The 114,483-nt window shown below is 65.6% G+C and carries 101 protein-coding genes, 5 tRNA genes and 1 other RNA gene; 63 read left to right on the top strand and 44 right to left on the bottom strand.

Annotated elements, in window-relative coordinates:
- Nucleotides 1-244 precede the first annotated feature (244 nt).
- Entirely contained in the window at nt 245-1,612 is a 1,368-nt protein-coding gene (gene cysS / locus QRM89_RS14470) for a cysteine--tRNA ligase (protein ID WP_285448324.1), read from the bottom strand.
- 156 nt (nt 1,613-1,768) lie between these two features.
- Here cysS and QRM89_RS14465 point away from each other — a divergent pair, with 156 nt between their 5' ends.
- From QRM89_RS14465 to QRM89_RS14400, 14 genes are all read left to right on the top strand, one after another.
- Nucleotides 1,769-2,284: a hypothetical protein gene (locus QRM89_RS14465; protein ID WP_042599283.1), complete on the top strand. Its 516-nt coding sequence runs from the start codon at nt 1,769-1,771 to the stop codon at nt 2,282-2,284.
- 309 nt (nt 2,285-2,593) lie between these two features.
- Nucleotides 2,594-3,613 (top strand): N-acetylornithine carbamoyltransferase, encoded by a 1,020-nt coding sequence (locus QRM89_RS14460; protein ID WP_042599282.1) that lies wholly within the window; start codon nt 2,594-2,596, stop codon nt 3,611-3,613.
- Entirely contained in the window at nt 3,610-4,080 is a 471-nt protein-coding gene (locus QRM89_RS14455; RefSeq protein ID WP_016944481.1) for an OsmC family protein, read from the top strand. The genes QRM89_RS14460 and QRM89_RS14455 overlap by 4 nt, the downstream gene beginning before the upstream one ends.
- A 30-nt stretch (nt 4,081-4,110) precedes the next feature.
- Nucleotides 4,111-5,304 (top strand): argininosuccinate synthase, encoded by a 1,194-nt coding sequence (locus QRM89_RS14450; protein WP_011037391.1) that lies wholly within the window; start codon nt 4,111-4,113, stop codon nt 5,302-5,304.
- 243 nt (nt 5,305-5,547) lie between these two features.
- Nucleotides 5,548-6,648: an acetylornithine deacetylase gene (locus tag QRM89_RS14445; protein WP_285448323.1), complete on the top strand. Its 1,101-nt coding sequence runs from the start codon at nt 5,548-5,550 to the stop codon at nt 6,646-6,648.
- A gap of 48 nt (nt 6,649-6,696) precedes the next feature.
- The gene (locus QRM89_RS14440; RefSeq protein ID WP_042599280.1) at nt 6,697-8,040 is read left to right on the top strand and encodes an acetylglutamate kinase; all 1,344 of its coding nucleotides are present in this window, start codon (nt 6,697-6,699) and stop codon (nt 8,038-8,040) included.
- 5 nt (nt 8,041-8,045) lie between these two features.
- A complete protein-coding gene (locus QRM89_RS14435) occupies nt 8,046-8,657 on the top strand; it encodes a GNAT family protein (RefSeq protein WP_285448322.1) in 612 nt (203 codons plus the stop codon).
- A complete protein-coding gene (gene argC, locus QRM89_RS14430) occupies nt 8,654-9,604 on the top strand; it encodes an N-acetyl-gamma-glutamyl-phosphate reductase (RefSeq protein WP_285448321.1) in 951 nt (316 codons plus the stop codon). The genes QRM89_RS14435 and argC overlap by 4 nt, the downstream gene beginning before the upstream one ends.
- 75 nt (nt 9,605-9,679) lie before the next feature.
- Nucleotides 9,680-10,975: an argininosuccinate lyase gene (gene argH, locus QRM89_RS14425; RefSeq protein ID WP_119959566.1), complete on the top strand. Its 1,296-nt coding sequence runs from the start codon at nt 9,680-9,682 to the stop codon at nt 10,973-10,975.
- Nucleotides 10,975-11,379: a cupin domain-containing protein gene (locus tag QRM89_RS14420; RefSeq protein ID WP_228424702.1), complete on the top strand. Its 405-nt coding sequence runs from the start codon at nt 10,975-10,977 to the stop codon at nt 11,377-11,379. The genes argH and QRM89_RS14420 overlap by 1 nt, the downstream gene beginning before the upstream one ends.
- Nucleotides 11,379-11,639 carry a YciI family protein gene (locus QRM89_RS14415; RefSeq protein WP_042599275.1) on the top strand — a complete coding sequence of 87 codons (261 nt, stop codon included), beginning with the start codon at nt 11,379-11,381 and terminating at the stop codon, nt 11,637-11,639. Before QRM89_RS14420 ends, QRM89_RS14415 begins: the two co-directional genes overlap by 1 nt.
- A 58-nt stretch (nt 11,640-11,697) precedes the next feature.
- Nucleotides 11,698-12,852 (top strand): glutamate 5-kinase, encoded by a 1,155-nt coding sequence (gene proB, locus QRM89_RS14410; RefSeq protein ID WP_285448320.1) that lies wholly within the window; start codon nt 11,698-11,700, stop codon nt 12,850-12,852.
- Nucleotides 12,853-13,010: 158 nt separating this feature from the next.
- Entirely contained in the window at nt 13,011-14,255 is a 1,245-nt protein-coding gene (locus tag QRM89_RS14405; RefSeq protein ID WP_285448319.1) for a glutamate-5-semialdehyde dehydrogenase, read from the top strand.
- A 392-nt stretch (nt 14,256-14,647) separates the two neighbouring features.
- Nucleotides 14,648-16,561, top strand: a complete 1,914-nt coding sequence (locus tag QRM89_RS14400; RefSeq protein WP_285448318.1) for a CocE/NonD family hydrolase — start codon at nt 14,648-14,650, stop codon at nt 16,559-16,561.
- On the opposite strand, the gene QRM89_RS14395 is transcribed toward QRM89_RS14400, so the two are convergent.
- The 5 genes from QRM89_RS14395 to QRM89_RS14375 form a co-directional block, all read right to left on the bottom strand.
- On the bottom strand, nt 16,542-17,810 hold the full coding sequence (locus tag QRM89_RS14395; RefSeq protein WP_285448317.1) for an MFS transporter: 1,269 nt from the start codon (nt 17,808-17,810) through the stop codon (nt 16,542-16,544). The two genes, QRM89_RS14400 and QRM89_RS14395, sit on opposite strands and share 20 nt — an antisense overlap.
- Nucleotides 17,811-17,895: 85 nt before the next feature.
- Nucleotides 17,896-17,972, bottom strand: a tRNA-Pro gene (locus tag QRM89_RS14390).
- Between the two features lie 59 nt (nt 17,973-18,031).
- Nucleotides 18,032-18,136, bottom strand: coding sequence for a cytochrome bd-I oxidase subunit CydX (gene cydX / locus QRM89_RS14385; protein ID WP_042599270.1), 105 nt, complete (start codon nt 18,134-18,136; stop codon nt 18,032-18,034).
- Between the two features lie 76 nt (nt 18,137-18,212).
- Entirely contained in the window at nt 18,213-19,364 is a 1,152-nt protein-coding gene (gene cydB / locus QRM89_RS14380; RefSeq protein WP_267315024.1) for a cytochrome d ubiquinol oxidase subunit II, read from the bottom strand.
- 15 nt (nt 19,365-19,379) lie between these two features.
- Nucleotides 19,380-20,972, bottom strand: coding sequence for a cytochrome ubiquinol oxidase subunit I (locus tag QRM89_RS14375; RefSeq protein ID WP_285448316.1), 1,593 nt, complete (start codon nt 20,970-20,972; stop codon nt 19,380-19,382).
- A gap of 159 nt (nt 20,973-21,131) precedes the next feature.
- On the opposite strand from QRM89_RS14375, the gene cydD reads away from it, so the two are divergent.
- On the top strand, nt 21,132-22,865 hold the full coding sequence (cydD, locus tag QRM89_RS14370; protein WP_285448315.1) for a thiol reductant ABC exporter subunit CydD: 1,734 nt from the start codon (nt 21,132-21,134) through the stop codon (nt 22,863-22,865).
- A complete protein-coding gene (gene cydC / locus QRM89_RS14365) occupies nt 22,862-24,538 on the top strand; it encodes a thiol reductant ABC exporter subunit CydC (protein WP_285448314.1) in 1,677 nt (558 codons plus the stop codon). Before cydD ends, cydC begins: the two co-directional genes overlap by 4 nt.
- Before the next feature lie 46 nt (nt 24,539-24,584).
- On the opposite strand, the gene QRM89_RS14360 is transcribed toward cydC, so the two are convergent.
- From QRM89_RS14360 to ccmA, 12 genes are all read right to left on the bottom strand, one after another.
- A complete protein-coding gene (locus QRM89_RS14360; protein ID WP_285448313.1) occupies nt 24,585-25,199 on the bottom strand; it encodes a cold shock and DUF1294 domain-containing protein in 615 nt (204 codons plus the stop codon).
- A gap of 21 nt (nt 25,200-25,220) precedes the next feature.
- A complete protein-coding gene (locus tag QRM89_RS14355) occupies nt 25,221-26,360 on the bottom strand; it encodes a homoserine O-acetyltransferase (protein ID WP_285448312.1) in 1,140 nt (379 codons plus the stop codon).
- Between the two features lie 128 nt (nt 26,361-26,488).
- A non-coding RNA gene (locus tag QRM89_RS14350) (sX9 sRNA) lies at nt 26,489-26,563 on the bottom strand.
- A 121-nt stretch (nt 26,564-26,684) separates the two neighbouring features.
- A complete protein-coding gene (locus QRM89_RS14345; RefSeq protein WP_285448311.1) occupies nt 26,685-27,698 on the bottom strand; it encodes a tetratricopeptide repeat protein in 1,014 nt (337 codons plus the stop codon).
- Nucleotides 27,698-28,132 carry a cytochrome c-type biogenesis protein gene (locus QRM89_RS14340; protein ID WP_042599262.1) on the bottom strand — a complete coding sequence of 145 codons (435 nt, stop codon included), beginning with the start codon at nt 28,130-28,132 and terminating at the stop codon, nt 27,698-27,700. Before QRM89_RS14340 ends, QRM89_RS14345 begins: the two co-directional genes overlap by 1 nt.
- Complete coding sequence (locus tag QRM89_RS14335) at nt 28,129-28,731, bottom strand: DsbE family thiol:disulfide interchange protein (RefSeq protein ID WP_011037370.1); 603 nt, start codon at nt 28,729-28,731, stop codon at nt 28,129-28,131. Before QRM89_RS14335 ends, QRM89_RS14340 begins: the two co-directional genes overlap by 4 nt.
- A complete protein-coding gene (locus QRM89_RS14330) occupies nt 28,724-30,661 on the bottom strand; it encodes a heme lyase CcmF/NrfE family subunit (protein ID WP_042599261.1) in 1,938 nt (645 codons plus the stop codon). The genes QRM89_RS14335 and QRM89_RS14330 overlap by 8 nt, the downstream gene beginning before the upstream one ends.
- A gap of 123 nt (nt 30,662-30,784) precedes the next feature.
- The gene (ccmE, locus tag QRM89_RS14325) at nt 30,785-31,243 is read right to left on the bottom strand and encodes a cytochrome c maturation protein CcmE (RefSeq protein WP_011037368.1); all 459 of its coding nucleotides are present in this window, start codon (nt 31,241-31,243) and stop codon (nt 30,785-30,787) included.
- Nucleotides 31,240-31,410 (bottom strand): heme exporter protein CcmD, encoded by a 171-nt coding sequence (locus QRM89_RS14320; RefSeq protein WP_012438189.1) that lies wholly within the window; start codon nt 31,408-31,410, stop codon nt 31,240-31,242. Before QRM89_RS14320 ends, ccmE begins: the two co-directional genes overlap by 4 nt.
- Nucleotides 31,407-32,156: a heme ABC transporter permease gene (locus QRM89_RS14315; RefSeq protein ID WP_011037366.1), complete on the bottom strand. Its 750-nt coding sequence runs from the start codon at nt 32,154-32,156 to the stop codon at nt 31,407-31,409. The genes QRM89_RS14320 and QRM89_RS14315 overlap by 4 nt, the downstream gene beginning before the upstream one ends.
- Before the next feature lie 76 nt (nt 32,157-32,232).
- Nucleotides 32,233-32,928, bottom strand: a complete 696-nt coding sequence (gene ccmB / locus QRM89_RS14310; RefSeq protein ID WP_011037365.1) for a heme exporter protein CcmB — start codon at nt 32,926-32,928, stop codon at nt 32,233-32,235.
- Nucleotides 32,925-33,569 (bottom strand): heme ABC exporter ATP-binding protein CcmA, encoded by a 645-nt coding sequence (gene ccmA / locus QRM89_RS14305; protein ID WP_011037364.1) that lies wholly within the window; start codon nt 33,567-33,569, stop codon nt 32,925-32,927. The genes ccmB and ccmA overlap by 4 nt, the downstream gene beginning before the upstream one ends.
- 197 nt (nt 33,570-33,766) lie before the next feature.
- Between ccmA and QRM89_RS14300 the strand changes: the two genes are divergently transcribed.
- From QRM89_RS14300 to QRM89_RS14290, 3 genes are all read left to right on the top strand, one after another.
- The gene (locus QRM89_RS14300; protein WP_285448310.1) at nt 33,767-34,915 is read left to right on the top strand and encodes a pyridoxal phosphate-dependent aminotransferase; all 1,149 of its coding nucleotides are present in this window, start codon (nt 33,767-33,769) and stop codon (nt 34,913-34,915) included.
- A 63-nt stretch (nt 34,916-34,978) separates the two neighbouring features.
- The gene (locus tag QRM89_RS14295; protein WP_076055080.1) at nt 34,979-35,287 is read left to right on the top strand and encodes a hypothetical protein; all 309 of its coding nucleotides are present in this window, start codon (nt 34,979-34,981) and stop codon (nt 35,285-35,287) included.
- On the top strand, nt 35,284-36,096 hold the full coding sequence (locus tag QRM89_RS14290; protein ID WP_285448309.1) for an amidohydrolase: 813 nt from the start codon (nt 35,284-35,286) through the stop codon (nt 36,094-36,096). The genes QRM89_RS14295 and QRM89_RS14290 overlap by 4 nt, the downstream gene beginning before the upstream one ends.
- A gap of 258 nt (nt 36,097-36,354) precedes the next feature.
- Here QRM89_RS14290 and QRM89_RS14285 read toward each other — a convergent pair whose 3' ends face one another.
- Nucleotides 36,355-37,158 carry a glutaminyl-peptide cyclotransferase gene (locus tag QRM89_RS14285; RefSeq protein WP_228424652.1) on the bottom strand — a complete coding sequence of 268 codons (804 nt, stop codon included), beginning with the start codon at nt 37,156-37,158 and terminating at the stop codon, nt 36,355-36,357.
- Between the two features lie 475 nt (nt 37,159-37,633).
- Here QRM89_RS14285 and QRM89_RS14280 point away from each other — a divergent pair, with 475 nt between their 5' ends.
- Entirely contained in the window at nt 37,634-38,071 is a 438-nt protein-coding gene (locus tag QRM89_RS14280; protein WP_042599256.1) for a hypothetical protein, read from the top strand.
- Nucleotides 38,072-38,932: 861 nt separating this feature from the next.
- On the opposite strand, the gene QRM89_RS14275 is transcribed toward QRM89_RS14280, so the two are convergent.
- Genes QRM89_RS14275 through QRM89_RS14265 form a run of 3 tightly spaced genes read right to left on the bottom strand, consistent with a single transcriptional unit; the run spans nt 38,933 to nt 42,591 of the window.
- Nucleotides 38,933-40,549 (bottom strand): pseudouridine synthase, encoded by a 1,617-nt coding sequence (locus tag QRM89_RS14275; RefSeq protein WP_228424653.1) that lies wholly within the window; start codon nt 40,547-40,549, stop codon nt 38,933-38,935.
- Nucleotides 40,542-41,672, bottom strand: a complete 1,131-nt coding sequence (scpB, locus tag QRM89_RS14270; RefSeq protein ID WP_285448308.1) for an SMC-Scp complex subunit ScpB — start codon at nt 41,670-41,672, stop codon at nt 40,542-40,544. The genes QRM89_RS14275 and scpB overlap by 8 nt, the downstream gene beginning before the upstream one ends.
- A gap of 13 nt (nt 41,673-41,685) precedes the next feature.
- Nucleotides 41,686-42,591 (bottom strand): ScpA family protein, encoded by a 906-nt coding sequence (locus QRM89_RS14265; protein ID WP_011037357.1) that lies wholly within the window; start codon nt 42,589-42,591, stop codon nt 41,686-41,688.
- A 366-nt stretch (nt 42,592-42,957) separates the two neighbouring features.
- Between QRM89_RS14265 and QRM89_RS14260 the strand changes: the two genes are divergently transcribed.
- The 10 genes from QRM89_RS14260 (at nt 42,958) to QRM89_RS14215 (ending at nt 57,015) form a co-directional block, all read left to right on the top strand.
- A complete protein-coding gene (locus QRM89_RS14260; RefSeq protein ID WP_042599254.1) occupies nt 42,958-43,257 on the top strand; it encodes a YciI family protein in 300 nt (99 codons plus the stop codon).
- Complete coding sequence (locus tag QRM89_RS14255; protein ID WP_070691336.1) at nt 43,254-43,523, top strand: BolA family protein; 270 nt, start codon at nt 43,254-43,256, stop codon at nt 43,521-43,523. Before QRM89_RS14260 ends, QRM89_RS14255 begins: the two co-directional genes overlap by 4 nt.
- Before the next feature lie 474 nt (nt 43,524-43,997).
- On the top strand, nt 43,998-45,020 hold the full coding sequence (locus QRM89_RS14250) for a LacI family DNA-binding transcriptional regulator (protein ID WP_050911454.1): 1,023 nt from the start codon (nt 43,998-44,000) through the stop codon (nt 45,018-45,020).
- A gap of 106 nt (nt 45,021-45,126) precedes the next feature.
- On the top strand, nt 45,127-48,105 hold the full coding sequence (locus tag QRM89_RS14245) for a TonB-dependent receptor (protein ID WP_285448307.1): 2,979 nt from the start codon (nt 45,127-45,129) through the stop codon (nt 48,103-48,105).
- Nucleotides 48,106-48,208: 103 nt separating this feature from the next.
- Nucleotides 48,209-49,846 carry a glucoamylase family protein gene (locus QRM89_RS14240; protein ID WP_285448306.1) on the top strand — a complete coding sequence of 546 codons (1,638 nt, stop codon included), beginning with the start codon at nt 48,209-48,211 and terminating at the stop codon, nt 49,844-49,846.
- A 3-nt stretch (nt 49,847-49,849) separates the two neighbouring features.
- On the top strand, nt 49,850-51,196 hold the full coding sequence (locus QRM89_RS14235; RefSeq protein ID WP_285448305.1) for a sugar ABC transporter substrate-binding protein: 1,347 nt from the start codon (nt 49,850-49,852) through the stop codon (nt 51,194-51,196).
- On the top strand, nt 51,193-52,077 hold the full coding sequence (locus QRM89_RS14230) for a sugar ABC transporter permease (RefSeq protein WP_011037350.1): 885 nt from the start codon (nt 51,193-51,195) through the stop codon (nt 52,075-52,077). Before QRM89_RS14235 ends, QRM89_RS14230 begins: the two co-directional genes overlap by 4 nt.
- Nucleotides 52,074-52,910 carry a carbohydrate ABC transporter permease gene (locus QRM89_RS14225; RefSeq protein ID WP_012438197.1) on the top strand — a complete coding sequence of 279 codons (837 nt, stop codon included), beginning with the start codon at nt 52,074-52,076 and terminating at the stop codon, nt 52,908-52,910. The genes QRM89_RS14230 and QRM89_RS14225 overlap by 4 nt, the downstream gene beginning before the upstream one ends.
- 26 nt (nt 52,911-52,936) lie before the next feature.
- Nucleotides 52,937-56,071, top strand: coding sequence for a discoidin domain-containing protein (locus tag QRM89_RS14220; protein WP_285448304.1), 3,135 nt, complete (start codon nt 52,937-52,939; stop codon nt 56,069-56,071).
- A gap of 62 nt (nt 56,072-56,133) precedes the next feature.
- Nucleotides 56,134-57,015: an endonuclease/exonuclease/phosphatase family protein gene (locus tag QRM89_RS14215; protein WP_285448374.1), complete on the top strand. Its 882-nt coding sequence runs from the start codon at nt 56,134-56,136 to the stop codon at nt 57,013-57,015.
- Nucleotides 57,016-57,159: 144 nt separating this feature from the next.
- On the opposite strand, the gene QRM89_RS14210 is transcribed toward QRM89_RS14215, so the two are convergent.
- The 6 genes from QRM89_RS14210 to ykgO form a co-directional block, all read right to left on the bottom strand.
- Nucleotides 57,160-58,380 carry a TraB/GumN family protein gene (locus tag QRM89_RS14210; RefSeq protein WP_172973817.1) on the bottom strand — a complete coding sequence of 407 codons (1,221 nt, stop codon included), beginning with the start codon at nt 58,378-58,380 and terminating at the stop codon, nt 57,160-57,162.
- Between the two features lie 4 nt (nt 58,381-58,384).
- Nucleotides 58,385-58,912, bottom strand: coding sequence for a GNAT family N-acetyltransferase (locus QRM89_RS14205; RefSeq protein WP_285448303.1), 528 nt, complete (start codon nt 58,910-58,912; stop codon nt 58,385-58,387).
- Nucleotides 58,913-58,918: 6 nt separating this feature from the next.
- Entirely contained in the window at nt 58,919-59,803 is an 885-nt protein-coding gene (locus QRM89_RS14200; RefSeq protein ID WP_011037344.1) for a carbon-nitrogen hydrolase, read from the bottom strand.
- A gap of 78 nt (nt 59,804-59,881) precedes the next feature.
- The gene (locus tag QRM89_RS14195) at nt 59,882-60,916 is read right to left on the bottom strand and encodes an agmatine deiminase family protein (protein WP_228424660.1); all 1,035 of its coding nucleotides are present in this window, start codon (nt 60,914-60,916) and stop codon (nt 59,882-59,884) included.
- Nucleotides 60,917-61,116: 200 nt separating this feature from the next.
- Nucleotides 61,117-61,446 (bottom strand): hypothetical protein, encoded by a 330-nt coding sequence (locus QRM89_RS14190; protein ID WP_040941246.1) that lies wholly within the window; start codon nt 61,444-61,446, stop codon nt 61,117-61,119.
- A gap of 202 nt (nt 61,447-61,648) precedes the next feature.
- Entirely contained in the window at nt 61,649-61,774 is a 126-nt protein-coding gene (gene ykgO / locus QRM89_RS14185) for a type B 50S ribosomal protein L36 (RefSeq protein WP_005913193.1), read from the bottom strand.
- Nucleotides 61,775-61,946: 172 nt separating this feature from the next.
- On the opposite strand from ykgO, the gene cmk reads away from it, so the two are divergent.
- The 9 genes from cmk to QRM89_RS14140 all read left to right on the top strand — a co-directional run bounded on the left by cmk (nt 61,947) and on the right by QRM89_RS14140 (nt 72,260).
- Entirely contained in the window at nt 61,947-62,627 is a 681-nt protein-coding gene (gene cmk / locus QRM89_RS14180) for a (d)CMP kinase (protein WP_285448302.1), read from the top strand.
- Nucleotides 62,628-62,811: 184 nt separating this feature from the next.
- Nucleotides 62,812-64,491 carry a 30S ribosomal protein S1 gene (gene rpsA, locus QRM89_RS14175; RefSeq protein ID WP_011037340.1) on the top strand — a complete coding sequence of 560 codons (1,680 nt, stop codon included), beginning with the start codon at nt 62,812-62,814 and terminating at the stop codon, nt 64,489-64,491.
- 91 nt (nt 64,492-64,582) lie between these two features.
- The gene (locus QRM89_RS14170; protein WP_011037339.1) at nt 64,583-64,894 is read left to right on the top strand and encodes an integration host factor subunit beta; all 312 of its coding nucleotides are present in this window, start codon (nt 64,583-64,585) and stop codon (nt 64,892-64,894) included.
- Between the two features lie 63 nt (nt 64,895-64,957).
- A complete protein-coding gene (locus QRM89_RS14165) occupies nt 64,958-65,263 on the top strand; it encodes a LapA family protein (RefSeq protein ID WP_012438205.1) in 306 nt (101 codons plus the stop codon).
- A 6-nt stretch (nt 65,264-65,269) separates the two neighbouring features.
- The gene (lapB, locus tag QRM89_RS14160; RefSeq protein ID WP_011037337.1) at nt 65,270-66,448 is read left to right on the top strand and encodes a lipopolysaccharide assembly protein LapB; all 1,179 of its coding nucleotides are present in this window, start codon (nt 65,270-65,272) and stop codon (nt 66,446-66,448) included.
- Nucleotides 66,406-67,422 (top strand): glycosyltransferase family 4 protein, encoded by a 1,017-nt coding sequence (locus tag QRM89_RS14155; RefSeq protein WP_285448373.1) that lies wholly within the window; start codon nt 66,406-66,408, stop codon nt 67,420-67,422. The genes lapB and QRM89_RS14155 overlap by 43 nt, the downstream gene beginning before the upstream one ends.
- 13 nt (nt 67,423-67,435) lie before the next feature.
- A complete protein-coding gene (locus QRM89_RS14150) occupies nt 67,436-69,343 on the top strand; it encodes a nucleoside-diphosphate sugar epimerase/dehydratase (RefSeq protein ID WP_285448301.1) in 1,908 nt (635 codons plus the stop codon).
- Nucleotides 69,343-70,236, top strand: coding sequence for a UTP--glucose-1-phosphate uridylyltransferase GalU (gene galU / locus QRM89_RS14145; RefSeq protein ID WP_043921783.1), 894 nt, complete (start codon nt 69,343-69,345; stop codon nt 70,234-70,236). Before QRM89_RS14150 ends, galU begins: the two co-directional genes overlap by 1 nt.
- A 173-nt stretch (nt 70,237-70,409) precedes the next feature.
- On the top strand, nt 70,410-72,260 hold the full coding sequence (locus tag QRM89_RS14140) for a monovalent cation:proton antiporter-2 (CPA2) family protein (RefSeq protein WP_115573054.1): 1,851 nt from the start codon (nt 70,410-70,412) through the stop codon (nt 72,258-72,260).
- A gap of 197 nt (nt 72,261-72,457) precedes the next feature.
- Here QRM89_RS14140 and QRM89_RS14135 read toward each other — a convergent pair whose 3' ends face one another.
- The gene (locus QRM89_RS14135; protein WP_014507889.1) at nt 72,458-72,754 is read right to left on the bottom strand and encodes a DUF1244 domain-containing protein; all 297 of its coding nucleotides are present in this window, start codon (nt 72,752-72,754) and stop codon (nt 72,458-72,460) included.
- A gap of 49 nt (nt 72,755-72,803) precedes the next feature.
- On the opposite strand from QRM89_RS14135, the gene folD reads away from it, so the two are divergent.
- The 4 genes from folD (at nt 72,804) to guaA (ending at nt 77,163) form a co-directional block, all read left to right on the top strand.
- Nucleotides 72,804-73,688, top strand: a complete 885-nt coding sequence (folD, locus tag QRM89_RS14130; RefSeq protein WP_228424663.1) for a bifunctional methylenetetrahydrofolate dehydrogenase/methenyltetrahydrofolate cyclohydrolase FolD — start codon at nt 72,804-72,806, stop codon at nt 73,686-73,688.
- A 103-nt stretch (nt 73,689-73,791) separates the two neighbouring features.
- The gene (gene guaB, locus QRM89_RS14125) at nt 73,792-75,249 is read left to right on the top strand and encodes an IMP dehydrogenase (protein ID WP_040941253.1); all 1,458 of its coding nucleotides are present in this window, start codon (nt 73,792-73,794) and stop codon (nt 75,247-75,249) included.
- 5 nt (nt 75,250-75,254) lie between these two features.
- The gene (locus QRM89_RS14120; RefSeq protein ID WP_285448300.1) at nt 75,255-75,614 is read left to right on the top strand and encodes a hypothetical protein; all 360 of its coding nucleotides are present in this window, start codon (nt 75,255-75,257) and stop codon (nt 75,612-75,614) included.
- A complete protein-coding gene (guaA, locus tag QRM89_RS14115; RefSeq protein WP_285448299.1) occupies nt 75,598-77,163 on the top strand; it encodes a glutamine-hydrolyzing GMP synthase in 1,566 nt (521 codons plus the stop codon). Before QRM89_RS14120 ends, guaA begins: the two co-directional genes overlap by 17 nt.
- 154 nt (nt 77,164-77,317) lie before the next feature.
- On the opposite strand, the gene QRM89_RS14110 is transcribed toward guaA, so the two are convergent.
- From QRM89_RS14110 to QRM89_RS14095, 4 genes are all read right to left on the bottom strand, one after another.
- Nucleotides 77,318-77,947 carry a hypothetical protein gene (locus QRM89_RS14110; RefSeq protein ID WP_011037328.1) on the bottom strand — a complete coding sequence of 210 codons (630 nt, stop codon included), beginning with the start codon at nt 77,945-77,947 and terminating at the stop codon, nt 77,318-77,320.
- A 44-nt stretch (nt 77,948-77,991) separates the two neighbouring features.
- On the bottom strand, nt 77,992-79,119 hold the full coding sequence (locus tag QRM89_RS14105) for a Cache 3/Cache 2 fusion domain-containing protein (protein ID WP_285448298.1): 1,128 nt from the start codon (nt 79,117-79,119) through the stop codon (nt 77,992-77,994).
- A 368-nt stretch (nt 79,120-79,487) separates the two neighbouring features.
- Nucleotides 79,488-80,129 carry a response regulator transcription factor gene (locus QRM89_RS14100; RefSeq protein ID WP_115577124.1) on the bottom strand — a complete coding sequence of 214 codons (642 nt, stop codon included), beginning with the start codon at nt 80,127-80,129 and terminating at the stop codon, nt 79,488-79,490.
- Nucleotides 80,122-83,220: a sensor histidine kinase gene (locus tag QRM89_RS14095; RefSeq protein WP_285448297.1), complete on the bottom strand. Its 3,099-nt coding sequence runs from the start codon at nt 83,218-83,220 to the stop codon at nt 80,122-80,124. Before QRM89_RS14095 ends, QRM89_RS14100 begins: the two co-directional genes overlap by 8 nt.
- Before the next feature lie 409 nt (nt 83,221-83,629).
- On the opposite strand from QRM89_RS14095, the gene QRM89_RS14090 reads away from it, so the two are divergent.
- The 5 genes from QRM89_RS14090 to QRM89_RS14070 all read left to right on the top strand — a co-directional run bounded on the left by QRM89_RS14090 (nt 83,630) and on the right by QRM89_RS14070 (nt 88,907).
- The gene (locus QRM89_RS14090; RefSeq protein WP_285448296.1) at nt 83,630-84,097 is read left to right on the top strand and encodes an AraC family transcriptional regulator; all 468 of its coding nucleotides are present in this window, start codon (nt 83,630-83,632) and stop codon (nt 84,095-84,097) included.
- Nucleotides 84,094-84,750, top strand: coding sequence for a hydrolase (locus tag QRM89_RS14085; RefSeq protein WP_042599234.1), 657 nt, complete (start codon nt 84,094-84,096; stop codon nt 84,748-84,750). The genes QRM89_RS14090 and QRM89_RS14085 overlap by 4 nt, the downstream gene beginning before the upstream one ends.
- Nucleotides 84,747-85,184 (top strand): DoxX family protein, encoded by a 438-nt coding sequence (locus QRM89_RS14080; RefSeq protein ID WP_285448295.1) that lies wholly within the window; start codon nt 84,747-84,749, stop codon nt 85,182-85,184. The genes QRM89_RS14085 and QRM89_RS14080 overlap by 4 nt, the downstream gene beginning before the upstream one ends.
- Nucleotides 85,185-85,297: 113 nt before the next feature.
- Entirely contained in the window at nt 85,298-87,139 is a 1,842-nt protein-coding gene (locus QRM89_RS14075; protein ID WP_285448372.1) for an amidohydrolase, read from the top strand.
- Between the two features lie 136 nt (nt 87,140-87,275).
- Nucleotides 87,276-88,907: an MFS transporter gene (locus tag QRM89_RS14070; RefSeq protein WP_011037320.1), complete on the top strand. Its 1,632-nt coding sequence runs from the start codon at nt 87,276-87,278 to the stop codon at nt 88,905-88,907.
- 667 nt (nt 88,908-89,574) lie between these two features.
- On the opposite strand, the gene QRM89_RS14065 is transcribed toward QRM89_RS14070, so the two are convergent.
- A complete protein-coding gene (locus QRM89_RS14065; protein ID WP_043921782.1) occupies nt 89,575-90,399 on the bottom strand; it encodes an alpha/beta hydrolase in 825 nt (274 codons plus the stop codon).
- Between the two features lie 480 nt (nt 90,400-90,879).
- Complete coding sequence (locus QRM89_RS14060) at nt 90,880-92,214, bottom strand: Nramp family divalent metal transporter (protein WP_285448294.1); 1,335 nt, start codon at nt 92,212-92,214, stop codon at nt 90,880-90,882.
- A gap of 143 nt (nt 92,215-92,357) precedes the next feature.
- On the opposite strand from QRM89_RS14060, the gene mntR reads away from it, so the two are divergent.
- The 3 genes from mntR (at nt 92,358) to orn (ending at nt 93,993) form a co-directional block, all read left to right on the top strand.
- Complete coding sequence (gene mntR, locus QRM89_RS14055) at nt 92,358-92,825, top strand: manganese-binding transcriptional regulator MntR (RefSeq protein ID WP_011037316.1); 468 nt, start codon at nt 92,358-92,360, stop codon at nt 92,823-92,825.
- The gene (gene tadA / locus QRM89_RS14050; RefSeq protein ID WP_103702130.1) at nt 92,822-93,337 is read left to right on the top strand and encodes a tRNA adenosine(34) deaminase TadA; all 516 of its coding nucleotides are present in this window, start codon (nt 92,822-92,824) and stop codon (nt 93,335-93,337) included. The genes mntR and tadA overlap by 4 nt, the downstream gene beginning before the upstream one ends.
- A gap of 71 nt (nt 93,338-93,408) precedes the next feature.
- On the top strand, nt 93,409-93,993 hold the full coding sequence (gene orn, locus QRM89_RS14045; protein WP_012438217.1) for an oligoribonuclease: 585 nt from the start codon (nt 93,409-93,411) through the stop codon (nt 93,991-93,993).
- A gap of 160 nt (nt 93,994-94,153) precedes the next feature.
- On the opposite strand, the gene QRM89_RS14040 is transcribed toward orn, so the two are convergent.
- Both QRM89_RS14040 and ppsA read right to left on the bottom strand, forming a co-directional pair.
- Complete coding sequence (locus tag QRM89_RS14040; RefSeq protein ID WP_285448293.1) at nt 94,154-95,113, bottom strand: mechanosensitive ion channel domain-containing protein; 960 nt, start codon at nt 95,111-95,113, stop codon at nt 94,154-94,156.
- Nucleotides 95,113-97,491 (bottom strand): phosphoenolpyruvate synthase, encoded by a 2,379-nt coding sequence (gene ppsA / locus QRM89_RS14035; protein WP_285445769.1) that lies wholly within the window; start codon nt 97,489-97,491, stop codon nt 95,113-95,115. Before ppsA ends, QRM89_RS14040 begins: the two co-directional genes overlap by 1 nt.
- 142 nt (nt 97,492-97,633) lie before the next feature.
- Between ppsA and QRM89_RS14030 the strand changes: the two genes are divergently transcribed.
- From QRM89_RS14030 to QRM89_RS14020, 3 genes are all read left to right on the top strand, one after another.
- Entirely contained in the window at nt 97,634-98,455 is an 822-nt protein-coding gene (locus QRM89_RS14030; RefSeq protein ID WP_011269676.1) for a pyruvate, water dikinase regulatory protein, read from the top strand.
- 205 nt (nt 98,456-98,660) lie between these two features.
- A complete protein-coding gene (locus QRM89_RS14025; RefSeq protein ID WP_014507870.1) occupies nt 98,661-99,170 on the top strand; it encodes a DUF1249 domain-containing protein in 510 nt (169 codons plus the stop codon).
- Between the two features lie 58 nt (nt 99,171-99,228).
- Complete coding sequence (locus QRM89_RS14020) at nt 99,229-99,717, top strand: 8-oxo-dGTP diphosphatase (protein ID WP_285448292.1); 489 nt, start codon at nt 99,229-99,231, stop codon at nt 99,715-99,717.
- A gap of 208 nt (nt 99,718-99,925) precedes the next feature.
- Here the strand turns inward: QRM89_RS14020 and QRM89_RS14015 are convergent, their stop codons facing one another.
- Nucleotides 99,926-100,684, bottom strand: a complete 759-nt coding sequence (locus QRM89_RS14015; protein WP_042599225.1) for a 3-hydroxybutyrate dehydrogenase — start codon at nt 100,682-100,684, stop codon at nt 99,926-99,928.
- Nucleotides 100,685-100,812: 128 nt separating this feature from the next.
- Between QRM89_RS14015 and QRM89_RS14010 the strand changes: the two genes are divergently transcribed.
- From QRM89_RS14010 to QRM89_RS13990, 5 genes are all read left to right on the top strand, one after another.
- Nucleotides 100,813-101,427: a CDP-alcohol phosphatidyltransferase family protein gene (locus QRM89_RS14010; RefSeq protein ID WP_285448291.1), complete on the top strand. Its 615-nt coding sequence runs from the start codon at nt 100,813-100,815 to the stop codon at nt 101,425-101,427.
- Between the two features lie 59 nt (nt 101,428-101,486).
- The gene (gene phaE, locus QRM89_RS14005) at nt 101,487-102,659 is read left to right on the top strand and encodes a class III poly(R)-hydroxyalkanoic acid synthase subunit PhaE (RefSeq protein ID WP_285448290.1); all 1,173 of its coding nucleotides are present in this window, start codon (nt 101,487-101,489) and stop codon (nt 102,657-102,659) included.
- A complete protein-coding gene (locus QRM89_RS14000) occupies nt 102,656-103,732 on the top strand; it encodes a class III poly(R)-hydroxyalkanoic acid synthase subunit PhaC (protein WP_011037305.1) in 1,077 nt (358 codons plus the stop codon). The genes phaE and QRM89_RS14000 overlap by 4 nt, the downstream gene beginning before the upstream one ends.
- Nucleotides 103,733-103,834: 102 nt before the next feature.
- Nucleotides 103,835-104,035, top strand: coding sequence for a PspC domain-containing protein (locus QRM89_RS13995; RefSeq protein ID WP_011037304.1), 201 nt, complete (start codon nt 103,835-103,837; stop codon nt 104,033-104,035).
- Nucleotides 104,005-104,520 carry a hypothetical protein gene (locus QRM89_RS13990; protein ID WP_285448289.1) on the top strand — a complete coding sequence of 172 codons (516 nt, stop codon included), beginning with the start codon at nt 104,005-104,007 and terminating at the stop codon, nt 104,518-104,520. The genes QRM89_RS13995 and QRM89_RS13990 overlap by 31 nt, the downstream gene beginning before the upstream one ends.
- Here QRM89_RS13990 and QRM89_RS13985 read toward each other — a convergent pair.
- A complete protein-coding gene (locus QRM89_RS13985; RefSeq protein WP_285448288.1) occupies nt 104,478-105,689 on the bottom strand; it encodes an FAD-dependent oxidoreductase in 1,212 nt (403 codons plus the stop codon). The two genes, QRM89_RS13990 and QRM89_RS13985, sit on opposite strands and share 43 nt — an antisense overlap.
- Before the next feature lie 192 nt (nt 105,690-105,881).
- On the opposite strand from QRM89_RS13985, the gene QRM89_RS13980 reads away from it, so the two are divergent.
- Nucleotides 105,882-106,109, top strand: a complete 228-nt coding sequence (locus QRM89_RS13980; protein WP_042599220.1) for a hypothetical protein — start codon at nt 105,882-105,884, stop codon at nt 106,107-106,109.
- Nucleotides 106,110-106,213: 104 nt separating this feature from the next.
- A complete protein-coding gene (locus QRM89_RS13975) occupies nt 106,214-108,577 on the top strand; it encodes a Tex family protein (RefSeq protein WP_285448287.1) in 2,364 nt (787 codons plus the stop codon).
- Between the two features lie 36 nt (nt 108,578-108,613).
- On the opposite strand, the gene QRM89_RS13970 is transcribed toward QRM89_RS13975, so the two are convergent.
- On the bottom strand, nt 108,614-112,054 hold the full coding sequence (locus QRM89_RS13970; protein ID WP_285448286.1) for a PAS domain S-box protein: 3,441 nt from the start codon (nt 112,052-112,054) through the stop codon (nt 108,614-108,616).
- Nucleotides 112,055-112,119: 65 nt separating this feature from the next.
- Nucleotides 112,120-112,500 (bottom strand): response regulator, encoded by a 381-nt coding sequence (locus QRM89_RS13965; protein ID WP_029216977.1) that lies wholly within the window; start codon nt 112,498-112,500, stop codon nt 112,120-112,122.
- 139 nt (nt 112,501-112,639) lie between these two features.
- Here QRM89_RS13965 and QRM89_RS13960 point away from each other — a divergent pair.
- Nucleotides 112,640-112,726: transfer RNA gene (locus QRM89_RS13960), tRNA-Leu, on the top strand.
- A gap of 272 nt (nt 112,727-112,998) precedes the next feature.
- Nucleotides 112,999-113,175 carry a hypothetical protein gene (locus QRM89_RS13955; RefSeq protein WP_011037297.1) on the top strand — a complete coding sequence of 59 codons (177 nt, stop codon included), beginning with the start codon at nt 112,999-113,001 and terminating at the stop codon, nt 113,173-113,175.
- Nucleotides 113,176-113,452: 277 nt separating this feature from the next.
- On the opposite strand, the gene QRM89_RS13950 is transcribed toward QRM89_RS13955, so the two are convergent.
- The 3 genes from QRM89_RS13950 to QRM89_RS13940 form a co-directional block, all read right to left on the bottom strand.
- Nucleotides 113,453-113,528 (bottom strand) — tRNA-Glu (locus tag QRM89_RS13950).
- Between the two features lie 53 nt (nt 113,529-113,581).
- A tRNA-Ala gene (locus QRM89_RS13945) sits at nt 113,582-113,657 on the bottom strand.
- Between the two features lie 748 nt (nt 113,658-114,405).
- Nucleotides 114,406-114,481: transfer RNA gene (locus QRM89_RS13940), tRNA-Glu, on the bottom strand.
- Nucleotides 114,482-114,483 lie beyond the last annotated feature (2 nt).

Raw genomic sequence — 114,483 nt, 5'->3', positions numbered from 1 at the left:
CTCTCCCTCCGGGGCGAGAAGGCACGGGTTGCGCGCCACTGGCGCGCGGGCCTTGGAGCGCCCGCGCCGCCCGCGCGGGCCGGGGCGCGGAGCGGGGGTTGGGGTGAGGGTACGGGCGAAGCTCCGCTGGAGTTCGATGCGGGTGGCTTCGCGCTTACCTCAAAAAAATCGATGCACGTGGCTTCGCTCGCACCCTCATCCGCCCCTGCGGGGCACCTTCTCCCGAAGGGAGAAGGGAATAAAATCATGCACGCTTCCAGCGCACGCCCTGTGCAGTGTCTTCCAGCACGATGCCTTCGTCGGCCAGCTGCTGGCGGATGGCATCGGCGCGGGCGAAATCCTTAGCTTTTTTCGCTGCGCTGCGTTCGTCGACCAGGGCGGCGATACGGGCATCGTCGCCGGCGTCGGCGCCACGCGAAAACCACGCGGCAGGCTCCTGCTGCAGCAGCCCTAGCGCGAGGCCCGCACCGAGCAGCTCGGCCTTCAAGCGGGCCCGGTCGGCGGCGTCATTGGCCTTGCGTGCCTCGCCGGCGATGCGCGCCACTTCGGCCAGCGCCTGCGGCGTGTTGAGGTCGTCGTCCAGCGCGGCCTCGACCGGTGCGGGGATCACCGCGCTTGCGGCCACGTCATGCAGGTCGCGCAGCGTGCCGTACAGCCGGTCCAGGGTGTTCTTGGCCTGTTCGATCAAGCCGTCTGACCAGTCCAGCGGTTGCCGGTAGTGCGCGCTCAGCAACGCATAGCGCAGCGCTTCGGGCGGGTGCTTGGCGATCAGGTCGTGCACGGTTTCGATGTTGCCCAGCGACTTGCTCATCTTGGCGCCGCTGAAGTTGAGCATGCCGTTATGCAACCAGAACCGCGCGAAAACGGCGCCGCCGTGGGCGCACTCGCTCTGCGCAATCTCGTTTTCGTGATGCGGGAACTGCAGGTCCACGCCGCCGGCGTGGATGTCGATGGTCGGCCCGAGGTGCGCGGCGGCCATTGCCGAGCATTCGATATGCCAGCCGGGGCGGCCGCGGCCCCACGGCGAGTCCCAGCCCGGCAGGTCGTCGCTGGAGGGCTTCCACAGCACGAAGTCGCCGGGATCGCGCTTGTAGGGCGCCACATCGACGCGTGCGCCGGCCAGCATTTCATCGGGATCGCGGCGTGACAGCTTGCCATAGTCCGTGAAGCTGGCCACCGCGAACAGCACATGGCCTTCGGCGGCATAGGCATGCCCGCTGGCGATCAGCTGTTCGATCATCGCCACGATCTGCGGGATGTGCGCGGTGGCCTCCGGCTCGATATCCGGCGGCACCACACCGAGCGCGGCCATGTCCTGGCGGTAGATCGCCGCGAAGCGGTCAGTGATGGTGGAGATCGGCACGCCCTGCGCCTGGGCGGCGGCGTTGATCTTGTCGTCCACGTCGGTGATGTTGCGCGCGTAGCGCAGCGCGCCATAGCGCCGGCGCAGCAGCGCCGCCAGCACATCGAACACCACCGGGCCACGCGCATTGCCGATATGCGCATAGTTGTAGACCGTGGGCCCGCACACATACAGGGTGGGGCTGGACGGATCGAGCGGTGCGAACGGCTCGACCCGCCGCGTCAGATTGTTGTGCAGGCGCAGGCTCATCGGCATCTTGGCGAGGGTAACTGGGCGATTCTAGCCGGTCGCGGCGATGCGGCGAACCGGCAGACAAGCGATGGCAACCGGATGGGCTGCGTTCAGCCCAAGGTCTCGCAAGCTCCATACACTTACGTATTGCTCTGCTCCGCCTCCTTGGTCCTGATGCGACTTCTCCCGTTCTCCATGCTGTGTGTGCTGGCCTGGCAGGCATTGCCGGTGCAGGCGGCAGAACCCGACGTGAAAAACCGGGTAGTCGTGATCGAAAACGTCAAGCTGGACTATGCCCAGGTGCTCAACGTGGAGCCGGTCTACCAGACCTTGCGCGCCACCCGCATCGAAGAGCAGTGCGAGGCCGAGCAGGCCGCTGCGGTGGCCGCCGCGCCCGTCGAGTCCGGCGAAGGCCGCATCAACCGGATGATGGATTCGGTCAAGGAAATGTTCTCGCGCCAGCCCGAGCCGGCCGCTCCGGCGGCGGTGCCGCCGACCAGCACGCGGCGCAACTGCAAGGTGGTGGAGGTGCCGCGCGAGTTCCGCCGGCCGATCGCCTTCGACGTGGACTACGTCTACAAGGGCACCAAATACCGTTCCCGGCTGCCGGAAGACCCGGGCAACCGGCTGCGGATCCGGGTCTCGGTGACTCCGTACATTCCCGACGCCATCGTCGCGCCGCCGCGATGAGGCCCGCAGCGGTTGCGCCGTGCCCGCATGCATGCGAGGATTCGCGCCCTATGCACGCAAACGCCTTTCAGCACGACACCAGCGCCGCCCGGATGGCCTCCGGCATGACGTCGCGTGCCCGCCGACCGGAATCCCACATTTTCGCTGGGTAACCGGAGCGTTTTGCTGCCTGTTTCGAAAACCCAGCCCGCGGCTGGGTTTTTTCGTTTCGGGCCCGGGAAAAGTTTCACTCGCAAGAACCGCGCATTCCGCGCAACCCGCCGCTCGCGGCGGACCACGCAGCAGAAGTACGCAGCAAAGGATCGATCGATGTCACTGAAGCACTTCTTGAACACCCAGGACTGGAGCCGCGCCGAACTGGATGCGCTGTTGACCCAGGCCGCGTTGTTCAAACGCAACAAGCTGGGAAGCGAGCTGAAGGGCAAGTCGATCGCGCTGGTGTTCTTCAACCCGTCCATGCGGACCCGCACCAGCTTCGAGCTGGGTGCGTTTCAGCTGGGTGGGCATGCGGTGGTGCTGCAGCCGGGCAAGGATGCGTGGCCGATCGAATTCAACCTGGGCACGGTGATGGACGGCGATACCGAGGAGCACATCGCCGAGGTGGCGCGCGTGCTGGGCCGGTATGTCGACCTGATCGGCGTGCGTGCGTTCCCGAAGTTCGTCGACTGGTCCAAGGACCGCGAAGACCAGGTGCTCAAGAGCTTTGCCAAGTATTCGCCGGTGCCGGTGATCAACATGGAGACCATCACCCACCCGTGTCAGGAGCTGGCGCACGCGCTGGCGCTGCAGGAGCATTTCGGCACCCAGGACCTGCGCGGCAAGAAGTACGTGTTGACCTGGACCTACCATCCCAAGCCGTTGAACACCGCGGTAGCCAATTCGGCACTGACGATCGCCACGCGCATGGGCATGGACGTGACCCTGCTGTGCCCGACCCCGGACTACATCCTGGACGAGCGTTACATGGACTGGGCGGCGCAGAACGTGGCAGAGAGCGGCGGCTCGCTGCAGGTCAGCCACGACATCGACAGTGCCTATGCCGGCGCCGACGTGGTGTACGCCAAGAGCTGGGGCGCGTTGCCGTTCTTCGGCAACTGGGAGCCGGAAAAGCCGATCCGCGACCAGTACCAGCACTTCATCGTCGACGAACGCAAGATGGCGCTGACCAACAACGGCGTGTTCTCGCATTGCCTGCCGCTGCGTCGCAACGTCAAGGCCACCGATGCGGTGATGGATTCGCCCAACTGCATCGCCATCGACGAGGCGGAAAATCGCCTGCATGTGCAGAAGGCGATCATGGCGGCCCTGGTGGGTCAGAACCGCCCGTGAGCCACCACACGCATCGTTATGCCGCCCGTGTCACCTGGACCGGTGATCGCGGGCAGGGCACGCACAGCTATCGCAGCTACGGCCGCGAGCACGAGATTGCCATCGCCGGCAAGCCGCCGATCGTCGGGTCGTCGGACCCGCTGTTTCGCGGCGACGCGGGGCTGCACAACCCCGAGGACCTGCTGGTGTCGTCGCTATCGGCCTGCCACATGCTGTGGTACCTGCACCTGGCTGCCGAGTCCGGCATCGTGGTGCGCGGCTATGTGGACGATGCGATCGGCAGCATGTTCACCGACGCTGACAGCGGCCGTTTCAGCGAGGTGGTGCTCAAGCCCACGGTGACCATTTCCGCGGGCGACCCCGCGACTGCCGACGCCCTGCATCATCTCGCGCATCAAGCCTGTTTCATCGCCAATTCGGTCAACTTCCCGGTGCGCTGCGAACCGCGCATCGTGGTGACGGACTAACTTTTCTCCCTTGCCCCCAGGAACTTCGTCATGAGCAGCAAAGATATCGTCCTCGCTTTCTCCGGTGGCCTCGACACCAGCTTCTGCATTCCGTACCTGCAGGAGCGCGGCTATGCCGTGCATACCGTGTTCGCCGATACCGGCGGTGTGGATGCTGAAGAACGCGATTTCATCGAGAAGCGCGCCGCCGAGCTGGGCGCAGCCAGCCATGTCACCGTCGATGGCGGCCCGGCGATCTGGGAAGGCTTCGTCAAGCCGTTCGTGTGGGCTGGCGAGGGCTACCAAGGCCAGTACCCGTTGCTGGTGTCCGACCGTTACCTGATCGTCGATGCCGCGCTCAAGCGCGCCGAAGAGCTGGGCACGCGGATCATCGCGCACGGCTGCACCGGTATGGGCAACGATCAGGTGCGTTTCGACCTGGCGGTGAAGGCGTTGGGCGACTACCAGATCGTGGCGCCGATTCGCGAGATCCAGAAAGAACACACCCAGACCCGCGCCTACGAACAGAAGTACCTGGAAGAGCGCGGCTTCGGCGTGCGCGCCAAGCAGAAGGCCTACACCATCAACGAGAACCTGCTGGGCGTGACCATGTCAGGCGGCGAGATCGATCGCTGGGAAGCACCGGGCGAAGGCGCACGCGGCTGGTGCGCACCGCGTAGCGCGTGGCCGACCGAAGCGTTGACGGTGACGCTGAAGTTTGTCGAAGGCGAGGCGGTGGCGCTGGACGGCAAGGCCCTGCCGGGCGCGCAGATCCTGGCCAAGCTCAACACCTTGTTCGCGCAGTACGGCGTGGGCCGTGGCGTGTACACCGGCGACACCGTGATCGGCCTGAAGGGCCGCATCGTGTTCGAAGCGCCGGGCCTGATCTCGCTGCTCACCGCGCACCGTGCGCTGGAAGATGCGGTGCTGACCAAGCAGCAGAACCGCTTCAAGCCGGACGTGGCGCGCAAGTGGGTGGAGCTGGTGTACGAGGGCTTCTACCACGACCCGCTCAAGACCGATATCGAGGCGTTCCTGAAGTCGTCGCAGTCCAAGGTCAATGGCGAAGTCACGCTGGAAACCCGTGGCGGTCGCGTCGATGCGGTGGCGGTGCGTTCGCCGCACCTGCTCAATGCCAAGGGTGCGACCTACGCGCAGTCGGCTGACTGGGGCGTGGAAGAGGCCGAGGGTTTCATCAAGCTGTTCGGTATGAGCTCCACGCTGTATGCGCAGGTAAATCGCTGAGGTTTCTCGGCACGTAGGCAAAGCCCCTCTCCCCTCGGGAGAGGGGTTGGGGTGAGGGTACGGAGCGAAGCTCTCGCGATGTTCAGTGCACCAGGCTTCGCCCGTACCCTCATCCGCCCCTTTGGGGCACCTTCTCCCGGAGGAAGAAGGAATCGCTTCGATGAGATTTACCAGTCGTTTGCGCGCCTCCGTGCTTTGCACACTTTCATCCAGCCGCCACTTCGGACCATTGATCAAACAGACATGACCGATCTACTCGCCTCCACCGTCGAACACCTGGAAACGTTGGTGTCCTTCGACACCCGCAATCCGCCGCGTGCGATCGCTGCCGAAGGTGGCATCTTCGATTATCTGCGTGCGCGGTTGCCAGGTTTCCAGGTCGAAGTGATCGATCATGGCGATGGGGCGGTGAGCCTGTACGCGGTGCGTGGCACGCCGAAGTACCTGTTCAATGTGCATCTGGACACGGTGCCGGATTCGCCACACTGGAGCGCCGATCCGCACGTGATGCGGCGCACCGAGGACCGGGTGATCGGCCTGGGGGTCTGCGACATCAAGGGCGCGGCCGCGGCGTTGGTGGCGGCCGCCAACGCCGGCGATGGCGATGCGGCGTTTCTGTTTTCGTCCGACGAAGAAGCCAATGACCCGCGCTGCATCGCGGCGTTTCTGGCGCGTGGCTTGGCGTATGACGCCGTGCTGGTGGCCGAGCCGACCATGGGCGAGGCGGTGCTGGCGCATCGCGGCATCAGCTCGGTGCTGATGCGCTTTGCTGGCCGCGCCGGGCATGCGTCCGGCAAGCAGGATCCGGCGGCCAGCGCGCTGCATCAGGCGATGCGCTGGGGCGGCAAGGCGCTGGAGCATGTCGACTCGCTGGCGCACGCGCGTTTCGGCGGGCTGACCGGTTTGCGCTTCAACATCGGCCGCGTCGATGGCGGCATCAAGGCCAACATGATCGCGCCGGCGGCCGAGCTGCGCTTTGGCTTCCGGCCGCTGCCGTCCATGGATGTGGATGGCCTGCTGGCGACTTTTGCCGGGTTTGCCGATCCGGCTGCGGCGCATTTCGAAGAAACCTTTCGCGGCCCCAGCCTGCCGTCGGGCGACATCGCACGTGCCGAAGAGCGTCGCCTGGCGGCGCGCGATGTGGCCGATGCGCTGGACCTGCCGATCGGCAATGCGGTGGACTTCTGGACCGAGGCCTCGCTGTTTTCGGCCGGTGGCTACACCGCACTGGTTTATGGCCCGGGCGATATCGCCCAGGCGCACACCGCCGACGAGTTCGTGACGCTGGCGCAGTTGCAGCGCTACGCCGAGTCGGTCAACCGCATCATCAACGGCTCGCACTGAGCCTGCGTTCCGCGCCTGGCGCGGCCATTCCTCCCAACGATCACCGCAATGTCCCTTCCTGCACAGCCCCACAAACAGACCCGCCAGACCATCGTGCGCCTGCTTTCGAGCATGGCCAGCGCGAAGGAGATCAGCCAGTACCTGAAGCGTTTCTCGCAGCTGGACGCCAAGCGCTTTGCGGTGGTCAAGGTGGGCGGCGCGGTGTTGCGCGACGACCTGGAGGCGCTGACCTCGTCGTTGTCGTTCCTGCAGGAAGTAGGGCTCACCCCAATCGTGCTGCACGGCGCGGGCCCGCAGCTGGATGCCGAACTATCGGCCGCCGGCATCGAAAAGCAGACCGTCAACGGCCTGCGCGTGACCTCGCCGCAAGCCCTGGCAATTGTGCGCAAGGTGTTTCAGGCCTCCAACCTCAAGCTGGTGGAAGCGCTGCAGCAGAACGGCGCACGTGCGACTTCGATCACCGGCGGCGTCTTCGAAGCCGAATATCTGGATCGCGATACCTACGGCCTGGTCGGCGAGGTCAAGGCAGTGAATCTGGCGCCGATCGAAGCCAGCCTGCAGGCCGGTTCGATCCCGGTGATCACCAGCCTGGGCGAAACCCCGAGCGGGCAGATCCTCAACGTCAACGCCGATTTTGCCGCCAACGAACTGGTGCAGGAACTGCAGCCGTACAAGATCATCTTCCTCACCGGCACCGGCGGCTTGCTGGATGCCGACGGCAAGCTGATCGACTCGATCAACCTGTCCACCGAATACGACCATCTGATGCAGCAGCCGTGGATCAACGGCGGCATGCGGGTGAAGATCGAACAGATCAAGGATCTGCTCGATCGGCTGCCGCTGGAGTCGTCGGTGTCGATCACCCGGCCGGCGGATCTGGCCAAGGAACTGTTCACCCACAAGGGTTCCGGCACGCTGGTGCGGCGTGGCGAGCGCGTGCTGCGCGCGACTTCGTGGGATGCGCTGGACCTGCCGCGGCTGACTTCGCTGATCGAATCCAGCTTCGGCCGCACGTTGGTGCCAGACTATTTCAGCAACACCAAGCTGCTGCGTGCCTACGTCAGCGAGAACTACCGCGCGGCGGTGATCCTCACCGATGAAGGCATGCTGGGCGAGGGCACCTTGACCTATCTGGACAAGTTCGCCGTGCTCGACGACGCGCAGGGCGAAGGCCTGGGCCGTGCGGTCTGGAACGTGATGCGCGAAGAAACCCCCCAGCTGTTCTGGCGCTCGCGTCACAACAACCAGGTCAACATCTTCTACTACGCCGAATCCGACGGCTGCATCAAGCAGGAAAAGTGGAAGGTGTTCTGGTACGGGCTGGAAAACTTCGAGCAGATCCAGCACTGCGTGGCGCATTGCGCGACGCGTCAACCCACTTTGCTGGGGTGAGTGCAATGACGGCCGCCGCATCGCAAACGCTTTGGCGCGAGGTGCCCACCTTGCGCGGCCAGCACGTCACGCTGGAGCCACTGCGCGCTGCCCATGCCGATGACTTGCGTGCGGCAGTGGCCGATGGCGCGTGGTCGCGCCTGTGGTACACCAGCGTGCCCGGTGCTGCGCAAGTCGATGACTACATCGCCGCCGCGTTGGCCGCGCAGGCGGACGGCACTGCGCTGCCGTTCGTGGTGCGCGATGCGGCGGGCGAGATCGCCGGCAGCACGCGCTACTACGCACTGGATGCGTCGGTGCCGAAGCTGTCGATCGGCTACACCTGGTACGCGCCGCGGGTACAGCGCACCGGCCTCAATACCGAGGCAAAGCGTCTGCTGCTTGGGCATGCCTTTGAAACGCTCGGCTGCCTGAGTGTGGTGTTCGAGACCAGCTGGTTCAATCACACCTCGCGCGCGGCCATCGCGCGGCTGGGTGCAAAGCAGGACGGGGTGCTGCGCAATCACACGCGCCACGCCGACGGCACGCCACGCGATACCGTGGTGTTCTCCATCATCAATGCGGAATGGGCCGGGGTGAAACGCCACCTGCAGTTCCGCCTGGACGCACACGCATGACTGTTCAACCAACCACCATCGGCATTGTGGGCGCACGCGGCCATACCGGCGCGGAGCTGATCAAGCTGATTGCCGCGCACCCGCAGTTGCAGCTGGTGTTCGTGTCCTCGCGCGAGCTCGCCGGCCAGCGCGTGGCCGAGCACAGCGATGGCTATCAGGGCGAGCTGCGCTATGAAAGCCTGGACGCCGACGCGGTGGCTGCCAAGGCCGCGGATGTGGTGATCCTGGCATTGCCCAACGGCAAGGCCGAGCCCTTCGTGGCGGCCATCGATGTCAGCCGGCCGCAGACGCTGCTGATCGACCTGTCGGCCGACTACCGCTTCGATCCGGCCTGGTATTACGGCTTGCCGGAGCTCACCCGTCACACCTACGCCGGGCAGCGCCGCATCAGCAATCCCGGCTGCTATGCCACGGCCATGCAGCTGGCGATCACGCCGCTGCGCGAGCAACTGGCAGGGCCGCCGCAGTGCTTTGGCGTTTCCGGCTATTCCGGTGCGGGCACTACGCCTTCAGACAAGAACAATCCCGCGTTGCTGGCGGACAACCTGATGCCATACGCGCTGACCAACCACATGCACGAGCGCGAAGTCTCCGCGCAGCTCGGCGTACCGGTGGAATTCATGCCGCATGTGGCGTCGCATTTCCGCGGCATCACCATGACCGTGAACCTGTGGCTGCAGCAGCCGTTGACGCGCGAACAGATCCACGCGCGCTACCTGGAACGATATGCGCATGAGCCCTTGATCGAGATCGTGGACGAGGCGCCGTGGGTGAGCCGCATCGCCGGCACCCATGGCGTGCAGATCGGTGGGTTCACCATGGCGCCGGGCAACAAGCGCGTGGTGGTGGTGGCAACGCTGGACAACCTGCTCAAGGGCGCGGCCACGCAGGCCATGCAGAACCTCAACCTGGCGCTGGGCTGGGACGAATTGACCGCAATTGGCTGATGCGCGTCCCTCGCAAGCGCCCGCACATCCATCTGCGGGGATTCAATTGGACGACTTATTTCGAGACGCTTTCCGATGACCAATCTGTTGTGGCAAAAACCCGGCGTGGCGGTGGACGCCAAGATCCAGACCTTCCTGGCCGGCGATGACGTCATCCTGGACCGCGAGTTCTTCCTGTACGACATCGCGGCCAGCAAGGCGCATGCGCAGGGGCTGCAGCACATCGGCATCCTGTCGCTGGAGGAACTGGGCGGGCTGAGCGAGCAGCTGGATCTGCTGGCCGGCGACTTCCGTAGCGGCGCATTCGTGCTCGATGCGCAGTACGAGGATTGCCATTCGGCTATCGAAGCGCGGCTGACCGAACGCCTGGGCGATGCCGGCCGCAAGATCCACACCGGCCGCAGCCGCAACGACCAGATCCTGGTGGCCACGCGGCTATGGTTGAAAGACAAGCTGCAGCGCGTAGCTGCGCTCAGCACCGAGGTGGCCAAGGTGGCGCTGGACCGCGCGCAGGCCGAAGCCGAGCTACCGGTGCCCGGCTACACGCACATCCAGCGTGCGGTGGTGTCCTCGGCCGGCATGTGGTGGGCGGGGTGGGCCGAGGCCTTCATCGACAACGCCGTGCGCGCCAACGACACCTTCAAGCTGGTCGACACCAACCCGCTGGGCACTGCGGCCGGTTACGGCGTCAATCTGCCGCTGGACCGTGCGCACACCACCGCCGAACTCGGCTTCGCGCGCCTGCAGGTCTCGCCCATCTACGCACAGCTCTCGCGCGGCAAGTTCGAGCTGGCTGCACTGGAAGCGCTGGGTGGCGCAACGCTGGACCTGCGCCGGATTGCCTGGGATCTGTCGTTGTTCACCAGCGGTGAGTTCGCCTTTGTCGCGCTGCCGGCGCAGTACACCACCGGCAGTTCGATCATGCCGAACAAGCGCAACCCCGATGTCATTGAACTGATGCGCGCCACCCACGCCAGCGTGGCAGCGGCGCGCACCGAGATCGAACAGCTGCTGTCGCTGCCGTCCGGCTACCACCGCGATCTGCAGAGCAGCAAGGGCGCGATCGTGCACGGCTTTGCGCGCGGCCTGGCCGCGCTGGAGCTGTTGCCGGCCTTGCTGGCCAACCTGGAATGGCGGCCGGACAAGCTGCGCGCAGCGATCGATTCGGGCATGTACGCCACCGATGTGGCGGTGGAAGCCGCCGTGGCCGGGGTGCCGTTCCGCGACGCCTACAAGGCGGCCGCCGCCGCGTCTGACAGCGCAGGGCAGGGGCGCACACCGGAAGGCAGCCTGGCCGCACGCGTGTCGCCTGGTGCGGCGGCCGATCTGCAGCTGGATGTGCTGCGCGCCCGCTGGGAGGCGCTGCAGTGATCCCGACCCTCAGTGCCGACACCGCCGAGCACTATCCCTGGGGCGAGGCCTGCGATGGCTGGCACCTGCTGCGCGACCCGGGGCTGAGCGTGCTCGAAGAGCACATGCCGCCCGGCGCGATGGAGCAACGTCACCGGCATAGCCGTGCACGGCATTTTTTCTATGTGCTCGCCGGCGAAGTGATGCTGCAGGTGGATGGCGAGCAGCACGTGCTCAAGGTGGGCCAGGGCCTGCATGTGACGCCCGGCTCGACCCATCAGATGCACAACCTGTCCGATGAGCAGGCGCGGTTCCTGGTGATCTCCACGCCGCATGGCAAGGCCGAGCTTACGACCACCGCGAGCACACCAGTGGCCACCGCCGCCGTGGTGGCACCGGGCGCCGCGCCAACGGAGGCCGACTGATGGCCACGCGCTATCTGGTCCTGGCGATGCGCCAGCCCGACTTCCCGGCCGATGTGGTGCAGCCGCATCGCGATTTTCTGGATGCGCTGCGCGCCGCCGGGCAATTGGAGTTGACCGGGGGCTTCAGCGACGGCAGCGGTGGCGCGTACGTATTGATCAATGTCGATGGTCTGGCGCAGGCGCAGCAGATCGTGGCGCAGGATCCCCTGGCCGTGCGCGGTGCCTCCACGCTGACGGTGTACGAATGGAACGCGCAGTGAGGCTGCACATCCGCGTGGCACACGTGGTGATCGCTTCCGCAATCACTAGGGCACAGCCATGACCCAGCCGGTCGTCGCGACCTCGCTGTTTACCGAGCAGGTGCTGCCGCCGTGGCGGCGCGCAGTGCTCAAGGTGGGCAGCAGCCTGCTGGCGGCCGATGGCGGCGGCCTGTCGCCGCGGTTTGCGCTGGGCCTGGCGCAGTTTGTGTCGGCCAATCTGGTGGCGGGGCGCGAAGTGGTGATCGTCTCGTCCGGCGCGGTGGCCGCTGGGCGCGCCATCCTGCCCAAGGCAGCCGAAGCCGGCGCCGCCATTGCCGCACGCCAGGCGCTGGCCGCGCTGGGCCAGGCGCAGTTGATCGCGTTGTGGCAGCGCTTTTTCGAGCGCCCGGTGGCACAGGTGCTGCTCACCCACGACGACCTGCGCAACCGCCGCCGTTACCTCAATGCGCGCGCCACGCTGGGCGAACTGTTGCGGCTGGGCGCATTGCCGGTGATCAACGAGAACGACACCGTGTCGGTGGATGAACTCAAGCTCGGCGACAACGACAACCTGGCCGCGATCGTGGCCGCGCTGGTCGATGCCGATGCCTTGTTCATCGCCACCGACATCGATGGCCTGTACAGCGCCGACCCGCGCAGCAACCCGCTGGCACGCCCGCTCGACGAGGTGGCCGAACTCAGTGCCGAGGTGCTGGCAATGGCCGGCGGCAGCGGCAGCAGCGTGGGCACCGGCGGCATGCGCACCAAGCTGGAAGCCGCCGCCAAGGCCGGCGCGGCCGGGATCGAAACCTATCTGTTCAATGGCCGCAGTGCCGAGGTGGTGCGCGGGCTGGCGCAGGACCGGCTGTGCGGCACGCGCATCCACGCCGCACGAACGCGCATTGCCGCGCGCAAATACTGGCTGCGGCATGCGCCGGTGGAGCCGGGCACGATCCTGATCGATGCCGGCGCCGCGCTGGCGCTCACCGACAAGGGTGCCTCGCTGCTACCCGGTGGCGTGGCCGGTGCCGAAGGCGATTTCCGCCGTGGCGACATGGTGGAAATCCACCTGCGCGACAGCACTGGCAGCCGCTGCCTGGCACGTGGCGTGAGCCAGTATTCGGCAGTGGATGTGCGCCGCATCGCCCGCCGCCACTCGCGCGAGATCGAACCGATCCTCGGCTACAGCTATGGCGAGAATGTGGTGCATCGTGATGATCTGGTAGTTTTGTAGCAGGGATTGGTGAGTCGGGATTGGGGATTCGCAACAGCATCTGTTGAGCGTTTCCCAAACGTTGTCTCTGTGTCCCAACGACTGCTTCCCTTGTGGTGATAAAACGGTCGCCTGCGTTTCCCAATCCCCAATCCCGATTCTCGAATCCCGGCCCCCCAATGACCATCAAATCGCTCGCCCTGCAATGCCGCGACGCCGCGCAGGTGCTGTCGCAACTGTCCGCAGACGCCAAGCAGGCCTTGTTGCTGGCCATGGCCGATGCGCTCGACACCGATGCGACGCAGATTCTGCAGGCCAACCAGCGCGACGTGGATGCGGCGCGTGAGAAGGGCACCGGTGCGGCGATGCTCGATCGCCTCACGCTGACGACGGCGCGCTTGTCGGCAGTGGGCGCGGCGTTGCGCGAGGTGGCCGTGCTGCCGGATCCAGTGGGCCAGGTCACGCGCGACGATGTGCGCCCCAACGGGATCCGCGTGCAGAAGGTGCGCGTGCCGCTGGGGGTGATCGCGATGATCTACGAAGCCCGCCCCAATGTGACCGCCGATGCGGCAGCGCTGTGCATCAAGGCCGGCAACGGCGTGATCCTGCGTGGCGGCTCCGAAGCGATTCATTCCAACACCGCGATTGCGCGCGCCCTGCAGCGTGCCCTGCGCGAGGCCGGCGTGCCCGAAGCGGCGCTGACGCTGGTGGAAGACTTGCGGCGCGAGACCATGCTGGAGCTGCTGCAGCTCAGCGACATCGTCGATCTGGCGATTCCGCGCGGTGGCGAAGGCCTGATCCGCTTCGTTGCCGAACACGCGCGCGTGCCGGTGATCAAGCATTACAAGGGTGTCTGCCATCTGTTCGTGGATGCATCGGCCGATGTGGACCTGGCGGTGCGCCTGTTGGTGGATGGCAAGGCTTCGCGGCCATCGGCATGCAATTCGCTGGAGACACTGTTGGTGCATGCAGAGATCGCCGAACGCTTTCTGCCCGCCGCCGCCACCGCGTTGCGCGCGCGTCACGTCGAGCTGCGTGGCGATGCGGCAACGCGCGCAGTGCTGCCCGAGATCGCCGCGGCCAGCGAAGACGACTACGCCGCCGAATTCCTGGACCTGATCCTGGCCATCCGCGTGGTGCCGGATCTGGACACCGCGCTGGCGCATATCCGCCAGTACGGCTCGGACCACACCGAGGTGATCGCGACGCAGACGCCCGCCAACGCCGAAATGTTCGTGCAGTCGCTGCGCTCGGCGGTGGTGATGGTCAACGCGTCTTCGCGGTTTTCCGACGGTGGCGAACTCGGCCTGGGCGCGGAGATCGGCATCTCCACCACGCGCCTGCATTCGTACGGCCCGATGGGCCTGGAGGCGCTGACCGTGGAGCGCTTCGTGGTGCGTGGTGAGGGGCAGGTGCGGCACTGACGCCTTGGCCTCGTGCTGGCGCACAGGCCGCCAGTGCAGGCATGGTTGCAGCGGGAGGCGACGCGATGCAGCTGGCTATTGCTCCGGCGCGGGCGATGGTGACGCCCGTCCTTCCTCGTTGTCGCTGAGACGCTGGCAGTCACCCGCAACTGAGTGTCGAACCGGTGCTCACCCTGCGCAGGCAGTGTATCGAGCGCCTGCGCTGCGCACGCCCTCCGTGCAGATATCACGCAAACGCAAACGCAAACGCGCACCTAGCGCAGGCCGCCAACCGCGCAGCCTGCTCGCCGCCAAGCGCAGCCGCATCACCGCAACCACGACCTTTGACACTCCCCCCGGCGCCGCCGTGCTGCCTACAGTCGACGACTGCCCCCGCACTTCCGGAGTCGTCGATGCGTCGTCTTGCCGCCTGCCTGCTCGCTACCGCCGTCGCCGCCGCCACCAGCGCGGCGCTGGCGCAGACCTCGCCGATGACCCCGGACATCACCGGCAAGCCGTTCGTGGCAAGCGACGCTGCCAACGACTACATCAAGCGCGAAGTGATGATCCCGATGCGCGATGGGGTCAAGTTGCATACGGTGATCGTGCTGCCCAAGGGCGCACGCAATGCACCGATGGTGCTCACGCGCACGCCGTACAACGCCAGCGGCCGCACCGAGCGCATGGCGTCGCCGCACATGAAGGACCTGCTCGCGCAGGGCGACGATGTGTTCGTGGAAGGTGGCTACATCCGCGTGATCCAGGACGTGCGCGGCAAGTACGGCTCGGAAGGCGATTACGTGATGACCCGGCCGTTGCGCGGGCCGCTCAATCCCAGCGAGGTCGACCATGCCACCGATGCGTGGGACACCATCGATTGGCTGGTCAAGAACGTCAAGGAGTCCAACGGCAAGGTCGGCATGATCGGCTCCTCGTACGAAGGCTTTACCGTGGTGATGGCACTCACCAACCCGCATCCGGCGCTCAAGGTCGCGGTGCCGGAAAGCCCCATGGTGGACGGCTGGATGGGCGACGACTGGTTCAACTACGGCGCGTTCCGCCAGGTGAACTTCGATTACTTCACCGGCCAGCTGACCCAGCGCGGTAAGGGCACCGGCATCGCGCGCCAGGGCCATGACGACTACAGCAATTTCCTGCGCGCCGGCTCGGCCGGGGACTTCGCCAAGGCGGCGGGTCTGGAACAACTGCCGTGGTGGCACAAGCTCACCGAACACGCCGCCTACGACAGCTTCTGGCAGGAGCAGGCACTGGACAAGGTGATGGCGCGCACGCCGCTGAAGGTGCCCACGATGTGGCTGCAGGGCCTGTGGGATCAGGAAGACATGTGGGGCGCCATCCACAGCTATGCGGCGATGGAGCCGCGCGACAAGAGCAACACGCTCAACTACCTGGTGATGGGGCCGTGGCGGCACAGCCAGGTCAATTACGACGGCAGCGCGCTGGGTGCGTTGAACTTCGATGGCGATACCGCGCGGCAGTTCCGCCACGATGTGTTGCGCCCGTTCTTCGACCAGTACTTGGTCGATGGCGCGCCGAAAGCCGCCACGCCGCCGGTGTTCATCTACAACACCGGCGAGAATCATTGGGACCGCCTGCAGGCATGGCCACGCAGTTGCGACAAGGGCTGCACAGCCAAGAGCAAGCCGCTGTATCTGCAGGCCGGCGGCAAGCTCTCGTTCCAGGCGCCGACAGCGGCGCAACCGGCGTTCGAGGAATACGTGTCCGACCCGGCCAAGCCGGTGCCGTTCGTGCCACGCCCGGTCGACTTCGGCGACCGCAGCATGTGGACCACCTGGCTGGTGCACGACCAGCGCTTCGTCGATGGCCGCCCGGACGTCCTCACCTTCGTCACCGAGCCGCTGATCGCACCGCTGCAGATCGCCGGCGCGCCGGATGTGCATCTGCAGGCGTCCACCAGCGGCAGCGACAGCGACTGGGTGGTCAAGCTGATCGATGTCTACCCGGACGAGATGGCGGCCGACCCGAAGATGGGCGGCTATGAGCTGCCGGTGTCGATGGCGATCTTCCGCGGCCGCTACCGCGAAAGTTTCGGCACGCCCGCGCCGCTGGCAGCCAACCAGCCGCTGGCATTCCAGTTCGGCCTGCCCACTGCCAATCACACCTTCCAGCCGGGCCACCGGGTGATGGTGCAGGTGCAGTCCAGCCTGTTCCCGCTGTACGACCGCAACCCGCAGACCTACGTGCCGAATGTCTTCTTCGCCAAGCCCGGCGATTATCAGAAGGCGACCCAGCGTGTGTACGTGGCGCCGGGGCAGGGCAGCTACATCAGTCTGCCGGTGCGTTGACGCCGCGGGCGCTGCGTGCCGGCGGCGCCCAGACGTCTTCCAGCCACTGCGGGCGGCAGGCCACCCAGGCGGCCACCAGCTGGATCACGATGCAGGCGGCCAGGAACAGGAAGGGCGAGGTCCAGCCGCCGCGGTGGGCGTGCAGCCAGCCGAACAGGAATGGCCCCAGGCAGCTCACCAGGTAGCCCATGCCCTGCGAAAACCCCGACAGTGCCGCCGAGCCGGCGGCAGTGCGGCTGCGCTGGTTGACCAGCACCAGCGCCAGCGGGAACGTGCTGGGGCCCAGGCCGAGCAGGGTGACCCACAGGATCGGCGCCGCCAGCGGTGCCCACCACAGCCCGGCGAACGCCACCAGGTGGCAGGCCGCGCACAGCAGCACGATCGGGAACGGGTTGCGCAGGCGCACCGCCAGGGCGGGCATGGTCAGCGCGCCAACCATGCCCAGCGCCGAGAACAACGCCACCATGGTGCCGCCGAAGGCGGGCGACGCACCGGCCTCGCGGAACAGCGTCGGCAGCCAGGTGAACATCGAATAGGTCACCAGCGAGGTCATGCCGAAGGTCAGCGCCATGCTCCAGCCCAGCGCAGTGCGCGCTACGCGGCCTTCGGCTTCCGGGGTGGGCGTCACCGGCGCCGGCCCGGTCGCGGCCAGGCGGCGATGCCGCGCATGCACCAGCGCCCAGGCGACCAACGCCAGCAGCGCCGGCAGCATCCACACCATCATCGAACTGCGCCAGCCCCAGGCATCGGCCACCGGCACCGCCATCAACGCCGGCAACAGCGTGCCCACCTGCAGCACGGTGATGTACAGCGTGCTGACGCCACCCACGCGGTCACCGAAATAGCGCTTCACCAGCGGCGGCAGTACCACGTTGCCCACGCCCATGCCGGCCAGTGCCACCAGCGAGCCCAGCAGCAATCCGCCGGTGCCCGGCAGCAGCGGGCGCACCAGCAAACCGATCGTGGCCAGGCCCATGGCAATCAGTGCGGTCTGCAGCAGCCCGAACCGGCGCAACAACGCGGGCGTGGCCACGCCGGTGAGCGCGAACGCGGCAGTCGGCAACATGCCCAGCGCGCCCATCGTTGGGGCACCAAAATCGTACTCATGCGCGATGCGTTCCAGCAGCGGCGTCAGCGAGGTCACCGCCGTGCGCAGATTGAACGCAGACAACAGAACCGCAGCCAGCACCACCCCGCGACCACGTCGCTGTGCGGAAGGTGAGGCAACGGTAGAAAGTGCACCAGACATGACAGACCGTCCGCACCGACCACAGCACTATGGCGGCGCCTGAAAACACAAAACCGGCACGAGGCCGGTTTTGTGTTTTGAAACTTGGTCGGGGAGACAGGATTCGAACCTGCGACCTCTACGTCCCGAACGTAGCGCTCTACCAGACTGAGCTACACCCCGAAGGAGCCGCGTATGTTACATAGGGAATGCCAAATCGGCAAGCACTGCAGACAACTTTTTTATCGGCGCGGTGTGTCTTGCTCGCGCGCCTCGAACCACATGCCGTTGAGCACGGCAGCCAGTGCGGCCAGACCGGTGCCAAGAATCCATGCGAAATACCACATCGGTGTACTCCTTGTTGCGTTGAAGTGTGGGCATGCGAGCGCTGTGCGCCGTGCAGCAGCGCCCGCAGGGGTGCGTTCAATACGCGTTGGGATTGCCGGCCATCTCTTCGGCGGTGACCTTGCCCTTGAGCACGCGGTAGACCCAGGTGGTGTAGGCGATGATGATCGGCAGGAACACCGCAGTGGCCAGCAACATGATCCACAGCGTCAGCCGGCTGCTGGAGGCATCCCACAGCGTCAGGCTCGAGCCCGGTGCGCTGGAAGAGGGCAGCAGGAACGGAAACAGCGCAAAGCCCACGGTCAGGATGATGCCGGCGATGGCACTGCCCGAGGCAATGAACGCCAGGCCGCCACGGCGTGCGCGCAGCAGCGCCGCGTTGAGGGCTAATCCCAGCAGGCCGACCAGCGGCGCAACTGCAGTGGCGGGCATGCTGCGGTAGTTGTGCAGCCAGCCACCGGCGGCGGTGAGGGCGGCGGTCTTGCCAAGCGGGTCAGTGGCCGCGTCGGTCACCGTTGCCGAGGTCACCACATAGCCGGGCAACCCGAACGCCACCCAGGCACCGGCACCTGCAAACAACGTCACGCCGAGCACGGCCGCACTACTGCCGTAGCGCGCCGCGCGGTCGGCCACCGGGCCGTCGGTCTTGAGCACCAGCATCGCCGCGCCATGCGCCACCAGCATCGCCACGCTGAGCAGGCCGGCCAGCAACGCGAAGGGCGTCAACAACCCGAAGAAGCTGCCGGTGTAGAACACGCGCAGGCTGTCGTCGAAATGGAACGGCACACCCAGCACCACGTTGCCCACCGCCACGCCCATGATCAGCGCCGGAATGAAGCCGCCGACAAACAGCGCCCAGTCCCAGTTGCTGCGCCAGCGCTGCCCCGGCAGCTTGCCGCGGTACTTGAAACCCACCGGGCGCAGGATCAGCGCAAACAGGATCACGAACATCGCCAGATAAAAGCCCGAAAAGCTCACCGCATACAGCGGTGGCCAGGCTGCGAAGATCGCGCCGCCACCGAGCACCAGCCACACCTGGTTGCCTTCCCACACCGGGCCGATGGTGTTGACCACCAGCCGGCGCTCGGCATCGGTGCGCGCCACAAACGGCAGCAGCGCGCCCACGCCCAGGTCGAACCCGTCCATGACCGCAAACCCGATCAGCAGGATGCCGAGCAGTAGCCACCAGATCACGCGCAGCGTTGTGTAGTCCAATCCAATGAAATCCATGGGTGTCTCCGACCGTTACGGTTGAGCGCCAGCCAGCGCATCGCCGGCATGCGTGGGGGCAGGGGAGGTGGTGTCACGCAAGGCGGGAAAGAACGCGTCCGGGCCTTTGCGGATGGCTTTGAGCATCAGCTTGATCTCGATGATCAGCAGCGCCGTGTACAGCGCCACGAAGCCGCCCAGCGAGAGCAGGAGCTGATGCAAGGCAAGACCGGAGGCGGCATAGAACGTGGGCAGCACGCCTTCCACCGCCCACGGCTGGCGGCCGTATTCGGCCACGAACCAGCCGCATTCGATGGCGATCCACGGTGCCGGCAACGACCACAGCGCCACCGTCAGGAACCAGCGCTTGTCTTCGAAAGTGTGCTTGCACGAGAACCAGAACGCGGCGGCGAAGAAGGCGATCAGATAGAAGCCCAGTGCCGCCATCACCCGGAACGTCCAGAACAGCGGCAAGACGCGCGGCACGGTGTCCATTGCGGCCTGTGCAATCTGCTCTGGCGTGGCGTTGCCGATGTCGTCGCGATAGCGCTTGAGCAGCAGCCCGTGGCCCAGGTCCTGCCAATGCGCATCGAACACCTTGCGTGCTTCAACATCGTGCTTGTCGGCACGCAGGCGTTGCAATGCACCGTAGGCGATCTGCCCGCCGCGGATGCGGTGTTCGGCACGCTTGACCAGATCCAGGATGCCGGGGATCTGCTGGTCCAGCGAGCGCGTAGCCACCAGCCCCATCAGGTAGGGCAGCTGGATCGCGTAATCGTTGCGGTGCGTGGTCTGGTTGGGAATGCCGAACGCGGTGAAGTTGGCCGGTGCGGCTTCGGTCTCCCACATCGCCTCGATGGCGGCCAGCTTCATCTTCTGGTGCTCGTTGGCGGCATAGCCGCTCTCATCGCCGAGCACCACCACCGACAGCGCCGAGAACAGGCCGAACGCCGCAGCCACCGCGAACGAGCGGCGGGCCAGCTCGCGGTGTGTGCCGCGCAGCAGGAACAACGCACTGATCGACATCACGAACATTGCGCCGGTGACATAGCCCGCGCTCACCGTGTGCACGAACTTGGCCTGCGCCACCGGGTTGAACAGCACCGCCATGAAGTCCACCACCTCCATGCGCATGGTGTCCGGGTTGAACACCGCGCCGGTGGGGTTCTGCATCCAGCCGTTGGCGATCAGGATCCACAGCGCCGACAGGTTGGTGCCCAGCGCCATCAGCCAGGTCACCGTGAGGTGCTGCACGCGCGAGAGCCGGCTCCAGCCGAAAAAGAACAGGCCGATGAAGGTCGCTTCCAGGAAGAACGCCATCAGGCCTTCGATCGCCAACGGCGCGCCGAAGATGTCGCCGACATAGTGGCTGTAGTAGGACCAGTTCATGCCGAACTGGAACTCCATCACGATGCCGGTGCCGACACCCATGGCGAAATTGATGCCGAACAGCACGCCCCAGAACAGCGTCATGCGGCGCCAGACGTCCTTGCCGGTCATGACATAGACGCTCTCCATGATCGCAATCATGAAAGAGAGCCCCAGGGTCAGCGGGACGAAGAGAAAGTGGTACATCGCGGTCAGTGCGAACTGCAGCCGCGACAGTTCAACGACTGTCGAGTCGATCATGGCAGGGTGGACCTGGTTGAGTGTCAGTAGGAACACAGCGGATGATCTGCCCCTGCCGCGCTCGGCGCGTTGATCCAAATCAAGGCGGCCACCGATGGGTGCGTCAGACTGTCCAACCCGCAGCCGTGGGATGGCGACTTACAATTGCGATCCGCCGCGATGTCTTCCGAGAGCGATGTGAGCCAGCCCAGCGTGCCAGCCAGCGAAACGCCCGCGCAGCGCCGCCAGCGCGGCCAATGGCTGGACGCGCTGGCCGCACCGGCCACGCGCGCGCGCCGTCTGGCGGGTGTCGCGGTGACGATTTCGGGCGTGTTGTTGCTGCTGCAGTCCGCCGCCATCGCCTGGCTGATCCAGTCCGTGCTGGTGCAGCACCGCCCACTGGCGGAACTGGGCCATGTCGGCCTGGGCCTGCTGGGTGCGGCGATCGGTCGCGCGCTGTGCGGCGCATGGGCGCAATCGCTGGCCGGCGAGGTAGCCGATGTCGCCAAACACGCCTTGCGCCTGCGCATTGCACGGCGCCTGCTCGAACACGGCCCGGTGTGGTTGCGCCGCCAGCGCAGCGGTGAACTCGGTGAACTGAGCCTGGCGCATAGCGACGCGCTGGAAGGCTATTTCGTCGGTTACCAGCTGGCGCGCACCGAAATGCTGGTGGTGCCGGGGTTGATCCTGCTGGCGGTGTTCTCGGTGGATTGGGTGGTGGGCCTGGTGCTGTTGCTCACCGCGCCGCTGATTCCGTTTTTCATGATGCTGGTGGGGTGGGGCGCCGAAGCCGCCGGCCGCGAACAACTGGGCGAGCTGGCGCGCATGGGCGGGCACTTTGCCGACCGCCTCAAGGGCCTGGGCCTGCTGCGAGTGTACGGCCGTGGCGAGGCCGAACTGGGCGGTATTGCGGCAGCCGCCGACGGCGTGCGCGAGCGCTCGCTGAAAGTGCTGCGTATCGCGTTCCTGTCCTCCACCGTGCTGGAGTTCTTCGCCTCGGTAAGCGTGGCGATCGTGGCGCTGTATTTCGGGTTGAGCTACCTGGGCATGCTGGATCTGCACGGGCTGCCGAGCCTGGGCACGGGCATGTTCTGCCTGCTGTTAGCGCCGGAATTCTTTGCGCCCCTGCGGCGGCTGGCCGCGCACTACCACGACCGCGCCAACGCGCTGGCCGCAGTGTCCGAAGCCGAGCGCCTGCTGCACGGCTTTGCACCGCCTGCGGTGGCGGTGCAGGTGCCGGCAGTGCCGGCGCGGCCGCTGGAACCGGCACAGGCGCACGCGCCGTTGCTGCAGGCACGTGGGCTGGCAGTGCGTCCGCCCGGTTCGCCAGTGCAGGTGGTGCGCGATTTTTCGCTGGCGCTGGAGGCCGGCCAGCGTGTCGCACTGGTTGGCCCCAGCGGCAGCGGCAAGAGCACCCTACTGGAAGGCCTGGCCGGCTGGCTGGAGTTGGAGGGCGGCAGCCTGGCGGTGCGGCCCGGGGTGCGCATCGGCTATGCACCGCAGCGGCCCTACCTGTTCCACGGCAGCATCGCCGACAACCTGCGCCTGGCCGATCCACAGGCCAACGACGCCCGCCTGCGCGCGGTGGCCGACGCGGCGCAGGTGCTGCGGTTTGCCACGCAGCTGCCGGACGGGCTGGACACGGTGATCGGCGAGCGCGGCTTCGGGTTATCCGGCGGCGAAGCCCGGCGCGTGGCGTTGGCACGGCTGCTGTTGCGGGAGCCCGATGTGCTGTTGCTGGACGAGCCCACGGCCTTTCTGGATCCCGACACCGAGGCCGACCTGCTGCGCAGCCTTGCGCTGTTCGCGCGTGGACGCGCTGTGGTGCTGGCCACGCACAGCGCCGCGGTGATGCAGTGGGCCGACACGGTGATCGATCCACGCGGCGCGCGCGTGGCGATGGAGCAGCCATGAAGCACCCGGCACCCGATCGCCTGCGCGATGTGTTTACCCGCCACCTGTGGCGGTTGCTGGTGTCGGCGGTGCTGGTGCTGGTCACCGCGCTGGCAGGTGTTGGTTTGCTCAGCTTGTCTGGCGGGTTTCTCACCGCCGCGGCCCTGGCCGGTGTTGCCGGGCTGGGCTCGGGCTTCAATTTCTTCTCGCCCTCGGCCGGGATTCGGGCGCTGACGTTTGCGCGGATCGTGTCGCGCTACGGCGAGAAACTGATCGGCCATGACGCCACCTTGCGCGTCGCGCGCGATGCGCGGGTGTGGTTCTTCCGTCGCGCCTTGCCGCTCGCACCCGGACGCCTGTCGGCCACACGCACCGGTGACCTGCTGGCGCGGCTGATGTCCGACATCGGCGAGGTCGATGGCGTCAGCGTGCGCGCGTTGGCACCGCTGTCTGCATTGCTCGGTGTGTGGTGCGCCGGCGTGGCGGCCGCCGCGGTGATCTACCCGCCGGCTGCAGGCCTGCTGGTGGTGCTGGGGCTGCTGACCGGCGTGCTGGTGCCGTGGCAGGTGGCACGTGGCGGCGCCGCGCGCGAACAGCGCCGCACCCAGCAGCGCGCCGCCTTGCGCACGCAGGCGTTCGAGGGCCTGGAGGGTGCGGCGGACCTGGCGGCGGTGGAGGCACAAGGCACCTGGATCACCCGCATCGACACCGCCGGCACGGCCTTGGCGCAGGGCGACCGCAGCCAGCGGCGGCACCTGATCGGCGGCAATCTGCTGCATGCGCTCTGCGGTGGCATCGGCCTGGCGGGCATGCTGTGGCTGGCGCTGGACGCGGCCGAGCGCGACCTGATCGACGCCGCGATGGCAGCCGGCCTGGTGTTCCTGACCATGGCCTTGCTGGAGGTGTGGGCCGGCGCCGGCCTGGCGTTGCAGGCGCTGCAGAGTGCGCGCGTGGCCGGGCAGCGCCTGCAGGCGATCGTGGACCAGGCGCCTTCGGTGCAGGACCCGCTGCAGCCAGTCGCGGTGCCGCCCAGTGGGGTGCTGGAACTGCGCCAGGTGCGCTTCGCCTGGCCGGGGGCCGCACGGCCGGTGCTGCAGGCGGTGGACCTGCGGCTGGGCCCGGGCGAGCGCATCGCCATCAGCGGCGATAGCGGCAGCGGCAAGAGCACGCTGTCGGCCCTGCTGCTGCGGCTATGGGACCCGCAGGACGGGCAGGTGGACTACGCCGGCATCGCGCTGCGCACGTTCGCGCAGGCGCAGTGGCACCAACGCATCGCCTGGCTGCCGCAGAACGCGCCGGTGTTTGCCGGCACCGTGCGCGAGAACCTGGTCATCGGCGATGCCGCTGCCAGCGATGCCGCGCTGTGGGCCGTGCTCGATCAGGTGCGCCTGCGCGACTGGGCCACTACCCAGAACGGCCTGGAGACCTGGGTGGGCGAAAACGGCGCCACGCTTTCGGCTGGCCAGGCCCGCCGGCTTGCACTGGCACGCGCGTTGTTGCGCGATGCGCAGATCCTGCTGCTGGACGAACCCACCGACGGCCTGGACGTGGATACCGCACATGCGCTGTTGATTGACCTGGCCGCCGCACTCGGCCAGCGCAGCCTGGTGATGATCACCCACGACAGCGTGCCCGACGGCGTGGTGCAGAGGCGCTACCGAATGCGGGACGGGGTGCTGGAAGCGCTGCCCTGAGCGAGACGCACCTGTCCCGGTGCGTCTCGCAGTCACGGTGCTGTGCTCAGTCCAGCACCGCCCGGAGCGTGGCCATCAGCCCCGGCTGCAGCCAGGCCCACAGCAACAGGCCGACATTCAACCCGGCGGTGATCCAGAACGTCAGCTGGAACGCGGCCTTGCTGCATTTATGGCGATACCATTCCTGCGCCAACAGCGCGCCAGGCCAACCGCCCAGCACGCCGATCAGGTGCAAGGTGGCTTCCGGCGTCCGCCATTGGTTGCGTTGCGCCGCAGACTTGTCGATGGCGTAGGCGAGCACGGCCACCCCACTGGCGGCCACATACCAGAGCAGCACCAGCAACGGCAGCCGCTGCAGCACGACGGCGGCGACGATCGCGCCCAGGAACATCACCGCAATGAACTTGCGCGGCAAGCCGCTACCGCGTTGACGCGTCCTGGCCTGGGTGCTGCGGTCTGCCCAGCGCACCTGCGTGGCCTTCAGCCGCGCGTGTGCATCGCGCTGCACCGCGTAGGTGAGCACATCGCCATTGCAGGGCCGCCGCCGCTGCGGCCCAAATGCGCCGATATGCACAAAGGCACGCTCGCCACCGCCATGCGGCACGACGAACCCGAAGCCCTTGTGGTCATCCCAATCGCTCAGACGCCCCTGATAACGCATCGATCCCCCACCATGAGCGGCTCAGCAGTCTGCAAGAAAGGCCCGCACTGCCGGGCCGAAGCGGGCGAAATCCACCAGGAAGGCGTCGTGGCCCTGCGGGGAATCCAGGCCCAGGAACTGGGCATCGGCACCGCCAGCACGCAAGCCTTCGGCAATCTGTTCCTGCTGCTGCACCGGGAACAGGATGTCGGTGTTGGCGCCGATCGCCAGCGCGCGTGCGATGCGGATCTGCGCCAGCCCCGCCAGCACGCCGGATTCCGGCGCTGCGCCCTCGGGCACGTGCGGTGCGTACTCGGCCAGATCGAACCAATCCATCGAGCGGCTTAGATAGAGATAGCAGTTGGGGTCGAAGAAGCGCACGAAGCGGCGTGCATGGCCTTCGAGATAGCTTTCGACCTGGAATTCGAGCCCGAATGGATCCTCGGCGGTCTGTTCGGAATCCAGCCGCACGCGGCCGAAACGGCCATCCCATTCCAGCGCCGAGCGATAGGTGATCACGCCCAGCTTGCGCGCCATGCGCATGCCCGATTCCGGGTACTGCACATCGTCGTAGTGGCCGCCGTTCCAGTGCGGATCCAAGCGAATGGCTTCGCGCTGCAGCGAGCGGATGGCGATCGAAAACGGCAACGCCTGCGCGCTGCCGGAGATATTGATGTGGCTGCGCGCGATACCGGGGTGGCGCAGCAGCAACGCCAACGCGGTCATGCCGCCCATCGAGTTGCCGATCAGGCAGGCCAGCTGCGCGATGCCCAGCGCACGCACCACATCGGCTGCGGCATCGGCGACATCTTCGATGGACAATTCTGGGAACGACAGCCGGTAGGGAGCGCCGGTGGCCGGGTCGATCGAAGCCGGGCCGGTGGAGCCCTTGCAACTGCCCAACGAGTTGACGCACACCACGAACCAGCGCTCGGTGTCGATCGGCTTGCCCGGGCCCACCATCGCTTCCCACCAACCGGGCTCGGGGTTGCCGGCATTGGCCGCGGCGTGGGCGTTGGGCGACAGGCCAGTGACGATCAACACGGCATTGCCGTGGTCCGCGTCCAGCGTGCCCCACGTTTCATAGGCCACCCTGGCCTGATGCAGCACGCCGCCGCGTTTCATCGGCAATGGCGAGGGCAGGGCGTGGAAGCGGGTACCGGTGGGAATGAATTCGGTCATCGCGTGATTCTATCCGGCATGGCGGGAGCCGGCGTGCGCACGGTTGGCACGCGCTGTCGCGGTGTGAGGGCGTGGGCAGTGCGCCGCGTTGAAGGTGCCGGTTTCCGGCGATGTGATCGCTTTAGAGCGGCTAACAAAACGTAGCGAGCAGTCGTCAGGTGCTTGCGGAAGGCGCGGAGGAACCGGAGTGTACGTGGGTACATGCCGATTCCGAGCACCGGCCGCGCCCGCCTGGCGGCTGCGCAGTCGTTTTGATAGCTACTCTGAATGCCGAGGTGTTTCCGCGCGCGCCCGGAGTGCTATGCGCTTACAAGCGCGCAGCACTCAGCGGCCGATGACCAGCTCCACCTGCGCATCGGTGGGCAACTGCACCGTCACCGGCGTGCTTTCCACGTCATCGCTCTGGCGCATCGCATTGCCGCTGCGCGAGAGCCGGGCCACCAGTTGCACCTTGTCCAGCGACGACAGCGTGCGCGTGGGCATCGGGCTGTCGCCATCATCCAGGGTGACGGTCAATGGCAGCGCGCTGAGCGGGTGTTTTTCCACCGCCACCGGCATCGGGGTGTCGGCGGACCGTGCAATCACGAACACACTGGTGTCGGCGGGCAAGCCGGCGCGCTTGGCAAACTCGGCGTCCAGCACCACCCGCACGCGAATGGCCTTGCCTGTGCTGGCCGTGGCGGTTGCCGGTGCGGCGGCCTGGATCGGCTCCAGCTTGGCCTCGCGACGCGCGGCATTGATCTGTTCCAGCAGCCCGGGGCGAGTCTTGGGGTCCACCACCTCCAGCAGCGGCAGCCAGGTAGCGCTGGCCGCAGCGGGCTGCCCGGCCTGGCGTTGCACCACGCCGAGGAACCAGCGCGCACGCTCGTGTTCGGGCTGCACCGCAAGCGCATGTTCGAGCAGGCGTTGCGCCTCGTGATCCGGCTGCGGCGTGTCGTCGGCGAGCATGCGCGTCTGCGCGGCGGCCACCAATACATCCGGCTCGTCCGGGCGCAGCGCCACGGCACGGGCAAATGCATCGCGCGCTTCGGCGAACTTCTCCTGGCTGGACAGCGACCGCCCCAGCAGCACCCAGCCTTCGGCCTGGTCTGGGTTGCGCGCCAGGGCAGTGCGCAGCTGCACGATGGCCTCGTCCAATGTGCGTGGCGTGGTCGGGCGATCAGCGGTCTGTTCGATCGCCGCCGGCGTGCCAACCAGCCAGTAAAGCGCGGCGCTGGCCGCCAGCAGCAACACCACCAGCGCACCGGCCAAGCCGCGCGCCTCGCGCCACAAAGGGCGCAGCACCAGGCCGAAAGCCAGTACCGCCAGCACCACGATGCACGCGACAAAGATCGCCATCACCACTCCTGCTCGTCGACGCTGGTGGTGGGCGCTGCCGCACTGCGCCGCCGCACCACCAGCGCCACCGCCGTGCCGCCGAGCAGCAGCACCAGCAACGGGCCGAACCACAGCAGCCAGGTGCGCGATTCGACCTGCGGCCGGTACAGCACGAACTCACCGTAGCGGGCTACCAGAAACTGGCGGATCTGCGCGTCGCTGCGGCCTTCGTGCATCAGCGCCAGCACTTCGCGGCGCAGGTCCTGTGCAATTTGCGCGTTGGAATCGGCCAGCGACTGGTTCTGGCATTGCACGCAACGCAGCTCGGCGGTGAGCGCATGAAAGCGCGCTTCCTCGGCGGCCGAGCGGTACAGCAGCGGCGAGGGGTCGCCCATTGGCTGGGCCAATGCCAGCCAGGGCCACAGCAACAACGCGAGTAGCCAGGCGCGTGTCATCGGGCGGTGTGCAGATCCGGCGCGGCGCTGGGCGAGCGCTCGATGCGGGTCAGGGCCGGAATCAGCTGGGTGTCGATGATGGATTGGGTCAGCATGCCGCTGTACTTCCAGCGCACCACGCCGCGGCCGTCGACCAGGAAGGTTTCCGGTGCGGCGGCAATGCCGAAGTCGATCGCGGTGCGGCCATCGGTGTCGGCGACCACCAGCAGATACGGGTTGCCAAGTTGTTCGAGCCAGCGCAAGGCATCGGCGCGCTCGTCCTTCCAGTTGTAGCCGATCACGCGCACGCGCTTGGTCAGTGCGAAGCGGCTCAGCACCGGATGTTCTTCGCGGCAGGCCGGGCACCAGCTGCCCCACACGTTGATGATGTAGGGCGCGCCGCGCAGTTCGCGCGCATGCACGATGATGCTGGGGTCGTGCAGCAACGGCAGCGCGAACTCCGGCGCCGGCTTGCCGATCAGTGCCGACGGCAGGGCGTCGCGGTCGTCATTGCCCGAACGCACCACGGCGTAGACCAGCAACGCCGCCAGCGCGAGCAGCAGGATGCCCGCTCCCACAAGCACGGCGGTGGGCAGGCGGGAGGTGCGGGGGTCAGACATTTAGGGACTCCGGAGAACGACGGAAACGCCGGTCGGCCGCGGTGACCAGGCCGCCGAGCGCCATCAGCAGCGCTCCCAGCCAGATCCAGCGGACAAACGGTTTGAGATGCACGCGCACCGCCCAGGCCTGATTGCCCAGCGGTTCGCCCAGGGCGACGTAAAGATCGCCAAACGGACCCGGGCGGATCGCCGCCTCGGTCAGGGTTTGGCCGCCACTGGCGTAACGGCGTTTTTCGGCATGCAGCGTGCCCACTGCCGCGTCGTCCTTGAACACCTGCAAGGTGGCGCGGTCGGAGACGTAGTTCGGCCCGCGGACTTCTTCCAGCCCGTCGAAGTGCAGTGCGTAGCTGCCGATCTCCATCTGCTGGCCGGGTGCCAGCGCGACTTCACGCTGCAGGCTGAGCGATTCCACTAGCAAGGCGCCGGCCAGGAACACCGCCACGCCCGTATGCGCCAGCGCCATGCCGAGCATCTCGGCGGTGAACTTGCGCCCCTTGGCAGCGCGGCGCGTCCACAAAAAGCGCAGCGTGCCCAGCACCACCCAGGCCGCCCCCGCCACGCCGAGTGCCGCTTTCAGCTGGCCCTGCGGTGCGGCGAACCAGGCCAGCACCCCGAGCACGGCGGCCAGCGCGGCCCAGGGTGCGAGCATCGCCAGCGGACGCGAGGGTTGTTCGCGCTGCCAGCGGGTCAGCGGCCCGAACGGCAGCAGCGCCACCAGCGGCGCCATCAGCACCAGGAACAACGTGCCGAAGTAGGGCGGGCCAACCGACAGTTTGCCCAGGCCCAGTGCATCGGCCAGCAGCGGGTACAGCGTGCCCAGCAGCACCATCGCGCAGGCGCAGGCCAGCAGCAGGTTGTTCAACAGCAGCAGCGTTTCGCGCGAGCTGCCGGCAAAGGCCCGGCGCGGGTCGTCGCCCTGCGACAACCGCGGCGCGCGCAGCACATACAGCAGCAACGAGCCGCCGACCACGCTCAGCAGGAACACCAGGATGAACACGCCGCGCGAGGGATCGGCCGCAAACGAATGCACGCTGGTCAGCACACCCGAACGCACCAGGAAGGTCCCCAGCAGCGACAGCGCGAAGGCGGCGATCGCCAGCAGCAGCGTCCAGCTGGCGAAGCTGCCGCGTTTTTCGGTGACCGCCTGCGAGTGCAGCAGCGCAGTGCCGACCAGCCACGGCATGAAGCTGGCGTTTTCCACCGGGTCCCAGAACCACCAGCCACCCCAGCCCAGTTCGTAATACGCCCACCAGCTGCCCAGCGCGATGCCCACGGTAAGCATCGACCAGGCGATGTTGGTCCATGGCCGAGTCCAGCGCAGCCAGCGTGCGTCCATGCGGCCTTCCAGCAGCGCGGCAATGGCGAACGCGAACGGCACCGCAAAGCCCACATACCCGCAATAAAGCATCGGCGGATGGATGATCAGGCCCGGGTCCTGCAGCAGCGGATTGAGGTCGGCGCCTTCCAGCGGCACCGGCATCAACCGCGCGAACGGATTGGAGGTGAACAACAGGAACGCCAGGAAACCGATGCTCACCAGCGCCATCACGCCCAGCACGCGTGCGATCACCTGGGCGGGCAACTGCCGCGACCAGATCGCCACCGCGCCCGTCCACAGCGCCAGCACCAGCGTCCACAGCAGCAACGAGCCTTCGTGCGCGCCCCAGACCGCCGAATAGCGATAGATCAACGGCAGCAGCGAGTTGGAGTTCTCGGCCACGTAGCGCACCGAAAAATCCTGCACCAGGAAGGCGTGCGTCAATACCGCGAATGCCGCAGCGATCAGTGCCAGTTGCACCAATGCGGCGGGGCGGGCAACCGCCATCCAGGCACTGCGCCCGCGCTGTGCGCCTGCCAGCGGCACGACGGCCTGCACCAGCGCCACCAGCAGCGCCAGCACCAGCAGGAAGGTACCGAGTTCAGGCAGCATCGGCCTGCCTGTCATTCTTACAACGTCGGATGGCCGGCGATACCGCGCGCCTGCGTGGCAGCGTATGGCCGTCAGTCGCGGTGCCGTCGATCTGTGCGTCGCGGTCTACCAGGGAGGTCACCGTCACTGGGTCACCTTGGCTGGCGCAACCTGGTGCTTGCGATGCGCACTGCCCATCTTGTCGGCGACTTCCTTGGGCATGTAGGTCTCATCATGCTTGGCCAGCACGTCCTCGGCCACGAACACACCTTGCTGCATGCGGCCGGTGGCCACCACCGCCTGGCCCTCGCGGAACAGGTCGGGAAGGATGCGGTCGTAGCGCACCGGCAATTGCGCGTCGCCGTCGGTGACGCGGAAGTGCGCTTCCAGCGAGCCGGCTTCGCGCCGGAACGAGCCTTTTTCCACCATGCCGCCCAACCGAAAGCGCGCGTGCTCCCCGGCCTCGCCGCGCAACACCTCGGCCGGCGTGTATAGATACGCCACATTGCGCTGCAGAGCCATGGCCACCAGCGTGGTCGCCAGGCCACCGGCCAGCACCAGCGCCAGCACCAGCCACAGACGGCGGCGACGTTGCGGGTTCATCGGGTCAGCTCCACATCGGTGGGCAGTGTGCGTTTGCGCTCGCGCAGGCGCCGTGCGCGGGCCACCTTCAATGCTTTGCGCACCTGCCAGCGGCCGGCGATCAAATCCCACAGCAGCACCAGCGCGAACACCGCGTAGGCCGCAATCACATAGGGCAGATAATTCATGCCGTGCCCTCCGCATCGCGCACGATCCACGCCTTGCCGGCTTCGCGGCGCAGGTTGTCGGCACGCGCCCGCGTGAGCAGCGAGCCGGCAAACCAGAACTTGGTGCCGATCACCATCAGCCACAGCGGCAGCAGCATGCTGGCATCGATACTGGACGGGCCCAGCAGACGGATGCTCTGGCCCTGGTGCAGCGAATTCCACCACACCACCGAATAGCGGATCACCGGCAGCAACGCGACGCCGACGATTGCCAGCAGGCTCGCCGCCCGCGCGGCCTGACGGCGGTCGTCGATGGCGTGATACAGCCCGATCACGCCCAGGTACAGAAACAGCAGGATCAATTCGGTGGTCAGGCGCGGGTCCCAGTCCCACCAGGCGCCCCACATCGGCTTGCCCCAGATGCTGCCGGTGAGCAGGGTGATCACGGTAAAGGCGGCGCCGATCGGCGCGCAGGCCATGGCCAGGATCTCGCACACCTTGATGCGCCAGATCAGCGCGATGGCCGCATACAGCGCCATCAGCCCGAACACGAACAGGCTCATCCATGCGCTGGGCACGTGGATGTACAGGATGCGGAAGCTGTCGCCCTGCTGGTAGTCGGCCGGCACCGCGAACAATGCCTGCCAGATGCCGATGCCCAGTAATACCGCCGCCAGCGCATAGCACCACGGCGCCCAGCGCGCGGTAAAACGGTCGAAGATCGGCGGGGAAGCAACGTGGTGGAACCAGCGGGCGACGACGTTCATGCGATGGCGATGGCTCTCGGTATGACAATTGCTCGCGGAGCGGAGTGTCGCATCAACGCCGCATCGACTGCATTGGTCAGCTCAGTGAAATACGGATCGCGGCCGCCGCAGCGAGCGGTGCCAAAACCACGCCGATCACCAGGCCGGCCCCCAACAACAACAACGCACCCACCGCATCCTGGCCTTGTCCGCTGGCCGCCACACTGCCGGCGCCGAACACCAGCACCGGCACGTACAGCGGCAGCGCCAGCAGCGCCACGAGAATACCAGAGCGTTTCATGGTGACTGTCAGCGCTGCAACCACGGCGCCGAGCAGGCTCAGAAGCGGTGTTCCCAGTGCCAACGATGCCAGCAGCACGGGCAGTTGGTCATGTGGCAGGTGCAGCAATTCGCCCAGCAACGGGGTCACCGCGATCAGCGGCAGTGCGCTGGTGGCCCAGTGCAGGAGCACGCGCACGGCGATCAACCAGGCCAGCGGCACCGGCGCGAGCAGCCATTGCTCCATCGAGCCGTCTTCGACATCGCTGCGGAACAGCGCATCCAGCGACAACAGCCCGGCCAGCAGCACCGACAGCCACAGCACCGCCGGCGCGGCCTGCGCCAGCAGGTCCGGGCGCCCGCCCAGGCCCAGCGCGAACAGCACTACGATCAGCAGCGCGAACAGCGCCGGCTGCAGCGCATCGCTGCGGCGGCGCCACAGCAGTTGCAGGTCGCGGCGCACCAGCGCCCGCCCGGCTTGCCACAGCGAAGGTTGCGGCGAATGCGCGCTCATGCGGCGGCCTCCAGGGTCAGCATGCGCGTGCGCACCGGCGGCGCAGCATAGGCGCCATGCGTGGTGACCAGGGCCGCGCCACCGCCACGCAGATGCGCGGAGATCATCCGGTTGACCAGGGTGATGCCCTCCAGATCCAGGTTGGCATAGGGTTCGTCCAGCAACCACAGCGGGGCCGGCGAGAGCCACAGCCGGGCCAGTGCCAGCCGCTTGCGCTGGCCGGCCGAGAGCTGCCGCACCAGCGCATCCTCGTAGCCGGCCAGGCCCACGATGGCCAGTGCACTGCCAGGCATCTGCTTGGCCCGCCGGCCGTGCAGGCCGCACAGGAAATGCAGGTTTTCCAGCGTGCTGAGGTCGGCCTTGAGGCCGGGCAGATGCCCGAGATAGGCCATGAATCGGCTGCGGTCGCCACGGCGAGCGGTCTTGCCGTCGATCAGGATCTCGCCGCGCTCCACGTGCAGCAGCCCGGCCAGCACGCGTAGCAGCGTGGTCTTGCCGGCGCCGTTGTCGCCTTGCACCAGCAAGGCCTCGCCGGCATCGACATGGAAGTCCAGCGGGCCGAACACCGGCTCCTCGTTGCGGCTGAAGGCCAGCGCGCGCGCAGCCAGCAACGGCGGCGCAGTGTGGAGCGGATCGATCATCGGCGCAGCGGGCTCCCGTCGCAGGACGGCATGGGAAGGGCAAGACAGGGCGCGCATTGTAGCGACGATGCGCACGGCCCGGGGCCGCGCATGCGGTGTGATGTGTCCGGGAACGCTGTTTTGCGCATCGCCCGGCGCACTGGCTGGGCGGGTTTGCGTACACTCGCGGTCCCCTGTTTGTCGACCGGAAACGCGCGATGCCCGTCACGACCAAGCTGCCCAAGGTGGGCACCACCATCTTCACCGTCATGTCGCAGCTGGCGGCCGAGCACGGCGCGGTCAACCTGGGCCAGGGCTTCCCGGATTTCGCGGTGCCGCAGCGGCTGGTGGACGCGCTCGGCCAAGCCATGGCCGCCGGGCACAACCAGTACCCGCCGATGACCGGTTTGGCCGCGTTGCGCCAGGCCATCGCAGGTAAGGCGCAGCGCTGCTATGGCGCGCAGGTGGATGCCGATACCGAAATCACCGTCACCAGCGGCGCCACCGAGGCCATCTTCAACGCAATCCACGCGGTGGTGCGCGCGGGCGAAGAAGTGATCGTGCTGGACCCGGCCTACGACTGCTACGAGCCGGCGATCGATCTGGCCGGCGCACGCGCCGTGCACGTGGCGCTGGACCCGCAGACCTTTGCGGTGGATTGGGACGCGCTGCGCGCGGCGATCACTCCGAAGACGCGCTTGCTGATGATCAACTCGCCGCACAATCCCTCCGGCGCGATGCTCTCAGCCGCCGACATGCAGACCCTCACCGAGCTGCTGCATGGCACCGATATCTTCCTGCTGTCTGACGAGGTCTACGAGCACATCGTGTTCGACGGCCGCCGGCACGAGTCGGTGCTGCGCTGGCCGGAATTGCGCGCGCGCGCATTCGTCATTTCCAGCTTCGGCAAGACCTACCATTGCACCGGCTGGAAGATCGGGTATGCCATTGCGCCGCCCGCGCTGAGTGCTGAATTCCGCAAGGTGCATCAGTACAACACCTTCACCAGCTTCGGCCCCGCGCAGCACGCGTTCGCGGCGATGCTCCGTGACGAACCGGAGCACGACGAGCAACTGGGCGCGTTCTATCAGGCCAAGCGCGACCGCTTCCGCGCGCAGCTGTTGACCACACGCCTGGTCCCGCTGCCGGTGCCGGGTGGTTATTTCCAGCTGGTGGACTATTCGGCCATCAGCGACCTGCCCGACACCGAGTTCGTGAAGTGGCTGACGGTGGAGAAGGGCGTGGCGGCGATTCCGCTGTCGCCGTTCTACGAAACCGCACCGTCCGGCCAACGCCTGGCGCGGCTGTGCTTCGCCAAGAACGATGCCACTTTGGATGCAGCGATAGCGCGGTTACAGCAGCTTTGAGGCCATCTGCCGAAAACGTGGCTGAGCGAAAACTGCATTTAGTCCAGGTGAAGGATCACGGCGATGTCGATTACGGGAATGTATTTTGGCATCACATTCGGCTTGACCTTGGCTAGCGGAATGGTCAATGGCGCACTCTTTTATGGCCATGTGTTGACCGGACTAGCTGACCGTGGCCAGGGGGCGGATCTTGATTTCGCCGTGCTGCCATCCCGGAGAGAGAGATACGTGGAACGTTATCTCGCCCTGCTCACCGCCCAGGAAAGGCGCACCACCGCCAACCGTCTGGTTCGCCACCTGCGCTGGGTAACTCCCACACTAGGGTTGTTGTGTCTGTTTGGCACACTTTGCATTGGAGCACGTTGGCGATGACGCTTACCCCGCAAGATCTAAAAATTTCTCTGGTCCAGGGCAGCACCCGCTGGCACGATCCAGCCGGCAATCGCGATTATTACGGCGCGTTGCTGGAGCCGTTGGCCGGGCAGAGCGATCTGGTGATCCTGCCGGAAACCTTCACCAGCGGGTTTTCCAACGAGGCCATCGACAAGGCCGAAGACATGGACGGGCCCACCGTGGCGTGGATCCGCACGCAGGCCGCGCGGTTGGGTGCGGCGATCACCGGCAGCGTGCAGCTGCGCACCGAGCACGGTGTGTTCAACCGGCTGCTGTGGGCCACGCCGGATGGGGTGCTGCAGTATTACGACAAGCGCCACCTGTTCCGCTTCGGCAACGAGCATCTGCGTTATGCGGCCGGGCGCGAGCGCCTTTGCGTCGAGTGGAAGGGGTGGCGGATCAATCCACAGGTCTGCTACGACCTGCGCTTTCCGGTGTTTTGCCGCAACCGCTTCGATGTGGAGCGCCCGGGCCAACTGGATTTCGATCTGCAGCTGTTCGTCGCCAATTGGCCGTCGGCACGTGCCTACGCCTGGAAGACACTGCTGCGTGCGCGGGCGATCGAGAACCTGTGCTTCGTGGCGGCGGTCAATCGCGTCGGGGTGGACGGCAACCAGTTGCACTACGCCGGCGACAGCGCAGTGATCGATTTCCTCGGCCAGCCGCAAGTGGAAATCCGCGAACAGGAACAGGTGGTGACCACCACGATCAGCGCAGCCGCGCTCGCTGAGCACCGCGCGCGCTTCCCGGCGATGCTGGATGCGGACAGTTTTGTGCTGGGCGAGTAGGTGTGGGCGGGGATTTGGGAGTCGGGATTAGGGAGTTGCAAGGGCGGGAGTTCTGACGCCTGATTTATCTGCGGGCTGCTTCCGCCTGGTAGCAGCTGAAAGCGGCTCGTCGTGGAACACCTGCGTTTCCGTTAAGGCGTAGGCCGCTTCGGCGCGCGACGGCTAGCGCCTGACATTGCATTGCGCTTGCCTGGGCTGCCAGCCGCTAATCACTCGGAAGTGGTGGGCGACTCTCCCTGTTCGCTCCGCGCTTCGCAGCTACTGCGCGTGCTTGCCGGCCGCGGCGTGCGGCAGTGGTGTGAGCCGGATTTCATAGAGCGTCGGCCAGCGTTTGCCGGTGACGAACAAGCGGTCGTGCTCGGCGTCGAATGCGATGCCGTTGAGCACATCGTTGGTGGAGTCGGTCAGTGCGTCGGCGTCCGGCACCAGCGCTTGCAGGTCGATCCAGGCCACTACCTTGCCGCTGGCTGGATCGATGCGCGCAATGCGCGAGGTCAGCCAGACATTGGCGAGCAGCTCGCCGTTGACCCATTCCAGTTCATTGAGATTGTCCAGCGGCCGTCCGCCAGCGGTGACCTTGATGCTGCCGACCTGCTGCAATGTGTCCGGATCCAGTTTGCGGATCACGGCGGTGCCGTCGCTCATATACAGGTGGGTGTCATCGCTGGTCAGCGCCCAGCCTTCGCCCGGATAACGGAAACGCGCGCGCGGCGTCAGCGTCGCCAGGTCATAAACGAAGCCTTCGTGGTTACGCCAGGTCAGCTGGATCAGGCGGTCGCGCCAGGCCACGATGCCTTCGCCGAAATACGGTGGCGGCACCTCGGCGCGTTGCAGGATGCGCCCTGTTTCCAGGTCCACCTTGCGCACGCTCGAGCGCCCGGTCTCGCCAGTGCTTTCGTATAGATGGCCGCGTAGATAGAACAGGCCTTCGGTAAAGGCAGCGGTGTCGTGCGGATAGCGCTTGACCACGCGATAGCCCTGCGTCGGGACCGAGTCGCGGGCGATTGCCATGGCCGGCAGGAGTGCGAGGATGAGTAGCAGGGCAGGGACGAGACGTGGCATGAGGTGATCATCCCATGCCGGCCAAGACCGAAGCCAACCGCACCGCGATCTGCTCGATCAACGCCGGATGCAAGGACACCTGCACGTTGGGATGCGGCATGCAGAGCCAGTGATCCCATTTGTCCCGGTGCGCGGCGACTAACCGTCTCTCGACCCGGCTGCGCAAGGCTGCATCAAGCGCACCTATGCATTGAAAATGCAGGACGTGAGGTCAGTGACGCCATCGATTCCGATATGGAAGTCGGCACGCAACGGCCCCCAGCGGCGGCTCGGCCTTGCGCCTTCGCGCCGCCAGCGCTTCGCTCCGACGGTGGCGCCCATCGGCACGGGAGGCCACGCGGTGAACTGCGCCGCCTGCGCCTTGCACGCGCCCCAACGATTCGCTGAACCGGCGCTTGCACGGCGCGGGGACCTTGTCGCGACCGCCACACCGGCGCTGCTAGGCTCGCGCCACGTCCATCACCGGAAGCTGCACATGATCAAGTCGTTCTCTCTGCTCGCGCTGCTGGGCGTCGCCACGCTCGCGCCGCAGGCCCAGGCAGCAGGCAACATCGACTGCAAACTGTCGTTCAATCTCGAAGGCTGGTCGGTGTTCTACAAGACCGCCAGCGGCACCGGCACCATCACCTGCGACAACGGTGCGGTGATTCCGGTGAAGATCTCCAGCAAGGGCGGTGGCCTGACAGTCGGCAAGTCAAAGATCACCGGCGGCCGCGGCACCTTCTCCGGTGCATACAGCCTCAATGATCTGCTGGGCACCTATGCGGCCGCCGAGGCGCATGCCGGCGTGGTCAAGTCCAGTACCGCACAGGTCGTCACCAAAGGCGACATCTCGCTAGCCCTGGCCGGGACGGGTGAAGGTGTGGACCTGGGTGTCAATGTAGGCAACTTCGTGATCGAGCGTCGCAAGTAAGACGCAGCAGAGGGCGCTGAAGACGGCACTGCACACAACAAGCGCATCTGTACGCGAGAGGCTTTGTTACCTAGAGATAGGTAACAAAGCCTCTAGAGGTCTGTAGCGATGGCGGCAGTGCGTTGGCCGCACTGACTTTGATTGACGAGTGAAATGATGTCGGGATGGTAGCGACATTGCGCGGATCGAGTGAACTTGATCAGACCGGCAACTAGTCCGACGGCCGCACGGCATGCACTGCTCGCACATGCGCACCGACACTCTGGACTGGTCCTTGCCCGCCCACCGGCGCGGGACCTTATGCGGCATGGATGCCGTAGAAGAGCTTACATGGACGTACTTGCAGCGTGTCCCGCGCCGGTGGGCGGGCTAGGGCCCTGCAGCCAAGCCGCAGATCAGCCGCTCTGCAAGTGATCTATCCGCACTGTCCAACCACTCCAAGACAAGAGAAGACAATCGAAATGTCGAGTCTTAGCCGCATTTAGATGTAGTCAAAAAGCTTGGTTAGTCGAGGGCGCGTTGCCCTCACCGCTTGCGGGACACGCCGCAAGTACGTCCATGTAGGCTCGGTGGCGGCATCCATGCCTCCACACGGTCCCGCAAGCGGTGAGGACATCGCACCTGGCAACGTGGTTGTGTGCTGATGGGAACCACAAAGCCGGCCGCGCCCGCATAGCCGTGTTCCGTTGGCCGCTCTAAAGCTGCCTCGCGTGCCGGTTCGCTGCGAGCCAAAGTTTTCGCTGCGAGCCACTGTTAACGTCTCGCTTACTTCGATGTATCGCGTGATTCAAGCAGACATGATCCAAGCGATAACGAAAAACGGCCCTTCGCAGGGCCGTTTTTTTTTGCACGTCTTGTAGCTTAGCGACCGCGATTGCCGCCACCTGGTGGCCGACGGTTGCCGCCACCCGGGGGACGACCACCCGGACCACCTGGGCCACGCGGTGCGCCGCCCGGACCACCGGGACCACGATTACCGCCTGGTCCACGGTTGCCGCCGGGGCCGCCTGCACGCGCACCGGTCGGACGACCGGTGGCCGGCCGCGCGGCGCCATACGGGCTGAAACCCGGGTTGGCGTGATCGGACGGGAAGCTCGGCGCGTTGCCCGGGTGGCCGTAGGGGTGCTTGCGCTGGCCCTGACCTTGACCCTGCGACTGACCTTGCCCGCCTGCCGCGCCGCGGCCCTGGCCGCCTGCGCCCGGGCGTGCGCCGCCCGGACCCTTCTTGGCGTAAGGACGCGGCTGGCCGGTGCCGGCGCCGCCGGGGCCTGCGTTGCGGTGGCCGCTCGGGCCGGTGCTCACGCCATCGGGCACATACCAGCTGCGGAACGCGGCCGGGTTGCCGTCCGGTAGCGAGCGGTCGCCCTTGGCCGGGCCACGCTGCTTGAACGGGCGCTGCTGCGATTGCTTGGCAGCGGCTTCGCCGCTGACCGTCAGGCCGCCCTTGAAACCACCGGGCTTGCCGCGGCCACCACGCCCGCCGCGATCCTCGCGCAGGTTGTCAAAGCGGCGCAGCTCACGGCCTTCATCGGCGCCGGAGGTCTGGCCGTTGACGTAGGCATTGCTGCGGCCGTCGCGCGACACGTGCACGGTCGACTTGGCGGCGCGGCGCTGGCCGATCACCGGCTGCAGCGTCAGTGCCGACGGCGCGCCTTCTTCCAGCTTGAGTTCGGCGCGCAGGGCGTCGACCTTTTCCTGCGCCAGTTCCACCGATTGCCCGCGCAACAGCTCGCGCGGTAGCGACACCTTGCCGTAGCGGGTGCGCTTGAGGCGGCTGACCTGGCAGCCTTGCGACTCCCACAGGCGGCGCACTTCGCGGTTACGGCCTTCCTTGACCACCACGCGGAACCAGTCGTGCGAATCGGTGCCACCGATGCGTTCGATCTCGTCGAACTTGGCGCCTCCGTCTTCCAGCAACACGCCGCGCGAAAGCCGCTCGATCATGCTGTCGGGCACCTTCTCTTCGCCTTCCGGGGCGCGCACGCGCACCACGTACTCGCGTTCAACCTCGTAGGAGGGGTGCATCATCGCGTTGGCCAGCTCGCCATCGGTGGTGAGCAGCAGCAGGCCGGTGGTGTTGATGTCCAGGCGGCCGATAGCGATCCAGCGCGAGCCCTTCAGCGCCGGCAGCGACTCGAATACGGTCGGGCGGCCTTCGGGATCTTCGCGGGTGGTCACTTCGCCTTCGGGCTTGTTGTAGACCAGCACGCGCGAGGATTCGGTCAGCGCGCTGGCGACGAAGCTGCGGCCGTCCAGTTCGATCTTGTCGCCGCTGCGCACCGACATGCCGGTCTGCGCGACGGCGCCATTGACCTTGATCAGGCCATCGGCAATGCGCTGCTCCAGCGCGCGGCGCGAGCCCAGGCCGGCCTGGGCCAGCACCTTGTGCAGGCGCTCTTCCAGTTTCGGCGCTTCGGGCGCGCTGTCGCGCTTGAGGGAAAGCTTGTTCAACGACAGCTTGCGGGGGGTGTCACTCATGTGTCTGGCTCCGGCCGACGCGTTCTGGGTCGGCCTCTGGGTCGGAATCGGCTTCGTCAACAGCCACGGTCGTCGTCGCGACGGCGTTGTCTTCGTCTTCGTTCACTGCATCCGCGCGCGTGCCCGGCGCGGTGTCGGGTTCGCCCTCGCGGGCGGTCTGTGGGTCGTGCGTGTTCGGGTCCTGCGCCGCGGCGGCCGCGGGGTGCTGCGGTGTTGCATCGTTCGGGTCGTGCGCATCGGCAGCGCTGTCTGCGCTGTCGCTGCCCTGGGCCTCGGGGCCATCGGTGCCGGCGCCGGTCGTTTCGACCTGGGTGGCGTCTCCGTCGGCTTGCGGCTCCACGTCTGCATCTGGCGCTGCATCGGTGGGCACTGCTGCGCCGTCGTCGTCGCTATCAGCATCGGCATTCATTGCATCGCCGTCGTTGTCTGCTCCGGCGACATCATCAGCGCTGGCGTCGGCGGCGTCATCGCTCTGTTCGCCATCAGCCTGCTCTGTATCAGCCGGCGCGGTCTCGTCTTGCGCCATCGCGGCCGCGGCGGGCACCGGGCCGTCCAGCTGGCCGTCGCGATCCAGCGGCAGCTGCGGTTCCAGCTCGGCGATGTCCTTCAACTCAGACAATGGCGGCAGCTCGTCCAGCCGCTTGAGCCCGAAGTAGTCCAGAAAGCCCTTGGTGGTGCCGAACAGGGCGGGCTTGCCGGGCACGTCGCGGTGGCCCACCACGCGGATCCACTCGCGTTCTTCCAGGGCCTGGATGATGTTGCTGCTCACCGCCACGCCGCGCACCTGCTCGATTTCGCCGCGGGTGATCGGCTGGCGGTAGGCGATCAGCGCCAGGGTCTCCAGCGTGGCACGGGTGTACTTGGTGCGGCGCTCGGTCCACAGCCGCGCCACCCAGCCGTGCACGTCGGCCTTGACCTGAAAGCGGAAGCCGGACGCCACTTCCACCAGTTCCACACCGCGCTCGGTGCACCCCTCGCGCAGCAGTTCCAGCGCGCGCTCCACGCTGCCGGGCGGTGCCGGCTCTTCCTCGGGAAACAGCCCTTGCAGCTGCGCCAGCGTCAACGGCTGGCTGCTGGCCAACAGGGCGGCTTCGATAATGCGGGTGATCAGCGCTTGATCCATTCGGTGATCGGCTTCAGGTGGGTTCGTTGGCAGCGTCGCTGTCGTCGAATTCGCTGGAGAATTGCAACGGCGCATTGGTATTGCCCAACGCCAGCGACTTCACGTAGATCGGCGCCAGCGGCGCTTCCTGCACGATGTCCAGCAACTGCTCCTTGGCCAATTCCAGCAACGCCAAAAAGGTGACCAGCACGCCGAGCTTGCCTTCCTCGGCAGTGAACAGCGATTCGAATCGGTAGAACTTGCCATCGTCCAGACGGCTGAGCACATCGCCCATGCGCTGGCGCACGCTCAGCGCCTCGCGCTTGATTGCATGCCCGGTAAACAGTTCGGCGCGCTTGAGCACGTCGTACAGCGCCATCAGCATTTCTTTCAAATCCACCGGCGGCGGCAGCTTGACCGCGGCACGTTCGGGCAGATGCGCCTGCACCGGCGCCGAGTCGCGCCCCATGCGGGGCAGGGTGTCCAGATCCTCGGCGGCCTGCTTGAACCGTTCGTATTCCTGCAGCCGGCGCACCAGTTCCGCGCGCGGGTCGTCTTCTTCGCCTTCCTGGCTGGGCGGGCGCGGCAGCAGCATGCGCGACTTGATCTCGGCCAGGATCGCGGCCATCACCAGGTATTCGGCCGCCAGTTCGAAACGCAGCTCCTGCATCACGTTGATGTAGTCCACGTACTGCCGGGTGATTTCGGCGACGGGAATATCCAGGATGTCCAGGTTCTGACGGCGGATCAGGTACAGCAACAGGTCCAGCGGACCTTCGAAGGCGTCCAGGATGACTTCCAGCGCGTCCGGCGGGATATACAAATCCTGCGGGATCTGCAGCACCGGTTGCCCATGCACGACCGCCAGCGGCATTTCCTGCTGCTGCGGTGGCGCGCTCGTGGCTGGCGGATTCGCGTCGTGCGCGAGTTCGGAATTCATCAGGTCGACATCGGGTCTTGCGGTCGCCGGCCACGGTACGGAGCCGTGCCTGCAGGGCTTTGCCTTGAGTTATTGCGATCAATGTCGTGCCTGCTTCGGCACGATCCCACAAATCCACATACGCCGGTCCGCGTGCAATCAGGCGCCGCGTGGCAGGCGGCGACGGAACAGCGAGGAGGTCGTCTACGCGGGCCGGCGGTGGGCAGCGAATCGGCCGTCGAGAGAAGCGTTGAGCCTGGGCCGACGGGCCGCTGCGTCCGGTTGCGTGTGCAGTGGTGTCAAGGGTAATGCGTGTGTGGGGGCGGTGTCCAGCGCTGGCGCGGCTAGAATTGGCGGGGTGATCTTCCGATGTGGGCGAGGTGGCGTGTGTGGTACGTAATCGAAGGCTATGACCGGGCCGATGCCCTGGCGGCACGGCAGCAGGCGCGACCGGCGCATCTGCAGCGCCTGCAGGCACTGACGGCAGAAGGGCGGCTATTGGTCGCTGGCCCGTGCCCGGCAATCGACGCCGAGGACCCGGGCCCGGCCGGCTTCAGCGGCAGCGTGGTGATTGCCGAGTTCGCTTCACTGGAGGCAGCGCGCGCGTGGGCCGATGCTGACCCGTATGTGGCGGCCGGGGTGTATACGCGAGTCGACGTCCGCCCGTTCCGGCGGGTGCTGCCATGAGCCGGGTCGACCGCATCCGCGCCGCGCTGCAGGCCGCGCTGGCACCCGTCGAACTGGAGGTGGTCGACGACAGTCATCGCCATGCCGGGCATGCCGGCGCGCAAGATGGGCGTGGGCACTTCAATGTGCGCGTGGTCAGCAGTGTGTTCGCCGGCAAGGCGCCACTGGCGCGGCACCGTGCGGTGTACGCCGCGGTGGGCGAGATGATGCAGACCGATATCCATGCACTCTCGATCGAGGCGCTGGCGCCTGGTGAGTCCGGGTAGGGCGACCGTCCGGTCAATCCGGTTCTGCCGGGTTGGCCGGAAGCGATTGCGGTGCAGGAGCATGCTGGTTGCAGCTTTCTTGTGATCTCCAAGAGCGGGGCTGCAGCTGCCTGATCACCAAGCGGGTGGTCAGGCTGACGCTCGCCAAGCGCGCACGACTTGCGGCTTTGCCCAAGCGAATCAAGGCGCTGCTGGCCCCGCGCGATGCCTGCAAACACTGACCTGTCCGCTGCTGTCCATGCGTCAGTCGCGGCGTCATCCCGTGGCGCCAACGAGACCGGCGTCGCGCTTCGTCTGTGGAGCAATCGCTGCGGGGTTGTTGCGACGCAGCATACTTATTCACGTATCCATCACTTCTAGATGCTTGATCTGTAAGCGTTTTCACAAGCCCATTCACAGGGGTTTACGCCCCCGTATGAAAACGCTTACAGTCCGCGCCAGATTTTGGGAAGTCGGTCGCGGAGGGCGACCCGAATGGCCAAAGGTGCGGTCACCATCAAAGATGTCGCTCGAGAAGCACGCGTCTCCGTTGCCACGGTATCGCGGGCGCTCAACGGGCATGACAACGTCGCCGGGCCGGTGCGCCAGGTGGTCCTGGACGTGGCCGAACGGCTGCGCTACAGCCCGCATGCGGCGGCACGCAGCCTGAGCAGCAGGCGCACCCAGACCCTGGGTGTGGTGCTGCCCGATCTGTACGGCGAGTTCTTTTCCGAACTGATTCGCGGCATCGATGGGGCGGCGCGTGCGGCCGGGCAGCATTTGCTGGTTTCCAGCTACCACGGCGATCCCGAAGCCCAGGGCAGGGCGCTGCGTTCCATGCGCGGCCGCGTGGATGGCCTGCTGGTGTTGTCCCCGTATGCGGAGCAGCCGGGTTTTCTCACCGACAACCTGCCGCAGGCACTGCCCACGGTCCTGATCAACGCGCATCTACCGGGCGCGGACTACCCGGTGCTGAGCATCGACGACCATGCCGGTGCGATGGCGATGACCGAGCACCTGCTCGCGGCCGGGCACCGCCGCATCGCCTTCATCGGCGGGCCGGCGCTGAACTTCGATGCTCGCGAGCGCTTGCGCGGCTTCCGTGACGCGATCGCCGGCCATGCGGGCGGAGCGGAGGGGCTCGAATTCGCTGGCGACTTCGACGAAGCCTCCGGCCATCGTGCCGGCCTTGCCATGCTGGCCGCCGGGGATCTGCCCGATGCGGTCTTCGCTGCCAATGACATGACCGCGCTCGGCTGCCTGTACGCCTTTGCCCAGGCGGATGTGTCGGTGCCCGACGACGTGGCGCTGGCCGGGTTCGACGACATCCCGCTGGCGCGCTTCGTGCACCCGGCGCTGACCACGATGCGGGTCAGCATTGCGCGCCTTGGCGAGCAGGCGATGACACGGCTGATGCGGCTGGTGGACCAGCCCGGCCACGACGACGGCATCCGCCAATTGCTCACCCCGGAGCTGGTGGTGCGTGCGTCCTGCGGTGCCGGCGAGCCCGGCGCCTGACCCTTTTCGCGGACGTCCTGTCCGCTCCCGCTGCCTCCCCCGCAGCGGTTGTTCCTGCAAGACCTTAGTGCCCACAACAACAAGATATCGATCCCTGGAGGGACCAATGAGCCACCATCACCCCCATTCCGCCAGCCCGGCGCGTAAGCTGCTCAGCTGCGCCCTGGCCAGCTGCCTGTTGCTGGGCGCCGCGCCCGCGTTCGCGCAGAGCACCGCTGCGACCATCCGCGGCCAGGTCACGGTCGACTCCGCACCTGCTGCCCAGGCACAGGTCACCGCCACCAATCTGGCCACCGGCCTGACCCGTACCGTGCAGGTCACCAATGGCGGCTATTCGGTTGGCGGCCTGCCGCCGGGTTCGTACCGCCTGGATGTCACTGCCAATGGGCAGACCACCTCGCAGAACGTCACCGTGCAGGTCGGCCAGACCGCCACCTTGAACCTGGGCGTCGGCGGCGAGCCGGTCACGGCCGAAGGTGGTAACGCCACCACGCTGGACGCGGTGCAGGTCAAGGCGCCGCCGGTGCTGGTGGAGACGCGCACCTCCGAGAACGCCACCTATATTTCCAACGTGCAGATCCAGAACCTGCCGCGTGCCACGCGCAACTTCCTGGAGCTGGCCGACACCGTGCCGAACGTGCAGTTCACCCGTGATGCCAACGGCACCACCAAGGTGCGCTCGGGCGCCACCTCGGCCGAAGGCACCAACGTCTACATCGATGGCGTCAGCCAGAAGAACTACGTGTTGACCGGCGGCGTCAGCGGCCAGGATTCCAGCCGTGGCAACCCGTTCCCGCAGTCGGCGATTGGCGAATACAAGGTCATCACCTCCAACTACAAGGCCGAGTTCGACCAGGTCAGCGGCGCCGCCATCGTGGCCTCGTCCAAGTCCGGCACCAACGATTTCCACGGCAGCTTCTTCTGGGATACCAGCAACGATGGCTGGCGCGAAGAGAGCCCGCTGGAGAAGAAGGCCGGCGTGCGCGACGACTTTGAGGAAACCCAGTACGGCGCCACCTTCAGCGGCCCGATCCTCAAGGACAAGGCGCATTTCTTCATTGCCTATGAAGCCAAGGAATACACCACCCCCAACGTGGTGATTCCCGGCTCGATCTACTCGGACCGCATCGACCAGTTGCCGGCGCAGCTGCAGCCGCTGGTGGCTACCTACAGCACCCCGTTCAAGGAAGACCTGTACTTCGGCAAGATCGACTGGACCATTGGCGACAACAACCTGTTCGAGCTGACCGGCAAGTACCGCAAGGAAGACGAGCTCAACGACGTCGGCCAGACCTCGACCTTCGAGCACGGCAGCGTCAACGGCCAGGAAGAAAAGCGCGCCAACCTGCGTTGGCAGTACAGCGGTGCCAACTTCCTCAACGAAGCCAACCTCAGCTATGAAAGCGCGTTCTGGAACCAGGCGCCGCTCAACGACGGCACCGGCTACGTGCTCAGCTACACGCCCAACCGTGGCAACGAGACCGACGTGCTCGCCGCCGGCGCCGGCAGCAGCTTCCAGCGCAAGGGCCAGAAGGGCTGGACCTTCCAGGACGACCTGACCTTGAACAGCCTGGAATGGCATGGCGCGCACACCGTCAAGATGGGCGTGAAGTTCAAGAGCATCGATCTGGATTCCACCCAGTTCAACCCGGCCAACCCGCAGTACTACTACAACATCCTCTCCGATGTTGAAACGCCGTACCGCGTGCGCTTTGGTGCGCCGTTGACCGAAGGCGGCGGCTCGGTGGTGTCCAAGAACAAGCAGTACGGCATCTACCTGCAGGACGACTGGGAGGTCAACGAGCACTGGACCTTGAACCTGGGTGTGCGCTACGACTATGAAGAAAGCCCGGCGTTCCTGGACTTCGTGACCCCGTCGGATGTGGCCGGTGCGTTGCAGAACTGGCCCAACCTGCAGAACGCCAACTACAACATCAACAACTTCATCAGCACCGGCAACAACCGCAAGGCGTTCAAGAACGCCTGGCAGCCGCGCCTGGGTGCCTCGTACGACCTGTTCGGCGACCAGGCGCATGTGATCTACGGCGGTGCTGGCCGTGCCTACGACCGCAACATCTTCGACTACCTGGCGCTCGAGCAGCTCAACAACTCGTTCAATTCGTATAGCTACTACTTCACCAGTGCCAACAACCCGGCCTGCCTGGGCGACCCCTGCACCGCATGGAACCCGGCCTACAGCACGCAGGAAGGCCTGAACACCCTCACCGCCAACAGCGCCGGCGGCGGCGGTCGTGAGGTCTACCTGATCGACAACAACATCAAGACCCCGTACTCCGACCAATTCAGCATCGGCATGCGCAACATGGTGCCGCTGTGGGGCCAGGACTGGTTCACCGACGTGACCCTGAGCCGGATCGAAAGTCATGACGGCTTCGCCTTCGTGCGCGGCAACCGGCTGCCCGATGGCTCGTTCTTCCTGCCGGGCACCACCTCCGGCTCGCCGACCGACGGCCCGGACGGCTACAGCGCCATCGTGCTCGGCACCAATGGTGTGGAAACCCGCAACAACCAGCTCGCGTTGCAGATCGAGAAGCCCTACGACGAAGAATCCGGCTGGGGTCTGACCGTGGCCTACACCTTCTCCGATGCCAAGGAGAACCGCCAGTTCGGCGAGCACTACGCACTGGACCGCGAGCGCGTCGAAGACTACGGCTGGCGCGAGGCCGGCGGTATTGCCAAGAACCGTCTGGTCGTGACCGGCATCTACGAGCTGCCGTATGAGATCAAGCTGTCCGGCAAGCTTTCGCTGGCCAGCCAGACCGCGCGCTACGGGCAGAACTGCCTGGCCGGCAACGACCAGTGCTACATCGTGCAGTTCAAGCCGGACGGCACGCTGGGCTACAAGGAGTTCAGCATTGCAGCCAATAAAGAATGGGATACCGGTGGCGGTGTCAAATTCAACGTCCGTGCGGATATCCTCAACGTGTTCAATTGGGTGAACTACGCCAACTTTAACGGCGAGACCGGGACACTCGGTGACTTGAACACGGCATACGGCACGCCAACCGGCGTGCTGGCATCGCCGATGCGCACCTTCCGTCTGGCCTTCGGCCTGAACTGGTAAGGAGCACGCGACCGTCCTGGCAGGTGCCAGGACGGTCGAAGTCGGCGCCCGGATAGGGTAGGTTTGCGTGCGAGATGTAATCGATTACACGAGTGGGGGGCGGATGAACAGGGGTAAGACATCGCGTTGGCTGGCAGTTCCACTGATGGTGGGGGCGCTGTTGCTGGCGTCCTGCAAACAGGCTGAGGAGCCCAAGGTGGCCGAAAAGAAGGCACCCGTGAAAGTGATCCTGGTGGAAGCACAGATTCCGCCCAAGCCGGTCAAACCGCCGCTGCCGCCGCTGTTTTCCGATATCGAACGCCGCACCTTTCAATTTTTCTGGGACACCACCAACGAACTCAATGGGCTGTCGCCGGACCGGTTTCCCTCGCGTCCGTTCGCCAGCATCGCCTCGGTGGGCTTTGCGCTCACCGCGTATCCGATCGGTATCGAGAACGGCTGGGTCAGCCGCAATCAGGCGATCGACCGCACCTTGACCACCCTCAAATTCTTCCGCGATGCGCCGATGGGGCCGCAGCGGACCGGTAAGGCCGGCTACAAGGGCTTTTACTATCACTTTCTGGATATGCAGCAGGGCAACCGCTATGACAGCTGGGTCGAACTGTCGAGCGTGGACACCGCGCTGCTGATGATGGGCGTGCTGTTCACCCAGTCGTACTACGACGGTGACGACCCGCGCGAAAAGGAAATCCGCCAGATCGCTGACACGCTGTACAAGCGTGTGGACTGGCGCTGGCTGCAGCAGCGGGCGCCGCTGATCTCGATGGGCTGGTTCCCCGAGAGCGGCTTCATCGACCACGACTGGATGGGCTACAACGAAGCCATGATGCTGTACATCCTGGCGCTCGGCTCGCCCACGCACGGCGTGGAGCCGGATGCGTGGACGGTCTGGACCCGCACCTACAACAACGACTGGGGCGTCTACCAGGGCCAGGAATACCTGTCCTTCGGCCCGATGTTTGGCCACCAGTACAGCCATGTCTGGATCGACTTCCGCGATATCCAGGACCAGTACATGCGCGAGCGCGGCATCGACTACTTCCTCAACAGCCGCCGCGCCACGCTGGCCCAGCGCGACTACGCCATCGACAACCCGATGAAGTGGAAGGACTACGGCGAAAACGTCTGGGGCCTCACCGCCGGCGACGGCCCGCAGAACACCAGCCAGGAATACCGCGGCGAGCAGCGCCAGTTCCGCCACTACTCTTCACGCGGCGCCGGCCTGCGCGAGAACTTCGACGACGGCACCATCGCGCCGACCGCGGCGATCTCCTCGATCGTGTTCGCACCCGAGGTGGTGATTCCGGCCACCGAAGAAATGCATAAGCGCTACGGCGACTTCCTGTATTCGAGCTATGGGTTCCTGGATTCGTTCAACCCTAGCTTCAACTACGACATTCCGCTCAAGACCGGGCGCATGGTGCCGGACCGTGGCTGGGTGGCCAGCGACTACATCGCCATCGACCAGGGCCCGATCCTGGCGATGATCGCCAATTACCAGAACGAATTCGTCTGGAACGTGATGAAGAAGAACGCCTACATCCGCACCGGCCTGGAACGCGCCGGCTTCACCGGTGGCTGGCTCACGCCCGACGGCGAGCCGCAGCCGCTGCCCAAGAAGGACGAGCAGGCCGCCGCGGCGCGCGCGCTGGGCATGGCCGAATCGCGTGCCGCCGCTGCCCAGGCGCAGCAGGACCCGTCGCAGCGGCAACACTCCTCGCAACGCCTCAAACCCGAGTAATCCGTGCGCCTTTTGAAACTGATGATGATGGCCGCCGCACTGTGTCTGGGTGCGGCGGGATGTGAACGTTCCGAGCAGGGCCAGACCACCGTGCGCTTCTGGGCGATGGGCAAGGAAGCGGAGGTGGTGGCCGAGCTGGTGGATGAGTTCGAGCAGCAGAATCCCGGCATCAAGGTGGATGTGCAGAACATCCCGATGACGGCCGCGCACGAAAAACTGCTCACCGCCTTCGCCGCCGATGGGCTGCCGGATGTGTGCCAGCTCGGCAACACCTGGCTGCCGGAATTCGCGCTGTTGGACACGCTGGAGCCGATGCAGCCGTATGTGGCGCGCTCGAGCATTGTCGATCCCAAGGACTACTTCCCCGGCGTATGGGACACCAATCTGGTCGACGGCACCTTGTACGGGGTGCCGTGGTATGTGGACACGCGCCTGCTGTTCTATCGCAAGGATTTGCTGCGCGAAGCCGGCTATACCGAGATGCCCAAGACCTGGGCGGAGATGGAGCAGGTGATGGCGGCGATCAAGCGCCATGTCGGCCCGGACCGCTACGCCATCCTGATGCCGCTCAACGAGTTCGAGCAGCAGCTGTCGTTTGCGCTGCAGCAGGACGACCGCCTGCTGCGCGACCACGATAACTACGGCAACTTCCGGGGCGAAGGCTTCCGCAAGGCGCTGGGCTTCTACGACACCATGTACCAGAAGGGCTGGGCACCCAAGGTCTCCGAGACCCAGGTCTCCAACGTCTGGTACGAATTCTTCAACGGCTACTACGCGTTTTACCTGTCCGGACCCTGGAACGTGCGCGAGTTCAAGCTGCGCCAGCCGCCGGGCATGGAAGGCAAGTGGGGCACCGCGCCGTTGCCGGGCCCCAACGGTCTGGGCGCCGGCATTGCGGGTGGCTCCAGCCTGGTGATCTTCAAGTCGTCACAGCACAAGGACGCCGCCTGGAAGCTGATCGAATATCTGTCCCAGCCGACCGTGCAGGCGCGTTTCCACGCCATCATCGGCGACCTGCCGCCGCGCCGCAGCACCTGGAAGTTGCCATCGCTGGCCAATGACGAGCTGGCGCATGCCTTCGGCGACCAGCTCGAGCGGGTCAAGGCCACTCCGAAGGTGCTGGAGTGGGAGCGCATCGTGCAGGAGATGCGCCTGGTGACCGAGCGCGTCGTGCGCGGCGGTCAATCGCACGAGGACGCCGTGCAGGAACTGGACAAACGCGTGGATGAGATTCTGGCCAAGCGCCGCTGGATCTACGAACAGGAAGGCGGGCATGTCGGCCCGGTGGCCGCACCGGCCACGCCGGCGCCCGCGCCGGCGAACGCAGCGGCTGAAGGAGCTGCCCGATGATGAAGCGCAATTCCGTGGCCGGCTGGGTCTTCGCCGCGCCGTCGATCCTGGTGCTGGGCATGTTCTTTGGCGTGCCGGTGTTCGCCGCGTTGGTGCTCAGCGTCACCGACTTCGACCTGTACGCACTCGCCGACAGCAGCCATCTGCGCTTCGTTGGCCTGGGCAACTACATCGAGCTGCTGCAGACGCCGCTGTTCTGGAAGTCGCTATGGAATACCACCTACTTCGTGCTGCTGGGCGTACCGATGTCCATCGCGGTGTCGCTGGGCGCGGCGCTGCTGCTCAATGCCAAGGCCTCGCGGTTCAAGGCCTTGTTCCGCACCGCGTTGTTCGCGCCGGTGGTCACCACGCTGGTGGCAGTCGCGGTGATCTGGCGCTACCTGTTCCACATCAAGTACGGCCTGGTGAATTTCGGCCTGAGCCACCTGGGCATCGCCCCGATCGACTGGCTGGGTGATCCGCGCTGGGCAATGCCGACCATCATGCTGTTCGCGGTGTGGAAGAACTTCGGCTACAACATGGTGATCTTCCTGGCCGGCCTGCAGGCGATCCCGCAAGACCTCTACGAGGCGGCGCGCATCGACGGTGCCTCGCGCTGGAAGCAGTTCCTGCACATCACCTTGCCGATGCTCGGCCCGGTGCTGATGGTGGTCGGTGTGATCACCATCTCCGGTTATTTCCAGCTGTTCGCCGAACCCTACGTGATGACCCGCGGCGACCCACTGCAAAGCACCGTGAGCGTGCTGTATTTCATGTTCGAGGAAGGCTTCAAGTGGTGGAACCTCGGCCGCGCGTCGGCGGTGGCGTTCCTGCTGTTCCTGATCATCCTGACCGTGACCACCGTGATGCTGCGCTTCGGGCGCAAGAAGGACCTGATATGAGTCGTGATGTCGGCGAATCGCGCTGGAATGGCCTGCTGATCAATGGCGGGTTGTTGCTGCTGGCGCTGGTCAGCCTGGCGCCGCTGTTGTGGATGCTGTCGGTGTCGTTCATGCCCACCGGCGAGGCCAGCCGGTTTCCGCCGCCGATGCTGCCCTCCGCGTTCACCCTGGCCAACTACCACGAGCTGTTCGCCCGCACCGGCATGGCGCGCAACTTCGCCAACAGCCTGATGGTGTCTGGCCTGATCACGCTGGGCTCGTTGCTGATCAACACCATGGCCGGCTATGCGTTTGCCAAGCTGCAGTTCGTCGGCCGCGAGCGCATCTTCAAGATCCTGATGGCCGCGTTGGTGATCCCGGCGCAGGTGGCGATGCTGCCGCTGTTCCTGCTGATGAAGCAGCTGCACTTGGTCAACAACATCGGCGGGGTGGTGGTGCCGGCACTGGCCACCGTGTTCGGTATTTTTCTGGTGCGCCAGTACGCGCGCAGCATTCCCGATGAGCTGATCGAAGCGGCGCGCATCGACGGCGCCAGCGAGATGCGGATCTTCTTCCAGATCGTGCTGCCGATGCTCAAGCCGGTGCTGGTCACCTTGACCATCTTCACCTTCATGGGCTCCTGGAACGACTTCATGTGGCCGCTGATCGTGCTGACTGACCAGGAGCAATACACCTTGCCGGTGGCGCTGGCCGCATTGTCGCGCGAGCACATCATGGACGTGGAATTGATGATGGCCGGTGCGGTGGTGACGGTGATTCCGGTGCTGCTATTGTTCCTGGCGCTGCAGCGTTACTACATCCAAGGTCTTCTGCTGGGGAGTGTGAAGGGGTGAAGCCAATTTTCCTGCGACTGTTTGCCATGGCCGCTGTTGCCACCGCGGGTGCGGCACAGGCGCAGGAGCGCGTGCTCGACGGATTCAACGACATCGCCGCGTGGCGGTTGGTGGTCTCCAACCAGGTCAGCGGCTCGCTGCGCCCGGTAGCAACCACCTCCGGCGGCCACGCCTTGTGCCTGGACTACAACTTCAACGGCGTGTCCGGCTATGTCGGCATCCGCCGCAGCCTGCCGATCGAGTATCCGGACAACTACCGCATTGGCTTTGCGCTGCGCGGCGAGTCGCCGTCCAACGATCTGCAGGTCAAGTTGATCGATGCCAGCGGCGACAACGTGTGGTGGATCAACCGGCCGGGCTTCAATTTCCCCAAGACCTGGACCACCTTCAACTACCGCAAGCGCAACATCGAAAAGGCCTGGGGCCCAGGCGCGGACAAGCAGCTGCGCAGCAGTGCCGATGTCGAGTTCACCATCTACAACAAGGTCGGTGGCAAGGGCTCGGTGTGCTTCGACCGCCTGACCCTGACCCCGTTGCCGCCGGAAGACACCTCGCCGTTGAAGGCCGAGGCCATCACTGATACCGCACCGGCGCTGGAGCAGCGCTTGGCCGATGGCAAGCCGGACACCTTCTGGCTCAGCGGCGCAGTCAAACAGCAGACGGTGACCCTGGACCTTGGCAAGGTGCGCGAGTTCGGCGGTGCCATCGTGCAGTGGGTGCCGGGCCTGCAGGCATCGCAGTACGTGGTGCGGTCGTCCAGCGACGGGCGTAGCTGGCGCGACCTGCGCACAGTCACTGCTGGCGCCGGCGGCACCGATTGGCTGGCCTTGCCCGATACCGAGGCGCGCTACCTGCGTTTCGATCTCAAGGATGGCCCCAACTGGCGCTATGGCATCAAGGAAGTGCAGTTGCAGCCGCTGGCCTTCGCAGCGACGCCGAATGACTTCATCAAATCGCTGGCGACGCAATCGCCGCGTGGCAACTTTCCGCGCGGGTTTTCCGGCGAGCAACCGTACTGGACCATCCTCGGCCTGGACGGCGGCACCGAGCAAGGCCTGATCGGCGAAGACGGCGCGGTGGAAGTGGGCAAGGGCGGTTTCAGCGTGGAGCCGTTCGTCAGTGTCGGCGGCAAGCTGTTGCGCTGGGCGGATGTCAGCAGCGAACAAAGTCTGCAGGACGACTATCTGCCAATCCCCAGCGTCGACTGGCACCACGACCTGATGAATCTGCGCATCACCGGCTTCGTGCAGGGCACCCCTGATCAGGCACAGCTGGTCGCGCGCTATCAGCTGCGCAATACCGGCAAGGACGCGCGCGAGTTCACCCTTGCGTTGGCGGTACGGCCGTTCCAGGTCAACCCGCCGGCGCAGTTCCTCAATACCCTGGGCGGCATCAGCCGCATCGAGCAGCTGTCGGTGGACGGGGCGCAGGTCAACGTCAACGGCAAGCCGCGCGTGTTCGCCGCGCAGCGGCCGGATGCCGCCTTCGCCAGCGCCTTTGACAGCGGCATGGATGTCACCCATCTCACCGCCGCGACGCTGCCCACAACCACGCAGGTCAAGGACGAAACCGGGCTGGCCTCGGGCGTGCTGGTGTATCGCTGGAAGCTGGAGCCGGGCCAGAGCCGCGAGGTTGCGCTGGTCATTCCGCAGACCGGCAGCGCGCAGCTGCCGGCCGGCTTCGATGCCGACAAGGCGCAGCAGCAAGTGGCCCAGCAGTGGCGCGGCAAGCTCGATCGCGTGCGCATCAGCGTGCCGGCCGAAGGCAAGCCGGTTGTCGATACGCTGCGTACCGCGTTAGCGCACATGCTGATCTCGCGCATCGGCCCGCGTCTGCAGCCGGGCACGCGCTCATATTCGCGCAGCTGGATCCGCGACGGCGCCATGATTTCCGAAGGCCTGCTGCGGCTCGGGCGTGAAGACGTGGTGCGTGACTACGTCGACTGGTTTGCGCCGTATCAATTTGCCGACGGCATGGTGCCGTGCTGCGTGGACGACCGTGGCAGCGACCCAGTGCCGGAAAACGACAGCCATGGCGAGCTGATCTTCAACGTCGCCGAGTACTACCGCTACACCGGCGACAAGCCGTTCCTGGAAAAGATGTGGCCGCACGTGCTCGGCGCCTACGACTACATGGAAAAGCTGCGCGCCAGCGAGCGCACCGAAGACAACTTCATGCGTAACCCGGCTTTCTACGGAATGATGCCGGTGTCGATCAGCCACGAAGGCTATTCGGCCAAGCCGGTGCATTCGTATTGGGACAACTTCTGGGCGCTGCGCGGCTACAAGGACGCGGTGATGCTGGCCGGTGCGCTGGACAAGCCCGACGAGGTTGCGCGCTTCAGCACCGCCCGCGACGAATTCAGCGGCGATCTCACGGCCTCGCTGGCGGCGGCAGTACGCCAGCATCAGCTGGATTTCCTGCCCGGTTCGGCGGAACTGGGCGACTTCGATGCAACCTCCACCACCATCGCGCTGGCGCCCGGTGGCGAGCAGCAGCGTCTGCCGCCGGAGCTGTTGAACAATACCTTCGAGCGGTACTGGAAGGAGTTCACCGACCGCCGCGACAGCAAGCGCGAATGGAAGGACTACACGCCGTACGAATGGCGCAACGTGGCTGCATTCGTGCGCCTGGGCTGGCGCGACCGCGCCTGGGATGCCACCGCGTTCTTCTTCAAGGACCGCGCGCCGCAGCCCTGGAATCAGTGGGCCGAAGTGGTCTCGCGTACGCCGCGCACGCCGTTCTTCGTCGGCGACCTGCCGCATGCGTGGGTGGCCTCGGACTTCGTGCGCTCGGTGCTGGACATGTTTGCCTACGGGCGCGAGGCCGACGCCAGCCTGGTGATCGCCGCCGGCACGCCAACGCGCTGGTTCGACGGCAAGGGCATTGGCATTGCCGAGCTGCGCACGCCCTATGGGCGCCTCAACTACACCTTGCAGCGCACCGACAAGCAGCTGGTGTTGCAGCTGCAGCCCGGCCTGATCCTGCCGCCCGGCGGCGTGGTGTTTGCCTGGCCGTATCAGGGCGAACCGGGCAAGGCCAGCATCAACGGCGAGGCGGCGCAGTGGGAAAATGGCGAGTTGCGCATCCAGCAGTTGCCGGCCTCCGTGCAGATCGAGGTGCCAAGCGCGGTGCGGCGGGCCGAACGGGCCACGCAATGAACACGTGGCGCCGGTCGTTGCGGGCAACAACGTCGCGGCGCTATCGCGGCCGGCTCGGTGTGTTGATGGTGCTGGCCCTGTCCTGCACGGGTGCGCACGCTGCGCAAGCGGAGCAAGCCAATGTCCAGAACGCGGGGCAACCAGCGCAGTCGCAGCAAACCGCCAGCGCGGCCCCGCGCGAGATGACCCTGGTCACCCTCAACCTGCATCACGACCGCGAAGACTGGCCGGCACGCCGTGCCTATATCGCCAAGGAACTCAAACAGCTGGCGCCGGATGTGATCGCCTTGCAGGAAGTGATCGAACGCCGCGGCAGTGTGGAGAATCAGGCCGCCTGGCTGGCCAGTCGGCTTGGCTACGCGTACACGTTCGCATCGGTCGACCCGCCCGGCGCGCCCAAGCGCTATGGCAACGCGCTGCTGAGCAAGCGCCGCGTGCTGGCCCAGCATCAGCGCCTGCTGCAACCGCTGGACGATTACCGCGTGGCCGCGCATCTGCAGGTTGATATGGATGGCCAGCCGGTCAACGTCTACGTGACGCATCTCAACGAGCGGTCCGATGCGCGCGGTGCGGCGACCCGCACCCGCCAGGTGGCCGACTTGCTGGACTTCATCGCGTCCAACAGCAACCAGGCGCCGGTGGTGATCGCCGGTGATTTCAACACTGCGGCCGATACCCTGGATCTGGAAGCGCTACGCAAGGGCTATGGCGACAGCTATGGCAGCGTGCACCGCAACAGCGATGCAACTGTCAGCACCTTGAACCTGCATGTGTTCGACAAACCCGCGCGCATCGATCACGTGTTCTTCCAGCAGAACCGCCTGCTCGCACGCGAGGCACGCATCCTGTTCGACACCCCGTATGCCGAAGGCCGCTGGGCCTCGGACCATTACGGGGTCTGGGTACGCCTGCAGTTCGCGCCAGAGACGGCTGCCGCCCCGTAGCAGCCCTCGTCGTAGGAGTGCACCTGGGCGCGATCGGGCCGCCCATTCCAGCCGTCAATCGCGCAAGTCACCATCGCGCCCAGGTGGGCTCCTACAACGGCAGGACCGCATCAACTGCTGATGCGGCGACCGCGCTCTCCCAACTCACCCATGCAGCCGCTGAAAAATCTGCACGCCGGCCAGCCACACGCCCGCGCCGCTGCCCAGGTTGGTCAGCAGGAACGTCAGCACCACCCGTGACACACGATTGCGGTACCAGCCGCGCAAGGTCTGTGCATCGTCGCGCAGGGTGAGGAAGTCGCCATAGGCCGGCTTGCGCATATGCACTTCGACCAAGGCGGCGAACGCGCCGGTCGGCACGCTCAGCCGGAACGGCTTGAACGGTGCCACCACCGCGGCGGTGAGAATGCTCAGCGGATGACTGCCGGCCAACAGGCAGCCCAGCGCTGCCAGGCCGCCGGTGTACATCGCCCATTGCAGCAGCAGGTCCGCACCCATCGACATGCCGCCGCGCCAGAACCCGATCCCGATCCCGGCAATGATCACCGTCAGCATGCCCAGCGTGATCCAGGGAATACGCTTGCGCTGCTGCACGTATTCCAGCGACTCGCGTAGCGGGCCGGGCGCATCGGTATCCTGCGCAAGGTGGCGGGCGAGCCCGGCAAGATGGCCGGCGCCGACCACGGCCAGTACCTCGCGCTGGGTGGGGCTGGCTTCTTCGCGCAGCCGCGTGGCCATGTAGCGATCGCGCTCGGCAATCACCGTCTCATAGAGCTCCGGGCTTTCGCTGGCGAAGTCACCGAAGCTGGCCTCCAGCATGTCGCCTTGCTTGAGTTTTTCGATCTCTTCTTCGCCCACTTCGTCAGCGGCGAACAGCCCCGCCAGCAGCCCGCCGGCCAACTTCATCTTGCCGAAGAAGCCCAGCCGCCCGGAGGCGCGTTTGAAGGTCAGGCCCACTTCGCGGTCGATCAGATGCACCGGCAGGCCCTGCGCACGTGCCAGGTTCACCGCTTCCTTCAGCTCCGCACCCGGCTCGATGCCCAACTGCTTGGCCAGGCGCCGTTGATAGGCGGCCAATGCCAGGTTGGCGGCGAACAGCGCCACGCGACCCTTGCGGATCACCTGCACCAGATCCAGGCGAGCGAGGGCATCGGGGTCGCTGAGCGCCTGCAGGCGCTGCGCGTCCAGCTCCACGGCCACCGCGTCGTACCGGCCGCTGCCGATCGCCCGCTGCACCGCTGCCACGCTTGCCAGCGAGACGTGCGCGGTGCCGAGCAGGGTGTAGCGCACACCGTCGCGTTCGACGATGCGGTGCGGCTGGCCGGACAGCGCATCGTCCTGCAGCACGGGGGTGATTTCGGTCATGGGGTCATTCATCGGAAGGAGGGGCGGTGTGACCGGAGCCGAGCGGGCGCTGCATCTGCACTGCGTCCAACCAGCGGCCATGCTTGCGGCCCAGTCCGTTGAAGACTCCGACCGTACGAAACTCAAAACGTTCATGCAGGCGCAGTGATGCCTGGTTGGTGGCATCGCCGATCACGGCAATCATCTGCCGGTAGCCGCGCTGCTCGCAGGAAGCAATCAAGGCGCCAAGCAGCTGCGAGCCGATGCCGCATCCTTGCGCGGCAGCGGCCAGATAAATCGAATTTTCCACCGTCCAGCGGTAGCCGGCGCGTGCGCGGTAGCTGCTTGCATAGGCGTACCCGACCACCGCGCCATCGCGTTCGGCCACCAGATACGGATAACCGGCGTCCACGATGGCGCGCACGCGGCCGCGCATCTGCTCGGCCGACGGCGCGACGTATTCGTAGGTGTTGCACCCGGCGATCTGCTCCGCGTAGATCGCGGTGATCGCCGGGATGTCCGCGTCGCGGACCTCACGCAGCTCGACGGGCATGCGCGGTCAGTCGATGTAACGCTTGAGCAGGTCGCCATACGCGTCGATGCGGCGATCGCGCAGGAACGGCCAGATGCGCCGCACATGCTCGCTGCGCTGCAGGTCCACATCGCACACCAGGATGGTCGGATCCTGCCCGGCTTCGGCAATGAATTCGCCCTGCGGCCCCAGCACGTGGCTATTGCCCCAGAACTGGATGCCTGAGGCGCCGATCGGCGACGGCTCGTGACCGACACGGTTGCACGACAGCACCGGCACGCCGTTGGCCACCGCATGGCCGCGATGGCTCAGCACCCACGCATCGCGCTGGCGTTCCTGTTCGGCCTGCGCATCGTCCGGATCCCAGCCGATTGCGGTGGGGTAGAGCAGTAGTTCAGCGCCAGCCAGCGCCATCAGGCGCGCCGCTTCCGGATACCACTGGTCCCAGCACACCAACACGCCGAGCCGGCCGACCGAGGTATCCACCGGCGTAAAGCCCAGATCGCCCGGGGTGAAGTAGAACTTCTCGTAGAAGCCCGGGTCGTCGGGGATGTGCATCTTGCGGTACTTGCCAAGCAGGCGGCCGTCGGCCTCCAGCACCACGGCAGTGTTGTGGTACAGGCCGGCGGCGCGGCGCTCGAACAACGAGGCCACGATCACCACGCCATGCTGCTTGGCCAGCGCGCCCAGGCGCTCGGTGCTGGGGCCGGGAATCGGCTCGGCCAGATCGAACACATCTACCGATTCGTGCTGGCAGAAATACGCGCCGTTGTGCAGTTCCTGCAGCAGCACCAGCTTGGCGCCCTGTGCGGCGGCTTCGGCCACGCGCGACTCGATGACGGCCAGATTGGCCTCGGCGTCGCCGTGGTTGCGCTCCTGGATCAGCGCGACGGGAAGGAGATGTCGGGTCATGGCTACTCGTCCTGCTAGGTGGCGCACAGGGTAGCGCGCCATGGTGGAACGCCGGCCTGCCGGCCGGAACAATACGGGTCAGGCGGCCAGCAGGCCGGCAGGCAACTGCATGGTCAGACAATGCAGGCTGCCGTTCTGCCAGATCAGCGGGCGGCATGGCACCGGCACGATCTGGTGCTGCGGAAACGCATCGGCCAGCACTGCCTGCGCCGCAGCATCGGCGGCGTCGCCATAGGCCGGCATCAGCACCGCACCGTTGACGATCAGGAAGTTGGCGTACGACGCGGCAAGGCGCCGGCCCTGGTCCAGGATCGGCTCTGCCCACGGCAGCACGAACAGGCGATACGGCTGCCCATCAGCCTTGCGCAGCGCAGCCAGTTCTTCGCCCATTGCCTGCAGCTCGGCGTAATGGGAATCGCTCGGCACATCGCAGCCCTGGTAGACGATCGCATCCGGGCCGGCAAAGCGCGCCAGCGTATCGATATGCGCGTCGGTGTCATCGCCTTCCAGATAGCCGTGTTCCAGCCACAGCACGCGGTCCTGCGTCAGCCAGGTCGCCAGGTCGCTGCTCAGGGAGTCGCGCGAGCGCTGCGGGTGCCGTTCGTGCAGGCACTTCCAGGTGGTCAGCAAGGTGCCGGCGCCATCGGTTTCGATCGCGCCACCTTCCAGCGCAAAGTCGACCGTCTGCACCTCGGCGGGCACGAAGACGCTGGCTGCATCAAGGCTGCTAACCAGTTGATCGTCCAAGCTTGCCTCGAACTTGCCACCCCAGCCGGTAAAGCGGAAATCCATCAGCCGGAAACTGTCGCCATGGCGCAAGGTGATCGGGCCCGAATCGCGCAGCCAGGTGTCGTTGTAGGCGGCAACCACGAAGCGTACCTGCGCCATCTCCACCCGCGCCGAACGCAGCCGGGCTTCGGCATAGATCTGCAGGTCATCGTCGGCCACGCAGATGATCACCGGCTGGAAGCGGGTGATTGCGGTGACCAGGGCAATATAGGTGTCTTCCACCTCGGCCAGGCGCTCGGCCCAGTCGGTGCCGGCATGCGGCCAGGCAATCAGGATGGCGGATTGGGATTCCCATTCCGCAGGAAAACGAACGCTGTCGGTCATGCCGGTCACTTACTCATCTGATGCCTGGGGCAATGCCCCGGCGGTGGGCCATCTCCGCACCCAGGTGCGAAGGCTTGCAGTCCGTTCATGCCGCTTAGGCGGCAGTGCTCGGTGGCTGCACCGGAGCGTTGTACGCCCCGGCTGTGTCAAGCAGCGGGCGGCACGCATGCGCACCGCACCTGATGTTGCGGACGTGTTACTCAGCGGATCGGCGGTTTCGGGCCGATCTCGTCGGCGTCGGCCTGGTTGGCCACCACGTCGATCACCTTGCTCTTTTCGAAATACACCGTGAAGGCGGGATACACCCAGCGATGGATGGTCGGCCATTGACGCTTCTGGCCGCCGCGCGGGTCCAGCTTTTCCTGCGGCGCACCGTAGCGGCCTTCCACCTGGCTCATGCTGTCGCCACGCAAGGGCAGGGCGGCGGCAGGTTTCTGCTGCGCGCGATCAACCAGCAGCGTTTCGGCATAAGCACTGGCACTGATCCCCATCAATGCCATCAGTGACCCTACAAACAGACGGTTGCGCATGTCATCTACTCCCCAGTGGACAAGATTCGAACGGTGATTACAGCAAAAAAGCATCGCAAAAACTGGTGCACGCCCCGGTGAGCGTTGCCGGCCGGGCCTGTCATGCAGGCCGATGCGCGTGGGCGCAGCATCGTGCGGACATCAGCCAAGAAAAAACCGCCCGGAGGCGGCTTTCTCGGGTCTTGCTGCGCAAGGCGTCGGCTTAGCGCTGACGGGCCTTGAAGCGCGGGTTCGACTTGCAGATCACGAAGACCTTGCCGCGGCGGCGGACCACCTTGCAGTCGCGGTGACGGGTCTTCGCAGACTTCAGGGAGGACAGGACTTTCATGGCACACCTCGGCGTAAACGGTTGGATTCGATGGAAGAGTGCCCGCGATCGAGGGTGCACCCAGAATTAAGCCGGCAATTCTAACCGGCTTTTCGTCGTGGTTTCAAGTGGTTGCATCCGAATGGCCGCGAGCGGCGCTACACTACCGCCTGATGACCTTCCGGAAACCTGAATGACCGACCTGTCACCCGTGCTCACCATCGATGGACCCTCCGGCGCCGGCAAGGGAACCGTGAGCCGGATCGTCGCCGCCCGGCTGGGCTGGCATTACCTCGATTCGGGCGCACTTTACCGTGCGGTGGGCGTGGCGGCGAGCTGGGCCGACCTGGATGTGTCCGACCCGGCCGCGCTGGTGCGTTGCACCTTCGACACCAAGGTCGAGTTCGATGAAGCGGGCGAGGCCGGCCTGCGGGTGCTGGTCAACGGCGTGGACGCCACCGGCGAGTTGCGCCTGGAAACCACCGGCGCGCTGGCTTCGGCGATCGCCGCCATCCCGGAGGTGCGCTCGGCCCTGAAGGAGCGCCAGCGCGCGTTCCGCCAGCCGCCGGGCCTGGTCGCCGATGGCCGCGACATGGGCACGGTCATCTTCCCGGATGCCGCATTCAAGGTCTTCCTGACCGCCAGTGCCGAAGAACGTGCGGGCCGTCGCCATAAACAGTTGATGGAAAAGGGTGTTTCGGTTATCTTTGACGACCTGCTGCGCGAGATCATGGCCCGTGATGCCCGTGATGCGCAGCGGGTGGTGGCGCCACTGCGGCCGGCCGAAGACGCCGTGCTGATCGATACCAGCGGGATCGGGATCGAAGATGTCGTCCAGCGTGTGGTGGGGCTGTTGGACTCCCGCACGCTGTAAGTGTTGCAGCCAGCGGGCACGTCCCGCCGACCGTAAGGCGTTCCAAAGGCTCCGTCGCGCATCCCGCGTGGCGGTTCTATTACTTCACAACCGACCCGCGGTGCCGGGGTCAAACAGGCTGGGCGGTACGTATCGGTCGCTAGGCGACGATCAACGCCCGTGTGTTCAACTGAGTAAACTCCAAATGACAGAATCTTTTGCCGAACTGTTCGAAGCCAGCCAAGCCAATCTGGCGAAGCTGAAGCCGGGCTCCATTGTCACCGGTACCGTCGTGGAAGTCCGCGGCGACGTGGTGGTGATCAACGCTGGCCTGAAGTCCGAAGGCATCGTGCCGATCGAGCAGTTCCGTAACGACGCTGGCGAAATCGATGTCGGCGTTGGCGACCAGGTCAAGGTTGCCCTCGACTCCATCGAAAACGGCTTCGGCGAAACCGTGTTGTCGCGCGAGAAGGCCAAGCGCGCGATGGTGTGGGACGAGCTGGAAGAAGCGTTGGAAAAGAACGAAACCATCACCGGCCGCATCAGCGGCAAGGTCAAGGGTGGTTTCACCGTGGACATCAAGGATGTCCGCGCATTCCTGCCTGGTTCGCTGGTGGATGTGCGCCCGGTGCGCGACCCGGCCTACCTGGAAGGCAAGGAACTCGAGTTCAAGCTGATCAAGCTGGACCGCAAGCGCAACAACGTGGTCGTGTCCCGCCGTGCAGTGGTCGAGAGCGAGCACTCGGAAGAGCGCGAGCAGCTGATGGACAAGCTGCAGGAAGGCGCGATCCTGAAGGGTGTCGTCAAGAACCTGACCGATTACGGCGCGTTCGTGGACCTGGGCGGTATCGACGGCCTGCTGCACATCACCGACATGGCCTGGAAGCGCGTGCGCCATCCGTCCGAAGTCGTCAACGTCGGCGACGAGCTGGACGTGCGCGTGCTGAAGTTCGATCGCGAGCGTAACCGCGTCAGCCTCGGCCTGAAGCAGCTGGGCGAAGATCCGTGGGACAACATCGCACGTCGTTACCCGGCCAACAGCCGCGTGTTCGGCAAGGTCTCCAACGTCACCGATTACGGCGCATTCGTCGAGATCGAGCCGGGCGTCGAAGGTCTGGTGCACGTCTCCGAGATGGATTGGACCAACAAGAACGTCAACCCGTCCAAGGTTGTGCAGGTCGGTGACGAAGTCGAAGTGATGGTGCTGGATGTCGACGAGGAGCGTCGCCGCATCTCGCTGGGCATGAAGCAGGTTGCCGCCAATCCGTGGGAAACCTTCGCTGCCACCCACAAGAAGAACGACAAGGTGTCCGGTCAGATCAAGTCGATCACCGACTTCGGCATCTTCATCGGTCTGGACGGCGGCATCGACGGCCTGGTCCACCTGTCCGACATCAGCTGGAACACCACTGGCGAAGATGTCGTGCGCAACTACAAGAAGGGCGACACGCTGGAAGCCGTTGTGCTGGCAGTCGATCCGGAACGTGAGCGCATCAGTCTGGGCGTCAAGCAGCTGGAGCAGGATCCGTTCGGCCAGTACATGGCGTCCAACCCGAAGGGTTCGAAGGTCGAAGGCGTGGTGCGTGAAGTGGATGCCAAGGGCGCCACGATCGACTTGGCCGATGGCATCGAAGGCTACGTCGCTGCACGCGACATCGCCAACGAGCGTGTGGACGATGCGACCCAGCACCTGAAGGTCGGCGACAAGATCGAAGCCAAGTTCGTGGGCATGGACCGCAAGGGCCGCACCCTGCAGCTGTCGATCAAGGCCAAGGACGATGCCGAAATGCGCGAAGTGCTGGAGGAATACCAGTCCGCGTCGGGCGGCACGACTCAGCTGGGTGCGCTGCTGCGCGCGCAGTTGAACAGCAACAAGTCCGAGTAAGCGCGTAGCGCTCTATCTGAGAGCGTGATGGATCGGCCCGGGCTTGCCCGGGCCGATTCCGATGTGTCAGTCGAAAAAAGCAAGTCTTCCCATGACCAAGTCCGAATTGATCGAAATCCTGGCGCGACGCCAAGCGCATCTGAAGTCGGACGATGTGGATCTGGCGGTTAAGTCGCTGCTGGAAATGATGGGGCAGGCCTTGTCCGATGGTGATCGGATCGAAATCCGCGGGTTTGGCAGCTTCTCGCTGCATTACCGCCCGCCACGCCTGGGCCGCAACCCGAAGACCGGTGAATCGGTCGCGCTGCCTGGCAAGCATGTTCCGCATTTCAAACCCGGCAAGGAGCTGCGCGAGCGCGTGAGCTCGGTGGTGCCGGTCGACATGGTGGATGCAGCGGACTGAGTCCGTGCTGCTGCGTTGATGTCCGCTCGGTTAAGCTAGGCGCCTTCCCGACGGAGTTCCGCCATGAAGGTGTTTCGCTTGCTGGTGATGTTGGCCTTCCTGCTGGTTGGTCTGATCATTGGCGCGGTCAATTCCCAGGACGTCACGCTCGACTTCCTGTTCTCCAGTGTGCACACGACCTCCGGGATCGCGATCATCGTCGCGCTGCTGGTCGGTGTGTTGATCGGCGCCGGCATGGTGCTGGTCAGTGTGGTCATTCCCCTCTATTCCAAGCTGCGCCAGGCCAACAAGGCTGCCGCGGTCAGTCGTGCCGACGCCAGGCCAGTTGCTCCTGTCGCCGTCGAGCCGCGCCCGCTTGATGGACTGTAAGTACGTATGGACTTCCTGACCGAATGGTTCTGGTTCTTCCTGTTTCTGCCGATCGCCGCGCTTGGCGGCTGGATCGTTGGCCGGCGCGGTGGCCAGCGCCACGGCGACACCCAGGTCAGCCGTCTGTCCAGCACCTACTTCCGTGGCCTGAACTATCTGCTCAACGAGCAGCCGGACAAGGCCATCGAACTGTTTCTGCATATCGCCGAACTGGACAAGGAAACCTTCGAAACTCAGGTCGCGTTGGGGCATCTGTTCCGCCGCCGCGGTGAAGTCGACCGCGCGATCCGCCTTCACCAAGGCCTGGTGCAGCGCGCCGATCTGACCGACCAGCAGCGTGTCCAGGCGTTGCTGGCACTGGGCGAGGACTACATGAAATCCGGCCTGCTGGATCGCGCCGAAACCGTGTTCACCGAGCTGGCGCAGCTGGACCAGCGCGCGCCGCAGGCGTTGCGGCACCTGATCGGCATCTACCAGGCCGAGCGTGACTGGGAAAAGGCGATCGACAACGCGACTCGCTACGAAGAAGTCACCGGCGAGCCGATGGGCAAGCTGATCTCGCAGTTCGAATGTGAGCTGGCCGATCGCTACCGCGGCCTGAGCAAACCGGACGACGCGCTGCAGGCCATCGCACGCGCCTATCAGGCCGACGGCACCTCGGTGCGCGCCGGCATTCTGGAAGGCCGGATCGAAGCCGAGCGCGGTCATGACGAGGCGGCTGTCCGCGCGTTCGAGCGTGCCGCGCGGCACGATCCGGAATACTTGCCGGAAATCATTCCCGCACTGATGGCGGCCTACCGCCGGGTGGGCGACATCGCCGGCGCGCGCAATTTCCTGTCGGAGATGACCGAGCACTATCGCGGCATCGCGCCGGTGCTGGCCCTGACCCAGTTGATGGAGGCGCAGGACGGCGTAGCGCCGGCCCTGGCGTATCTGGGCCGTCAGCTCAAGGATCGCCCCTCGGTACGCGGCGAGTCTGCCTTGATCGATCTGACGCTCGCCGAAGGCAGCGACCCGGTCGGCACGTTGCAGGATCTCAAGCACATCACCGACCAATTGCTGGTGCGCAATCCTAGCTATCGCTGCACCCGCTGCGGGTTCGGCGCCAAGACCCATCACTGGCAATGCCCCAGCTGCAAGGAATGGGGAACCGTCAAGCCGCTGCTGAACTACGCGGTGGTCTAGTGCCGCCGCTCTGGCTGTGGTGCGCGCTGCATCTGCTGATCGCAGCGCTGGGAACCTGGGGGCTGCGGCGCTATGCGTTGCACCGGCGCTTGCTCGACCATCCCGGTGAGCGGCGCAGCCATACCGTGGCTACCCCGCGCGGTGGTGGCATGGCCATTGTCGCTGCGCTCCTGATGGGCTGCCTGGTCGCCTCATTTATCTGGCCCATCGCGCGCCTGTCGATTGCCTGGTTCGCTGCAGGCTTACTCCTGGTTGCGGGCGTGGGCTGGTGGGACGACCACCGGCCGCTCTCGGCCACACTGCGCTTTGCGATCCATGCCCTCGCATCGGTGTCGCTTGGCCTGCTGGTGGTACGCCATACGGGGCAACCGCTGGATGGGATCCTCACGGCGTTGGCGTCGGTGGTGCTGATCAATGTCTGGAATTTCATGGATGGCATCAACGGGCTGGCTTCCAGCCAGGCCGCACTCGCGGGTGCCGCGTTCGCGCTTGTCGTCCCAGGCAACCTTTCGTGGGCTGGATGGGCACTGACAGCGGCATGTCTTGGATTTCTCCCATTCAACTTTCCGCGCGCGCGCATCTTCCTGGGCGATGGCGGCAGCGGGGCACTCGGTCATGTGCTGGCCGGGCTCCTCGCCTTGTCAGTGGGAGCGGGGCAGGTGAGTTGGTGGATCGTGTGGTTTCCGTTGACTGCATTTCTTGTCGACGCGGGCTTCACGCTGCTGTCTCGCATGCTTTCCGGACAGCGCTGGTGGGAGCCTCACGCCTCGCACGTCTATCAACGCCTGGCACGATTGCTGACCAATCATGTGCCGGTGACCACGGTTTACTTCGCTTTCAGTCTCATCGCTGTTTGCTTGTTTGTCATAATTCGTACCGATTCGCGCGGGTGGCTCATGGCTGATGCGGTGGCATGGGGCATCGGCGCAACGGCGATCTGGCAACTTCTGCGCCATGGATTGCGCAATTCTTGAGTAATGGACTTTTATGATTTCCTGGCGTGATCGTTTGACCAAGTCGCTTCCACAGATCGCTGTGGTCGTCCATGACCTGCTGATGGTCTGGGTCTGTTGGCAACTGCTGCACGCGGGTCGCTACTCCATGCTGCGCGACGCGCCAGACCTGCCACTGTGGGATTGGCGTACGGCGGTGGTCTTGGTCGCGCAGGGGTTGGTGTTCTGGCGGATGGGTCTGTATCGCGGCCTCTGGCGCTTTGCCTCGGTGCCGGATCTGTGGAACATCTTCAAGTCCAGTTTTCTCGGCCTGGTCGCGATCGTGCTGGCATTGTCGTACGACCGCCTCGATGGCGTGCCGCTCTCGGTATTGGTGGTCTATCCGTTTGCACTGTCGGCGTTGCTCGGCACGCCGCGGTTGCTCTACCGCGCCTGGAAGGATTACCAAATTGCCCACTCCGGCGATGCCGCGCAGCGGGTGCTGATCCTTGGGGCAGGGCGTGCGGCCGAGGGCCTGGTGCGTGACCTGCGCCGTAGCGGCACGTTCGTCCCGGTCGGGTTTCTGGACGATGCAACGAACTTGCACGGCGCCAAGATCCAGGGCCTGAATGTGCTGGGTAATCTGGATCAGGCCGCGGCGATCGCCAAGGAAACCGCGGCCAAGCTCCTCGTCATCGCGATTCCATCGTTGGATGCATCCGGCATGCAGCGGGTGGTGGCCATCTGCGAAAGCACCGGTCTGCCGTTCCGGATGGTGCCCAAGCTGATCAACGTGCTGGAGGGCCGGTCGCTGCCAGGCGAGTTGAAGGAAGTGGCGATCGAGGACCTGCTCAACCGCAAGCCGGTCACGCCGGACTGGCGCCTGATCCGCGACTGGCTCACCAATAAGACCGTGATGGTGACCGGCGCCGGCGGTTCGATCGGCTCAGAAGTCTGCCGGCAGTGCGCGCGTCATGGCGCGCGCCGCATCGTGCTGCTGGAAATCGATGAGCTGGCGCTGCTGACCATCGATTCGGACCTACGCCGGTTGTTCACCGATATCGAAGTGGTGCGTGTGCTTGGCGACTGCGGCGACCCGGCAGTGGTGGCGCATGCCTTACGCACGGCTACGCCCGATGCCGTATTCCATGCGGCCGCCTACAAGCAGGTGCCGCTGCTCGAAGAGCAGCTGCGCGAAGCGGTGCGCAACAACGTGCTGGCAACCGAGAACGTGGCGCGTGCCTGCCAGCGGGCGCGGATCGAAACGTTTGTGTTCATCTCCACAGACAAGGCGGTCGAGCCGGTCAACGTGCTCGGCGCGAGCAAGCGCTATGCGGAGATGATCTGCCAGAGTCTTGACGCGCGTGATGCGCCGACGCGCTTCATCACCGTGCGCTTCGGCAACGTGCTGGATTCGGCCGGCAGCGTAGTGCCGTTGTTCCGTGAACAGATCCGGCAGGGCGGCCCGGTCACGGTGACGCATCCGGATGTGACGCGTTACTTCATGACCATTCCCGAAGCCTGCCAGCTGGTGGTCCAGGCCGCAGCATCTGCGTCGCACGGTGCAATCTACACGCTGGACATGGGCGAGCCAGTGCCGATCCGGCTCCTGGCCGAGCAGATGATTCGCCTGGCAGGCAAGCAGCCGGGCAAGGACATCGCCATTCTCTACACCGGTCTGCGCCCGGGCGAAAAATTGCACGAGACCTTGTTCTACTCTGACGAGGACTACCGCCCCACCGCGCATCCCAAGATCCTGGAAGCCGGTGTACGCGAGTTCTCGCACGAGCAGGTGTTGCAACTGGTGACGCGCCTGCGCGAGGCGGTTAACCGCTATGACATCAACGCAATGGAGACTGTGCTGGGCAGTCTGATGCCGGATTTTGCGGCTGCTCGACGGAAAGTCGACGCGCGATCTGATACGGTCGTTCCATTCCCCGCACGTGAGGTCAGAAGACTTTAATGAGCAAGCGTATTCGCAAGGCCGTATTCCCCGTCGCAGGTCTTGGGACCCGCTTTCTTCCGGCAACCAAGACGGTGCCGAAGGAAATGCTGCCGATCATCGATAAACCGCTTATCCAGTACGCCGTGGACGAAGCCATCCAGGCCGGTTGCGATACGCTGATCTTCGTCACCAATCGCTACAAGCACTCGATCGCCGACTACTTCGACAAGGCCTATGAGCTGGAGCAGAAGCTCGAGCGTGCAGGCAAGCTCGAGCAGTTGGAGCTGGTGCGCCATGCACTCCCCGAAGGCGTCCGCGCCATTTTTGTGACGCAGGCCGAAGCGCTCGGCCTGGGCCACGCGGTGCTGTGTGCCAAGGCCGTGGTCGGAGACGAACCGTTCGCAGTGCTGCTGCCCGACGACCTGATGTGGAACCGCGGCGATGCTGCGCTGACCCAGATGGCCGATGTGGCAGAAGCCTCCGGCGGCAGCGTGATCGCCGTGGAAGATGTGCCGCACGACAAGACGGCCAGTTATGGCATCGTGTCCACCGATGCGTTCGACGGCCGCAAGGGCCGCATCAATGCCATCGTCGAAAAGCCCAAGCCGGAAGTGGCGCCGAGCAATCTGGCAGTCGTCGGTCGTTACGTGCTCAGCCCGAAGATCTTCGAGTACCTGGAGTCCACGGGCGCCGGTGCAGGTGGCGAGATCCAGCTCACCGATGCGATCGCCGAGCTGCTCAAGCAGGAACAGGTCGACGCGTTCCGTTTCGAGGGCCGTCGCTTCGATTGCGGCGCGCACATCGGTTTGATCGAGGCCACGGTGCACTTTGCACTCGAGCACGACAAGCATGGCGCACCGGCCAAGGAAATCATTCGCAGCGCCTTGGCTGCGGCTGACGCACGCGGCTGAGTGTTCGGCTAGCAGTGTTGCAACGAACGGCGCCATTGGGCGCCGTTCGTCGTTTTGGGTCCGCGCGTTAGCGAAGAGTGGTGCCATGCTTGAGATCGCTGCCATCCATACCGCCGTCACATGCGCAAGCACGTGCAGGCCAGCGGCCGCCACGTGCCGCTAGAATCCTTGGCATGAGCCAGCCTGCGGAATCCAGTGAACTGATCAATGTGGTGACCCTGCTGGGCGCTGCAGTGGTCGCCATCCCGCTGTTCCGACGGCTGGGCCTTGGCTCGGTGCTCGGCTATCTGGCCGCCGGCTTGGCGATCGGGCCGTTCGGGCTTGGCCTGTTCGATGACCCGCAGGCGATCCTGCATGTGGCCGAACTGGGTGTGGTGATGTTCCTGTTCGTGATCGGGCTGGAGATGCGGCCCTCGCATCTGTGGAGCTTGCGCTCTGAAATCTTTGGCTTGGGCACGGTGCAGATCTGCGTGTGCGCGCTGGTCTTGACCGGCATCGGCATCCTGCTCGGCTTTACGCCGCCGGTTGCCTTCGTGGCCGCGTCCGGTTTCGTACTGACCTCCACCGCAGTGGTGATGCAGTTGCTTGCCGAGCGCGGCGACGTGGCGCTGCCATCGGGGCAGAAGATCGTGGCGATCCTGCTGTTCGAGGACCTGCTGATCGTGCCGCTGCTGGCGATCGTGGCCTGGATGGGCGCCAGTGGCGACCCGCAAGCCGCTTCGCAGCGTTGGCAGGGCATTGGCATTGGTCTGGCCTGCATCGTTGGATTGCTGGTGGCCGGGCGCTGGTTGCTCAATCCCTTGTTCCGCATCCTGGCCGCCAGCAAGGCACGCGAGGTGATGACCGCTGCCGCGCTGCTGGTGGTGCTGGGCGCCGCGCTCTTGATGCAGGTTGGCGGGTTGTCGATGGCGATGGGCGCGTTCCTGGCCGGTGTGCTGTTGTCTGAATCCACCTTCCGCCATCAGATCGAAGCCGACATCGAACCGTTCCGCGGCATCCTGCTGGGTCTGTTCTTTCTGGGGGTCGGCATGAGCCTGGATCTGCGCGTGGTCGCGGCGGACTGGCGCTTGATCCTGGTCGGCGTGCTGGCGTTGATGGTGGGCAAGGCGGTGTGCATCTACGCGGTGGCGCGCCTGATGCGCAGCGATCATCGGCAGGCGCTGGATCGCGGCGTGCTGATGGCGCAGGGCGGCGAGTTTGCGTTCGTATTGTTCGCGGCGGCGTCCGCATCCGGTGTCATCGATGCCCAGGTCAATGCCAGCCTTACCGCGATCGTGGTGTTGTCGATGGCACTGACGCCGTTGTTCGTGCTGTTGCAGCGGCGCCTGACGCCGGCAGCGGCGGTGTCGCTGGATGGCGTGGAGGAAGCCAGCGGCCAGACCGGCAGCGTGTTGGTGATCGGGTTCGGGCGCTTCGGTCAGGTGGCCAGCCAGTCGCTGCTGGCGCGCGATGTGGACGTGACCATCATCGACAACGACATTGAGATGATTCAGAGCGCGGAGGAATTCGGGTTCAAGATCTACTACGGCGACGGCACCCGGTTGGATGTGCTGCATGCCTCCGGTGCAAATACCGCGCGTGCGATTGCGGTGTGCGTTGACAACCGCGAGGCGGCCAATCGCATCGTCGAATTGGCAACGCGTGAGTTCCCGCACGCGAAACTGCTGGTGCGTTCCTTTGATCGCGAACACGCTTTGGAGTTGATTGCTGCTGGCGTGGACTACCAGATCCGTGAAACCTTCGAGTCGGCGGTCGCGTTCGGCGAAGTGGCCCTGGTCGAACTGGGCGTGGACGAGGATGAGGCCCGCACGATTGCGCGCGAGATCCGGCGCCGCGATGCCGAGCGCCTGGAGCTGGAAATTGCCGCGGGCAATGTGCGCGCCGGGGCAGGGCTGATGTACGGCAACATCATGCCGACCGTGCCCAAGCCCACGCCCTTTACCCCGCCCAAGCGCGAGAGCCGCACGCTCAATCGCGATGCGCTGCCGCAGGAGTTGCGCGAAGAAACGGCTGAGCGGGACTAAACGCAGCGGTCAAATCACCGCGTAACTGGCAGGCGGGCGCGGCCGGTGCTCGGGATCTGCAGTTGCCCCGGGATCTGCATTTGCCCGAGGCACTTAGGTTTCTTCGCACCCGCCTTGACGATTGCTCGCGACGTTTCGTCGGCCGCTCTAAGGTGATTAGAACGGCCAGCATCAACGTGCCGGCCGTCATCGCAGGCTCAGCCGTGCTTGCGCTGCGCCGCTGCGAAGGCTTCCAGCTGTTCCGGTGTCGCTTCCTGTTGGTGCTGCTGTTTCCACTGCGCAAATGGCATGCCGTACACCGCTTCGCGGGCCTGCTCCTTGCTCATGGGTTGACCTTGCGCTTCGGCAGCTTCGCGGTACCAGTCGCCCAGGCAGTTGCGGCAGAAGCCGGCAAGAATCATCAGGTCGATGTTCTGCACGTCGGTGCGGTCCTGGTTGAGATGCTGCAGCAGGCGGCGGAACGCGGCGGCTTCGATCGAAGTGGTGTCGGTCATGGCGGAATCGGGGACAATAGACGGCCTTCGACTCTACACCTGACGCCCCATGACCGCTCCCGCGCCAGCTGCCCTCGCTCCGGCCCGCCTCCTCGATGGTCGCCACATTGCCGAGGAATTGCTCGACGGTCTGAAGCTGCGCGTGGATGCGCGCTTGGCGGCGGGCAAGACCCGGCCCGGGCTGGCGGTGGTGCTGGTGGGCGGCGATCCGGCCTCGTCGGTGTATGTGCGCAACAAGCGCCGCGCGGCCGAAAAAGTGGGCATCGAGGCCTTCGACTACGATCTGCCGCAAGGCACCACCGAAGCCGAGCTGGCCGCGTTGATCGACCAGCTCAACACCGATCCCAAGATCCACGGCATCCTGATCCAGTTGCCACTGCCGGGCATTCCCGATGCCAACCGGCTGATCCAGCGCATCGACCCGCGCAAGGATGTGGACGGCTTTCATCCGCAGAACGTCGGGCATCTGGCGCTGCGCGAATTCGGTTTGCGGCCGTGTACCCCGCGCGGCATCGTGACCTTGCTGGCGCATACCGACCAGCCGGTGCGCGGGCGCAACGCCACCATCGTCGGGGTGAGTAACCATGTGGGCCGGCCGATGGGCCTGGAGCTGCTGATTGCCGGATGCACGGTGACCAGCTGCCACAAGTTCACCCCGCCGGATGTGCTGGAAGCCAGCGTGCGCAACGCCGACATCCTGGTGGTGGCGGTGGGCCGGCCGGGGCTGATTCCGGGCGAATGGGTCAAGCCTGGCGCGGTGGTCATCGACGTGGGCATCAACCGCCTGGACGATGGACGCCTGGTCGGCGATGTGGGGTTCGAGGCCGCGGCGCAGCGCGCTGGCTGGATCACCCCGGTGCCGGGCGGGGTAGGGCCGATGACGGTGGCCACGCTGATGCAGAACACGCTCGAGGCGGCCGATGCGGCTGGTTGAGCCGTTCGTGTAACGCAGCATTGCGGCGGCACTCAGCTGCCGCAGTGTCTTCGCGGCCGCTTTCAGGGTAAAATGTCGCGCTTCCCCAAACTCGGGTCCGCCGATGCTCCGCATCCAGGCTGAAGCTCTTACCTACGACGACGTCTCGCTCGTCCCCGCGCATTCCATTGTCCTGCCAAAGGACGTCAGCCTTGAAACACGGCTGACACGCGACCTGCGCCTCAAACTGCCGATCTTGTCCGCGGCCATGGATACGGTGACCGAACACCGCCTGGCGGTGGCGATGGCCCAGCTGGGCGGCATCGGCATCATCCACAAGAACCTGACCCCTGCGCAGCAGGCGGGCGAGGTGGCCAAGGTCAAGAAGTTCGAGTCCGGCGTGATCACCGAGCCGTTTACGGTGAGTCCGGACACCACCATCGGTGAAGTGATCGCACTGACGCGCGCGCGCAACATCTCCGGCGTGCCAGTGGTGGATGGCAGCGAACTGGTCGGCATCGTGACCAGCCGCGACATGCGCTTCGAGAAGAAGCTCGACGATCCGGTCCGCCACATCATGACCAAGAAGGATCGCCTGATCACTGTGCGCGAAGGCGCCAGCGATGAGGAAGTGCTCGAGCTGCTGCATCGCAACCGCATCGAAAAGATCCTGGTGGTCAACGACAGCTTCGAGCTGCGCGGGCTGATTACGGTCAAGGACATCCAGAAGAAGACCGACAACCCCAACGCCGCCAAGGACGACGCCAAGCGCTTGCTGGTCGGTGCGGCGGTGGGTGTGGGTGGCGATACCGAACAACGCATCGAACTGCTCGCCGCTGCCGGCGTGGACGTGGTCATCGTCGATACCGCGCATGGCCATTCGCAAGGCGTGATCGACCGCGTGGCCTGGGTCAAGAAGACCTATCCGCACCTGCAGGTGATCGGCGGCAATATCGTCACTGGCGATGCAGCGCTGGCGCTCATGGATGCCGGCGCCGACGCGGTCAAGGTCGGCGTGGGCCCGGGGTCGATCTGCACCACGCGTGTGGTTGCGGGCGTGGGCGTGCCGCAGATCACCGCGGTGGACATGGTGGCCGAAGCACTGCAGGACCGCATCCCGCTGATTGCCGATGGCGGTATCCGTTACTCCGGCGACATCGGCAAGGCGCTGGTGGCCGGCGCGTCCACGGTGATGGTCGGCGGCTTGCTGGCTGGTACCGAGGAAGCGCCTGGCGAAGTCGAGTTGTTCCAGGGTCGCAGCTACAAGAGCTACCGCGGCATGGGCAGCCTGGGCGCGATGGAGAAGGGGTCCAAGGACCGCTATTTCCAGGATGCTTCCGACGCCGACAAGCTGGTGCCCGAAGGCATCGAGGGCCGGGTGCCGTATCGCGGCCCGGTGGGCGGCATCATCCATCAGCTGATCGGTGGCCTGCGCGCAACCATGGGCTACGTTGGTTGCGCCACGGTCGAGGAAATGCGCACCAAGCCGAAGTTCGTCAAGATCACCGGCGCCGGTCAACGCGAAAGCCATGTGCACGACGTGCAGATCACGAAAGAGCCGCCGAACTATCGCGCGGGCTAATTCGAATGTGGAAGGCCTCGCTCGCCTATCTTGCGGTCATCTCGGCAATGACCGTGGTGGTGCTGGGATTGCTGGCGGTGTCTTCCGTGTTGTATCGCTGGACATTCTTCGCGTTGATGTATCTGTTGGTGGCATCGGCCCCGGCGCTGTTGGCATCTGGCGCCACCGCACACCTGCAGCGCGTTGTGTTGCGCGTTGCGTCGGCAACACTGCTGGCCAGTGCGCTCTACGGCATGCTCTACCTGCTGATTGGAACGTTTTTGTTGTGGCCGGGAGTGCTCTGCGCTCCGCTGCTTATCCTTTTCCTGGAGTGGCGCCGAGCGCGCCACCTTCGCCCTGCGAGTAACGATGTCCAGCCTGCATAACGACAAGATCCTCATCCTCGATTTCGGCGCGCAGTACACCCAGCTGATCGCGCGGCGGATTCGCGAAATTGGCGTGTACTGCGAGATCTGGGCCTGGGATCACGATCCGTCCGAGATTGCCGGCTTCGGTGCCAAGGGCATCATTCTGTCTGGTGGGCCGGAATCGACCACTTTGCCGGGTGCGCCGGTGGCGCCACAAGAAGTGTTCGACAGCGGCTTGCCGGTGTTCGGCATCTGCTACGGCATGCAGACGCTGGCTGCGCAGTTGGGCGGTGCCACCGAGGCGGCCGATCAGCGTGAATTCGGCCACGCCGAAGTCGATGTGGTGGCCGCCGATGCACTGTTCGCCGGCTTGACCGATCACGCTGGCGCGGCGCGCCTGAATGTGTGGATGAGCCACGGCGACCACGTGTCGCAGGTGCCGCCGGGCTTCACCATTACTGCCGTGACCGACCGTATCCCGGTGGCGGCGATGTCCAACGAAGACAAACGCTGGTACGGCGTGCAGTTCCACCCGGAAGTGACGCATACGCTGCAGGGCCAGACCTTGCTGCGGCGCTTCGTGGTGGACGTGTGTGGCTGCCAGACGCTGTGGACCGCGGCCAACATCATCGATGACCAGATTGCGCGCGTGCGCGAGCAGGTGGGCGACGATGAAGTGATTCTGGGGTTGTCCGGCGGTGTGGATTCGTCGGTGGTCGCGGCGCTGCTGCACAAGGCGATCGGTGACAAGCTGACCTGCGTGTTCGTCGACACCGGCCTGCTGCGTTGGCAGGAAGGCGACCAGGTGATGGCGATGTTTGCCGAGCACATGGGCGTCAAGGTGATCCGCGTCAATGCGGCCGACCGCTACTTCGCCAAGCTTGAAGGCGTGAGCGACCCGGAAGCCAAGCGCAAGATCATCGGCAACCTGTTCGTGGATATCTTCGATGAAGAATCCAACAAGCTGGCCAACGCCAAGTGGCTGGCGCAGGGCACGATTTATCCGGACGTGATCGAGTCGGCCGGCAGCAAGACCGGCAAGGCGCACGTGATCAAGAGCCACCACAACGTGGGTGGCCTGCCTGAGCACATGAAGTTGGGTCTGGTCGAGCCGCTGCGCGAGTTGTTCAAGGACGAAGTGCGTCGTCTCGGCGTCGAGCTCGGCCTGCCGCGCACGATGGTGTATCGCCATCCGTTCCCAGGCCCGGGCCTGGGCGTGCGCATTCTGGGCGAGGTGAAGCGCGAATACGCCGAGCTGCTGGCCAAGGCCGATGCGATCTTCATCGACGAGCTGCGCAAGGCGGACCTGTACGACAAGACCAGCCAGGCATTCGCGGTGTTCCTACCGGTGAAGTCGGTGGGTGTGGTGGGCGATGCGCGCGCCTACGAATGGGTGATCGCACTGCGCGCGGTAGAGACCATCGACTTCATGACCGCGCACTGGGCGCACCTGCCGTACGACTTCCTCGGCACGGTGAGCAACCGCATCATCAACGAACTGCGTGGCGTCTCCCGCGTGGTCTACGACATCTCCGGCAAACCGCCGGCGACGATCGAGTGGGAGTGAGTTGGTTCTGCTCGCGAGATCGAACGAAAGGGCGCCGCAAGGCGCCTTTTTTATGTCTTGCAGTTTCATCGCTGGCAATCAGGCCGCACGATGCTGCCGCAAAAAAAAGCCGCGCACTGCGCGGCTTGTTGCAGGGTTACGTTGAACGCGGGCGTCAACGCACCTTGGCCAGTGCCACGCGAGCGTCGGTCATGAACTTTTGCGCTTCCTGCGGCGTGGCCAGATTGGCAGCGAGCTGGCTGAGCACCTGCTCGATGTCGCTGGAGGCATCCCAGGCTTCGTCGCACAACATGCCGGCGATCGGGCCGAGGTAATTCAATGCGACTTTCTCCAGCGCTTGGCGAACCGCTTCGTCCGGCGCTGCGCCGCTGCCGACAGACGCCGGTGCGGACGCTGTGGGTGCTGCGCTGGCTGCGGCAGGTGCCGGCACCGGAGCGGCGGCAACCGGTGCACGTACCGGGGCGGGCGCACCGCCCAGGTCCTGTTCGAAGCCGCCCATCAGCCACTGCCGCGAGTCCTCGCTGAGCAGCGAGGGCTTGCCCATGCCGGCGCCGGGGTCGACCTGGAAGCGGGCCTTGGCGGCGCCGACCATGGTGAGGCGTTGCACGGCCTCATCATTGCGCAGCATGCGGAACACCACTTCTTCGATCTGACCCGCATTGATGCGGATGATGCAGGAGTGGTTCTCCTCGGTGACGACGAACAGAAAGCCGGACGCCTTCTTCAGCGCCAGCGCCTTGAGCTCGCGCAGGACCTCGATCAGCGGACGGAATTCAGTGGACATGGCGTCTTCCTTGCATCATCTGGTGCGGAGTTATACAGCACGGCTCAGCGCTTGCTGAGGCGTTCCATGGCCAACCGAACGCTGTTGGACAGGCGGGAAATGGCGCGCGCCAGGGTACCGATTTCATCCTTGAGGTTGACCTCGGCAATGGTGTGGTTCCACTTGCCCAGGCTCAGTTCTTCGGCAACGGTGGTCAAGTGCTGGATGGGCCGCAACACGCGGTTCCAGATCAGCGCCCACTGCAGGCCGAGCAACAGTGCGCAGACCAGCAGGCCAATGCCGGCGATCCACAACGACTGGCGCACGATGACGCCGTTGACGTCGCTCTTGGGGTAAGCCGAGACGAGCGTGAAGCCCCAGTCCGGCACTTCCTGCTTGGTCACGACCCAATCATCGGGGCTTTCCTTGACGATCCGCTCGATGGTGGCGGTGTCGGTGGTGGCGCCGGTGGTGGACTGGAAGCGCAGCGTGTTCTTGCTGTCGAAGATGGCGATGAAGCCCGAGTCGAGCACGCGACGGCTGCTGACCACGTTTTCCAGGGCCTGGGTGTCGGCCTTGTAACCGACGTACCAGGCACCGATGACGCGCTTGTCGTTGCCGGCAAAGATCGGCTCGTAACCGGTGACATACGGGTTGCCGAGGATGTCGACCACGCCGTAGAAGCTTTCGCCATTGCGCAGCTTGGCAGCGGCCTGGCCGGTGGGGTCGAGCACAGTGCCGATGGCGCGGCTGCCGTCGTCCTTCTTGACGTTGGTGGAGATGCGCACGAAGTCGTCACCGGTGCGCGAGAACAGCGTCGCGGTGCCTTCGTGGATCGCGGTGACATCGTCGAGCATGTCGAATACGTTGGCCTGCGATTTCTGGCCCAGCAACAGGTCGTTGGCGTTGCGGTCGGCTACGCGCACTTCATTGCCCACGCTGGGCGCGCCCTGGGCGTTGGCTTCCTTGCGCAGCTGGCGCATGGAGGAGTTGACGCGATCGAGCATCATCGCGCGGGTGACCGAGAACAGCGTCTGCAGGGAGACCGACTGGCGCTCGATGGCGTCTGCGGTTTCCGATTTGACCCGGTTGGCCTCGGTAATGGCCAGAATGACCGTCAGTGCCACCACCACGACCAGCACCAAGGCCAGCACCGGCAACAGCAGGCGCACCCGCAAAGAGTGACGAAGCATCGCAATTCCCCTGAACGCGTTTAAATGATTGAATCGAGCACCGCCGCAGCGCGGTGCGGCGGTCGGACGTAGCCGTTATCGGCTGCCGGACAAGATGCTGAAGCGGCTCCCCGAGCCGCTGGCGGTGCATACGATAGCCGAAGCCGATCGGTTTGGCAGCGCCGCATCGGCGGCAGCTTCGCCTCGCGTTCAAGAATGGTCGAGCGCGTCGCATTCGTCGGCCGTGCGGTTGCGAGGTGCGGCTTGGTGGCGGGGCGTCTGGCGCGGACGACGGTAGCTGGGCGCCGCTGCACTGTTTGCTGCCGCGTGCGCCGGCGCGGTGAGCGGGGCAGGCGGGCGGCGCCCGTCCGCCAGTGGTTGTGGCGCCCTCAGGTCTCCAGCGACAGGATCCCGCGACGCAGCGCAACGGTGACCGCGTGGGTGCGGTCGCGCACGCCGAGCTTGCACAGGATGTTCTTCATGTGCGCCTTGACGGTTTCTTCGGAAATGCCCAACGCGTTGCCGATCTGCTTGTTGGAGCAGCCGGTGGCGACCAGGTTCAGCACCTCGGTCTCGCGTGCGGACAAGGCGTCGTCGAGCACGTGCGCGGCGATGCTCTCGGCCACCGAGGCGGGCACGTGACGGCGTTGACCGCGGCGGACGTCGCGGATGGTGTCGACCAGTTCGCGCCGCAACGCGCTCTTGAGCAGATACCCGCAGGCGCCGGCTTGCAAGGCGCGCACTGCACGCACATCGCCGGTGTAGGTGGTCAGGACGATGACCTTGGCCATGGGGTCGAGCTGGCGGATGCGCTGGATCGCCTGCACGCCGTCCACGCGTGGCATCTGCAGATCCATCAGCACCACGTCCGGGCGCAGGCGGGTGTAGTAGTCCACGGCCTGTTCGCCATCCTCGGCTTCGCCCACCACCTGCATGTCGCGTTCGGCGCCAAGCATGGCGCTCAATCCGTCACGCAACAGTGGGTGATCGTCCACCACCAGCACCGCGGTCGGTCGTGTCGTATCAGCCATGGGGAGTCTCCGTGGGTCGTGCGTTTTGAAAGGGCCAGCACCAGCGTTTGGGTGGTCGAACGTACGCAGCGCGCGCGGGGACGACGATCTGCACTTCGGTTCCGCTGCCAGGCCGCGACCACAGTTGCATTTGTGCCCCGATGCGCCGCGCGCGTTCCTGCATGCCGGTCAATCCCCAGTGCCCGGTGCGGGCGTGGCCGTGCAGCACATCCGGCGCCAGGCCGCAGCCATCGTCGCGGATGCGCAGCACGAAGTCACGTGAACCGTAACGCAGTTCCAGGACGATCTTGTTTGCGCGCGCGTGCCGGTCGGCATTGCTCAGCGCTTCGCGCCCGAGCTGGAACAGTTCGTCGGCCACCATCGCGCGCAAGACGAGTGGGCGGCCATTGACCAGCACGTCCAGGGTTGCGGTGGGGATCGGCATGGTGGTTTCGCGCGCCTGCTGCAACGCGCCGGCCAGATCGGTGCGCAGCGAGTGGGTGTCGCGTAAGCCGTTGACGCGGTCGCGCCCTTCGATGAGGGCGCGCTCGGCCAGCTCGACGGTCTTTTCCAGTTCCTGCCGGCGGGGGTCATCCCAGGCCAGCGAGCGGCTGGCGGTATGCAGGCGCAGGATCAGCCCCTGTGTGCCCTGCAGCAGGGTGTCGTGCAACTCACGGGCGATGCGCTCGCGCTCGCGGTAACGCTCTTCCAACCGCGCTCGCAGGCGTCCGGCCACATGCCGGGTGCGCAAGCGCCACGCCACCGCCAGGGCCGCGACCGCCGCCAGCACGCAGCACAGTTTGAATTGCCAGGTCTGCACGAACGCCGGTTCGATGACCACGTCGAGGGCGTCGCCACGTGCATTCCACACACCATCGTTGTTGGCGGCGGCCACCTCGAAGCGGTAACGGCCAGGCGCCAGGTTGGTATAGAACGCCTCGGTGCGATTGCCGGCGTCCTGCCAGGCAGCGTCCACGCCATCCAGCCGGTAGCGGAAGCGCACGCGCTCGGGGCGGGTGAGGCTGACCGCTTCGTAGCCGATGCGCAGGCGGTCGCTCCACTTGGGCAGGCGCAGCGCGGCCTGCAGCGGATACGGACGATCGTTGGCGACCACCTCGGTGATGGCGACCGTGGGCGCGGTTGGATTGCGATAGGTCTGGCTGGGGTCGAGCCAGGCCAGGCCCTGGTTGGTGGCAAACCACAGCAGGCCATCGGCTGCGGCCAGTGCACTGGGAACCGGCGTGGCCTGCTGGGCGATGCCGGGCAGGCCATCCATGGTGTCGTACAGGCGCAGCGATGGCGCCGGCAGGCCGGTCTGCACGCTCTGCGTCAACGCGTGCCGGCTCAGATGCACCACGCCGCGATTGCCGTTCAACCAGACCCCGCCGGCGGCGTCCTGCACGATACCGGTGACCCCCTGCAGCAGCGGGCTGGCCTGGTCGGGCAGGGTGCGGAATCGGCCATCGGGGCCGAGCACGGCCACCGCCGCTTCGCCAGCCACCAGGGTCAGCGCGGTGCTGCTCCACAGGGCGGTGATCGGGCCGACCGACAAGCCGTCCGTTGCGCTATAGCGGCGCACGCGATTGCCGCGCAGCAGGCGCAGCTCCCCTTTGACGTCACCGATCCACAGCGCGCCATCGTGCGCACGCGCCAGCACCGAGCATGGGGTTTCCTGCACGCCGGCCAGCGGTTGCCAGCCGGTGCCGTCGTAGCGATACGGCCCACGCGCATCCGGGCACACCAGCGGCTGGTCCGTCGCATCGACCAGCAACGCGCGTATTTCGCCGGGCGCAACGCCGAGCGGCAATGGCACCGGTTGCACAAGGCCGCCCTGCAGACGCAGCAGCGCGTGTTCGGCCAACACCCAACTGCGTAACGTGTTCGGCACAGCGAGCGTGCTGGCCGCGCCGCCGTGCTGCATCCGATCGATGCGCAGGCGCGTCAATGCGAGCAGGCGGTCGTCGCGCAATGCGGCAACCACCGGCCCGGGCGCTGCGCCGCTGCGGCTGGTGAACATCTCCACCGCGGTGGCCGGGCCGGGCAGCAAAGCGGCCAATGGCAACAGCGCGCGGTGGCGGAAGCGATTCAAGCCCAGGTTGGTGCCAACCCAGAGGTTGCCTTCGCGATCTTCCAGCAATGGGCCGGCGGTTGCCGAGGTCAGGCCTTGCAGCGTGCCGACGTGCTCCAGCACCGGCGCCGGCGCCAGCGGTGTGGCGATCCGGAACACACCACCGGCCGCGTAGTCCGTGCCCCATAGCGCGCCGTCGCGCATGAAGCGGATACGGCGCGCAAACAGCCCGGCAAAGCGCGGCTGCGCGCGTGTTGCGGCGGGAAGCAGCTGCCCGCGCGTGTCGGTCAATGCAAAGATTCCGCGATACGGGTCGGCGACCCAGACGCTGCCATCCGGGCTCTCGGCCATAGTGGTGAACGGTCCAACCGGCTGCCCGCTGGGTTCGAAGCGCTTGCCGCCTGCGGGCAGGCGCAGCAGCTGGGTGCCGTCGCTGACCCACAGCACGCCACGGCGGTCGCGCAGCAACCACTGTGCGCGTGCGGCCGGGTAGCCCCAGTCGGCACCGGCACGGTGCCAGCGCGTGCCATCGAACCAGCACAAGCCGCCGTCGATTGCGGCCCAGAGGCGCCCGCTGCCATCGCGCTCCAGCTTGAACACCATGCCGCTGGGCAGGTCCTTGCCTGGTGCGAAGTGGGTGAGGTGACCGTCGGCGAGACGGTCGATCCCGGCACCGAAATACCCGATCCACGCGGTGTCGTCAGGTGCGAGCGTCAGCGCGGTCATGTTGTGCGATGCGTACGCCTCGCCATTGGGCGGCGGCACACGTGCGAAGCGGTCACCATCGAACTGGAACAGGCCAAAACCGGTCGCCAGCCACAACGGGCCGTTATCGGCCTGCGCGATATCCCAGATGTCGGCCGGTGCGCCGCGCTCGGTGCTCCAGGCGGTGTGGTGAAACTGCAGCACGCCGTCGCGTGTGGCGGCGATCCCGCTCGCCCATGCCGGTGCGCACAGCAGCAGCCAACAGCACGCCAGCGTGACCCATTGCGTAACGCGCAGGCGTAACGACGAAGCGGGGTAGCTGACGGGCTCATGCGGCATCGCAGCATTGTCGGACGAGATCGGGGGAAGCACCACCACCTCTTTCGGGGGAGGACGCGCACTGCGCAGTGGAGTAGGGCGGTGACAGCTTGCAACTCCCGCGGGCATGAGCGCACGCGGCATGGTTGGAGTATCGCGCAGCGCATGGGTATGTTCGGCCGCGTCCGCTTGTTTGGCGTGGTGCGTGACCGATGAGTCTGGGCGGTGTGCCGCGCCGTGCGGCGTGGCCTGCACGCGGCTGCATCGGCGCTCCATGCTGCGCGCGAACCGCGTCAACGCGCGTCGATCTTGCATCCAGGCCACTGCGGCGGCCCCCCCCCCGAAAGAGGGGGCGATTGGCCTCACCATCTGGGGTGGGAGCGCGCACCTGCTCACCGCACCATGGCCGCACCCCCAACGGAGACGCCGCATGGCACGTGGCATTGCCGTCGACTGCCGCACTGCGCCCCACGCATGCAGCGCACTTGAAGCACCGCGCATCCGTGCGGTGGCAAGAGCCATGCAGTACATCGACACGCATCTGTGCGAACCAATCACGGTGACCCATCTGGCCACGGCCGCGTGCATGAGCCGCTTCCATTTTGCGCGTGTGTTTCGCGACGTGGTCGGCGCCAGCCCGATGGAATACCTGCGCCGCCGTCGCATCGAGCGCGCACAGGCCTTGCTGCGCGAAGGCCGCCACAAGATCAGCCAGATCGCCAGCGAGCTGTGCTTCTTCGATCAAAGCCATTTCGTCCGCAGTTTCCGCCATGCCACCGGCTGCACGCCGGCGCGCTTTGCCGCGCAGACCGCATGCACTACCGCACACAGCACGCCGGCCTGTACGCCGCGGGCTGCCACGTCTTCCTTCTCACCACTCCTGGAGCACCACCGATGACCACCGCCACCGCCGTTCCCGGCAAGTCCCTGCTGTCGCCGAACGACCACGCCCTGATCCTGATCGACCACCAGTCGCAGATGGCGTTTGCCACCCACACCATCGACATCTCGGCCCTGCGCAACAACGTGGCGCTGATCGGCAAGGCGGCCAAAGGCTTCCAGGTGCCGGTGGTGCTCACCACGGTGGCGGAGAAGTCGTTCTCCGGCCCGTTGTTTCCGGAGCTGCCGGAGATCTTCGCCGGCGAGCCGGTGTTTGACCGCACCAGCATGAATGCCTGGGAAGACCAGGGCGTGATCGACCGCATCAACGCGATCGGCAAGCGTCGCCTGGTAATCGCCGGTTTGTGGACCAGCGTGTGCATCGTCGGGCCGACGTTGTCGGCGATCGAACAGGGCTTTGAGGTGTACGTGATCACCGATGCCTGCGGCGATGTCAGCGATGAGGCCCACGAGCGTGCCATTGCCCGCATGGTGCAGGCCGGCGCCGCACCGATCACCAGCGTGCAGTACCTGCTGGAACTGCAGCGCGATTGGGCGCGCAGCGACACCTACGACCTCACCACCGGCATCGCACGTGCGCATGCAGGCGGCTATGGCATCGGTATTCAATACGCCAAGACCATGTTCGGCGCGCAGGAAGGCGGACATTGAACAGCCACGCACCGGCACGCTCGCCGGGCCTGGACGCGGCGCTGTTGATGCTGCGGCTGGCTGGCGGCGGGTTTCTGCTGCCGCATGGCTTGGGCAAGTTGCTGGGGTGGTTCCATGGCCCCGGCCTTGCCGGTTTTGCTGCGGAATTGCAGCAGTTCGGGCTGCCGGCGACAGCGCCACTGCCGCTGCTGTTGGCACTGGTGCAGAGCCTGTCTGGAGTGGCGGTGCTGATCGGGCTGTGGACGCGCGCCAGCGCGGCACTGGCCGCGGCGTTCATTGCCACCACCGTGATGATTGCCATTCCCAAGGGCTGGTTCTGGATGCATGGCGGCATGGAATACCCGCTGATGTGGGCGCTGGTCTTGCTGGCGCTGGTGTGCGCCGGCGGTGGCGCGTGGTCGCTGGACGGCCTGCGCCGGCGGCACGCGTCATGAGTACGCCCACTGATTCCCACGATGCCGGCCGGCGCCAGCTGTTGCAGGGTGCCGCCGCTGGCCTTGCACTGGGCATCGCGCCTGCTGCGTTGACTGCCAACAGGACGCCTCCGATGGTCGATCTCATCCTTCGTAATGCACGTATCACCACGCTTGATCCGCGCCAACCCAGCGCCACTGCGCTGGCGGTGGCCGATGGCCGCATCGTGGCAGTGGGCGACGATGCGCAGATCATGGCCATGGCCAAGCAGGCGCGTATCATCGATGCACAGCAGCGACGCGTGGTGCCCGGGCTCAACGACAGCCACACGCATCTCATTCGCGGCGGGTTGAACTACAACCTGGAGTTGCGCTGGGACGGCGTGCGCTCGCTGGCCGATGCCATGGCATTGCTCAAGGCGCAGGTCGACCGCACGCCCGCGCCGCAGTGGGTGCGCGTGGTAGGCGGCTTCACCGCGCATCAGTTCGTTGAAAAGCGCCTGCCGACGCTGGACGAGATCAACGCGATCGCGCCGGATACACCGGTGTTCCTGCTGCATCTGTACGACCGCGCCTTGCTCAATCGCGCGGCGTTGCGTGCGTGTGGTTACGACAAGACCACGCCGGATCCGCCCGGTGGCCGCATCGAGCGCGACAAGCTCGGCAATCCCACCGGCCTGCTGCTGGCCAAGCCGAATGCGTTGATCCTGTACGCGAGCCTGGCGAAAGGGCCGCGGCTGCCGATCGAATACCAGGCCAACTCCACGCGCCATTTCATGCGCGAGCTCAACCGCTTGGGCATCACCTCGGTCATCGACGCCGGTGGCGGCTTCCAGAACTATCCGGAGGACTATCAGGTCATCGAGCAGTTGCATGCGGCCGGGCAGTTGAGCGTGCGCATCGCCTACAACCTGTTTACCCAGAACAAGGGCAAGGAAGTTGCCGATTTCCGCGGCTGGACCGAGGTGCTGCCGGTCCGCAAGGGCGACGATCTGCTGCGTCACAACGGTGCCGGCGAAATGCTGGTGTTCTCGGCGGCCGATTTCGAGCAGTTCAGTGAGCCGCGCCCGGAGCTTGCGCTGGAGATGGAACCGGAACTGGAGCAGGTGGTGCGCCTGCTGGTGGAAAAACGCTGGCCGTTCCGTATCCACGCCACCTATGACGAAAGCATCGCGCGCATTCTCGATGTCTACGAACGCGTTAACGCGGACATGCCGTTCGATGGCCTGCACTGGTTCATCGATCACGCCGAAACCATCACGCCGCGCAACATCGATCGCATCCGCGCGTTGAACGGCGGCATCGCGGTGCAACACCGCATGGCCTATCAGGGCGAAGCCTTCGTGCAGCGCTACGGCGTGCAGGCCGCGCGCCATACGCCGCCGGTGCGGCGCATGTTGGCGGCCGGTGTGCCGGTGGGTGCAGGCACCGATGCTACGCGCGTGGCCAGCTACAACCCGTGGGTGGCGCTGTCGTGGCTGGTCACCGGCCGCACTGTCGGCGGGCTGGCACTGTATGGCGACGAGAACCTGCTCGAACGCGAACAGGCCTTGCGCTTGTGGACGCAGGGCAGTGCCTGGTTCTCCGGTGATGAAGACGAGAAGGGCACCTTGGCGCCTGGTCAGTTGGCCGATTTCATCGTCTTGTCGGATGACTATTTCCGCGTCGACGATGCTGCGATTGCCGATATCACCAGCGTGCTGACCGTGTTGGGCGGGACCGTGGTGCATGGTGACGGCGACTTCGCTGCACTCGCACCCAGCCTGCCGCCGGCAATGCCGGAATGGTCGCCGGTCAACCGTTTTGGTGGCTATCACGTGGGCGGTGCGGTGAGCGGGCTGGCAAGCGTGGCGCATGCGCATGGCCCTGGCTGCCGCACCCACGGCGCACATGGGCATGCCGCCCACCATGTCGCACCCAGCGAGGATCTGCGCGGCTTCTGGGGGGCATTGGGATGCGCATGTTTCGCGTTTTAAGGCCGCAGCAGCGCCTGGCTGCGGCGAGAGGTCAGCGCAGCGTTGCAGCGCAGGTCTGCAAATTTAAGAAGGCGTGTGCAGTGTCCGTCGCGGGCGCCTGGCCGGACCGCGCGTTTTTCCGTTCTGGAGTGTGGCAATGACAACCGCTTCGATCCCACCGGCTGACGCCGGTGCGTGGGCACCGCTGCGCCAACCGATCTTCCGTGCCCTGTGGCTCGCCATCCTGGGCAGCAATATCGGCACCTGGATCAACGATGTGGCCGCCTCCTGGGTGATGGCCGAACAGACCGGTTCGCCGCTGATGGTGGCGGCGGTGCAGTCGGCCACCACCTTGCCGGTGGTGTTGTTCGCACTCGCCGCCGGCACCTTGGCCGACATCGTCGACCGGCGCCGCTACCTCATGCTCACCCAGGGCTGGATGCTGCTGGTGGCCGCCTCGCTGGCGCTGCTGTCGCACCTGCAGTTGCTCACCCCGTGGGTGCTGGTCGCGCTGACCTTCGCCATGGGCATGGGCGCGGCGATGGCAATGCCGGCGCAAGCGGCGATCGTCTCGGAGCTGGTGCCGCGCCCGTTGCTGGCCTCGGCAGTGGCGCTCAACTCGATCGGCATGAATATCGCGCGGTCGATCGGGCCGGCAATCGGCGGCTTGATCGTGGCGCAGTTCGGCCCGCCATGGGCCTTCCTGCTCAATGGGCTCACCTTCGGCTTGATGATGTGGGTGCTGTGGCGCTGGCGTCGCGAGACGCAGGCATCCGCATTGCCGCCGGAGAGCTTTGGTGCGGGCCTGCGTGCCGGTCTGCGCTATGCGGCGCGCGCCGGGCGTCTGCAGGCAGTGTTGATCAAGGCGGCCGGCTTCTTCCTGTTCGCCAGCGCGCTGACTGCCTTGTTGCCGCTGGTGGTCCGCCGCGACATGCAGCTGGGTGCGGGCAGTTACGGTCTGTTGCTGGGCTGCATCGGCATTGGCGCGATCAGTGGTGCGCTGGTGTTGCCGCGCTTGCGTGCACGCTATGACCGCGACCTGCTGGTGTTTGTTGCCACGTTGATCTGCGCAGCCTCGCTGCTGGGGTTGGCGCTCTCGCGCCAGATTGGCGTGTTGTGTGTGGTGATGGTGGTCAACGGCCTGGCCTGGATCACGGTGTTGTCGTCGCTGCAGATCGCTGCGCAAACCTCGGTGCCGGCCTGGGTGCGCGCCCGTGCGCTGTCGCTGTATATCGTGGTGTTCTCGCTCGGCATGGCCAGCGGTTCGTTGTTGTGGGGTGCATTGGCGCAACGCACATCGATCGCGATCGCATTGCAGATTGCCGCGGCCGGTGCAGTGATTGCCGCGCTGCTGGTCAAACGCGCACGCATTGCCGGCACCGAGCAGCTCGATCTCGCACCGGCGGGCCATTGGCCCGCACCGGCGCAGGCCGATGGTGTCGAACACGACCGTGGCCCGGTGTTGGTGACCGTGGAATACCGCATCGCCGATGACGCACGTGCAGAGTTCGTGCGCCTGGTAACACAGCTGGGCAGCGCACGCCGCCGCGACGGCGCGGTGGTGTGGGGCGTGGCCGAGGACGCCGCCACGCCCGGCGTGCAGCTGGAATACTTCATCGTGGCCTCGTGGCTGGAACACCTGCGTCAGCACGAGCGCGTAACCGGGGACGACCGCCAGCTGCAGGAGCAGATTCGTGCCCTGCATCAGGGCGAGCGCGCGCCGCTCGTGCGCCACTTTGTGGGCGGTGGTGGTGCGGCGGTGCCGCCGCATACGCATTCGGATATTTGATCCGCAGGCGGCTGGAGTCTATTTGTCGGGCTTGTGAGCCGCGCGGCGAATGCAGATCGCAAAACGTGCAACGGGCGCCTGGTATGGGCGCCCGTTGTGTTTTGTCCGATGTGTGCTGATACCGAGCATGGTCATGCGCAGGCGATCTTAGATCAATGACGTGCACGCGAGAAAAGGGTGCCTTGCAGCGCGATATGGCGCCGTAAAACGTTGCGTTCTGCTGCGTGTGGCCTGCGCCTTGTGGGCAAATCGCAGGCGGGCTCACTGTCCGTCCGGTGAGGGCGGGGTCACCTCGCGGATCGGCTATCGGCATCTGGATGGGGGGCTGATTGGGGTCATCTCGGATTGCTGAGTTGCAAGTGAGCGCGCGATCCAGCGTGTGCGCTGATGCTCGATCATGCCGCTGGTACAGGTATGCGTGTGCACCATGCCGCTTGCGGCTAGGGCAGGGCACAGGCTGAAGCAACCGCGATTTCCGAGCGCCTGCATTTCTTCGGCAACAGGACCCAGATTGCCCTGCAACCAAGCGGCGCTGATTGGCGCGCGCACCTTTACTCCAAGGCGCATGCTCTGTTGCCGCGATGGCAGTGATCCAGACCAAGTGCCCCAAGAGAGCCCATAAAAAAAGCCGGCCCTCGCGAGCCGGCTTTTTACGCAACCAACTGGATCACGCCTTGGCGAAGGCCAGCAGATCCTTGTTGAACTGGTCGGCGTGGGTCACCGGCAGTCCGTGCGGCGCACCGGCATAGATCTTCAGCTCCGCGTTCTTGATGATCTTGGCCGACAGCTTGCCAGAGGCATCGATCGGCACGATCTGATCGTCGTCGCCATGTACCACCAGCGCCGGCACATCGATCTTCTTCAGGTCAGCGGTGTAATCCACTTCCGAGAATTCCTTGATGCAGTCGTACTGGCCCTTGTGCCCGCCCAGCATGCCCTGCAGCCAGAACGAATCGCGCATGCCCTGGGTGACTTTATTGCCGTCGCGGTTGGCACCGAAGAAGGGGGTGCTCAGGTCCTGGTAGAACTGCGAACGGTCCTTGGCAACACCTTCGCGGATGCCGTCGAACACGCTGATCGGCAGGCCGCCCGGGTTGGTCGGGCTCTTGACCATCTGCGGCGGCACCGCGCCCACCAGCACCACCTTGGCCACGCGCTTGCTGCCATGGCGGCCCACGTAATGCGCCACTTCGCCACCGCCGGTGGAATGGCCCACCAGGATGGCGTCCTTCAGATCCAGCGCCTCGATCACGGCGGCCAGATCATCGGCGTAGGTGTCCATGTCGTTACCGTCCCAGGTCTGGCTGGAACGGCCGTGGCTGCGGCGGTCATGTGCAATGACGCGGAAGCCGTTCTGACCCATGAATAGCATCTGCGCATCCCAGGCATCGGCGCTGAGCGGCCAGCCATGCGAGAACACGACGGGCTGGCCCTTGCCCCAGTCCTTGTAGAAGATCTTGGCGCCATCGGGGCGGGTGACAAAGTTCGACATCGGTGTAGCTCCGTGAGAGGTGGGATGGGTCGGGGAAGTGGATGACGCACGCGCGGGAGTTGCCGCACTGGCGAAGGTGGGCAGCGACAACGCTGCCACCGCGACCGTGCCGGCAACGAGAAAATTGCGTCGCCCGGAATCGGCCGGAGACGGCTCGAACGGATGCATGGAAACTCCTTGGTGGGGAAGCGCACCGGTTGCGCCAACGGCCGAGGTCGCCACTGTGATCAGGAAGGCGATTGCGGGTGGGCGGTAGGCCGCCGGCGCCGATGCTGCCGCCAGTAAAGCGTGCGCGCGGCGCGCGAGATTGCATCGGCGTGCGCACTGGCGTGGCTGCATCTCGCTACAGGCCGCACCTCATCGCGTGCACCGCATCGCCAGAGCAGGGCGGTGCAACGCACCGCAGTGCACCTTCAGCACCATCTGCACGACCGGCACGTGCAAGCACAAGCGTCTACAGTGCCGCCGCCCGCTTGCCTCTCACCCCAACGCGAATTCCCAAAGCAGCTTGAGGTTCAAGCCAACGATCACCAGGGCAATCACCCAGGCAATGCGCACCAGCCATGCCGGTGCCACCAATGCGCCCATCAAGCCGCGGTCAGCGACAAAGCGCACCAACGGGATCACCGCGAACGGCAACTGCATCGACAGCACCACCTGGCTCAAGACCAGCAAGCGGGCGGTACCGGCTTCGCCATACAGCCAGGTCACTACCACCACCGGCACGATGGCGATGCCGCGGGTGAGCAGGCGGCGCATCCACGGCGGCAAGCGCAGGCGCAGGAAACCTTCCATCACGATCTGCCCGGCCAAGGTCGCGGTCACTGTCGAATTGACGCCCGAGGCGAGCAACGCCACTGCAAACAGGGTCGAGGCCAGGCCGACGCCGAGCATCGGTGCCAGCAGCGCGTGCGCCTGTTCGATCTCCTGCACATCGGTGCGGCCCTGTGCATGGAACACCGCCGCGGCCAGGATCAGGATGGCGGCGTTGATGAACAACGCGAACATCAAGGCCACGGTGCTGTCGGTGACTGCCCAGCGCAGTGCCGAACGGCGACCTGCATCGGTGCGCGGATACGCGCGCGTTTGCACGATCGACGAGTGCAGATACAGGTTGTGCGGCATCACGGTGGCACCGATGATGCCGATCGCCAGATACAGCGCATGCGGGTTGGTCACCACTTCGGCACGCGGAATGAAGCCGGCCATTACCGCGGCGATCGGTGGCGATGCCAGCGCGATCTGGATGCCGAAGCATACGAAGATCACCAGCAGCAATGCCATGACGAACGCTTCCAACGCACGGAAGCCGCGGTTCATCAGTAGCAGCACCAACACCACGTCCAGCGCGGTGATGATGGCGCCCAGTGTCAGCGGAATGCCGAACAGCAACTTGAGTGCGATCGCCGTACCGATCACTTCGGCTAGATCGCAGGCGATGATCGCCAGCTCGCACAGCCCCCACAGCGCCAGGTTGATGCTGCGCGGGTAACGTGCGCGGCAGGCCTGCGCCAGGTCCAGGCCGGTGGCGATGCCCAACCGCGCCGACAACCCCTGCAGCACGATGGCCATCAGGTTGGAGAGCAGGATCACCGACAGCAGCAGGTAACCGAACTGCGAGCCGCCCGCCAGGTCAGTGGCCCAGTTGCCCGGGTCCATATAGCCGACCGAGACCATGTAGCCAGGGCCCAGAAACGCCAGCAACCGGAACCACCAGTGGCCACCTTTGGGCACCGCAACGCTGGCGTGCGCGGCACCCAGCCCACCATCGGCTGGGCGAATGGGTTCTGCGTTCGGGACGGCTTCGCTGGACATGGGCGGGCGAAAAGACGGGACGCGGCCGATGATATAGCAAGTGCTATGCTGTTGAGCATTGGCAATCTCAATCGTATTGATCGGCGCCGTGCTTCACACTACGCATCCCGGCAGTTGCGCCGGAGGCGATGACGAGGACAAGGGTGGGCAAGAGCGAAAAGCTGGACGCGTCCGCACCGGTATTGATCGATGCGCAGGTGCACATGGAGAGCTTCCGCCAGGTGCGCGAGGCGCGCCGTGCCGAATTGGTCGAAGACTATGTCGAGCTGATCTCCGATCTGCTGGTCGACGGTGGCGAGGCGCGCCAGGTCGATATCGCTGCGCGCCTAGGCGTGGCGCAGCCCACCGTGGCCAAGATGCTCAAGCGCCTGGTGCGCGATGGCTGGGTGGTGCAGCGGCCGTATCGCGGCGTGTTTTTGACCCCGGCCGGCGAAGCGCTGGCGGCCTCCAGCCGGCAGCGGCACCAGATTGTCGAGCGCTTCCTGCTTGCGCTGGGCATCGACGAGGCCACCGCGCGGCGTGACGCCGAAGGCATCGAACACCACGTCAGCGAAGCCACCGTCGCCGCTTTTGCCGCGTTTCTGGAGCGGCAGGGCAACAGCACTCCGTGAGCGTGTCGCCCGATCACCACGCGCAAGAGGCACACCTGCAAATCGACCAGCAATGGATGACTCACGCCTTGCGGCTGGCCGAACGTGCCGAGCGCGACTATGACGAGATTCCGGTCGGCGCGGTGCTGGTGGGTCCAACCGGCGCGCTGCTCGGCGAGGGCTGGAACTTCAACATCGCCAGCCACGACCCCAGCGCGCATGCCGAGATCATGGCCATGCGCGAAGGCGGCCGGCGGCTGGTCAACCACCGCCTGATCGGCTGCACGCTGTACGTGACGCTGGAGCCGTGTGCAATGTGCGCCATGGCGATGATCCATGCGCGGATTGCGCGGGTGGTGTTCGCCGCCAGCGACCCCAAGACCGGCGCGTGTGGCAGCGTGTTCGACCTGCTCGCCGACCCACGCCACAACCATCGCGTGCAGGTCAGCGGCGGGGTGCTGGCCGCCGAGGCCGGGCTGCGCCTGACCAATTACTTTCGCGCCAAGCGTGGCAAGCCGCCGCTCGTGCCCTGATCGGCATGGCCGCGGTATGATGCGCGCCCTTTCAGCACCCGGCCGGCAACGGCCCTCCACAGGACGGTGATATGGCAGACAACGTTGCGGGCAACGACCGACTGATCTGGATCGATCTGGAAATGACCGGCCTGGATACCGATCGCGATTCGATCATCGAGATCGCCACCATCGTGACCGATGCGCAGTTGAACGTGCTCGCCGAGGGGCCGGAACTGGCCATTGCCCATTCGCTGGAAACCCTGGAAGCGATGGACGAATGGAACCGCAACCAGCACCGCCGCTCCGGCCTGTGGCAACGCGTGCTTGACAGCCAGGTCACCCACGCGCAAGCCGAGGCGCAGACCGTGGCCTTCCTGGGCGAATGGATCCGCGCCGGCGCCTCGCCGATGTGCGGCAATTCGATCTGTCAGGACCGCCGTTTCCTGCACCGCCAGATGTCGCGCCTGGAGCGCTATTTCCACTACCGCAACCTGGACGTGTCCACCATCAAGGAACTGGCGCGGCGCTGGGCACCGGCAGTGGCCTCCGGGTTTGCCAAGAGTTCGGCGCATACGGCGCTCAGCGACGTACGCGACTCCATCGACGAGCTGCGGCACTACCGGCAATTCATGGGCACGCTGGGTGGCGATAACGGCGGCGGTGTGCAGAACTGAGGTTCCCAACCGGGAACACGGCTGCGAGGTTCCCGCATGCGTGCGGCTAGCGAATAGTTGTACCGCGTACCTGCAATCGCAGAAGCGAACTAACAGAAAGGGCCGCATCATCGATGCGGCCCTTTGCGTTTGACTCACTGCACCGCGTGCCCATGCAGGCTCAACGGGCCAGCGGCGGCCCCTTGGTCAGATCGCCATCGTCGGTGACGCCCTTGCGCAGCAAGTCGGCAATCGGCTTGCCATCGGCATCGTGGTGATACACGTGCAGGTCGCGCTGCGGGTAGGGGATGCTTAGTCCGTTTTCCAGCAACTGGTCGCGGATCTGCTCCAGCGTGGTGCTCTTGGCCGCGCCGAAATTGCCGTTGCTGGCGTAAGCAAACAGCATCAGATCCACCGTGCTTTCGCCCAGGTTGGTGACCTGAACGAACGGCGCCGGTGTGTCCAGGATGTTCGGGTTGTCCTTGGCAATCTGCAGCAGCAGTTGTTGCGCCTTCTTCAAATCGTCGCTGTAGCCGACGCCCACGGTGACTTCCAGGCGGCGGCTGGGCAGGGTGCTGTAATTGATGATGGGTGCGGTGGTGATGGTGCTGTTGGGCAGCGTGATCATGCGCTCGTCGAACGCCTTGATCCGGGTCTGGAAAATCCGGATCTCATCGACGATGCCTTCCTGGCCGGCAATCACCACGTGGTCGCCATCGCGCATCGGCCGCAGCACGATCAGCATGACGCCCGCAGCGATGTTGGACAGCGAGTCCTTCAATGCCAGACCCACTGCCAGACCGGCCGCGCCGAGCACCGCAATCAGCGAGGTCGGCGGCACGCCGATCTTGCTCAGTGCGCTCACGAACACCAGTACCAGCAACAACGCATAGGACACGTTGCGCAGGAAGTTGGCCAACGTGATTTCGACCCGTGCCCGCGTCAGTGCACGGTGCAGCCACTGGCTGAGTTGCTTGGCCAGCCACATGCCCACCACGAGGATGAGCAGTGCCAACCCGCAATTGAGCGCGTACTCCGCCCAATTGAGGTTGCTCCAGTCAAAGGCCGGCGACTTCGCTGCCGCCGGTTTTGCGGCGGCCGCTCCCGCAGCCGCCGCCAACACTCCACCCACCATTCCCATCAACCCTCGCTCTTGAGCTTGGCCAGGCGCAGCCAGGTATCGACCACGGTGTCAGGATTCAGCGACACCGACTCGATGCCTTCCTGCATCAACCACTCGGCCAGTTCCGGGTGATCCGACGGCCCCTGGCCGCAGATGCCCACGTACTTGCCCTTGGCCCGCGCCGACTTGATTGCCATTGACAGCAGCTTCTTCACCGCCGGGTTCCGCTCGTCGAACAGGTGCGCCACGATCGAGGAATCGCGGTCCAGACCCAGGGTGAGCTGGGTCAGGTCGTTGGAGCCGATCGAGAAGCCGTCGAAGATCTCCAGGAATTCATCGGCCAGCAGCGCATTGGACGGCAGCTCGCACATCATGATGATCTTCAGCCCGTTCTCGCCTTGCTTGAGCCCGTTCTGCTCCAGCACCTCGATCACCTTGCGGCCTTCCTCCAGCGTGCGCACGAACGGAATCATGACCCAGAGGTTGTCCAGGCCCATCTCGTTGCGCACCTTCAATACCGCCTTGCACTCCAGCGAGAACGCCTTGGTGAAGGACGGATCGACATAACGGCTGGCGCCGCGGAAGCCGATCATCGGGTTCTCTTCATGCGGCTCATAACGCGAGCCACCGATCAGGTTGGCGTACTCGTTGGACTTGAAGTCCGACAACCGCACGATCACCGTGTTCGGCGCCACCGACGCGGTCAGCGTCGCGATGCCCTCGGCCAGACGGTTGATGTAGAAGCTCACCGGGTCGCCGTAGCCGGCAATCTTGGCGTCGATCTTCTTGCGGACGTCGGCGTCCTGCTTGTCGTATTCCAGCAGTGCGTTGGGATGGATGCCGATGTGCGCGGCGATGATCATCTCCAGACGCGCCAGGCCGATACCGGCGTTGGGCAGCTGGCCGAAGTCGAATGCGCGCTCCGGGTTGGCCACGTTCATCATGATCTTGAGCGGGGCAGGCGGCATGTTGCCCAGGTCGGTGGTGGTGCGCTCGAACGGCAGCAGGCCTTCATAGATGAAGCCGGTGTCGCCCTCGGCGCAGCTCACAGTGACTTCCTGGCCGTCGCTGATCATGTCGGTCGCATTGCCCGAACCCACCACCGCCGGCACGCCCAGTTCACGCGCGATGATCGCCGCGTGGCAGGTGCGGCCGCCGCGGTTGGTGACGATGGCCGACGCACGCTTCATCACCGGCTCCCAATCGGGGTCGGTCATGTCGGCAATCAGCACGTCGCCGGCCTGCACGCGGTTCATGTCTTCCAGCGAGCGCACCACGCGTGCCACGCCGCTGCCGATCTTGGCGCCCACCGCACGGCCCTCGACCAGGATCTTGGCATCCTTGGCTTCCAGCGAGAAACGCTCGATCTGGGTGGCATGGCTGCGCGACTTCACCGTTTCCGGGCGCGCCTGCACGATGAACAGCTTGCCGCTCACGCCGTCCTTGGCCCACTCGATATCCATTGGGCGGCCGTAATGCTTTTCGATCACCAGCGCCTGCTTGGAGAGCTCCTGCACATCTTCGTCGCTGATCGAGAAAGTGTTGCGCAACTCCACCGGCGTGTCTTCGATGCGCACGCGTTCACCGGGCACATCCGAATACACCATGCGGATCGCCTTGCTGCCGAGCGAGCGGCGCAGGATTGCCGGCTTGCCCGCAGTGAGGGTGGGCTTGTAGACGTAGAACTCGTCCGGGTTGACCGCGCCTTGCACGACCATTTCGCCCAGGCCGAAGCTGGAGGTGACGAACACCACGTCGCGGAAGCCGGACTCGGTGTCCAGGGTGAACAACACACCGGACGAACCCACGCCGGAGCGCACCATCAACTGCACACCGGCCGACAGGAACACATCTTCGTGCTTGAAGCCGTGGTGCACGCGGTAGGCAATCGCGCGGTCGTTGTAGAGGCTGGCGAACACTTCCTTGACCTTGTGCACCACGTCGTCGGCGCCGGTCACATTGAGGAAGGTTTCCTGCTGGCCGGCGAACGAGGCATCGGGCAGGTCTTCGGCGGTTGCCGACGAGCGCACTGCCACGGCCACTTCGCCGCCGCCGTTCTCGGCGCAGAGTTTTTCGTAGGCGCTGCGGATGTCGCGGTCCAGCTCCGGCTGCAGCGGGGCGTCGATCACCCAGCCGCGGATTTCCTTGCCGGCGACCGTGAGCGCGGTGACGTCTTCAACGTCGAGCGTCTCCAGCTTGTCGAAAATGCGCTTGGACAGATCGTTGTGCGCGATGAAGTCCTTGAATGCTTCGGCAGTGGTCGCATATCCACCGGGAACCGAAACACCCAACCCGGCCAGGTTGCCGATCATCTCGCCGAGCGAGGAATTTTTACCGCCTACGCGGGCCAGATCGACCAGGCGTAGCTCATGCAACCACAGGATATTCTCGTTCAAGCGCGATGCTCCGTATGGCCATCGCCCGAGCGGGCTGAATGGCCGCGACCGTAGGAAGAAGCCGCTATGATGCAGTGCACAGCGGAGCCTGCACAAGCATGAACCCGTAAGTTTTGGACGCTAGTTCAAAGAGGTGGAGTCGATGTCAACAATCCGGCCGGTGTTTTACGTGTCCGATGGAACCGGTATCACCGCTGAAACGATTGGGCATAGCCTGCTCACGCAGTTCAGCGGGTTCAACTTTGTCACCGACCGTATGTCGTTCATCGATGATGCAGACAAAGCGCGCGATGCAGCACTGCGTGTGCGCGCGGCAGGCGAGCGTTACCAGGTGCGGCCGGTGGTGGTGAATTCGTGCGTGGATCCACAGTTGAGCATGATCCTGGCCGAGAGCGGCGCGTTGATGCTGGATGTGTTCGCCCCCTTCATTGAACCGCTGGAGCGCGAGCTCAACGCGCCGCGTCATTCGCGTGTGGGTCGCGCGCATGGCATGGTCGACTTCGAGACCTATCACCGCCGCATCAATGCGATGAACTTCGCACTCAGTCATGACGATGGCATCGCGCTCAATTACGACGAAGCCGATGTGATCCTGGTGGCGGTGTCGCGCGCGGGCAAGACGCCCACCTGCATCTACCTGGCCTTGCATTACGGCATCCGCGCCGCCAACTATCCGTTGACCGAAGAAGACCTCGAAAGCGAACGCTTGCCGCCGCGGCTACGCAACTACCGCAGCAAGTTGTTCGGGCTGACCATCGACCCGGAGCGTTTGCAACAGATTCGCCAGGAGCGGCGTGCCAATTCGCGCTACAGCGCAGCGGAGACGTGCCGCCGCGAGGTGGCCACAGCCGAGCGCATGTTCCAGATGGAACGGATTCCAACCCTCAGCACTACCAACACCTCGATCGAGGAAATCTCCAGCAAGGTGCTGTCCACGCTCGGCCTGCAGCGCGAGATGTTCTAGGAGCGGGGATTGGTGCGGCGGGATTCGCGATTGGTGAAGCGGGCAGGCCGCCACTGTCTGCCTTGTGCAGCAGTGCGACTTGGTATGGCCGGTCGGCATCCGGTGACGTATTGAAGCGGGCGGGGCAGTGCTCCGCCAAGAGTGGCCCGGCCTTTTGCCGCCGTCAATGCTGCCCGTGCGGCAGCCCAGCGTGTAGGATCGATGCATGGCGCAAGCACTGAGTAAACTCGAACGCATCCCCAAGTTGAGCCGGTTCGGCTGGCTGATGGGGCTGTATGCGGAAAACTTCCAGCACCTCACCCGGCTGTTCGCGCCGGCCGACCTCGCTCCGGGTTCGTATGTGTCCTCGATCGGCGACGGCCTGGACCTGCGGCTGGACGTGATTGAATGCCACCGCTACACGGTGGAATTGCGGTTGACCTACGACCTGTGTGACCCGGTCACCGGCGAGCCGGACCCGTCCGCCTACGTGCGCTTGTATCGGGACGCGCGCCAGGCCGAAACCACGCATTGCTACGTCGGCCGCCGCTGGCAGGACACCATGGGCATGTTCCCGCCGCCTGCCGAGCTCATCAGCCACCGCATGCGCATGAATACGTTCCTGGGCAAGTGGCTGGATTATCTGGCCGAGCGCGGCCATGGCGTGGCCACGCTGCGCCTGGACACTGACTACGTCGCGCCGCCGCGCGCCAACGCGCAGCCCGCCATCAGCTGATCGCTGCGCGGCGCGCAGCTTCGGTCATACTGATGTGCTTCGTGTCTGATCGTTCGCCATGCCGCATACCCCGATTGTCGCCACGCTCGGCTACCTGCTGTCGCCGGATGGCACCCAGGTACTGATGATCCATCGCAACGCCCGTCCCGGGGATCATCACCTGGGCAAGTACAACGGGCTCGGCGGCAAACTGGAAGCCGATGAAGATGTGTTGGCCTGCATGCGCCGCGAAATCCGCGAGGAAGCCGGTGTGGAATGCGGCCAGATGCAGCTGCGCGGCACCATCAGCTGGCCGGGCTTCGGCAAGCAAGGCGAGGATTGGCTGGGATTCGTGTTCCTGATCCACAGCTTCGACGGCATGCCGCAGACCTCCAACCCCGAAGGCACCCTGGAATGGGTCCCCATTGCGCAGATGGACCAGGTGCCGATGTGGGAGGGCGACCGCAACTTCCTGCCGCTGGTATTCGATGGCGACCCGCGTCCTTTCCATGGCGTGATGCCGTATCGGGACGGGCGCATGCAGTCGTGGTCGTATTCGCGCGTGTGAGGGCGGCGCCCGGTCTGCGGCGCAAGCAGGCAATGTCGGTGGCTGGGCTTAGCCGTCACTGACGGCCGAACTGTGAAGCCTACCGCACCGGCTTTGCCAACTTTTCCACATCCCCTGTGGATGAAAACTGCGCAAGTCTGTGGACAACCGTGTTCAGGCCTTGCCCCATCTGGCTGTCAAGAGCCCTGGTGAAAATTTCGCCACCGCTTCATTGCGCGGTCCAGCCACCGTCGATGGCGATGGCCTGGCCGGTGAGATTGCGCGCCGCGCGCGACATCAGGAAGGCCACGGTGCCGGCCAGTTCGTCGTATTCGATGAAGGCGCCTTTGGGCATCGGCTTGAGCATCACCTCGCGAATCACCGCGTCTTCGGCAATGCCACGCGTGCGTGCCTGGTCGGCGATCTGCCGCTCCACCAGTGGCGTGCGCACGTAGCTGGGGCACAGCGTGTTGGCGGTGATGTCGCAGTCGGCGGTTTCCAGCGCGAGCACCTTGGAGAGCCCGATCAGCCCGTGCTTGGCGGCCACGTAGGCGCTCTTGTAAGGGCTGGCCACCAGCGAATGGATGCTGCCGATGTTGACGATGCGCCCGTAGCCGCCCGCACGCATGCCCGGTAGCACCGCGCGGCTGAGACGTGCGGCACCGGTCAGCATCACGTCCACCAGCAGCGCCCAGCGCTGCATCGGGAACTCCTCCAGCGGCGCAACGTGCTGCAGGCCGGCGTTGTTGACCAACACCTCGGGCGCGCGCGAGGCGGCCGCCAGTGCCTGGGCAATGCTGTGCTCGTCGGTGACGTCCAGTGCCAGGGCCTCGGCCGATCCGCCTGCCGCGCGCACCTGCTGGGTGGTCTGCTCGGCCGCGGCCAAGTCGGCGTCGCTCACCAGCAGGTGGTGGCCGTCGGCGGCTAGAACGGTGGCCAGGCCGGCGCCGATGCCGCTGCCGGCACCGGTGATCAGGATGCTGCGCATCGGGTGTCCTCGTGGAATGCGGCACTGAAACGGTGCCAGTGGCCGCCAGGGTAGCCGAGCACGTTGAAACGGTCGCCTGCGCGTCGCGCGCGCGTTACCCTTTGCGCCTCGATGCCCTCAGGTTCCGCATGAAACGCCATTTTTCGATGCTGCGCGACTTTCAACTCGCAGACTGGTTCACGCTGGCAAATGCCTTTTGCGGCACCGGGACGGTGTTTGCGGCCATGCGGTTTCTGCAGGAAGGCCACCGCGGCGACCTGTTACTGGGCATGGCGCTGATTCCGCTGGCCTTCGTCTTCGATGCGCTGGACGGCCACGTGGCGCGCTGGCGCAAGGCGTCCTCGACGCTGGGCCGCGAGCTGGATTCGTTGGCCGACGTGATTTCGTTCGGCGTGGCGCCAGCCGCGCTCGGCTATGCCTGCGGCATGCGCGGCGGCTGGGACTGGCTGGTGCTCAGCTATTTCGTCTGCTGCGGCGTGAGCCGGCTGGCGCGCTACAACGTGACCGCCGAAGAGATCGCCGGCGAGGCCGACAAGGTGCCGTACTTCGAAGGCACACCAATCCCCACCAGCCTGGTGCTGGTGATCCTGCTGGCGGTGTCGGCCAGCACCGGGCATATCGGCCAGACGTTGTGGTGGGGGCAATGGCAGCTCGGCCCGTGGCAATTCCACCCGCTGGTGCTGCTGTTCGCGGTGTCCGGCTCGCTGATGATCAGCAAGACGCTGCGCATCCCCAAGCCCTGACCGGTGCGGCGGAACACACGCGGTAGGATGGCTGGGTAGACCAGCCACGGGAGTGGACGATGACAACCAGCGGTTCGGACAACGGCAACTTCGAAGACAAGGCGCGCCAATACTGGAGCGCCTGGGGAGATGCCATGCGCCACGGCCAGTCCGCTTCCGCCGCGCAACCGCCGCCGGGCCCGGCTGGCGAGACGCCGCAGGACTGGCGCAAGGCGGTCGACTGGTGGTCGCAGGTGTTGCCCACGCAGGCCGCGCCGCAGGCGCAGGATGCGATCAACCGCTTCCGCACCCAGGCCGGCGATTGGTACGGCACCATGCAGCAGGTGGCCGCGCAGTTCGCCGGGCGCGATACCTCTGCCAGCGCGGTCTCCGACGCCTGGCGGCACGCCGTGCAAGGGCAGGGCGAGCAACTGATGCAATGGACGTTGGGCTCGCTGCGTGGCGGCAGCAAGGGCGGCTTCGATCCGTGGTTGCAGGAAGCCGCGCAGGCGTTGCAGCGCTGGCGCGAAGACAATGCCGCCTGGCTGGAGATGCCGGCCTTCGGCCTCAATCGCAATCATCAATCGCGCTGGCAGACCTTGGCCCGCGCGCAGCAGGATTACCAGGCGCAGTCGCAGGCCTATGCCGAGCAGCTCAAGGCTGCGATCGACCAGGCGTTTGCGCGCTTCGAACGCAAGTTGAGCGAACACGAAACCAGTGGCAGCCAGCTGACCAGCGCGCGCGCCTTGTTCGATCTGTGGATCGAAGCGGCTGAAGAATCGTATGCGGACGTGGCGCTGTCGGATCAGTTCCGCGAGGTCTACGGCGGCTTTGCCAACGCACACATGCGGCTGCGCGCGGCCCTGCAACAGGAAGTGGAACAGGTGAGCGAGCGCTTCGGCATGCCAACCCGTTCCGAGATGGATGCCGCGCACCGGCGTATTGCCGAGCTGGAGCGGGCAGTGCGTCGCATGCTGCGTGGCGCGCCCACTGCGCAAGCCAAGCCGGCTGCGGCGTCCGCGCCCCAGCCTGATGCGGGCCCGGCGCCCGCGGCTGCTACCAGCGCACCGCCACGTGCGGCGGCCAAGCCAACAACCCCGCCTGAGGCCGCGCCAGCCAAGCGCGCCACGCGCAAGGCAGCAGCTGCGCCAGAGACATCCAGACCGAAGGCATCCACCACGCCGCCGGCTGCAAAGAAGGCCACCAAGACCACCAAGGCACCGGCGCCCGGGCCGCGCGGAGGCAAGTCATGAAGGGCCCGTTGGGATTCAGTGCCGAGGACCTGATGCAGGAGACCTTGTCGATGCAGCGCAAGCTGCGCGAAGGGCTCAAGCTGCTGCCCGGCGTGGAAGACGTGGATTACGGCGTCACCGAACGGCAGGAAGTCTGGCGCGACGGCAAGGTGGTGCTGTACCGGTTCGTCGGCGATGCCGCGCCGGTGGCACGTACGCCGTTGCTGATCGTCTATGCGCTGGTCAACCGCCCGTACATGGTGGACCTGCAGGCCGATCGCTCGCTGGTCAAGGGCCTGCTCGGTCACGGCCAGGACGTCTATGTACTGGATTGGGGGTATCCGGACCGCTCAGAACGCTATCTCACGCTGGAAGACTATCTACTGCGCTACATCGATGGCGCGGTGGACCATCTGCGTGCGGCGTCGGGTCTGGAGGCGGTGGACGTGCTCGGCATCTGCCAGGGCGGCACGTTTGCGTTGTGTTACGCCGCGCTGGAGCGCGCCAAGATCCGCAATCTCATCACCATGGTCACGCCGGTGGATTTCCACACCCCCGACAACATGCTCTCCAACTGGGCGCGCATGGTCGATGTGGATCTGTTCGTCGACACCATGGGCAATGTGCCTGCGGATCTGATGAATGCCAGTTACCTGATGCTCAAGCCGTTCCGGCTCAACCTGCAAAAGTACGTGGGGCTGCTCGACATCCTCGACGACAAGCAGGCGCTGGAGGACTTCCTGCGCATGGAAAAATGGATCTTCGATTCGCCCGACCTGGCCGGCGAAGCGTTCCGCGAATTCGTTACCCAGTTCTACCAGCGCAACGGCCTGGTCACCGGCGATGTGCGTATTGGCGGGCAGGCGGTGGATCTGCACGCTGTCGACATGCCGGTGCTCAACATCTATGCCGAGCACGATCACTTGGTGCCGCCCGATGCCTCGCGCGCCCTGCGTGGGTTGGTGGGCAGCGAGGATTACACCGAGCTGAGCTTTCGCGGTGGGCACATCGGCATCTACGTCTCCGGCCGTGCGCAGCGCGAGGTGCCGGTGGCGATCCATCGCTGGCTGCAGGCACGTGGCGGCAACGGCTGACGCAGTGAATGCAACGGGGTAGGCTGCGCCACGCACGCGTGCCCTCACGATCCGCTGTAGCTGGCCTGCCTACACTGTGAGACACGTTCCAGGAGGCTGCTCATGTCTACCACCACTGCACTGTCCCGTTCCCTCAATGACCGCATGATCGCCGGCGTCGTAGGCGGCATTGCGCGCCGCTTCGGCTGGAGCTCGACCCTGCTGCGCATCCTGTTCGTGATCGTGTCGATCGCCTCGGCTGCATTTCCCGGCATCCTGGTTTACCTGATCCTGTGGCTGCTGATCCCGAATCAGGCCGACTGAGCCGCGTCCCGCGCTGGCTGGGCGCGCTGCAGGTGCTGGGCGTGCTGTGGACGTTGCCGAACACGCTCATCGGGCTGGCGATCGGTGCGTTCGGCACCTGTTTTGGCGCGCGGCCGAGCTGGTCAGCCACTGAGCGCGCAGTGATCTTCCATGCCTGGCCATGGGGGCCGGGCGGGGCGATGACGCTGGGCAACGTCATCTTGTTAAAGGGCGCATCGTTGGAGTTGCAATGCGCCACCTATGCGCATGCCGCCGGTCGCTGCGTGCACCCAGCAGTGCGGCTCGGCGATCACGAGCGTGCGCACGTGTATCAATACATGCTGCTCGGCCCGCTGTTTCTTCCGGTGTATCTGTTGTGCGGCGGCATCCACGTGCGCAACCCGCTGGAGCGCGCCGCAGATGCCTACGCAATGCACGGCCACGGTTGGTGGCCGTGGTGGTCTCAGCCCAGTCGCGAAAAGCCGAACAAGTCCGACAACGGGTGAGCGCGGGCTTCCAGTTGCGCACGTAGCAGGCCGGCGCCGATCGCGCTGTAGGTGATGCCGTTGCCGCCATACGCCATGGCAAAGGCCACACGTGGGCCGTGCTCGGAATGCGTGCCGAAGAACGGCAGCCCATCGGCGGTTTCGGCAAACGTGCCGCCCCAGGCGAACACCGGCCGCAGCCGCACGTCCGGCATCACCTTGGCGATCTTCTTCAGCAGCGTGTCCATCTTGCTGAGCACGCGTGCATCGCGACGCGCGGGAATATCAATGTTGTCGTCTTCGCCGCCGGCCACCACGCGGCCATCGGCGGTGGTGCGCACGTACAGGTAGGGGCGCGCGGTCTCCCACATCATGGTGTGCTTGAGCGCGCCTACGTCGGTGTCGTGCAGCGGGTCGGTGACGAAAGCGTAACTACTGCGGTTGCGTGCCACCCGCTGCGACAGCCACTGCTGGTTGCCATAGCCGGCCGCCATGATCACGTGCCGCGCGCGCACGCTGACCCCGTCCTGGGTGCGCAGATCGACATGCTGGTCATGCGCCTGGAGGGTGGCGATGGGGCTGCGGTCGTAGATGCGGCCGCCGTACTGCTCGCATTCTGCGAACAACCGGTAACACAGGCGGTAGGGGTCCACGCTGGCGGCGAGCCGGCTGAGAATGGCGCCTTCCGAACGCACGCCGTAGTCGTGCCACAGCGCGTCACCGGCGATCCACTCCACCGGCAGCGCATGTGTCTTGCGTGCGTCCAGTTCGCGCTTCAGATCCTTGAGATCCCGCGCACGGCTGGCGTAGTACAGGCTGTCCTGGCGCGTGAAGTCGCAGCCGCCCAAGCCATCGCAAAGCTCCTGCAGATCCAGGATCGCTTTTGCGCACGCACCATAGGCCAGCGTGGCGGCGGGCATACCGTATTGCGCCGCCAGATCCACCATCGGCGTGTCGATCTCGTATTGCAGCAACGCAGTGCTGGCCGAGGTGCTGCCCCAGCCGATCTCACGTTGTTCGATCACCACCACCTCATGGCCGTGACGCAGCAGCTCGTGCGCGATCAATGCCCCGGTCACACCGCCGCCAATGATTGCCACCTCGCACTGGGTGTCCTGCTCCAGGCGCGGATAGGGACGCATCAATCCGTTGCGGATCGACCAGAACGGATAACCACTTTTGAGGTTCATGCGGTGTCGGTGAGCGGGCGGAACTGGATTGGACGATCAAGCGGGGTGAAGCGGCCGTGACGCATGCAGCCGCCATCGCGCGGTCACCAAATCGCAAACAGCCGGCGTTAACGTGCGTGGAAAAGCTCCTCACGGCGTGCTCGCTATGCTCGCGCCGTCAACGCAGCAACAGCAGCAGAAGAAGGTGAGGGTATGTCGATTGTCCTGTACGTCGGTGGCAGCAAGGATGGCGATAAAGGTGTGGTGCCGTACGGCTTCAGCAAGTCGCGCACCATGACCGAGGCCGGTCCGGAGGTATATGTGGAGCGCATGGTGCCGCTCAAGGACGTGGGCAAGATCCGCGTCATGGCGCTGGAATCGCTGCACGAAAGCATTCTGGTCGAGCGCGCCGCCACCCATTACGCACGCCGCGTCAGCTGAGCGCGTCGGCATAGGTTTACGGTGGCCCTGTCAACGGGTTTCCGCGGCGCCCCGGCACTGCGAAAATGCATTTTTGACAGTGAAGCGGTTCCAACCGCGCCGCCATGCACGACACCCAGCTTGCCCAGCAGATCGCCCGCACCATCGCCGATGAGATCGGTGCCCAACCCGCCCAGGCGCGCGCCGCCATTGCCCTTCTCGATGAAGGCGCCAGCGTTCCGTTCATCGCGCGCTACCGCAAGGAAGTCACCGGCGGTCTGGACGATACCCAGCTGCGCAACCTCGAAACGCGCCTAACTTATCTGCGCGAACTGGAAGACCGCCGCGCCGCGATCCTGTCCAGCATCGGCGAGCAGGGCAAACTCAGCGACGAACTGCGTAGCGAAATCGTCGCTGCCGACACCAAGTCGCGCCTGGAAGACCTGTATCTGCCGTACAAGCCCAAGCGCCGCACGCGTGCGCAGATTGCGCGCGAGGCCGGGCTGGAGCCGCTGGCCGACACCTTGCTGGCCGACCCCACCCAGGCGCCGGACACCACCGCAGCGGCCTACGTGGATGCCGACAAGGGCGTGGCCGACGTCAAGGCCGCACTGGAAGGCGCCCGCGCGATCCTGATGGAGCGCTGGGGCGAAGACGCCGCACTGGTCGGCGAACTGCGCGGCTGGTTGAACGACAACGGCGTGATCCGTGCGCGTGTGGCTGAGGGCAAGGAAGAGGCCGGTGCCAAGTACCGCGACTACTTCGACCACGCCGAATCGCTGGCCAGGATTCCCTCGCATCGCCTGCTGGCCTTGTTCCGGGCACGCCGCGAAGAATTTCTGTACCTGGATCTGGACCCGGGCACCGATGCCGACGCCGGTCATCAGTACGCCGAAGGCCGCGTGGCGCGCAACGCCGGCATTGCCGATCAGGGCCGCCCGGCCGACCGCTGGTTGCTCGATGCCTGCCGGCTCACCTGGCGCGCCAAGCTGCACATGCACCTGCTGCTGGACCTGTTCAACCAGGCGCGCGAAAAGGCCGAGGCCGAGGCGATTGCGGTGTTCGGCGACAACCTCAAGGACCTGATGCTGGCGGCGCCCGCCGGCCCGCGCGTGGTGCTGGGCCTGGACCCGGGCATCCGCACGGGCTGCAAGATCGCCGTGGTCGATGCCACCGGCAAGCTGGTAGCCACCGAGACGATCTACCCGCACGAACCCAAGCGGCAGTGGGACCAGTCTTTGCAGACGCTCAAGAAGCTGTGCTTGCAGCACAACGTGGAGCTGATCGCGATCGGCAACGGTACTGCCAGCCGCGAGACCGACAAGCTTGCCGGCGAGGCAATCGCCTTGTGCGACGGCGCCAAGCTGCAGAAGATCGTGGTCAGCGAAGCCGGCGCATCGGTGTATTCGGCGTCCGAATTCGCGGCCAAGGAATTCCCGAACCTGGACGTCTCGCTGCGCGGTGCGGTGTCGATCGCGCGGCGCCTGCAGGACCCGTTGGCCGAGTTGGTCAAGATCGAGCCGAAGGCAATCGGCGTGGGCCAGTACCAGCATGACGTGGACCAATATCGCCTGGCCAAGGCGCTGGACGCACGCGTGGAAGACTGCGTCAACGCGGTGGGCGTGTACGTCAATACCGCCTCGGCGGCTTTGCTGTCGCGCGTGTCGGGCCTGTCCAGCACGGTGGCGGAAAACATCGTGCGGCATCGCGACGACAACGGCCCGTTCAAGCGCCGCAAGGACCTGCTCAAGGTCCCGCGCCTGGGCGACAAGACCTTCGAACAATGCGCCGGCTTCCTGCGCATTGCCGACGGCGATGAGCCGCTGGATGTGTCGGCGGTGCACCCGGAGGCCTACCCGGTGGTGGAGCGCATCGTCAGCAGCACCGGCAAGCCCATCAAGGCCTTGCTGGGCGACGGCAGCTTCCTGCGCGCGCTCAAGCCGGAGCAGTTCACCGACGAACAATTCGGTGTGCCCACCGTGCGCGACATCCTCAAGGAAATGGAAAAGCCCGGCCGCGACCCGCGCCCGGAATTCAAGGCGGCGCAGTTCGCCGAGGGCATCGAGGACATCAAGCACCTCAAGCCCGGCATGATCCTGGAAGGTGTGGTCAGCAACGTCGCGGCCTTTGGCGCGTTCGTCGACATCGGCGTGCACCAGGACGGCCTGGTCCACATCTCGGCGCTGTCGGACACCTTCGTCAAGGACCCGCGCGACGTGGTCAAGGCCGGCGACATCGTCAAGGTCAAGGTGCTGGAAGTGGACGTGGCGCGTAAACGCATTGCGCTGACCCGGCGGTTGTCGGATACGCCGCCACCGGCCGACGCGGCCGCGCAGTCACGCGACACACGTGGCGCGGGGCAGGGCAGGCGCGATGGAGGCGGTGGCGGCGGGCGTGGCCCGGCAGCCGGCACTGCCAAGCCGCGGACCAGCGCGCCGCCCGCCAACAACGCACTGGCCGACGCCTTCGCGCGCGCCAAACGCAGCTGATCACAGCGCACTCTGGCCCGCGCCAGGGTGCGTTGTTCAGGCGGATGGGTCGGTGCGTACGGTCCCGGCTGGCTGCACCAGGCGTTCGATCAGGTCGATCAAGCCCGGTGGCTCCACCGGCTTGCCCATGTGCGCGTCGAAGCCAGCCACGATGGCGCGGTCGCGGTCCTCTTCGCGCACGTAGGCGGTGAGGGCAATCGCGCGGATGTGCCGCGGCAGTTCCGGCCGGCCCGAGCGCACGCTGCGGATCAGGTCGTAGCCATCGCGCAGCGGCATGGCGATATCGCTCACCAGCACGTCGTAATGCGCCGCGGCCAGGTGCGCTTCCGCTGCATCCACCGAGCCGGCGGCCTGCACCTGCGCGCCGGCCAGCATCAGGAAATGCATCACCGCCTCGCGTGAGTCCTGGTCGTCGTCCACCAGCAGCAGGCGCACGCCATCGAGCCGGCCATGTGCGGCGGTGGGCAGCGGGCCGGTGTGGGCGGGCTCTGGTGCGGGACGCTGGTCGCTGACGCCGTGGTGGAACGGCAGCACCACGGTAAACGTCGCGCCATGACCTTCGCCGGCGCTGGAGGCGCCCAGGCTGCCGCCGTGCAGATCGATCAGCTGGCGCGAAATCGACAGTCCCAGCCCCAATCCGCCCACGCGGCGGGTGGTGCCGGCATCGGCCTGACGGAAGCGGTCGAACACATGCGGCAGGAAGTCGGCGGCGATGCCGATCCCGGTGTCGCGTACGCACAGGCGCAGGCGCTGCTCTTCCACCTCCAGGCTCACGCGCACATCGCCATCGGGTGCGGTGAACTTGAGCGCGTTGCTGATCAGGTTGGTCAGCACCTGCTGGAGGCGCCCGGCATCGCCGAAGAACCACAGGCTGCCTTGCAGCGGCGCATCCAGTTCCAGCCGGATCTGACGCGCCTGTGCGGTGGGCTGCATCAATTCCACGGTGCTGCGCGCCAGCCCGGCGATGTCGAAGTGTTCGGGCTGCAGGCGGATCTTGCCGGACAGGATCGCACTCATATCCAGCAGGTCGTCGATGATCTGCGTTTGCGCGCGCGCACTGCGCTCGATCACTACCAGCCCCTTGCCCAGCTTGGCCGGCTCGAAGGCATCGGCCTGCATCAAGCGCGACCATCCCAGGATCGCATTGAGCGGCGTGCGCAGTTCGTGGCTGAGCGTGGCCAGGAATTCATCCTTGACCCGGCTGGCGTGTTCGGCCTGATTGCGTGCAGCGGTTTCAGCCTGCAGCGAGGCCTTGAGTTTGGCATCCACGCGCGTGCGCTCGATCACGATGCCGGCCAGGTGCGAGGCCGAGCGTGCCATGGCCTGTTCGCGCAGCGAGGCCAGATGCGGTTGCGCGTAATAGATGTTGAGCGTGCCCAACACGGCGCCATTGCTGCCCAGAATCGGCGTGACGCAGCAGGCGGCAATCCCCATCGCCGCCGAGAGTGCGCGGTGGTCTTCAAAGCGCGGATCGTTGGCGATGTCCTCGCAGATCACCTGCAGGCCGCTATGGGCCGAGCGCGCGCACGGCGGGCCAGTGGGCCCGATCGGCGCATTCTCGAAGTCACCGCTGTAATCGCGCGGCAGATGCGGGGCCGCCGCGAACTGCAGGGTCTGATGCTCCTCATCCAGCACCATCACTGCGCAATACAGCGGTGTTTCGCCGCGCGCTTCCACGCTCAGCGCGATGGCATCGAGCACCACCGTCAATGGCGCACCGGTCGTGATCAGGCTCAGGATCGCGCGGTCCGATGCGGTGGCATCTTCGATCCGCTTGCGGTCGGAAATATCGGTCAGCGAACCGATGTGGCCCAGGAAGCGCCCGTCGCTGCCGAAGTGCGGCGACGCGGTGTCGATACACCAGCGGTACTGCCCATCGTGGCGGCGGATGCGGTATTCGGCGATGAACGCGCCGCGTGCATCGAGCGCCTGCTCGAAGGCATGCCGTACACGCGCCGCATCATCGGGATGCATCGCATTCCACCAGCCCTGGTCCAGGGCCTGTTCCTCGCCCTGGCCGGTGAACTCATACCATTGCGGGTTCCAGTAGACGCAGTTGCCGTCCACGTCCGCCATCCAGATCATCGCCGGCACCGTCTCGCACAATGCGCGGAAGCGCGCCTCGCTTTCGCGCAGCTTGTGCTCGAACCCGCGGCGGTCGTGGATATCGGTGTAGGTGCCGATCCACTCGCTGATGCGTCCATGTTCGTCGCGGACGGGCAGGGCACGCGCCAGGTGCCAGCGGGTCTGCCCATCGTGGCGGCGCAGCTCACATTCGATCTCGTAGGCGCGCTCGCCATTGAGCGCCAGCGCCCACGCCTGGCCGGACATGCGCAAGCCTGCGGCCGAATGTGCCTGCTGCCACGCGGCGCTGGCCTCCGTGTCTGGATTCAGGCCGGTGTATTCGTACCAGCGTTGATTGAAATAGTCCGGCTGGCCTGCCGGATCGGCGATGAAGATGATCTGCGGCACCGTGTCGGCCAGCCGCCGCAGCCGCGCCTCGCTGGCCGCCAACTGGCGCTGCGCCTTGGCCCGCTGCATCGATTCCCAGCACCGTGCCACCACCAGCCGCACCAGTTCGATGTCGGTGGAGGCCCACTGCCGCGGTGCACGTTGATGCACGCCGATTGCCGCGACCAGTTGGCCATGCTTGTGCAACGGAATCGCCAGCGACGCGCGCAGGCCGGAATGCCGGTATTGCTCGACCACGTAGTCCGGCGCGCCGGGGGCCATCGCGTCGGTGGTGAACCAGGGGCGGTTTTCCAGCAGCGCATCGCGCAGCCCGTGCGCGGCTTCCAACGGAAAATCTCCCTTGAGACTGGGCATGTCCTGCACGTAGTCGCTGATCACGTGCATCACACTGTGGTCCTCCGCCGCCAGGCCGAATGCGCAGCGGTTGACCCGCAGATGCTCGCCGAGCAGGCGCACGCTGGTGTCCACAATCGCGCGCGGGTCGGAGACATGCTGCAGGGCATCTTCCAGTCGCAATAGAAAGCTGTCGTGGCTGCGTTCGTCTGTGGGCGACGGCAGAGCCAGGGTTGTTGCCGCAAGCGTATTGCCGTGCCACTGCGACGGCTGTCCGTGCGGATGGGCAGCGATATACAGCTGGCCCAACGGCCTGCCGCTTTCGAGCACCGGGCTGCACGACCATGCCGATGGCTCAGGAGGCTGCTGTCTGTCTGTCGCTCCCGCCAGCCCCAGGCGTTGGGCGGCAACTGCAGCGAGCGGCTGGCCGAACACGTGCGGATGCAGCGCACCGAGGAGCGGGATGCAGGCATCGTTGTACAGGCAGTGCGAGGCCTCGCCACACACCAGCACCATCGGCACCCGCGCATGCAGGCAAAGCGAAAGCGCGGTCGACAGCGCAGGACTTTCGCTCAGCAGGGCGAGGACGCTTTCGTCCGCATGCGGCAATAGCGCCACGGTTTCGCGATGCTCTGGCAGCAACTCAACAACGGCCGGCGCGGCGATGGTCATGGTGCATCCCACCTGTCAGCCCTGGATGCAGTGATTCTAGTGACAACGTCGCCGCTGACAACGCGTCAGCTGCTGGCACCGCTGCGCTGGCGCGCCTTGGCCAGGGCATCGACGAGCTCGTCGGACATGTACGGCTTGGTGAGAATGACCCCGCGTTCAAACCCGTGCGGGATGCTGGCACTGGCCACGCCGGTGGCCAGCACAAAGGGAATGCCGCGTTCGGTGAGCCGCCGCGCAACCGGTTCGCTGGTCTGGCCGTTGCCCAGGCGATAGTCCAGCACGGCGGTATCCGGCGCATCGGCCTCGATCAGCTGCAGCGCGTCGTCGACCTCACCCACGGGCCCGACCACTGCCGCACCCGCCTGGATCAGCTGCATTTCGAGCAGCATGGCATTCATGTCATCGTTTTCGACCACGAGTACCCGAACTCCACGCAACGCCGACATTGCTTACTCCTTCACGGTAGCCGGTGAGTATATCGGCCCAGGCTGAGCGCCGCGTTGCTGACGCTGCTTGCAGATGAATTCGTCAGGCAATTCCTGACACTGTTCGTTTCGTTGACAACTCGCTATACTGCGCGGCCACGCCGAAGTGGCGGAATCGGTAGACGCAGCGGACTCAAAATCCGCCGCCCTTAAAAGCGTGTGGGTTCGAGTCCCACCTTCGGCACCAAGTTCTTGCGGTACATCTAAAAGCCCGCCTGGAGTCATCCAGGCGGGCTTTTACGTTTCCGCTGTGCGCCGGGTCCGCTTTGCGGCCGGGTGCAGGCGGGCTGCTGCGATATGTGGGGATGCATTGCCATGGATGCTCAGTGCCCGCACATCGGAGTTGCCGTCGCACGTTGGCTGTCTGAGTTGTTTGGCGAGCAAGAGTGTTCGCACAGGCACGCAGCCATCACGCCTAGTCCGTACCTTTGAGGCCTCCCTCAAGATCAGGTGCCCATCATGGCGATCGACTCAGAACAGAAGCTGCGCATTCTTCGCGACATCCACGCCACCACGCCGGTGAGCGAAGAAGAGGCCGATTGGGCGGTACGCGCTGGCTATGCGACTCATGCGGAAGACGCAGATATCGATCTGACGCACGAGGGGCGCAAGGCGCTTGACGACGGGCAGGTCTGACGCGATGACGACGAGCGGCTGGCGTGGCACGCGGCGCCACTCCTGGCGCCTGGTTGCGACAGTCGATTCGTTGGCCGCAGAAGCGGGGCTACTGGTTTTAAGCAGCCCAGGGCGCAGGCGCGCAGCCAACGTTTAAATCGGGGTGCGTGCAGTCGCGAGCCCGGAAACCTGGAGCACAGTTCGGGTGCGCGCCACGCGCCGCCCGGCGCGGTCAGCGCATCCGCAATGCTCAACGTCGCCCAACAAAAAAGCCCCGCAGTGCGGAGCTTCTTGTCGTTGGCGTCCCCACGGGGATTCGAACCCCGGTGTCCACCGTGAAAGGGTGGTGTCCTAGGCCTCTAGACGATGGGGACGCATAAACGAACAACCCGGTTGTCAGCTTGCGGACGGCCTATTGTCCGAAAGTTGGTGGAGCCAGGCGGGATCGAACCGCCGACCTCCTGCATGCCATGCAGGCGCTCTCCCAGCTGAGCTATGGCCCCACGATGCTGCGAGCCGGTAATGATAGCGGTCTGAAACCGGATTGGGAAGAGGCGCGGATACATTTTTTTTCATGCGCTAACGCGCCAGCGTTCTGATCGGCCTACGCGCTGTGTCGTGTCGGGCACTGGTGCGGCGCTTCCCTTTGTCGCTGATCTCGTCAGCAAGCGACGCGCGTCAGGTGTGTACTGCTTTGCTCATCGGGTTAGCCAGGCATGCTGCGATGCGCAGCTGATCTCGAAACTTTTCCTGTCTAGTTTTTCGTTTCGCGGAACTGCAGTCGTTAGTGGCGAACTAGTGAGTGCGTTGCAGGTTGCAGTCACAAGGGTGCACATCATGCCCGAACGCTAGTGCAAAGCGGGGAAAGGCAATTTCGTGCGCTGCGTCCAAGTGCTGTTCTCGTCGCTGCGTCGCTGCAGCGGTGACAAGCGAGGTGACGTGTGCAGCAGCGTGCATATCGTCTGCTCTGCTTGAAAGGCGAGGGCGCACGCAAATGCGCAGGTGGTGAAGTCTTACTCCGGCGCGGCGCGGCTCGGCTCGGCGCGTCGTGGTCGCAGCGCCAGGTCATGCACACGCAATCGGAATCACGCACTTCGACCGATCTTGCAACTCCGGCCAGCTTCGAAGACGCTTCAACACGCAATCGCACAACGCGTGTCGCCAGTGAGGCATCACCAAACTGCTCTGGCACATCTGGCAAAAATTGCACGCAAGAAAAAAGCCCCGGCAATGCCGAGGCTTTTTGATGATTGGCGTCCCCACGGGGATTCGAACCCCGGTGTCCACCGTGAAAGGGTGGTGTCCTAGGCCTCTAGACGATGGGGACGC

The organism is Xanthomonas sp. LMC-A-07 (assembly GCF_030208825.1).
Classification (GTDB): Bacteria; Pseudomonadota; Gammaproteobacteria; order Xanthomonadales; family Xanthomonadaceae; genus Xanthomonas; species Xanthomonas campestris.
This window is presented reverse-complemented; position numbering and strand designations above follow the sequence as displayed.

Coding starts and splice junctions, on each gene's coding strand:
- scpB (WP_285448308.1), bottom strand. CDS start 41,672: ATGGATCAAGCGCTGATCACCCGCATTATCGAAGCCGCCCTGTTGGCC.
- QRM89_RS14280 (WP_042599256.1), top strand. CDS start 37,634: ATGATCAAGTCGTTCTCTCTGCTCGCGCTGCTGGGCGTCGCCACGCTC.
- ykgO (WP_005913193.1), bottom strand. CDS start 61,774: ATGAAAGTCCTGTCCTCCCTGAAGTCTGCGAAGACCCGTCACCGCGAC.
- cydX (WP_042599270.1), bottom strand. CDS start 18,136: ATGTGGTATTTCGCATGGATTCTTGGCACCGGTCTGGCCGCACTGGCT.
- lapB (WP_011037337.1), top strand. CDS start 65,270: ATGGACTTCCTGACCGAATGGTTCTGGTTCTTCCTGTTTCTGCCGATC.
- QRM89_RS14165 (WP_012438205.1), top strand. CDS start 64,958: ATGAAGGTGTTTCGCTTGCTGGTGATGTTGGCCTTCCTGCTGGTTGGT.
- QRM89_RS14285 (WP_228424652.1), bottom strand. CDS start 37,158: ATGCCACGTCTCGTCCCTGCCCTGCTACTCATCCTCGCACTCCTGCCG.
- proB (WP_285448320.1), top strand. CDS start 11,698: ATGACCCAGCCGGTCGTCGCGACCTCGCTGTTTACCGAGCAGGTGCTG.
- QRM89_RS14465 (WP_042599283.1), top strand. CDS start 1,769: ATGCGACTTCTCCCGTTCTCCATGCTGTGTGTGCTGGCCTGGCAGGCA.
- QRM89_RS14025 (WP_014507870.1), top strand. CDS start 98,661: ATGGCGCAAGCACTGAGTAAACTCGAACGCATCCCCAAGTTGAGCCGG.
- rpsA (WP_011037340.1), top strand. CDS start 62,812: ATGACAGAATCTTTTGCCGAACTGTTCGAAGCCAGCCAAGCCAATCTG.
- QRM89_RS13980 (WP_042599220.1), top strand. CDS start 105,882: ATGTCGATTGTCCTGTACGTCGGTGGCAGCAAGGATGGCGATAAAGGT.
- QRM89_RS14400 (WP_285448318.1), top strand. CDS start 14,648: ATGCGTCGTCTTGCCGCCTGCCTGCTCGCTACCGCCGTCGCCGCCGCC.
- QRM89_RS14010 (WP_285448291.1), top strand. CDS start 100,813: ATGAAACGCCATTTTTCGATGCTGCGCGACTTTCAACTCGCAGACTGG.
- QRM89_RS14210 (WP_172973817.1), bottom strand. CDS start 58,380: ATGACCGAAATCACCCCCGTGCTGCAGGACGATGCGCTGTCCGGCCAG.
- QRM89_RS14330 (WP_042599261.1), bottom strand. CDS start 30,661: ATGCTGCCTGAACTCGGTACCTTCCTGCTGGTGCTGGCGCTGCTGGTG.
- QRM89_RS14375 (WP_285448316.1), bottom strand. CDS start 20,972: ATGATCGACTCGACAGTCGTTGAACTGTCGCGGCTGCAGTTCGCACTG.
- QRM89_RS14395 (WP_285448317.1), bottom strand. CDS start 17,810: ATGTCTGGTGCACTTTCTACCGTTGCCTCACCTTCCGCACAGCGACGT.
- QRM89_RS14095 (WP_285448297.1), bottom strand. CDS start 83,220: ATGCCGCATGAGCCCGTCAGCTACCCCGCTTCGTCGTTACGCCTGCGC.
- QRM89_RS14415 (WP_042599275.1), top strand. CDS start 11,379: ATGGCCACGCGCTATCTGGTCCTGGCGATGCGCCAGCCCGACTTCCCG.
- QRM89_RS14335 (WP_011037370.1), bottom strand. CDS start 28,731: ATGTCTGACCCCCGCACCTCCCGCCTGCCCACCGCCGTGCTTGTGGGA.
- QRM89_RS14015 (WP_042599225.1), bottom strand. CDS start 100,684: ATGCGCAGCATCCTGATCACCGGTGCCGGCAGCGGCATCGGCGCCGGC.
- QRM89_RS14075 (WP_285448372.1), top strand. CDS start 85,298: ATGGTCGATCTCATCCTTCGTAATGCACGTATCACCACGCTTGATCCG.
- QRM89_RS14135 (WP_014507889.1), bottom strand. CDS start 72,754: ATGACCGACACCACTTCGATCGAAGCCGCCGCGTTCCGCCGCCTGCTG.
- QRM89_RS14040 (WP_285448293.1), bottom strand. CDS start 95,113: ATGGGAATGGTGGGTGGAGTGTTGGCGGCGGCTGCGGGAGCGGCCGCC.
- QRM89_RS14290 (WP_285448309.1), top strand. CDS start 35,284: ATGACGCTTACCCCGCAAGATCTAAAAATTTCTCTGGTCCAGGGCAGC.
- QRM89_RS13970 (WP_285448286.1), bottom strand. CDS start 112,054: ATGACCATCGCCGCGCCGGCCGTTGTTGAGTTGCTGCCAGAGCATCGC.
- QRM89_RS14030 (WP_011269676.1), top strand. CDS start 97,634: ATGTCAACAATCCGGCCGGTGTTTTACGTGTCCGATGGAACCGGTATC.
- QRM89_RS14355 (WP_285448312.1), bottom strand. CDS start 26,360: ATGACCGAATTCATTCCCACCGGTACCCGCTTCCACGCCCTGCCCTCG.
- argC (WP_285448321.1), top strand. CDS start 8,654: ATGACTGTTCAACCAACCACCATCGGCATTGTGGGCGCACGCGGCCAT.
- QRM89_RS14070 (WP_011037320.1), top strand. CDS start 87,276: ATGACAACCGCTTCGATCCCACCGGCTGACGCCGGTGCGTGGGCACCG.
- QRM89_RS14315 (WP_011037366.1), bottom strand. CDS start 32,156: ATGAACGTCGTCGCCCGCTGGTTCCACCACGTTGCTTCCCCGCCGATC.
- QRM89_RS14200 (WP_011037344.1), bottom strand. CDS start 59,803: ATGACCCGACATCTCCTTCCCGTCGCGCTGATCCAGGAGCGCAACCAC.
- QRM89_RS14205 (WP_285448303.1), bottom strand. CDS start 58,912: ATGCCCGTCGAGCTGCGTGAGGTCCGCGACGCGGACATCCCGGCGATC.
- QRM89_RS14340 (WP_042599262.1), bottom strand. CDS start 28,132: ATGACACGCGCCTGGCTACTCGCGTTGTTGCTGTGGCCCTGGCTGGCA.
- QRM89_RS14190 (WP_040941246.1), bottom strand. CDS start 61,446: ATGCGCAACCGTCTGTTTGTAGGGTCACTGATGGCATTGATGGGGATC.
- QRM89_RS14120 (WP_285448300.1), top strand. CDS start 75,255: ATGTGGAAGGCCTCGCTCGCCTATCTTGCGGTCATCTCGGCAATGACC.
- phaE (WP_285448290.1), top strand. CDS start 101,487: ATGACAACCAGCGGTTCGGACAACGGCAACTTCGAAGACAAGGCGCGC.
- QRM89_RS13965 (WP_029216977.1), bottom strand. CDS start 112,500: ATGTCGGCGTTGCGTGGAGTTCGGGTACTCGTGGTCGAAAACGATGAC.
- QRM89_RS14320 (WP_012438189.1), bottom strand. CDS start 31,410: ATGAATTATCTGCCCTATGTGATTGCGGCCTACGCGGTGTTCGCGCTG.
- QRM89_RS13955 (WP_011037297.1), top strand. CDS start 112,999: ATGGCGATCGACTCAGAACAGAAGCTGCGCATTCTTCGCGACATCCAC.
- QRM89_RS14445 (WP_285448323.1), top strand. CDS start 5,548: ATGACCGATCTACTCGCCTCCACCGTCGAACACCTGGAAACGTTGGTG.
- QRM89_RS14220 (WP_285448304.1), top strand. CDS start 52,937: ATGGCCGCTGTTGCCACCGCGGGTGCGGCACAGGCGCAGGAGCGCGTG.
- QRM89_RS14155 (WP_285448373.1), top strand. CDS start 66,406: ATGGGGAACCGTCAAGCCGCTGCTGAACTACGCGGTGGTCTAGTGCCG.
- QRM89_RS14360 (WP_285448313.1), bottom strand. CDS start 25,199: ATGCGTTATCAGGGGCGTCTGAGCGATTGGGATGACCACAAGGGCTTC.
- QRM89_RS13975 (WP_285448287.1), top strand. CDS start 106,214: ATGCACGACACCCAGCTTGCCCAGCAGATCGCCCGCACCATCGCCGAT.
- ccmB (WP_011037365.1), bottom strand. CDS start 32,928: ATGAGCGCGCATTCGCCGCAACCTTCGCTGTGGCAAGCCGGGCGGGCG.
- QRM89_RS14195 (WP_228424660.1), bottom strand. CDS start 60,916: ATGACCGACAGCGTTCGTTTTCCTGCGGAATGGGAATCCCAATCCGCC.
- cydC (WP_285448314.1), top strand. CDS start 22,862: ATGAAGCACCCGGCACCCGATCGCCTGCGCGATGTGTTTACCCGCCAC.
- QRM89_RS14140 (WP_115573054.1), top strand. CDS start 70,410: ATGAGCCAGCCTGCGGAATCCAGTGAACTGATCAATGTGGTGACCCTG.
- galU (WP_043921783.1), top strand. CDS start 69,343: ATGAGCAAGCGTATTCGCAAGGCCGTATTCCCCGTCGCAGGTCTTGGG.
- QRM89_RS14265 (WP_011037357.1), bottom strand. CDS start 42,591: ATGAATTCCGAACTCGCGCACGACGCGAATCCGCCAGCCACGAGCGCG.
- QRM89_RS14240 (WP_285448306.1), top strand. CDS start 48,209: ATGAACAGGGGTAAGACATCGCGTTGGCTGGCAGTTCCACTGATGGTG.
- QRM89_RS14440 (WP_042599280.1), top strand. CDS start 6,697: ATGTCCCTTCCTGCACAGCCCCACAAACAGACCCGCCAGACCATCGTG.
- ccmA (WP_011037364.1), bottom strand. CDS start 33,569: ATGATCGATCCGCTCCACACTGCGCCGCCGTTGCTGGCTGCGCGCGCG.
- QRM89_RS14460 (WP_042599282.1), top strand. CDS start 2,594: ATGTCACTGAAGCACTTCTTGAACACCCAGGACTGGAGCCGCGCCGAA.
- QRM89_RS14150 (WP_285448301.1), top strand. CDS start 67,436: ATGATTTCCTGGCGTGATCGTTTGACCAAGTCGCTTCCACAGATCGCT.
- cydD (WP_285448315.1), top strand. CDS start 21,132: ATGTCTTCCGAGAGCGATGTGAGCCAGCCCAGCGTGCCAGCCAGCGAA.
- QRM89_RS14230 (WP_011037350.1), top strand. CDS start 51,193: ATGATGAAGCGCAATTCCGTGGCCGGCTGGGTCTTCGCCGCGCCGTCG.
- QRM89_RS14295 (WP_076055080.1), top strand. CDS start 34,979: ATGTCGATTACGGGAATGTATTTTGGCATCACATTCGGCTTGACCTTG.
- folD (WP_228424663.1), top strand. CDS start 72,804: ATGACCGCTCCCGCGCCAGCTGCCCTCGCTCCGGCCCGCCTCCTCGAT.
- guaA (WP_285448299.1), top strand. CDS start 75,598: ATGTCCAGCCTGCATAACGACAAGATCCTCATCCTCGATTTCGGCGCG.
- QRM89_RS14275 (WP_228424653.1), bottom strand. CDS start 40,549: ATGAGTGACACCCCCCGCAAGCTGTCGTTGAACAAGCTTTCCCTCAAG.
- argH (WP_119959566.1), top strand. CDS start 9,680: ATGACCAATCTGTTGTGGCAAAAACCCGGCGTGGCGGTGGACGCCAAG.
- QRM89_RS14000 (WP_011037305.1), top strand. CDS start 102,656: ATGAAGGGCCCGTTGGGATTCAGTGCCGAGGACCTGATGCAGGAGACC.
- orn (WP_012438217.1), top strand. CDS start 93,409: ATGGCAGACAACGTTGCGGGCAACGACCGACTGATCTGGATCGATCTG.
- QRM89_RS14090 (WP_285448296.1), top strand. CDS start 83,630: ATGGCACGTGGCATTGCCGTCGACTGCCGCACTGCGCCCCACGCATGC.
- cmk (WP_285448302.1), top strand. CDS start 61,947: ATGACCGACCTGTCACCCGTGCTCACCATCGATGGACCCTCCGGCGCC.
- QRM89_RS14300 (WP_285448310.1), top strand. CDS start 33,767: ATGCCCGTCACGACCAAGCTGCCCAAGGTGGGCACCACCATCTTCACC.
- QRM89_RS14225 (WP_012438197.1), top strand. CDS start 52,074: ATGAGTCGTGATGTCGGCGAATCGCGCTGGAATGGCCTGCTGATCAAT.
- QRM89_RS14170 (WP_011037339.1), top strand. CDS start 64,583: ATGACCAAGTCCGAATTGATCGAAATCCTGGCGCGACGCCAAGCGCAT.
- ccmE (WP_011037368.1), bottom strand. CDS start 31,243: ATGAACCCGCAACGTCGCCGCCGTCTGTGGCTGGTGCTGGCGCTGGTG.
- cydB (WP_267315024.1), bottom strand. CDS start 19,364: ATGGATTTCATTGGATTGGACTACACAACGCTGCGCGTGATCTGGTGG.
- QRM89_RS14110 (WP_011037328.1), bottom strand. CDS start 77,947: ATGTCCACTGAATTCCGTCCGCTGATCGAGGTCCTGCGCGAGCTCAAG.
- QRM89_RS14345 (WP_285448311.1), bottom strand. CDS start 27,698: ATGGCGATCTTTGTCGCGTGCATCGTGGTGCTGGCGGTACTGGCTTTC.
- QRM89_RS14250 (WP_050911454.1), top strand. CDS start 43,998: ATGGCCAAAGGTGCGGTCACCATCAAAGATGTCGCTCGAGAAGCACGC.
- QRM89_RS14085 (WP_042599234.1), top strand. CDS start 84,094: ATGACCACCGCCACCGCCGTTCCCGGCAAGTCCCTGCTGTCGCCGAAC.
- guaB (WP_040941253.1), top strand. CDS start 73,792: ATGCTCCGCATCCAGGCTGAAGCTCTTACCTACGACGACGTCTCGCTC.
- QRM89_RS14020 (WP_285448292.1), top strand. CDS start 99,229: ATGCCGCATACCCCGATTGTCGCCACGCTCGGCTACCTGCTGTCGCCG.
- QRM89_RS14105 (WP_285448298.1), bottom strand. CDS start 79,119: ATGCTTCGTCACTCTTTGCGGGTGCGCCTGCTGTTGCCGGTGCTGGCC.
- QRM89_RS14450 (WP_011037391.1), top strand. CDS start 4,111: ATGAGCAGCAAAGATATCGTCCTCGCTTTCTCCGGTGGCCTCGACACC.
- QRM89_RS14060 (WP_285448294.1), bottom strand. CDS start 92,214: ATGTCCAGCGAAGCCGTCCCGAACGCAGAACCCATTCGCCCAGCCGAT.
- cysS (WP_285448324.1), bottom strand. CDS start 1,612: ATGAGCCTGCGCCTGCACAACAATCTGACGCGGCGGGTCGAGCCGTTC.
- QRM89_RS14065 (WP_043921782.1), bottom strand. CDS start 90,399: ATGTCGAACTTTGTCACCCGCCCCGATGGCGCCAAGATCTTCTACAAG.
- QRM89_RS14255 (WP_070691336.1), top strand. CDS start 43,254: ATGAGCCGGGTCGACCGCATCCGCGCCGCGCTGCAGGCCGCGCTGGCA.
- QRM89_RS13995 (WP_011037304.1), top strand. CDS start 103,835: ATGTCTACCACCACTGCACTGTCCCGTTCCCTCAATGACCGCATGATC.
- QRM89_RS14245 (WP_285448307.1), top strand. CDS start 45,127: ATGAGCCACCATCACCCCCATTCCGCCAGCCCGGCGCGTAAGCTGCTC.
- QRM89_RS13985 (WP_285448288.1), bottom strand. CDS start 105,689: ATGAACCTCAAAAGTGGTTATCCGTTCTGGTCGATCCGCAACGGATTG.
- QRM89_RS14405 (WP_285448319.1), top strand. CDS start 13,011: ATGACCATCAAATCGCTCGCCCTGCAATGCCGCGACGCCGCGCAGGTG.
- QRM89_RS14435 (WP_285448322.1), top strand. CDS start 8,046: ATGACGGCCGCCGCATCGCAAACGCTTTGGCGCGAGGTGCCCACCTTG.
- QRM89_RS14100 (WP_115577124.1), bottom strand. CDS start 80,129: ATGGCTGATACGACACGACCGACCGCGGTGCTGGTGGTGGACGATCAC.